89 protein-coding genes, 1 tRNA gene and 1 rRNA gene (1 of these 91 only partly in view) are annotated in these 95,450 nt (G+C 70.5%); 38 read left to right on the top strand and 53 right to left on the bottom strand.

The genetic code is table 11. From position 1 onward, the window contains the following. The 3 genes from JMJ55_RS13030 to JMJ55_RS13040 form a co-directional block, all read right to left on the bottom strand. A protein-coding gene (locus tag JMJ55_RS13030; protein ID WP_202825974.1) for a phosphoenolpyruvate carboxylase crosses the window boundary here: on the bottom strand, positions 1 to 1,263 show its 5' end (the start). 1,515 nt of this gene lie to the left of the window's left edge; only the first 1,263 of its 2,778 coding nucleotides appear in the window; it begins with the start codon at positions 1,261 to 1,263; its stop codon lies off the left edge, out of view. 257 nt (positions 1,264 to 1,520) lie between these two features. Beyond that, positions 1,521 to 1,967: a DMT family transporter gene (locus tag JMJ55_RS13035; protein ID WP_202825975.1), complete on the bottom strand. Its 447-nt coding sequence runs from the start codon at positions 1,965 to 1,967 to the stop codon at positions 1,521 to 1,523. A 17-nt stretch (positions 1,968 to 1,984) separates the two neighbouring features. Further along, positions 1,985 to 2,608: an FMN-binding negative transcriptional regulator gene (locus JMJ55_RS13040; protein ID WP_202825976.1), complete on the bottom strand. Its 624-nt coding sequence runs from the start codon at positions 2,606 to 2,608 to the stop codon at positions 1,985 to 1,987. Positions 2,609 to 2,702: 94 nt separating this feature from the next. Between JMJ55_RS13040 and pdxR the strand changes: the two genes are divergently transcribed. After that, positions 2,703 to 4,211, top strand: a complete 1,509-nt coding sequence (gene pdxR, locus JMJ55_RS13045; protein WP_202825977.1) for a MocR-like pyridoxine biosynthesis transcription factor PdxR — start codon at positions 2,703 to 2,705, stop codon at positions 4,209 to 4,211. A gap of 12 nt (positions 4,212 to 4,223) precedes the next feature. Here pdxR and JMJ55_RS13050 read toward each other — a convergent pair whose 3' ends face one another. The 4 genes from JMJ55_RS13050 to JMJ55_RS13065 are packed head-to-tail and all read right to left on the bottom strand — an operon-like array spanning position 4,224 to position 7,824. Further along, positions 4,224 to 5,360, bottom strand: a complete 1,137-nt coding sequence (locus JMJ55_RS13050; RefSeq protein WP_202825978.1) for a DegT/DnrJ/EryC1/StrS family aminotransferase — start codon at positions 5,358 to 5,360, stop codon at positions 4,224 to 4,226. A gap of 16 nt (positions 5,361 to 5,376) precedes the next feature. After that, positions 5,377 to 6,378 (bottom strand): NAD-dependent epimerase/dehydratase family protein, encoded by a 1,002-nt coding sequence (locus JMJ55_RS13055; RefSeq protein WP_202825979.1) that lies wholly within the window; start codon positions 6,376 to 6,378, stop codon positions 5,377 to 5,379. Between the two features lie 16 nt (positions 6,379 to 6,394). Beyond that, entirely contained in the window at positions 6,395 to 7,468 is a 1,074-nt protein-coding gene (locus tag JMJ55_RS13060) for a potassium channel family protein (RefSeq protein WP_202825980.1), read from the bottom strand. Next, positions 7,468 to 7,824: a RidA family protein gene (locus tag JMJ55_RS13065; protein ID WP_202825981.1), complete on the bottom strand. Its 357-nt coding sequence runs from the start codon at positions 7,822 to 7,824 to the stop codon at positions 7,468 to 7,470. The genes JMJ55_RS13060 and JMJ55_RS13065 overlap by 1 nt, the downstream gene beginning before the upstream one ends. Positions 7,825 to 7,988: 164 nt before the next feature. Here JMJ55_RS13065 and JMJ55_RS13070 point away from each other — a divergent pair, with 164 nt between their 5' ends. Together JMJ55_RS13070 and JMJ55_RS13075 are read left to right on the top strand one after the other, a co-directional pair. Then, on the top strand, positions 7,989 to 8,957 hold the full coding sequence (locus tag JMJ55_RS13070; RefSeq protein WP_202825982.1) for a transglycosylase SLT domain-containing protein: 969 nt from the start codon (positions 7,989 to 7,991) through the stop codon (positions 8,955 to 8,957). Between the two features lie 108 nt (positions 8,958 to 9,065). Further along, positions 9,066 to 9,923: a hypothetical protein gene (locus tag JMJ55_RS13075; RefSeq protein WP_202825983.1), complete on the top strand. Its 858-nt coding sequence runs from the start codon at positions 9,066 to 9,068 to the stop codon at positions 9,921 to 9,923. Positions 9,924 to 9,927: 4 nt separating this feature from the next. Here the strand turns inward: JMJ55_RS13075 and JMJ55_RS13080 are convergent, their stop codons facing one another. The 5 genes from JMJ55_RS13080 to JMJ55_RS13100 all read right to left on the bottom strand — a co-directional run bounded on the left by JMJ55_RS13080 (position 9,928) and on the right by JMJ55_RS13100 (position 14,240). After that, positions 9,928 to 10,782 (bottom strand): metal ABC transporter permease, encoded by an 855-nt coding sequence (locus JMJ55_RS13080; protein WP_202826082.1) that lies wholly within the window; start codon positions 10,780 to 10,782, stop codon positions 9,928 to 9,930. Beyond that, the gene (locus JMJ55_RS13085) at positions 10,782 to 11,510 is read right to left on the bottom strand and encodes a metal ABC transporter ATP-binding protein (RefSeq protein ID WP_202825984.1); all 729 of its coding nucleotides are present in this window, start codon (positions 11,508 to 11,510) and stop codon (positions 10,782 to 10,784) included. The genes JMJ55_RS13080 and JMJ55_RS13085 overlap by 1 nt, the downstream gene beginning before the upstream one ends. A gap of 258 nt (positions 11,511 to 11,768) precedes the next feature. Then, complete coding sequence (locus JMJ55_RS13090; protein WP_202825985.1) at positions 11,769 to 12,308, bottom strand: ferritin-like domain-containing protein; 540 nt, start codon at positions 12,306 to 12,308, stop codon at positions 11,769 to 11,771. A 76-nt stretch (positions 12,309 to 12,384) separates the two neighbouring features. Continuing rightward, positions 12,385 to 13,278: a DMT family transporter gene (locus JMJ55_RS31915; RefSeq protein WP_328702622.1), complete on the bottom strand. Its 894-nt coding sequence runs from the start codon at positions 13,276 to 13,278 to the stop codon at positions 12,385 to 12,387. Beyond that, positions 13,275 to 14,240 (bottom strand): aldo/keto reductase, encoded by a 966-nt coding sequence (locus tag JMJ55_RS13100; protein WP_202825986.1) that lies wholly within the window; start codon positions 14,238 to 14,240, stop codon positions 13,275 to 13,277. Before JMJ55_RS13100 ends, JMJ55_RS31915 begins: the two co-directional genes overlap by 4 nt. A 59-nt stretch (positions 14,241 to 14,299) precedes the next feature. Here JMJ55_RS13100 and JMJ55_RS13105 point away from each other — a divergent pair, with 59 nt between their 5' ends. Further along, entirely contained in the window at positions 14,300 to 15,955 is a 1,656-nt protein-coding gene (locus JMJ55_RS13105; RefSeq protein WP_202825987.1) for an NAD(P)/FAD-dependent oxidoreductase, read from the top strand. A gap of 6 nt (positions 15,956 to 15,961) precedes the next feature. Here JMJ55_RS13105 and JMJ55_RS13110 read toward each other — a convergent pair whose 3' ends face one another. From JMJ55_RS13110 to JMJ55_RS13120, 3 genes are all read right to left on the bottom strand, one after another. Further along, positions 15,962 to 16,300 carry a hypothetical protein gene (locus JMJ55_RS13110; RefSeq protein ID WP_202825988.1) on the bottom strand — a complete coding sequence of 113 codons (339 nt, stop codon included), beginning with the start codon at positions 16,298 to 16,300 and terminating at the stop codon, positions 15,962 to 15,964. A gap of 63 nt (positions 16,301 to 16,363) precedes the next feature. Then, the gene (locus tag JMJ55_RS13115; protein ID WP_202825989.1) at positions 16,364 to 16,630 is read right to left on the bottom strand and encodes a hypothetical protein; all 267 of its coding nucleotides are present in this window, start codon (positions 16,628 to 16,630) and stop codon (positions 16,364 to 16,366) included. Positions 16,631 to 16,688: 58 nt separating this feature from the next. Next, positions 16,689 to 18,548 (bottom strand): ABCB family ABC transporter ATP-binding protein/permease, encoded by a 1,860-nt coding sequence (locus tag JMJ55_RS13120; RefSeq protein ID WP_202825990.1) that lies wholly within the window; start codon positions 18,546 to 18,548, stop codon positions 16,689 to 16,691. Positions 18,549 to 18,654: 106 nt separating this feature from the next. On the opposite strand from JMJ55_RS13120, the gene JMJ55_RS13125 reads away from it, so the two are divergent. Then, the gene (locus tag JMJ55_RS13125; protein ID WP_202825991.1) at positions 18,655 to 19,515 is read left to right on the top strand and encodes an NUDIX hydrolase; all 861 of its coding nucleotides are present in this window, start codon (positions 18,655 to 18,657) and stop codon (positions 19,513 to 19,515) included. Next, positions 19,512 to 20,060, top strand: a complete 549-nt coding sequence (locus JMJ55_RS13130) for a sugar O-acetyltransferase (protein ID WP_202825992.1) — start codon at positions 19,512 to 19,514, stop codon at positions 20,058 to 20,060. Before JMJ55_RS13125 ends, JMJ55_RS13130 begins: the two co-directional genes overlap by 4 nt. On the opposite strand, the gene JMJ55_RS13135 is transcribed toward JMJ55_RS13130, so the two are convergent. The 3 genes from JMJ55_RS13135 to JMJ55_RS13145 form a co-directional block, all read right to left on the bottom strand. Beyond that, on the bottom strand, positions 20,048 to 20,404 hold the full coding sequence (locus JMJ55_RS13135; RefSeq protein ID WP_202825993.1) for a hypothetical protein: 357 nt from the start codon (positions 20,402 to 20,404) through the stop codon (positions 20,048 to 20,050). The two genes, JMJ55_RS13130 and JMJ55_RS13135, sit on opposite strands and share 13 nt — an antisense overlap. Before the next feature lie 116 nt (positions 20,405 to 20,520). Continuing rightward, positions 20,521 to 21,309 carry an aldolase gene (locus tag JMJ55_RS13140; protein ID WP_202825994.1) on the bottom strand — a complete coding sequence of 263 codons (789 nt, stop codon included), beginning with the start codon at positions 21,307 to 21,309 and terminating at the stop codon, positions 20,521 to 20,523. A 178-nt stretch (positions 21,310 to 21,487) separates the two neighbouring features. Continuing rightward, complete coding sequence (locus JMJ55_RS13145) at positions 21,488 to 22,372, bottom strand: hypothetical protein (protein WP_202825995.1); 885 nt, start codon at positions 22,370 to 22,372, stop codon at positions 21,488 to 21,490. A gap of 111 nt (positions 22,373 to 22,483) precedes the next feature. On the opposite strand from JMJ55_RS13145, the gene JMJ55_RS13150 reads away from it, so the two are divergent. After that, positions 22,484 to 23,356 (top strand): MBL fold metallo-hydrolase, encoded by an 873-nt coding sequence (locus tag JMJ55_RS13150; protein ID WP_202825996.1) that lies wholly within the window; start codon positions 22,484 to 22,486, stop codon positions 23,354 to 23,356. Positions 23,357 to 23,362: 6 nt separating this feature from the next. Continuing rightward, on the top strand, positions 23,363 to 24,550 hold the full coding sequence (locus tag JMJ55_RS13155) for an FAD-dependent oxidoreductase (protein WP_202825997.1): 1,188 nt from the start codon (positions 23,363 to 23,365) through the stop codon (positions 24,548 to 24,550). On the opposite strand, the gene JMJ55_RS13160 is transcribed toward JMJ55_RS13155, so the two are convergent. From JMJ55_RS13160 to JMJ55_RS13170, 3 genes are read right to left on the bottom strand one after another with little or no spacing between them, the layout of a single operon-like run. Next, positions 24,502 to 25,881 (bottom strand): LLM class flavin-dependent oxidoreductase, encoded by a 1,380-nt coding sequence (locus JMJ55_RS13160; protein ID WP_202825998.1) that lies wholly within the window; start codon positions 25,879 to 25,881, stop codon positions 24,502 to 24,504. The genes JMJ55_RS13155 and JMJ55_RS13160 overlap by 49 nt on opposite strands. Beyond that, on the bottom strand, positions 25,878 to 27,446 hold the full coding sequence (locus JMJ55_RS13165; RefSeq protein WP_202825999.1) for an ABC transporter substrate-binding protein: 1,569 nt from the start codon (positions 27,444 to 27,446) through the stop codon (positions 25,878 to 25,880). Before JMJ55_RS13165 ends, JMJ55_RS13160 begins: the two co-directional genes overlap by 4 nt. Before the next feature lie 11 nt (positions 27,447 to 27,457). Continuing rightward, positions 27,458 to 28,795, bottom strand: coding sequence for an LLM class flavin-dependent oxidoreductase (locus JMJ55_RS13170; RefSeq protein ID WP_202826000.1), 1,338 nt, complete (start codon positions 28,793 to 28,795; stop codon positions 27,458 to 27,460). Between the two features lie 98 nt (positions 28,796 to 28,893). On the opposite strand from JMJ55_RS13170, the gene JMJ55_RS13175 reads away from it, so the two are divergent. Both JMJ55_RS13175 and JMJ55_RS13180 read left to right on the top strand, forming a co-directional pair. Beyond that, positions 28,894 to 30,201: an LLM class flavin-dependent oxidoreductase gene (locus tag JMJ55_RS13175; RefSeq protein WP_202826001.1), complete on the top strand. Its 1,308-nt coding sequence runs from the start codon at positions 28,894 to 28,896 to the stop codon at positions 30,199 to 30,201. Positions 30,202 to 30,221: 20 nt separating this feature from the next. Then, a complete protein-coding gene (locus JMJ55_RS13180; protein WP_202826002.1) occupies positions 30,222 to 31,073 on the top strand; it encodes an LLM class F420-dependent oxidoreductase in 852 nt (283 codons plus the stop codon). On the opposite strand, the gene JMJ55_RS13185 is transcribed toward JMJ55_RS13180, so the two are convergent. Further along, entirely contained in the window at positions 31,074 to 32,111 is a 1,038-nt protein-coding gene (locus tag JMJ55_RS13185) for an LLM class F420-dependent oxidoreductase (RefSeq protein WP_202826003.1), read from the bottom strand. A gap of 5 nt (positions 32,112 to 32,116) precedes the next feature. Further along, entirely contained in the window at positions 32,117 to 33,067 is a 951-nt protein-coding gene (locus JMJ55_RS13190) for an LLM class F420-dependent oxidoreductase (RefSeq protein WP_202826004.1), read from the bottom strand. Between the two features lie 91 nt (positions 33,068 to 33,158). Here JMJ55_RS13190 and cofH point away from each other — a divergent pair, with 91 nt between their 5' ends. Next, entirely contained in the window at positions 33,159 to 35,504 is a 2,346-nt protein-coding gene (gene cofH / locus JMJ55_RS13195) for a 5-amino-6-(D-ribitylamino)uracil--L-tyrosine 4-hydroxyphenyl transferase CofH (protein WP_202826005.1), read from the top strand. A 66-nt stretch (positions 35,505 to 35,570) separates the two neighbouring features. Then, positions 35,571 to 36,563, top strand: a complete 993-nt coding sequence (locus JMJ55_RS13200; RefSeq protein WP_202826006.1) for a Bug family tripartite tricarboxylate transporter substrate binding protein — start codon at positions 35,571 to 35,573, stop codon at positions 36,561 to 36,563. Here JMJ55_RS13200 and cofC read toward each other — a convergent pair. The 5 genes from cofC to JMJ55_RS13225 are packed head-to-tail and all read right to left on the bottom strand — an operon-like array spanning position 36,550 to position 40,715. Beyond that, positions 36,550 to 37,200, bottom strand: a complete 651-nt coding sequence (gene cofC / locus JMJ55_RS13205) for a 2-phospho-L-lactate guanylyltransferase (RefSeq protein WP_202826007.1) — start codon at positions 37,198 to 37,200, stop codon at positions 36,550 to 36,552. The genes JMJ55_RS13200 and cofC overlap by 14 nt on opposite strands. Next, positions 37,197 to 38,105 carry a 2-phospho-L-lactate transferase gene (gene cofD / locus JMJ55_RS13210; RefSeq protein ID WP_202826008.1) on the bottom strand — a complete coding sequence of 303 codons (909 nt, stop codon included), beginning with the start codon at positions 38,103 to 38,105 and terminating at the stop codon, positions 37,197 to 37,199. The genes cofC and cofD overlap by 4 nt, the downstream gene beginning before the upstream one ends. Further along, positions 38,102 to 38,839 carry a coenzyme F420-0:L-glutamate ligase gene (gene cofE / locus JMJ55_RS13215; RefSeq protein WP_328702624.1) on the bottom strand — a complete coding sequence of 246 codons (738 nt, stop codon included), beginning with the start codon at positions 38,837 to 38,839 and terminating at the stop codon, positions 38,102 to 38,104. Before cofE ends, cofD begins: the two co-directional genes overlap by 4 nt. Positions 38,840 to 38,842: 3 nt before the next feature. Further along, positions 38,843 to 39,847, bottom strand: a complete 1,005-nt coding sequence (fgd, locus tag JMJ55_RS13220) for a glucose-6-phosphate dehydrogenase (coenzyme-F420) (RefSeq protein ID WP_202826009.1) — start codon at positions 39,845 to 39,847, stop codon at positions 38,843 to 38,845. A 13-nt stretch (positions 39,848 to 39,860) separates the two neighbouring features. Next, complete coding sequence (locus JMJ55_RS13225) at positions 39,861 to 40,715, bottom strand: TIGR03620 family F420-dependent LLM class oxidoreductase (RefSeq protein WP_202826010.1); 855 nt, start codon at positions 40,713 to 40,715, stop codon at positions 39,861 to 39,863. A 122-nt stretch (positions 40,716 to 40,837) separates the two neighbouring features. Here JMJ55_RS13225 and JMJ55_RS13230 point away from each other — a divergent pair, with 122 nt between their 5' ends. Together JMJ55_RS13230 and JMJ55_RS13235 are read left to right on the top strand one after the other, a co-directional pair. Continuing rightward, positions 40,838 to 42,472 (top strand): peptide chain release factor 3, encoded by a 1,635-nt coding sequence (locus JMJ55_RS13230; protein ID WP_202826011.1) that lies wholly within the window; start codon positions 40,838 to 40,840, stop codon positions 42,470 to 42,472. Between the two features lie 242 nt (positions 42,473 to 42,714). Further along, complete coding sequence (locus tag JMJ55_RS13235; protein ID WP_202826012.1) at positions 42,715 to 43,752, top strand: lipase family protein; 1,038 nt, start codon at positions 42,715 to 42,717, stop codon at positions 43,750 to 43,752. Here the strand turns inward: JMJ55_RS13235 and JMJ55_RS13240 are convergent. From JMJ55_RS13240 to JMJ55_RS13260, 5 genes are all read right to left on the bottom strand, one after another. Continuing rightward, entirely contained in the window at positions 43,749 to 44,048 is a 300-nt protein-coding gene (locus JMJ55_RS13240) for a contact-dependent growth inhibition system immunity protein (protein ID WP_202826085.1), read from the bottom strand. The genes JMJ55_RS13235 and JMJ55_RS13240 overlap by 4 nt on opposite strands. After that, on the bottom strand, positions 44,045 to 45,334 hold the full coding sequence (locus tag JMJ55_RS13245; RefSeq protein WP_202826013.1) for an adenylosuccinate synthase: 1,290 nt from the start codon (positions 45,332 to 45,334) through the stop codon (positions 44,045 to 44,047). Before JMJ55_RS13245 ends, JMJ55_RS13240 begins: the two co-directional genes overlap by 4 nt. After that, positions 45,334 to 46,485 carry an ATP phosphoribosyltransferase regulatory subunit gene (locus tag JMJ55_RS13250; RefSeq protein ID WP_202826014.1) on the bottom strand — a complete coding sequence of 384 codons (1,152 nt, stop codon included), beginning with the start codon at positions 46,483 to 46,485 and terminating at the stop codon, positions 45,334 to 45,336. Before JMJ55_RS13250 ends, JMJ55_RS13245 begins: the two co-directional genes overlap by 1 nt. A 51-nt stretch (positions 46,486 to 46,536) precedes the next feature. After that, positions 46,537 to 46,929: a hypothetical protein gene (locus JMJ55_RS13255; RefSeq protein ID WP_202826015.1), complete on the bottom strand. Its 393-nt coding sequence runs from the start codon at positions 46,927 to 46,929 to the stop codon at positions 46,537 to 46,539. 104 nt (positions 46,930 to 47,033) lie between these two features. Further along, a complete protein-coding gene (locus tag JMJ55_RS13260; RefSeq protein WP_202826016.1) occupies positions 47,034 to 47,456 on the bottom strand; it encodes a VOC family protein in 423 nt (140 codons plus the stop codon). Between the two features lie 58 nt (positions 47,457 to 47,514). Here JMJ55_RS13260 and JMJ55_RS13265 point away from each other — a divergent pair, with 58 nt between their 5' ends. Continuing rightward, on the top strand, positions 47,515 to 48,213 hold the full coding sequence (locus tag JMJ55_RS13265; protein WP_202826017.1) for a winged helix-turn-helix transcriptional regulator: 699 nt from the start codon (positions 47,515 to 47,517) through the stop codon (positions 48,211 to 48,213). Here JMJ55_RS13265 and JMJ55_RS13270 read toward each other — a convergent pair. Genes JMJ55_RS13270 through JMJ55_RS13280 form a run of 3 tightly spaced genes read right to left on the bottom strand, consistent with a single transcriptional unit; the run spans position 48,199 to position 51,995 of the window. Further along, the gene (locus JMJ55_RS13270) at positions 48,199 to 49,287 is read right to left on the bottom strand and encodes a PA0069 family radical SAM protein (protein ID WP_202826018.1); all 1,089 of its coding nucleotides are present in this window, start codon (positions 49,285 to 49,287) and stop codon (positions 48,199 to 48,201) included. The two genes, JMJ55_RS13265 and JMJ55_RS13270, sit on opposite strands and share 15 nt — an antisense overlap. Positions 49,288 to 49,329: 42 nt before the next feature. Then, a complete protein-coding gene (locus JMJ55_RS13275) occupies positions 49,330 to 50,952 on the bottom strand; it encodes a cisplatin damage response ATP-dependent DNA ligase (RefSeq protein WP_202826019.1) in 1,623 nt (540 codons plus the stop codon). Next, positions 50,949 to 51,995 (bottom strand): ligase-associated DNA damage response exonuclease, encoded by a 1,047-nt coding sequence (locus JMJ55_RS13280; RefSeq protein WP_202826020.1) that lies wholly within the window; start codon positions 51,993 to 51,995, stop codon positions 50,949 to 50,951. The genes JMJ55_RS13275 and JMJ55_RS13280 overlap by 4 nt, the downstream gene beginning before the upstream one ends. A gap of 632 nt (positions 51,996 to 52,627) precedes the next feature. Between JMJ55_RS13280 and JMJ55_RS13285 the strand changes: the two genes are divergently transcribed. The 7 genes from JMJ55_RS13285 to JMJ55_RS13315 all read left to right on the top strand — a co-directional run bounded on the left by JMJ55_RS13285 (position 52,628) and on the right by JMJ55_RS13315 (position 61,069). Then, entirely contained in the window at positions 52,628 to 53,029 is a 402-nt protein-coding gene (locus JMJ55_RS13285) for a hypothetical protein (protein ID WP_202826021.1), read from the top strand. Positions 53,030 to 53,380: 351 nt separating this feature from the next. Continuing rightward, positions 53,381 to 54,223 carry a DUF1206 domain-containing protein gene (locus tag JMJ55_RS13290; RefSeq protein WP_202826022.1) on the top strand — a complete coding sequence of 281 codons (843 nt, stop codon included), beginning with the start codon at positions 53,381 to 53,383 and terminating at the stop codon, positions 54,221 to 54,223. A gap of 186 nt (positions 54,224 to 54,409) precedes the next feature. Beyond that, complete coding sequence (locus JMJ55_RS13295) at positions 54,410 to 55,420, top strand: sensor histidine kinase (protein ID WP_202826023.1); 1,011 nt, start codon at positions 54,410 to 54,412, stop codon at positions 55,418 to 55,420. A 206-nt stretch (positions 55,421 to 55,626) separates the two neighbouring features. After that, positions 55,627 to 58,176, top strand: a complete 2,550-nt coding sequence (locus JMJ55_RS13300; RefSeq protein WP_202826024.1) for a ligase-associated DNA damage response DEXH box helicase — start codon at positions 55,627 to 55,629, stop codon at positions 58,174 to 58,176. Continuing rightward, on the top strand, positions 58,173 to 58,853 hold the full coding sequence (gene pdeM / locus JMJ55_RS13305; RefSeq protein WP_202826025.1) for a ligase-associated DNA damage response endonuclease PdeM: 681 nt from the start codon (positions 58,173 to 58,175) through the stop codon (positions 58,851 to 58,853). Before JMJ55_RS13300 ends, pdeM begins: the two co-directional genes overlap by 4 nt. Positions 58,854 to 58,895: 42 nt before the next feature. Further along, positions 58,896 to 60,341, top strand: coding sequence for a deoxyribodipyrimidine photo-lyase (locus JMJ55_RS13310; RefSeq protein WP_328702626.1), 1,446 nt, complete (start codon positions 58,896 to 58,898; stop codon positions 60,339 to 60,341). After that, positions 60,341 to 61,069 carry a metallophosphoesterase gene (locus tag JMJ55_RS13315; protein WP_202826027.1) on the top strand — a complete coding sequence of 243 codons (729 nt, stop codon included), beginning with the start codon at positions 60,341 to 60,343 and terminating at the stop codon, positions 61,067 to 61,069. The genes JMJ55_RS13310 and JMJ55_RS13315 overlap by 1 nt, the downstream gene beginning before the upstream one ends. Here the strand turns inward: JMJ55_RS13315 and JMJ55_RS13320 are convergent, their stop codons facing one another. The 3 genes from JMJ55_RS13320 to JMJ55_RS13330 form a co-directional block, all read right to left on the bottom strand. Then, positions 61,070 to 61,579, bottom strand: a complete 510-nt coding sequence (locus tag JMJ55_RS13320) for a VOC family protein (protein WP_202826028.1) — start codon at positions 61,577 to 61,579, stop codon at positions 61,070 to 61,072. A 111-nt stretch (positions 61,580 to 61,690) separates the two neighbouring features. Beyond that, a complete protein-coding gene (gene rpoH, locus JMJ55_RS13325; protein ID WP_202826029.1) occupies positions 61,691 to 62,572 on the bottom strand; it encodes an RNA polymerase sigma factor RpoH in 882 nt (293 codons plus the stop codon). A gap of 234 nt (positions 62,573 to 62,806) precedes the next feature. Continuing rightward, positions 62,807 to 63,799: an RluA family pseudouridine synthase gene (locus tag JMJ55_RS13330; protein WP_202826030.1), complete on the bottom strand. Its 993-nt coding sequence runs from the start codon at positions 63,797 to 63,799 to the stop codon at positions 62,807 to 62,809. On the opposite strand from JMJ55_RS13330, the gene JMJ55_RS13335 reads away from it, so the two are divergent. From JMJ55_RS13335 to JMJ55_RS13360, 6 genes are all read left to right on the top strand, one after another. After that, the gene (locus JMJ55_RS13335) at positions 63,786 to 64,058 is read left to right on the top strand and encodes a DUF6476 family protein (protein WP_328702627.1); all 273 of its coding nucleotides are present in this window, start codon (positions 63,786 to 63,788) and stop codon (positions 64,056 to 64,058) included. The two genes, JMJ55_RS13330 and JMJ55_RS13335, sit on opposite strands and share 14 nt — an antisense overlap. Further along, the gene (locus JMJ55_RS13340; RefSeq protein ID WP_202826031.1) at positions 64,055 to 64,234 is read left to right on the top strand and encodes a DUF2256 domain-containing protein; all 180 of its coding nucleotides are present in this window, start codon (positions 64,055 to 64,057) and stop codon (positions 64,232 to 64,234) included. The genes JMJ55_RS13335 and JMJ55_RS13340 overlap by 4 nt, the downstream gene beginning before the upstream one ends. A 42-nt stretch (positions 64,235 to 64,276) precedes the next feature. Beyond that, positions 64,277 to 64,352: transfer RNA gene (locus JMJ55_RS13345), tRNA-Glu, on the top strand. Between the two features lie 316 nt (positions 64,353 to 64,668). Next, positions 64,669 to 65,091, top strand: a complete 423-nt coding sequence (locus JMJ55_RS13350; protein WP_202826032.1) for a hypothetical protein — start codon at positions 64,669 to 64,671, stop codon at positions 65,089 to 65,091. After that, on the top strand, positions 65,088 to 66,392 hold the full coding sequence (locus JMJ55_RS13355; RefSeq protein WP_202826033.1) for a pilus assembly protein TadG-related protein: 1,305 nt from the start codon (positions 65,088 to 65,090) through the stop codon (positions 66,390 to 66,392). Before JMJ55_RS13350 ends, JMJ55_RS13355 begins: the two co-directional genes overlap by 4 nt. Continuing rightward, entirely contained in the window at positions 66,389 to 66,802 is a 414-nt protein-coding gene (locus JMJ55_RS13360) for a TadE/TadG family type IV pilus assembly protein (RefSeq protein ID WP_202826034.1), read from the top strand. Before JMJ55_RS13355 ends, JMJ55_RS13360 begins: the two co-directional genes overlap by 4 nt. On the opposite strand, the gene JMJ55_RS13365 is transcribed toward JMJ55_RS13360, so the two are convergent. Beyond that, positions 66,799 to 67,704 carry an NAD(P)/FAD-dependent oxidoreductase gene (locus tag JMJ55_RS13365; RefSeq protein ID WP_202826035.1) on the bottom strand — a complete coding sequence of 302 codons (906 nt, stop codon included), beginning with the start codon at positions 67,702 to 67,704 and terminating at the stop codon, positions 66,799 to 66,801. The genes JMJ55_RS13360 and JMJ55_RS13365 overlap by 4 nt on opposite strands. Before the next feature lie 26 nt (positions 67,705 to 67,730). On the opposite strand from JMJ55_RS13365, the gene JMJ55_RS13370 reads away from it, so the two are divergent. Next, positions 67,731 to 67,883: a hypothetical protein gene (locus JMJ55_RS13370; RefSeq protein ID WP_202826036.1), complete on the top strand. Its 153-nt coding sequence runs from the start codon at positions 67,731 to 67,733 to the stop codon at positions 67,881 to 67,883. Between the two features lie 234 nt (positions 67,884 to 68,117). Further along, positions 68,118 to 71,423, top strand: coding sequence for a non-ribosomal peptide synthetase (locus tag JMJ55_RS13375; protein ID WP_202826037.1), 3,306 nt, complete (start codon positions 68,118 to 68,120; stop codon positions 71,421 to 71,423). An 11-nt stretch (positions 71,424 to 71,434) separates the two neighbouring features. On the opposite strand, the gene JMJ55_RS13380 is transcribed toward JMJ55_RS13375, so the two are convergent. After that, positions 71,435 to 71,902 carry a GNAT family N-acetyltransferase gene (locus tag JMJ55_RS13380; protein ID WP_202826038.1) on the bottom strand — a complete coding sequence of 156 codons (468 nt, stop codon included), beginning with the start codon at positions 71,900 to 71,902 and terminating at the stop codon, positions 71,435 to 71,437. Between the two features lie 249 nt (positions 71,903 to 72,151). Here JMJ55_RS13380 and JMJ55_RS13385 point away from each other — a divergent pair, with 249 nt between their 5' ends. From JMJ55_RS13385 to JMJ55_RS13405, 5 genes are read left to right on the top strand one after another with little or no spacing between them, the layout of a single operon-like run. Beyond that, the gene (locus JMJ55_RS13385) at positions 72,152 to 74,536 is read left to right on the top strand and encodes a condensation domain-containing protein (protein WP_202826039.1); all 2,385 of its coding nucleotides are present in this window, start codon (positions 72,152 to 72,154) and stop codon (positions 74,534 to 74,536) included. A 7-nt stretch (positions 74,537 to 74,543) separates the two neighbouring features. After that, positions 74,544 to 75,416, top strand: a complete 873-nt coding sequence (locus JMJ55_RS13390; protein WP_202826040.1) for an ABC transporter permease — start codon at positions 74,544 to 74,546, stop codon at positions 75,414 to 75,416. Between the two features lie 27 nt (positions 75,417 to 75,443). Beyond that, entirely contained in the window at positions 75,444 to 76,601 is a 1,158-nt protein-coding gene (locus JMJ55_RS13395; RefSeq protein ID WP_202826041.1) for an ABC transporter ATP-binding protein, read from the top strand. A gap of 5 nt (positions 76,602 to 76,606) precedes the next feature. Further along, on the top strand, positions 76,607 to 77,302 hold the full coding sequence (locus tag JMJ55_RS13400; protein ID WP_202826042.1) for a 4'-phosphopantetheinyl transferase family protein: 696 nt from the start codon (positions 76,607 to 76,609) through the stop codon (positions 77,300 to 77,302). A gap of 55 nt (positions 77,303 to 77,357) precedes the next feature. Next, a complete protein-coding gene (locus JMJ55_RS13405) occupies positions 77,358 to 77,846 on the top strand; it encodes a cupin domain-containing protein (protein ID WP_202826043.1) in 489 nt (162 codons plus the stop codon). A gap of 10 nt (positions 77,847 to 77,856) precedes the next feature. Here JMJ55_RS13405 and JMJ55_RS13410 read toward each other — a convergent pair whose 3' ends face one another. After that, entirely contained in the window at positions 77,857 to 78,027 is a 171-nt protein-coding gene (locus tag JMJ55_RS13410; protein WP_202826044.1) for a hypothetical protein, read from the bottom strand. Between the two features lie 95 nt (positions 78,028 to 78,122). Between JMJ55_RS13410 and JMJ55_RS13415 the strand changes: the two genes are divergently transcribed. Further along, the gene (locus tag JMJ55_RS13415; protein WP_202826045.1) at positions 78,123 to 79,106 is read left to right on the top strand and encodes a Bug family tripartite tricarboxylate transporter substrate binding protein; all 984 of its coding nucleotides are present in this window, start codon (positions 78,123 to 78,125) and stop codon (positions 79,104 to 79,106) included. A 17-nt stretch (positions 79,107 to 79,123) separates the two neighbouring features. Here the strand turns inward: JMJ55_RS13415 and JMJ55_RS13420 are convergent, their stop codons facing one another. The 5 genes from JMJ55_RS13420 to JMJ55_RS13440 are packed head-to-tail and all read right to left on the bottom strand — an operon-like array spanning position 79,124 to position 83,766. Further along, positions 79,124 to 80,116 (bottom strand): NADPH:quinone oxidoreductase family protein, encoded by a 993-nt coding sequence (locus JMJ55_RS13420; RefSeq protein WP_202826046.1) that lies wholly within the window; start codon positions 80,114 to 80,116, stop codon positions 79,124 to 79,126. 8 nt (positions 80,117 to 80,124) lie between these two features. After that, on the bottom strand, positions 80,125 to 81,096 hold the full coding sequence (locus JMJ55_RS13425; RefSeq protein ID WP_202826047.1) for a Bug family tripartite tricarboxylate transporter substrate binding protein: 972 nt from the start codon (positions 81,094 to 81,096) through the stop codon (positions 80,125 to 80,127). Next, positions 81,093 to 81,902: a crotonase/enoyl-CoA hydratase family protein gene (locus JMJ55_RS13430; protein ID WP_202826048.1), complete on the bottom strand. Its 810-nt coding sequence runs from the start codon at positions 81,900 to 81,902 to the stop codon at positions 81,093 to 81,095. Before JMJ55_RS13430 ends, JMJ55_RS13425 begins: the two co-directional genes overlap by 4 nt. Then, complete coding sequence (locus JMJ55_RS13435) at positions 81,899 to 83,104, bottom strand: CaiB/BaiF CoA transferase family protein (protein WP_202826049.1); 1,206 nt, start codon at positions 83,102 to 83,104, stop codon at positions 81,899 to 81,901. The genes JMJ55_RS13430 and JMJ55_RS13435 overlap by 4 nt, the downstream gene beginning before the upstream one ends. A gap of 44 nt (positions 83,105 to 83,148) precedes the next feature. Continuing rightward, on the bottom strand, positions 83,149 to 83,766 hold the full coding sequence (locus JMJ55_RS13440) for a TetR/AcrR family transcriptional regulator (RefSeq protein ID WP_202826050.1): 618 nt from the start codon (positions 83,764 to 83,766) through the stop codon (positions 83,149 to 83,151). A gap of 124 nt (positions 83,767 to 83,890) precedes the next feature. Between JMJ55_RS13440 and JMJ55_RS13445 the strand changes: the two genes are divergently transcribed. Then, a complete protein-coding gene (locus JMJ55_RS13445) occupies positions 83,891 to 85,021 on the top strand; it encodes a CaiB/BaiF CoA transferase family protein (RefSeq protein ID WP_202826051.1) in 1,131 nt (376 codons plus the stop codon). Here JMJ55_RS13445 and JMJ55_RS13450 read toward each other — a convergent pair. Genes JMJ55_RS13450 through JMJ55_RS13475 form a run of 6 tightly spaced genes read right to left on the bottom strand, consistent with a single transcriptional unit; the run spans position 85,018 to position 94,627 of the window. Beyond that, positions 85,018 to 86,232 (bottom strand): acetate/propionate family kinase, encoded by a 1,215-nt coding sequence (locus JMJ55_RS13450; protein WP_202826052.1) that lies wholly within the window; start codon positions 86,230 to 86,232, stop codon positions 85,018 to 85,020. The genes JMJ55_RS13445 and JMJ55_RS13450 overlap by 4 nt on opposite strands. A 4-nt stretch (positions 86,233 to 86,236) precedes the next feature. Continuing rightward, complete coding sequence (locus tag JMJ55_RS13455) at positions 86,237 to 87,664, bottom strand: bifunctional enoyl-CoA hydratase/phosphate acetyltransferase (RefSeq protein WP_202826053.1); 1,428 nt, start codon at positions 87,662 to 87,664, stop codon at positions 86,237 to 86,239. Positions 87,665 to 87,699: 35 nt separating this feature from the next. Continuing rightward, complete coding sequence (locus JMJ55_RS13460) at positions 87,700 to 89,571, bottom strand: PHA/PHB synthase family protein (protein ID WP_202826054.1); 1,872 nt, start codon at positions 89,569 to 89,571, stop codon at positions 87,700 to 87,702. 38 nt (positions 89,572 to 89,609) lie between these two features. Further along, complete coding sequence (locus JMJ55_RS13465) at positions 89,610 to 90,728, bottom strand: ABC transporter permease (RefSeq protein WP_202826055.1); 1,119 nt, start codon at positions 90,726 to 90,728, stop codon at positions 89,610 to 89,612. Between the two features lie 3 nt (positions 90,729 to 90,731). Then, entirely contained in the window at positions 90,732 to 93,485 is a 2,754-nt protein-coding gene (gene rbbA / locus JMJ55_RS13470; protein WP_328702630.1) for a ribosome-associated ATPase/putative transporter RbbA, read from the bottom strand. Beyond that, positions 93,482 to 94,627, bottom strand: a complete 1,146-nt coding sequence (locus JMJ55_RS13475) for an HlyD family secretion protein (protein WP_236033660.1) — start codon at positions 94,625 to 94,627, stop codon at positions 93,482 to 93,484. Before JMJ55_RS13475 ends, rbbA begins: the two co-directional genes overlap by 4 nt. Before the next feature lie 748 nt (positions 94,628 to 95,375). On the opposite strand from JMJ55_RS13475, the gene JMJ55_RS13480 reads away from it, so the two are divergent. After that, positions 95,376 to 95,450: ribosomal RNA gene (locus JMJ55_RS13480) — 16S ribosomal RNA — on the top strand; the annotation flags it as partial.

Below are 95,450 nucleotides of genomic sequence, written 5' to 3' on the forward strand. Positions count from 1 at the left end.
CAGGAAGCGGATGGGCGCGCTGCCATCCACATGCTTGGCGATCTGGGCGCAGACCAGCATCAGCCGCGCCGCGCTCGCCTGTTCCGCCAGCAGCGCGCCGAAATCCACCGGCAGGGGCTGGACCTCGGCCAGCGCCTCGTTGATCTCGGCCAGCAGGCCGCGGCGCTGCGCCATGTCCTCGGCGCTGGCCTGGAGGCCGAGGCGCTGGCGGACGGCATTGTGCAGCTGGGCGGCGTTCAGCCGCACATGGGTATGGGCCAGCGCCAGCCCATGCGCCGCGAGCCCGGCCCGCGCCACTGCGAGGTCGAGCCGCGCCGCATCGTCCGGCGCGGCGGCGATGGCGGCGGGGAAGAGCGCCATCAGCGGCTCGGTCGAGGTCATCGCCGCCTCGCGCCGCTCGATCAGCACCCGGGCCATGGCCTGCACCGCCTCCGGCTCCGGCCGCTCCGGCACGGCGGCGAGCTGCGCCTCGACCGCGGCCAGCGCCTCACCGGTGCGGGCGGCAAGCGGGGCGGCGACCTCGCCGAGTTCGGCGAACTGCCCGGCCAGGCGTTCGAGCTGGAGGCGCTTCATCGTGAGCCGCAGCCGCAGCGTGTCCCACCAGCCGATATCGGTGCGGCCATCGGTGTCGTAGCCGACCCAGCTCGCCAGCAGGATCGGGCGGGGGACGAGCCCCGTCCAGCGATCGGGCCAGACGGCACGGGCGGCGCGCAGCAGCTCGGCGGTCAGCGTATCGATCGCGTCGCGGCCGCGGGCGATGGCGGCCACCGCCTGGCGGAACTCCTCGGCGAGGGTTGGCGCCGGCGGGCGGTGCGGCAGGCCGGCGGGGAAGGCGGCACCGCTCGCCGCCTCGGCCAGGGCGGTGCCGGTGGCGGGGGGCAGGGAGAAGGTCGGGTGGGCGGTGAAGACGGCGGCGAAGCGCGGCGTCTCCATCAGGGCGCGGTAATGCGCGAAGGGGACGGGGCTGTCCTCCGGGTCCGGGCGGACGAGGCGCGCCGCCAGCGCCGCCAGGTCCGGCACCCGGTCGGGCAGGCCGAGATAGGCGGTGAGGCGCCCGGCCCGCTCGCCGGCGGCGGCATCGGCGAGGGCCTGGATCATCCGCCCGAGGCTTTCGGGATCGAGCGCCCCGTCATCGATGCGGCGGCTGATCGCCAGCGCGATGAGCAGGACCGGGTCGCCGAAGGGGTCATGCGCAGCGGCCGCCCGGGCTTCGCGCAGGCGGGCGAGGATGTCCTGGAGCGGATCGGGGGCGATATCGGGCATGGCGTGATGTTGCACCTGCGAAGAAGCAGGGCGCCAGCCTCGAATGGCAGGAAGAGCGTGTTTCGGACAAAAGCGAGCGGAGGGCGGGTTCGGCCGGTTTCGGACAAAAGCGGTTGGGAGGCGGACGGGATAGAGGCCGGGTGGCGGACGGGCAGGATTGGGCATCGACCGGGCCTCCTGACGGGGACCGGAACAGTATCAGGATTTTGATCCTATTTCCAGGGCAAAGGGCCCTGCCATCCGGATAGCCTCCGGCGTCAGCGCCGGATCAGGACGACCCCGCCGATCAGCAACGCCACGCCAATCAGCCGCGTCACGTCGATCGGGCGCTGGGCGAGGCCGAGCCACCCGAAATGGTCGAAGGCCACCGAGGCCAGCATCTGGCCGGTGACGAGGAGGGCGATGAAGGTCGCGGCCCCGAGCTGCGGCACGAGCAGGATGGAGAGGCCGATGAAGATCGCGCCGAACAGGCCGCCGCTCCAGGCCCACCACGGGATGCGGGCCGCGACGCCCACCGAAGGGATGGGGTCGCGCAAGGCGAGCGCGAGCAAGGCCATGCAGACAACCCCGACCAGATAGCTCACGAAGCCCGACCAGGCCGCCGAGCTCAGCGCCGTCCGCAGGTTGCTGTTCAGGACCTGCTGAACGACGATGCTCACCCCTGCCCCGATGGCGAGGAGAACGGGCAAGGCCAAGCCTGTCATCTGTCGTCTGGTCGTCCTCAGCCCGGGATCAGTGCCGCCACCGCGCGGTCGGCAGGCTGGTCGCTCGCGGCGAGCCCGGCCGCGACGCCCGCCCGGTCCGCAGCATTCCGGTTCTGGCTCATCTTGCGCTTGCCCTCAATGCGGGTGATCGGCAGGCGCAGGCCGACGATCCCCTTCAGCTGCGCGCGGATGAACTCCGCGGGCGCGTCCGTGACGGCCCAGGGCTCGGCGCGGCGCTGTTCGTGCAGGTTGGTCAGCCGCGTGACAACCTCCAGCAGGCGGTCGGCATCCTCGAAGAACTCGGCCGGGCCATAGGCATGGACGGCGAGGTAGTTCCAGGTCGGCACGACTTTCCCATGCTCCCGCTTGGCCGGATAGAAAGCGGGGCTGACATAGGCCTCCGGTCCTATGAACAGCGCCATGGCGTCGCCCGCCGGCGGCAGCTTCCACTGCGGGTTCGCACGCGCGAGGTGGCCATAGAGCGTGCCGTAGGGGCCTTCTTCCGGCGCGAGGAAGAGCGGCAGCGGCGTGGCGATCAGGCCCTCCGCCGTGGCGGTGACGAGATTGGCCAGGCGCGCTTCCCGCATCGTGCCATGCAGGGCGGCGAGGTCATCCTCTCGGAAGGCGGGCGGGACATACATGGGTGGGCCTCCTGGGCTGGCCTGGACCTTGCCCTCAAGCTGGACCACAAGGAACATCCAGTTTCCGGCAAAATCATTGGGCCAGTTCAGCGCCATGGCACCAGACACCGCTGCCCAGGCACGGGTCACCTGGAGGATCGGCGAGGCGATCAAGGGCCGGATCGCCAGCGGCCTGCTCGGGCCCGGCGCCCGCCTGCCCTCGACCCGGGCACTGGCGGCGGAGTGGGGCGTGTCACGGACGACGGTGACCGCCGCCTATGAGCAGCTGATCGCGGAGGGATATCTGGAGGCGCGGCAGGGTGCGCGGACCCGCGTGGCACAGGGCGTTGGCCCCGCGCCTCCCTCAGCAGCACCAGGCGGAGCGCCCGCGCCTCCCGAGCGCCTGTCCGCCTATGGCCGGCGGGTGGCAGCGTTCGACCTGCCACCCCTCGCCGACAGCGCCCGCATGGTGGCCGATTTCCGCTACGGGGACGTCGCCGGCGCCGACTTTCCCATGCTCGCCTGGAAGCGGGCCGTCGGCGCCGCCCTCCTGCGCCGCCGCCCGCGTCTCCGCTACGGCGATCCGCAGGGCGCGCCGGAGCTCCGGACCGCCCTGCAGGGCTATCTGTGGCGGGCGCGCGGGCTGCGCTGCGAGGCGGAACAGATCGTCGTGGTGAACGGCTCGCAGCAGGGGCTCGATCTCTGCGCGCGGCTGCTGCTCGACCCCGGCGACCGGGTTCTCATGGAGAATCCCGGCTACATCCTGGCGCGCCAGGTTTTCCAGGCGGCCGGGGCGGAGGTCGTCCCCATCGGCGTGGACCGGGAGGGGATGCTGACCGGGGAACTGCCCGAGGCACGGCTCGCCTATGCGACGCCATCCCATCAATTCCCGCTCGGCGGCATCCTGTCGGCCACGCGCCGGCGGGAGCTTCTGGCCTGGGCGCAGCGCAGCGGCGCCCATGTCATCGAGGACGACTACGACAGCGAATACCGCTTCGACATCGCCCCGGTCCCGCCGCTGCGGGCCCTGGATGACACCGGGCGGGTCATCTATCTCGGCACCGTCTCCAAGACGCTCTCGCCGAGGCTGCGCCTCGGCTATCTCGTCCTTCCCCCGGCGCTGCATCCGGCCTTCGCCAAGGCGAAGCGGTTGATGGACCGGCACACGCCCGACCTGGAACAGGAGGCCCTGGCGGATCTGATCGGGAGCGGTGCCTATGAGCGGCATGTCCGGCGCGTCCGCCGCCGGAATGGCGAACGCCGCGCCGCCCTGCTGGCCGCCCTCTCCGCCACCCTGGGCGATGCGGTGACCGTGGTCGGCGCCGATGCCGGGCTGCATGTCGTCATCTGGCTGAACCGGGTGCCGAGGGAGCAGGAGGAGGGTCTCCTGGCCCGGGCGCGGGATGCGGGCCTCGGCCTCTATCCCGTCACTCCGCTCTACGCCCCTGCCCCGCTGGCGGCCCGGCCTGGCGCGGCGGGGCTGGTGATGGGCTATGCCAGCCTCGATGAGCAGGCCATCCAGCGGGGGGTGCAGCGGCTTGGGGCCGTGCTGGAAGGCTTCGCCGCGGCAGGGGGTGATGCCCCGGCGCGCGGCGGGAAATGGCCGGATCAAGTCCGGCCATGACGCGTGAAGCCCCTACCCCGCCAGGTTCCGCAGCGCCCCGCAGATCCGCTCCACCTGCTCATCCGTCAGCTCCGGATACATCGGCAGGCTGAACACCTCCTGCGAGGCCCGGGCCGTCTCGGCGCAGCCGGCGGGGCCGAGGGCGATGCGGCCCTCATAGGCGGATTGCTGATGGACCGGCACCGGGTAGTGGATGCCGGTGCCGACGCCATCGGCGCGCAGGCGGGACTGCATCGCGGCGCGGTCCGGGCTGCGCAGCACATATTGGTGGAAGACATGCCCGGCATCGGCCCGCCGCGCCGGGGGCGAGAGCGGGCCGCCGGCCAGCGCCGCGTCATAGGCGGCGGCGATGGCCTGCCGGCGGGCATTGCCGTCATCCAGCCGCGGCAGCTTCACCCGCAGGATCGCCGCCTGGATCTCATCGAGCCGGCTGTTCACCCCGACCAGGGAGGAGACGTAGCGCTCCCGCCAGCCATATTGGCGGATGGCGCCGATGCGCTCGGCCAGTTCAAAGTCATCGGTCGCCAGCACGCCGCCATCGCCGAGCGCGCCGAGATTCTTGGTGGGATAGAGCGAGAAGGCGGCGGCGCGGCCGAGCGTGCCGAGCTTCCGCCCGCCGAGCGTCGCGCCATGCGCCTGGGCGCAATCCTCGATCAGCACCACCCCGGCCCGCTCGCAGGCGGCCAGCATGGGGCCGAGGTCGCAGGCCTGGCCATAGAGGTGCACGGCGATGGCGGCGCGGATCGGCGGCAGGCCCGGCGGCGGGTCCTCCAGCACCGCGGCCAGCTCGTCCGGGTCCATGGTGTAGGTGTCGGGATCGATATCGAGCAGCAGCGGCGTGGCGCCCGCCATCTCGATCGCGGCGACGGTCGCAACCGCGGTGTGGGAGACGGTGGCGACGGTGCAGCCCGGGCCGATGCCGAGGCCCCGGAGGATCAGCGCCAGCGCATCCGTGCCATTGGCGCAGCCGACGGCGCGGCTGGTGCCGAGCCAGGCGGCGAATTCCTGCTCGAAGGCCTCGCCCTCCTTACCGAGGATGTACCAGCCCGAGGCGAGGGCGCGGGCGACGGCGGCATCGATCTCGGCCTGCTGGGCGCGGTAGCCGGCGCCGGGATCGGCCTGGGCGATGATGCTGTTGGTGGCGTTCATGACGGTGTCCTGCGGCTCAGGTGTAATCGGCCAGGCGGGTGCGGTACCAGTCGAGCGAGAGGGCCAGCCCCTCATCCAACCCAACCAGCGGCTGCCAGCCGGTCACGTCGCGGAAGGCATGGTCATCGGCGTGATAGCTGCCGATGTCGATGGGCGCGCGATCGGCGGGGAAGGATTTCACCAGGTAGTGACCACGGCCGCCATTGGCCCGGATCAGCCGGTCGGCAAGCTCGGTCAGGCTGGCGGGCGGGGAGCCGCCCAGGTTGAAGACGCGGCCCGCGACCTCCGGCCGCGCGGCCTGCTCGGCCGAGACCAGGAAGGCGCGCACCACGTCATCGACATAGGTGAGGTCGCGGAGCTGCTCGCCGCCCCAGACCTCGAAGGGCTCGTCCCTGAGGCACTGGCGAATCCAGATGCCGAGGAAGGTCTGGCGGGCATCGCGGATTCGCAGGCGCGGGCCGTAGCAATTGGTCAGCCGCAGCGAGACGACCGGGCGGCCGAGCACGCGCTGCTCCAGGAGCCAATACTGCTCGCCGGCCCATTTCGAGACGCCATTGGCGTCCGGCGGGTTGACCGGATGCAGCTCATTCACCGGGAGGTAGAGCGGGCGGCCGTAGAATTGCCGGGTGGAGGCATGGACGACGGTGGCCTGGGGCGCCGCCTCCCGCATCACCTGGATCAGCCGCACCTGGGAGACGGCGTTGATGGCGATATCGGCCACCGGGTCCTTCTGGCCGCCCATATGGCTGGTCTGGGCCGCCATGTTGAACAGCACGTCGATATCCTGGCAGAGCGTGTTCAGCTCCACATCGCGGATATCGCCCCGCACCAGCAGCACGCCGGCGCCTTCCAGATTGGCGATATTGGCGCCGCCATCCGTGAACATCGCATCCAGCGCCGTCACCCGCGCGCCGGCCGCGGAGAGCGCATGGCAGAGCGCGCTGCCCAGGAAGCCGGCGCCACCCGTCACCAGCACCCGCTTGCCTTGCCAGAAGGCCGCCCGTTCCGCCTCAGTCATCGGTTCTATCCTCTAGTCATAAGCCTGGGCCGGGATTGCGGCGGAACCGCGCCTCATCCCCGGCAAAGTCGCGGCGGTGCTCGCCCGCCAGCGCATCATGCGCAAGACCTTCGGCAACCGTGGAATGATGTGTACGAGAGGCAACGGATGCGTGACCGGGCGGCTCGGCCCCGGCATCCGGCAGGCCGGCGCGGCTGCCGCGCATGATCTCGATGAAGCCGAACAGCAGGAGGAGCTGGGCGAGCAGCATCTGGATGCCGGCCAGCAGGCGGATTCCGTCATCCAGCGGGATGATGTCGCCATAGCCGACGGTCGAGAGGGTGACGACGCTGAAATGCAGCGCGTCGGAGAAGTCGATCCGGACCGGCCCCTGGGTGCTGGTATAGAGCGGGGCCGAGGACAGGCCGTCGGCGATGCGGTAGAGGCAGCCGAACACCACCGTCAGCAGCGCCCAGAGGCTGGAATAGGCGGCGATCGGCACCGCGAGGCGGGAGAGCCGGCGGGTCACGACGCGGAAGATCACGGCGATATCGACCAGCAGCCGCACCACATCGCCGACCGCGATGGCGCTGACCAGGCCGATCGCGCCCATGGCGCAGATCAGCGCCACGCCCTGCCCCGCCGCATCCAGCCGGTTGATCGGCAGGCTGAGCGAGACCACGCCGACCAGCCCGGTCACCGCCAGCCAGCGGGCGAAGCGCGGCAGATGGGCGAGGTCGGCCGCCTCCTCCTCCTCGGCCCAGGCGCTGAGGACGCGGCGGCGGATGACGCAGGCCCCGACGAAGCCGAGGATCGGCAACAGGAAGGCGATGGCCCGCGCCCAGTCCGTCGCGTCCGGGAAGCCGGCGCGGCCGAGCACGACGAAGAGGCAGGCATACATCGCCAGCCCGTTGGTGGTGCCGAGGGCGAATTGCGGCCCATGCGGGAAGAGCAGCGTGAGCGCCCCGATCGCCAGGGCCGAGGCGCCGAGCAGGACCAGCGGGAAGGTCCCGCCACGATCGGCGACGCCGCCGGCGACCAGCAGCATCAGGCCGAGCGACATCCCGAAGGCGGTGAGGAAGCCGCGCGGCGTGCGGCGGGCCCACCGCATCACCCGGCCGGCAGGGCGGCGATGCCGGTGATCTCGACCCGCCAGGCAGGATCGACCAGCGGCGCCTGGATGGTCATGCGCGCCGGCTTGGCCGCCGGATCCAGCCAGCGGTCCCAGGCGCGGTTCATGGCCGGGGCATCGGCGATATCGGCCAGGACCACGGTGATGGTGAGGAGATGCGCCTTGGAGGTGCCGGCCTCGGCCAGCAGGGCATCGATCTGGGCCAGGATGTCGGCGGTCTGGCCCTCGGCATCGAGGCTGCTGTCATCGGCCACCTGCCCGGCCAGATAGACCAGCCCGCCATGGGCCACGGCGCCCGAGAGCCGCCCTTCCTCCGCCAATCGCCGAATTGTCATCACCCTTCTCCCCCTGCGTCATCGCGAGGGCGGAGCATAGGCCGCTGGCCGCAGGCGGGCCACAGGCTGAGGGAAGCGCCGCCGGCGGCGCAACGCAAGGCCTCCGGCTGCGTAAAGCCTGTTGACACGCCCCCGTGCTCCCAACCCCCAGGGAGATCATCCTCTTGTTCGAAAGCACTCCCCGTGCCGCCCCCGGCGACACGCAGACCCCCTTTGCGCGCCGGCTGCGGCCGGCCTTCCTCGCCATCGCCTGGGCGCTCTCCTGCGTCATGCCGGATGCGGAGGCCGAAGCCCGCTCGGCGCGGCCCGCCGCAGCGCGCAGCCAGGCGAAGCCAGCCGCTGCAGTGGCTCGTCCCGTGGCCCGCCCCGTGGCCGCCCGCACCTCGGCCCGACCGATGCCGCGCCGCCAAGTGGCGGCCCGGCCGCGGCCGGCGCAGCAGGCACGGCCGGCGCCGGTCGTGCTGCCCACCACCACCGTCACGACCGCCCCCGGCCAGCCGAGCCCGACCGTCGCCGCCGCGCTGCATGGCGCGAGCCGGGTGACCGGCACCGATTCCACCCTGCTGCGCGCGATCGCCTGGCAGGAAAGCCGGTTCGGCCACCGCGCCCGCAACAGCGCCTCCTCGGCCCGCGGGCTGATGCAATTCACCGTCGCCACCTGGCTGGAGGTGGTGCGGGATTTCGGCCCGCGGCATGGGCTGGCGCGGGAGGCGGCGAGCCTCTCGACCGACCCGCAGACCGGCGCCATCACCACCAAGCGGCCGCGCGACCTGCGCTACATCCTGGCACTGCGGGACAATCCCCGCCTCTCGGCGGTCATGGCGGCGGAGCGGCTGGCGCAGGAACAGGCGGCGCTGCAGGCGATGCTCGGCCGGCCGGCGGGGCCGACCGAACTCTATGCCACGCATATGCTGGGCCCCTTCGGCGCGCGGCGTTTCCTGACAGAACTGGACCGGGCGCCGGGCCGGCCGGCAGCGGACGTCCTCGGGGCGGACAGCATCGCCGCCAATCCGGGCGTCTTCCTCGAACGCGGCAGCGGGCGGCGGCTGAGCCTCGCCGAGGTGCATGCCGGCTTCGGGCGGATGCTGGCGGAGCAGCGCGAGCCGGCGCCGCTGACCCTGGCGGCGCGGTAATCCGCGCCTGCAGCTTGCTCATTTGTCGCTAAAGTCTTGCAAGGCGGGACAAGCTTGCGTAATCGGTGATATCACGAATACTTCACCAGGCTTGTTCCGGAGGACGGCATGGACGGCGGGAAGCAGCTGCTGACCCTGGCACCGGAAGGGTTGGGCTCCTTCGGCGAGGCCCAGAAGCCGGCCGAGGCTGCGCCCGTGCGGGAATCACCCTGGATCAAGATCCTCCAGGGCGCCTCCGCCGCCACCACGCCCGAACAGCGCGAGGCTGCCTGGGCCAAGCTGATGCCGGGCGCCACCCCGCCTCAGGCCGAGCCGGTGCAGGACTCCGCCTGGACCAAGATGCTGCAGGGCGGCGCCGCGCCGGCCGAACCGGCGCCCGCCCCGGCCCCCGGCGGGGGTTGGGCGGCGCAGCTCAAGGCAAATGTCCAGCCGACCGGCGTGCTGAAGGCAGCCGAGGCGCTGCGCGAGTCCGGCTGGAGCCGGCTGCTCGGCGAAACCGCGCCCACCACGCCGGAGCCGGCGGCCCCCCAACCCGCCCCGATCGAGGCCCGGACGGCCCCCACCGTCGAGCCGCCCGCCATCCAACCACCTGCCGCCCCCCCGACCCCTTCGCCTGAACCCGCCGCGACCCGGCTCTTCGCCGAGGCGCTGACCCTACTGCGCGACCAGCTGCTGCGTGAGCGGCAGCGGGGCGATGCGGCGGAGGCCGAGGGCCGCACCCGGATCGCCGCCGCCGAGGCGCGGGCCCAGGCGGCCGAGACCCGGCTCGCCACCGCCGAGGCAGGGCTGCGCGAGGCCAAGGCGGCGCTGGAGAAGCGCGAGCATGCGCTGGCCGAATTCCAGGTGAAGCTCGGCGAGGCCGGACGCCGCGCCGAGAAGGCGGAGCGCGAGGCGCAGACGGCCCAGCAGTTCAACCGCAAGCTCCGCAGCCGCGGCCTGATCGCCCGCATCCTGAACCAAGAGTAGCCGCCTAGCCGGAGAGATGGCGGCGGCGGAGCAGCCGCGCCGCCAGCCCATCCACCGGGCCGAGCAGCACCGAGACCGCCCAACCCAGTCCTGCGCAAAGCACCACCGCCGGCCCGGCCGGCAGGTCGGCATGGAAGGACAGCAACAGCCCGCCGAAGCTGGCGAGGGCCGCGATTCCGACCGCCGCATAGGTCATGCCGCCCAAGGTCCGCGACCAGTGCCGCGCCGCGATGGCCGGCAGCATCATCAGCCCCACCGCCATCAGCGTGCCCAGCGCCTGGAAGGCGGCCAGCAGGTTCAGCACCACCAACGCCAGGAAGCCGAGATGCCAGAGGGCACCGCGGGCACCGACCGCCTGGGCGAAGCCCGGATCGAAGCATTCCAGCACTAAGGGCCGCCAGGCCAGCGCCAGCCCGGCGAGCGTCAGCGTCGCCGCCCCCGCCATCAGCAGCAGCGCCCCGTCATCCACGCCGAGCACGCTGCCGAAGAGCAGGTTGGTCAGCTCCACCGCCCCGCCGCGCAGCGAGACCATGGCGACGCCCGCCGCCAGCGCCACCAGATAGAGCGCGGCGAGCGAGGCATCCTCCCGCCCGCCCGTCGCGCGGGAGAGAGCGCCGGCGCCGAGCGCGACCAGCAGCCCCGCGACCAGGCCGCCCGCCGCCATGGCCGGCAGGGAGAGCCCGGCCAGCAGGAAGCCGGCCGCGACGCCGGGCAGGATGCCATGCGCCAGCACATCGGCGGTGAGGCTCATCCGCCGCAGCATCAGGAACAGGCCGAGCGGCGGCGCCGCGACCGAGAGGGCGAGGCAGCCCACCAGCGCCCGGCGCAGGAAGCCGTATTCGAGGAAGGGCTGCAGGATCAGGCGGCGCAGGCCTCCGCCTGCTCGGCCCAGGCCTCGGCCATCATCCGGGCGCGGAGGCGGTTGGGGGCCGTCAGCACCTCGCCGGTCGGGCCCCAGGCGATGGGGTCGCGGGCGATCAGCAAGGTTTCGGGGAAGTCGCGCCGGACCAGGTCGAGGTCGTGCAGCACGGCGACCACGGTGCGGCCCTCGCCATGCCAGCGCTTCACCAGGGCCAGAAGCTCGGCGGCGGTGCGGGCATCGAGGGCGTTGAAGGGCTCATCCAGCAGGATCACCGGCGCGTCCTGCAGCAGCAGCCGGGCGAAGAGCAGGCGCTGGAACTGGCCGGCCGAAAGGCTGCCGACCGGACGCCGGGCGAAGCCGCCGAGGCCCACCGCCTCCAGCGCCGCCTCGGCCCGGTCGAGCCCGGCGCGGGGGATGACGCGGAAGGCACCCGTCTCGGCCCAGAGGCCGAACAGCACGACGTCGCGGCAGGCGAGCGGGAAGGCGCGGTCCAGCGCCGTGCCCTGGGGCAGCAGCGCGACCTGTCCGGCGGCACCCTCGATCCGGCCGGCATCGGGGCGGTGCAGCCCGGCCAGTGCGCGCAACAGGGTGGATTTGCCGGCGCCATTGGGGCCGACCACGGCGGTGAGGCTGCCGGGGGCGAAGCGGCCGGAGAGGTGATGCACCGCGGGGCGGCGCTGATGGCTGACGGTGAGGTCGGCCAGCCGGATCTCGGCGGGGCTCATGCCGCCATGGCCCAGGCAACGGCGAGCCAGAGCCCGGCCGCAACCGCCATTGCCAGCCCCAGGCGGGCGCCGGCGCCGGCAGCAAGGTCGAGGGGGTCGCGGAGGGGCCAGGACATGATGTTATGAGATAACATCACACCCCAGCCGCCGCTACCCCCTGGAACCCTGCCGCGGCTTGGCCGCGGAAGGGATGCCGAAGCGCGGGGCACGAGCGCGAACCGCGCTCCCCGCGGAGCCGCGCAGTGGCTTCGTGGGGCCTTAGGAGGCCTTGCGCTTCGCGCCGCCCTTGGCGTCGTTCGCCGCCTCGCCAGCCTGCATCACCATCGGCATCAGGGCCGACTGGGTCAGCTCGGTCAGCTTGAGGTCGGTCTGCTTCTCCTCCTCGAGAATCTCGCCGAGGATCTGGCCGACCTTCTCCTCGCCGAGCGCCTTCGCCAGCGATGCGACGGTGCCGTAGGAGGCGATCTCGTAATGCTCGATCTTCTGGGTCGCGGCGACGATGACGATGTCGAGGATCGGTCCCTTCTCGTACTCCTCCAGCTCGTGCTGCGCTTCCTCGACCAGGCCACGCATCGCCTCGCAGACCTTGCGGCCCGGGCGCGCGCCCATCTCGTCGAGGGCCTGCTCGACGCGCTCGACCTGGGACTGGGTCTGCTCGACATGCATGGTCAGCGCCTCGCGCAGCTCCGGCGCGGAGACCTTGCGGACGATGCGCTGCATGTTGCGGGCGCCCTGCTTCTCGGCGCTGTAGATGTCCTTCAGCTGGGCGACCAGCATCTCGCGGATCTCATTGTTCATCCGGCATTCTCCATGGTGCGGTGATGCGGATGGAAAGGCCGGCGAGGCCCGGAGTTGCCTGCGTCACGGCAACGTCTCAACCACGCGAAGCCAGTGCGACACCGGAGAGCGTCAGGGCGAGCGCCAGCAGCTGCCGCGGCCCGAGCGCCTCGCCGAGCAGGGCCGCGCTGCCGAGCACGCCGATCACCGGGACGAGCAGCGAGCCGAGCGCCGCGGTTCCCGCCGGCAGCCGCTTCAGCGCCCGGAACCAGGCGAGATAGGCGAGGCACTGACCGATGACCGAAGCATAGAGCAGGCAGGCCCAGCCCAGCGGCCGGATCGCGGCGAAGCTCACCCGTTCGAAGGCCAGGGCCACCGCGGCGACCGGCAGCATGCCGATGGCGATCTGCCAGGCGACCAGCGGCACCGGCGCCATGGCGACCGGGAAGCGCTTGGTCCAGATGGTGCCGCAGGCGAAGAGCAGCGCGGTGCCGAGGATGGCCAGCACCCCCGGCAGCTTCCCCGCCATCACCCCGGCATCGAGGTTGAGCCTTCCCGCCATCAGCAGCGTCACGCCCGAAAGCCCGAGGGCGAGGCCAGCGAAGCGCGGCCAGCCCGGCCGTTCGCCGAGGAAGGGCCAAGCGAGGATCGTCGCCCAGACCGGCATGGTATAGGCGATGATCGCCGCCTCCGAGGCATCGAGCCAGAGGATGGCGAGCGGCGCCAGGCCGAGCCAGGAGGTGACGTTCAGCAGCGCCGCCACTGCGAGCCGCCCCCATTGCTCCGGCCGGGGCAGCAGCGCCTCCCGCTGCGCCAGCGCGATCAGGGTGAGCAGCAGCACCGAGCCGGAGGCGGCGAGCGCCCGGAAGGCAAAGGGCGGCCAGTCCAGCATCAGCAGCTTCATGACCGGCCAGTTGAGGCCCCAGGCCACGGCGGTGATGCCGAGATAGCCGAAGACGGCGAGGCGGGCGGACGGTGCGGCCCCGCTCACGCCAGCAGGGCCGCCATCCGTTCCAGCACCGGGGGCGGCAGGGGGCCGCGCTCGGCGGCGGCGATGGCGGCCTCCAGCTGGTCGAGCGAGGCGGTGCCGATCAGCGCCGTGCCCATCGCCGCCGGGGTGATGGCGAAGCGGATGGCGAGCTCGGCGAGGGAGGCGGCCTCCCCCGCCTCGACCAGCGGCAGCAGCCGCCGGGCATGGGCCAGGTCGGTGGCGTAGTCGGGGGCGGAGGCGATGGGCGCCACTTCCGGCATGGCGACCGGGTGGCGGGCGGCCTCGCCGGACAGGGCGCCGGCGGCGAGGATGCGGATGCCGATCAGCCCCACCCCCTGCCCCGAGGCCCGCTCACCGAGCCGGGCGAAATCCTGGCCCGGCAGCCCGGGCGGCAGGGTGCCGAGCCAGGAAGGGTTGAGGGCATTGTAAGGAATCTGCGCGGTGTCGAAGACCCCGGCTTCCAGCACCTGCCGCAGGGCCGGCGTGGCGCCGAGGGCGGTGATGCCGAGGAAGCTGCATTTCCCCCCATCCCGCAGGCGTTGCAGGGCCGGCACCGCCTCCGCCAGCACCTCCTCGACCGCATAGCCCTCCGCCACGCCGATCGGGTCGTGCAACTGGTACAGATCGACATGGTCGCGGCCGAGCCGTTGCAGGCTCGCCTCCAGCGAGGCGGTGATGGCGCCCGCGATGTCGCGCGGCGCGGCCTCTGGCAGGCGGATCTTGGTGCCCAGCACCGGCCGGGCGCCTAGGCTTTTCAGCACCCGGCCGAGATTCCGCTCCGAGGCGCCATTGCCATAGGCGGGGGCGGTATCGACATAGGTGATCCCGGCCTCCAGCGCCCGGGCGAGAGAGCGTTCCTGATCCGCCGCGCTGCCGCGGACCATCAGCCCGCCGACCGCGCCGGCGCCATAGCCCAGCACCGAGACCCTCAGCCCCGTCCGACCCAAGACCCGCTGTTCCATCAAGGCGCCCTCCCGGTTTAAGGGGGGGAGGATAGACGCCGCACGGCCCCTGGAAACCCATGCTTCGACTGACCGAATTGCGCCTCCCGCTCGGGCACGAGCCGGAATTGCTGCGCGCCGCCATCCGCGCCCGGCTCGGGATCGAGGATGCGGAGCTGCTCGAGCTCCATGTCTTCCGGCGCGGCCATGATGCGCGGAAGCCGCGTGCCATCATGTGGGTCTATACGCTCGACCTCGTGCTGCGCGACGAAGCGGCGGTGCTGGCGCGCCATGTCGGCGACCCCAACCTGCGGCCGGCGCCCGATACCCGCTACACATTCGTGGCCCGGGCGCCGGAAGGCGGGCCGCGGCCGGTCGTCATCGGCACCGGGCCCTGCGGGCTGCTGGCGGCGCTGGTGCTGGCGCAGATGGGCTTCCGCCCGATCATCCTGGAACGCGGCAAGCTGGTGCGGGAACGGACCAAGGATACCTGGGGCCTCTGGCGCCGCAGCGTGCTGGTGCCCGAGAGCAACGTGCAATTCGGCGAGGGCGGGGCCGGCACCTTCTCCGACGGGAAGCTCTACAGCCAGATCAAGGACCCGCGGCATTACGGACGGAAGGTGCTGTCCGAATTCGTCAAGGCGGGGGCGCCGGAGGAGATCCTCTATGTCTCCCGCCCGCATATCGGCACCTTCCGCCTGGTCTCGATGGTCGAGAGCATCCGCGAGCAGATCGAGCGACTGGGCGGCGAATACCGCTTCGGCAGCAAGGTGGCCGATCTCCGCCTCGGCCCCGGGCGGCAGGTCGAGGGCGTGGTGCTGGAGAGCGGCGAGGAGATCGCGGCGAAGGCCGTGGTGCTCGCGATCGGCCACAGCGCCCGCGACACCTTCGTGATGCTGCGCGACCGCGGCGTGCATCTCGAACAGAAGCCCTTCAGCATCGGCGTCCGCATCGAGCATCCGCAGGGCATGATCGACCGGCTGCGCTGGGGGCCGAATGCCGGCAACCCGCTGCTGGGCGCGGCCGATTACAAGCTGGTCCACCATGCGGGGAACGGGCGCAGCGTCTACAGCTTCTGCATGTGCCCGGGCGGGACGGTGGTGGCCGCCACCAGCGAGCCGGGGCGCGTGGTGACCAATGGGATGAGCCAGTATTCGCGCGCCGAGCGCAATGCCAATGCCGGCATCGTCGTCGGCATCTCACCCACGGACTATCCGGGCGATGTGCTGGCGGGGGTGGAATTCCAGCGCCGCTGGGAAAGTGCCGCCTTCGTGGCGGGCGGCGGCGACTACCGGGCGCCGGCGCAGCTTGTCGGCGACTTCCTGGCCGGGCGCCCCTCCACCGGCCTCGGCGAGGTGGTGCCGAGCTACAAGCCGGGGGTGACGCCGACCGACCTCGCGCTCTGCCTGCCGGATTTCGCGGTGACGGCGATGCGGGAAGCGCTGCTGGCCTTCGACCGGCAGATGCCCGGCTTCGCCCGGCCGGATGCGGTGATGACGGGGGTCGAGACCCGGACCAGCAGCCCGATCCGCATCCGCCGCGGCTGGGATTTCCAGAGCCTCAACACGCCCGGCCTCTTCCCCGCCGGCGAGGGCGCCGGCTATGCCGGCGGCATCCTCAGCGCCGGGGTGGATGGCATCCGCGTGGCGGAGGCGCTGGCGCTGCTGGCCACCGGCCAGGGCGTGCCGCGGGAGATGAGCCGGGGCGTCGAGGCCTCGGAGACGACCTATGGCTGACCGACGCTATTCCGCGACCAGCCTTCCGCTCATGGCGATGATGCGGCTGATGGCGCAGATATCGACGCCGCGGATCTCCGCCTCGCCGCCGCCGCTCCAGACCACGCGGAAATCGTAATTGCCGCCGCGGCCGGGGCGGAAGCTGGCGGTGCGGCCGGGGGTCAGGACATTCTCGCCGAGCCTGTCACGGCCCCAATTGCTGTTGCTGCTCGGGTTGAAATAGAGCTCATCGATCTGGACGCCGGAGCGGTTCACGACCTCGATCGAGGTGTCGCAGCCCTGGGCCGAGGCCTGGCTGGCGAGGGCGCCGAACAGCGCGAGGGACAGGGCAAGGCGACGAAGCATCAGGATCCTCCTCCGGGGCTCTGGCCCCGGGGAGGTTCTGCGCCCCGCCCGGTTAAATAAGGCTCAAAGCTGCGCTTGGCCGCCCGGAAGCTGCTCGCGCATCTCGCGCAATTCCCCACTCTCCACGCTGGCCAGCGCATTGCGCAGCACGCCGGCGATGGAGCGGTCATCCATGGTACGGGCGAGCAGGCCGAGCGCGCCGCCGAGCAGCGCGGAGGCCACCGAGACCGGCGCGATATTCTGCTCCATCATGTATTCGATCGCCTTGTCCACCACCGAACCGGCATGGCTCAGGTCGTCGGGGGCCACGCCCTGGGGGTCTAGTTGCATTCCATAGGCTCCTATCCGGATTCGCAGATAGGGTCTCGGTCGCGGTGATGGAACCCCCTCATTCCGCCACGGGCTGGCGGGCGCGGGGCTGGTCGAGATCGGCGGCGCGCTGGGCCGCCGCCGCCGCCTCGGCCATCGCCACCGCTTCCGACTGGCGGCGCCACATCTCGGCATAGAGGCCGCCCTCGGCGGTGAGCTGGCCATGCGTGCCGCGCTCGACGATCCGCCCCTCCTGCAGGACGATGATCTCGTCCGCCTCGACCACGGTCGAGAGGCGATGGGCAATCACCAGCGTGGTGCGGTTGGCGGAGACCTGGCGCAGCGCCGTCTGGATTTCCTGCTCGGTGCGGGTGTCGAGCGCGCTGGTCGCCTCATCCAATATGAGGATGCGCGGATCCTTCAGGATGGTGCGCGCGATGGCGACGCGCTGCTTCTCGCCACCCGAGAGCTTGAGGCCGCGCTCGCCGACCATGGTGCGGTAGCCCTCCGGCAGGCGGGTGACGAAGTCATGCACCTGGGCCAGCTTCGCGGCGCGGATGATCTCCTCCTCGGTCGCGTCCGGCCGGCCATAGGCGATGTTGTAGCGGATGGTGTCGTTGAACAGCACCGTGTCCTGCGGCACCACGCCGATGGCGGCGCGGAGCGAGGCCTGGGTCACGCCCTCGATCGGCTGGCCATCGACCAGGATGCGGCCGCCGGTCGCGTCGTAGAAGCGAAACAGCAGGCGGGAGATGGTGGATTTCCCCGCCCCCGTCGGCCCGACGATCGCCAGAGTCCGCCCCGGCGGGACGCGGAAGGAGACGCCCTTCAGGATCACGCGGTCGGGGCGGTAGCCGAAGCGCACATCCTCGAAGATCAGCTCGCCAGGGCCGGCGGCCAGCGGCGGCGCGCCCGGCGCATCCTCCACCTCGCGCTCCTCGCGCATCAGGCGGAACATCGCCTCCATATCCGTCAGCGACTGCTTCATCTCGCGATAGACGAAGCCGAGGAAGTTGAGCGGCAGGTAGAGCTGGATCAGGTAGGTGTTCACCAGCACGAAATCGCCGACCGACATGCGCCCTTCGGCGACGCCATAGCCCGCCATCAGCATCACCAGCGTCAGCCCGGCCGCGATGATCACGGCCTGGCCGCCATTCAGCATCGCCAGCGTGACCTCGGAACGGGAATAGGCGCGTTCGTAGCGCGCGAGGGAGGCGTCGTAGCGCCGCTCCTCATGGCCCTCGTTGTTGAAATACTTGACCGTCTCGTAGTTCAGCAGGCTGTCGATCGCCTTGGTGTTGGCGTCCTGGTCGGTCTGGTTCATCTCCCGCCGGAAGCGCAGGCGCCAGTCGGTGAACATCAGGGTGAAGGCGATATAGACGCCGATCGTCCCGAGGGTGACGGCCGCATAGCGGATGTCGAACATCCCCCAGAGGATGGCGGCCACCAGCCCGATCTCGAGCAGGGTCGGGATGATGTTGAACAGCATGAAGTCGAGCACGAAGGTGATGCCGCGCGTGCCGCGCTCGATCACGCGGGACAGGCCGCCGGTCTGCCGGTCCATATGGAAGCGCATCGAGAGCGCATGCATGTGGTGGAAGACCTGCAGCGCGATCCGCCGCGCGGCGCGGGCCTGGACCTTCACGAAGACGGCATCGCGCAGCTCGCCGAAGCCGGCGCTGGCGGCGCGTAGCAGCCCGTAGCCGATCACCAGCGCGATGGGGATGGTGGCGATGCTGCCGGCCTTCGGCCCCAGCGCATCAACGGCGCGGGCATAGACGATGGGGACCAGCACATTGGCCGCCTTCCCCGCCACCAGCAGCAGCAAGGCCGCGACGACCCGGGCCCGCAGCTCCGGCTCCCCCTTCGGCCAGAGCCAGGGGGCGAGGGTGGCGAGCGTCTGGAAATGGCTGCGCTCGTGCGTGTCGGACTGGCTCATGCGGTTGGGAGATAGGCCGGAACGGCGCCGCGGCAAACCGGCCATGTGGCCCCCATCCATCCCCCCGTCCCTGGCCTGGATGCGCCCGGCAGGGCAGAGTCCGGGGATGACCAGCCCCTTCATGCGCCATATCGAGGCCTGCAACGACCTGCCCTCCCCGGCCGGCTTCATCCCCTTCCGGATCGGCACCCAGCAGGTCGGCTGGCTCGGCCCGTCGCTGGCCCGGGCACTGACCTTCTTCCCGCGCGACTTCCATTTCGACCGGGACGGGGTGGCGCTGGCCGGCCGGCTGCGCGGCCCGGCCTCGCGGACCGAGGCGCTGGCCGTGGTGTGCCGCTCACTGGCCGGGCGGGGCTTCTTCACCCTGCGGGATGAGCTCTTCGATATCCGCGCCGAGCCGGACGGACCCGTGCTGGGGCAGATCGACCGCGGCGCCATCCCCGCCTTTGGCGTGCGGGCGGAGGGCATCCATCTCAACGGGCTGGTGCGGCGAGCGGATGGGTTGCAGGTCTGGGTCGGGGTGCGGTCCCGCCGCAAGCCGGTGGCGCCGGGCCAGCTCGACCATATCGTGGCGGGCGGGATGCCGGCCGGGCTCGGACCGATGGAATGCCTGGTGAAGGAGGCGGCCGAGGAGGCCTCCATCCCGCCGGAGCTGGCCGGCCGGGCGCGAAAGGTGGCGCAGCTTTCCTATGTGATGCGCTTCGGCGAGGAGGGCATGCGGCGCGACACCGTCCATGCCTTCGACCTGGATCTGCCGGAGGATTTCACCCCCATCCCGGCCGATGGCGAGGTGGAGCGCTTCGAGCTATGGCCCGCCCAGCGGCTGCTGGAGGCGGTGCGCGATACGGAGGAGGTGAAGTTCAACGTGAACCTGGTGCTGATCGACCTGTTCCTGCGCGAAGGGCTGATCGACCCCGCGAGCCCAGAGGGCCGGGCGCTCCGGCACGGGCTGGAGGCCGGGGCATGACCGAACGGGAGAAGATGCTGGCCGGGCTGCGCTATGACCCGGCCGATGCCGAGCTGGCGGCGGGCCGGGCGCGGGCGGCAGCGCTGCTGCGGCGCTTCAATGCGGAAGGCGATGCCTCGGCGCTCGGGGCGCTGCTGGGCGGGATCGGCGAAGGCACCGAGATCCGGCCGGGCTTCGCCTGCGACTATGGCGGCAATATCCGCATCGGCGCCCGCGGCTTCGTCAATTTCAACGTGGTGATGCTGGACTGCGCGCCCATCACCATCGGCAACCGGGTGCAGATCGCGCCGGCGGTGCAGATCTACACCGCGACGCATCCGCTGGCGGCGGCGGAGCGGGCCGGCGGGCTGGAATGGGCGCGGCCGATCCGCATCGGCGACGATGTCTGGATCGGCGGCGGGGCGATCATCCTGCCCGGGGTTACGCTCGGCGCCGGCTGCGTGGTGGCGGCCGGCGCGGTGGTGACGCGGGATGTCCCGCCCGGGGTGCTGGTGGCCGGCAACCCGGCGCGGATCACCCGCGCCAGCCTGCCCTACCAGGCATAGGCCGGGCGGAAGGCCACCGGCGGCGGAGGCGCGTAATAGGCCGGGGGCGGGGCGTAGTAGCCCGGAGGCGGCGCATAGACCACCGGCGGCGGGGGCGGCGCGTAATAGACGGGGGGCGGCGGGGGCGCGGCATAGGCCCCGGCCGCACCCAGCGCCAGCGCGCCGAGGGCCAGGCCGCCGATCACGCCGGCCGCCACGCCGGCGCCGCCACCACCATGGTGATGGCGCGGCCCGCCCCAGCCGCCGCCATGGCCGCCCCGGTGCCAGCCCTGGGCCTGGGCGGGGGCGATGCTGGTGGCAAGGGTGGCGGCGACCAGGGCCGCGGCAGCGAGACGAAGCTTCATGACGGGACCCTCCTTGGGTCTTGCCCGTATGAAACACCCGGATCGTGCCCCGTTTGTGGCAGCAAGCCGGCGGATTCTGGCCGCTGCCTCAAGAGGGCGCGAACGCCCCTCCCCCCTCAGGTGGCGAAGTCCGGCGCCTCCTGCGCCAGGATGCGCTTGATGCTCTCGAGGTGCAGCCGGGCGCTCTCCCGGTCGCCTTCGCGCATCTGGCGATAGGTCTTCTCCGCCATCTCGGGCGGCACCGGCTTCAGGGCGCGGCCGGTGGCCATGGCCAGGCGCTGCACCTCGCAGGCGCGCTCGAGGTAATAGAGGTCGTCCCAGGCCTCGGCGATGCTGCCGCCGACCACCATGACGCCGTGGTTCTTCATGAAGACGATATCGGCATCGCCGATGCTGGCGGCGATGCGGTCGCCCTCCGCCTCATCCAGGGCGAGGCCGGCATAATCCTCGTCGATCATGGTGCGGCCGTAGAATTTCAGCGCGGTCTGGCCGGCCCAGACCAAAGGCGGACCTTCCAGCATCGCCAGCGCGGTGGCGTTCGGCATATGGGTGTGGAAGGCGGCGCGGGCGCGCGGCAGGTTCTTGTGGACGCGGGCATGGATGTAGAAGGCCGTCGCCTCCGGCACGCCTTCGCCGGCGATGACATTGCCATGGAAGTCGCAGACCAGCAGGCGGGAGGCGGTGATCTCCGAGAAGGCCCAGCCATAGGGATTCACCAGGAACAGGTCGTCTCGCCCCGGCACCACGAAGCTCAGATGATTGCAGATGCCCTCATGCAGGCCGAGCCTCCCCGCCATGCGGAAGCAGGCGGCGAGATCGATGCGCGCCTGCCGCACCGCCTCCGCGTCGAGGTTGGAATTGCGCAGGATGGCGGGGGCGGTGGGCGGGGCGAGGCTATGGGCCATGGAGTCCTCTGGGCAAGGATGGCCAGGTCAAGCCCGGCCATGATGTCGGGCCGGTAGGCGGAACCGGCCCTTGAGTGGTGTCCTTCCGCGGCTTTGCCGCGGAAGGCTGTGCAAGACCTTGGGAGTAAGGCGCCAATCCGGGGGCTCCGCAACGTCACGCAGCGGTGTTGTGCGGAGTTCAGGCAGGGGGCATCGAAGGCACCAGCACCTCATGCCCCGGGGCATAGACGGTGTTGGTGACAGCCGGGTTGCGGTTGACCAGGGGTCGGCGGAACAGCGGGTGCGTCATGCTGCGGATCTCGTGCTCCACCTGGAACAGCACCCGGCCATCCTCCGGATCGACGATGTCGATGAAGCGATACTGGTGATCGCTGTCCTCCCGGCTGATCAGGCCGCGTTCCTGCAGCTTGGCATGGACGCCGCCGAAATCGGCGAAGGCGAGCTGGATATGGTGCCCGTCATAGGGCGGCAGCGGCGCATCGGTCTCGCGGAAGACCAGGTGCTGCGAGGCGGCGACGAGGACGCGCAGCGCGCCGTCCTTCATCTCGGTCGGGGCGCCGACGATCTGTTCGTAGAAGCGGGCGATGCCGGGCAGCGTGCCGGGCGTCGCATCGAACTGCACATAGGGTATGCCGAGATTGATGCGGCCGAAGCGTTCGGCATCCGGGGCATGGACGCGGATGCGGTTGCCCCAGGGGCAGGTCACGTCGACATGGCCCTCGGCCTCGGCGAAGGCATAGCGGGTGCCGCCCAGCCAGCGCCGGGCGTTATGGAGCTGGTGCAGCAGCAGCTCCCGGCTCGGCGTCACCAGGCCGGTGATGCCGCGCAGCACCTGGGCCGGGCCGGTCGGCAGGTGGAACTGGCTGACACCGACATTGGCCCACATATTGTCGATGCCGGTGACCAGATAGGGGTCCCGGGTCAGGCCGAGGGCCGAGATGTAGAAGGCGGTGGCCAGCAGCGGGTCCGGCACCCGCAGGTTCACATGCTGCAGCTCGACCGAATTGCCCAGAGTCTCGGCCGCCCGGTTGAAGGGGCATTCGACCTTGGTCATGCCGTCCATGGCGCTTTCCTCCGCTCCCGGCGGAGCTTCGCGCCGGCCCTCGGGCCGTGCAAGAGCTATGAGGCGGCCGGAAGCGCGCTACCATGGCGGGCGGCATCGAGGATCAGCACCATGGGAACCAGCTTCCGGCTCGGCGACCTGACCATCCATCGCGTCATCGAGGAGGAGCGGCCGCTCTTCGATCCCCTCACCTTCTTTCCCGGCCTGACGCCCGAGATCCTGGCCGAGAACCGGGGCTGGCTGGAGCCGGGCATGATCGACCCGGCGACCGGCCATCTGGTGCTCTGCATCCAGAGCTATGTCATCCAGACGCCGCATCACACCATCCTGGTCGATAGCTGCGTCGGCAATCACAAGGAACGGGCGCACGCCTTCTGGAACCAGAAGTCGGACGATACCTGGGAGCGGAGTCTGGCGGCGACCGGGCTCTCGGTCGGAGATATCGACTATGTCCTCTGCACCCATCTGCATGTGGACCATGTCGGCTGGAACACCCGGCTGCAGGATGGGCGCTGGGTGCCGACCTTCCCCAAGGCCCGCTACCTGTTTGCCGAGCGGGAGCTGGCGCATTGGCAGGCCGAGCATGCCAAGACGCCGAACCCGGTCCTCGCCGACAGCGTGCTGCCGGTGCTGGAGGCGGGGCAGGCCGATCTGGTAGCGGAGGATCACGGGCTCGGCGACCATCTGCGGCTGACGCCGACGCCGGGGCATACGCCGGGCCATGTCTCGGTGGAGCTGGGCAAGGGTGAGACCACCGCGGTCCTGACCGGGGACCTGATCCACTCCCCGCTCCAGGCGCGCTACCCGGAACTATCCATGCGGGCCGATAGCGACCCGGCCCAGGCGGCGGCGACGCGGCGGCGCTTCCTGGAATGCCATTGCGATACCGGACGGCTGGTCTGCACGGCGCATTTCCCCTCCCCCTCCACCGGCCATGTGACCCGCTGGGGCAGCGGCTTCCGCTTCATGCCGGCGGAAGGCTGAGGCCGCATGCGGATCGGCATCATCGGCGCGGGCGTCGCGGGCAGCGTGCTTGCCGAGATGCTGATCGGCCAGCCCGGCATCACGGTGGACATCTACGACCGGCGCCAGCCCGGCGAGGCGGAGGAAACCGGGACCGGGCTGAATGTCGGGCCGAATGCGCTGAAGGCGCTCAGGCTGCACCTGCCGGCACGGCATGCGGCGCTGCGCACGGCCTCCCTGCCCTGGACGCGCTGGACGATCGCGCTGGCGGACGGCGCGCCGCTGTTTGACTTGCCGCTTCTGGAAGTGGCGGAGGAGCCGGGCATCCGGCTGCGCTGGGCGGAGCTCTACCGGCTGCTGCGCGAGCCCAGCGCCGGGCTGACCCATTATGGCGTGGAGCTGGTAGGCGTCGAGGAGGACTGGGCCGGCCGGCTGGTCCCGGTGCTGGAGGTGGCGGATGGCACGCGGCTGCTGCCGCGCGGCTACGACCTGCTGGTGGGCGGCGATGGCCGCTATTCGGCGCTGCGGGTGCTGACGGCCGGGGCGCCGGCGCCGGTCTTCCACGGCATCGCCATGTCGCGGCTGCTGGTGCCGCAGGCGGATGACTGCCCCTATGACGATTACGGGCAATGGTTCAACGGCAATGCCCGGCTGCTCTCCTACCGGCTGCCGGGCGGCGCGGCCTATATCGCCGGCGGCTTCCCGCTCCCCTCGCCCGAGGCGGAGATTCCGGCCGAGGCAAAGACGGCTGCCTTCCAGCGCGCGCTCTATCTGCCCGGCCTGGCCGAGCCTTGCCCGGCCGTTGCCTGGATGGCGGCACAGCTCGCCGAGGGGGCGGAGGCGATCCATTGGGCGCGGCTGCAGGACGCGCCGCTGTGCCGCAGCGCGGCGGCGGGGCGGGTGCTGTTCCTCGGCGATGCGGCGCATGCCATGGTCCCGACCCTCGGCCAGGGCGCGACCCAGGCGATCGAGGATGGCGTCATTGCCGGCGCGCTGCTGCGCCGCGGCGGCGGGGCGGAGGATGTGGCGGCCTGGCGCGACACCCGCATAGCCTTCGTCCGCCGCTTCAGCCTGGAGGCGACGGATACGATGTTCCCCGGCGCTGATCCCGTGGCGGGATCGATCGCCAAGCGGGAGCCGGAATTCCTGGCCAAGCTCCGGCGGCTCTATACCGATGTGCCGGGGCCGGAGGAGTTCGCGCCGGCCAGGGCATAGCGGTTGGCGGGCACCGGAATGCCCAAATTCTCCCGCAGCGTCCGCCCCTCATAGGTGGTGCGATAGATGCCCCGCCGCTGGAGTTCCGGCACCACCAGCTCGACGAAATCCTCGAGCGGCTTCGGGAAGTGGGGGAACATCAGGTTGAAGCCGTCGCAGGCGCCCTCCTCCAGCCATTCCTGCATCCGGTCGGCGATCTGCGCCGGCGTCCCGACCTGCAGCTGGTGGCCGAGCGAGGTGCCGAGGTAGCGGGCGACCTGACGGATCGAGAGCCCCTCCTTCCGCGCCAGGTCGACGATGAGCTGCTGCCGCGCCTTGGCGGCATTGGAGGGCGGCAGGGGCGGCAGCGGCCCGTCGGGGTCGAAGGCGTAGATATCGAGATCGCCGCAGAGCCGCGCCAGCAGCCGCATCGCCGCCTCGTCCGAGATCAGCGATTGCAGGGTGGTGAGCTTGGCCTGGGCTTCTTCCTCGGTCCGGCCGACGATGGTCATCAGGCCGGGCAGGACCTTCACATGGTCCGGGTCGCGGCCGAAGCCGGCGGCGAGCGCGCGGACCTCCTGGCGGAAGGCGCGGCCTTCCTCCAGCACGGTCTGGGCGGTGAAGACGAGATCGGCGGTGCGGGCGGCGAGGCGCTTGCCAGCCTCGGAGGAGCCGGCCTCGGAGACGATGGGCCGGCCCTGCGGCGTGCGCGGCAGGTTCAGCGGGCCGCGGACCTTGAAGTGGCGGCCCTCATGGTGCTGGAAGTGCAGCCTCCCGCCGTCGATATAGACGCCACTCGCCTTGTCGCGCAGCAGCGCGCCATCCTCCCAGCTATCCCAGAGCGCCGTCACGACATCCCAGAATTCCTCCGCCCGCTCGTAGCGCAGCGCATGGTCCATATGCCGCTCGGCGCCGAAATTGCCGGCCTCGTCCTCGATCTGCGAGGTGACGAGGTTCCAGCCGGCGCGGCCGCCGCTGATATGGTCGATGGTGGCGAAGCGGCGGGCGAGGTCATAAGGCTGGGAATAGGTGGTGGTGGCGGTCGAGATCAGGCCGATATGCGTCGTCACCGCGGCGAGCGCGGCGATGAGGCTCACCGGCTCCAGATAGACCTGGCGCGAGACGCGCGGGCGGATGGCGCCGGCACCGTCGAGATTGGCGCTGCCATTCACCGCCGCCGTGTCCTGGAAGAAGACGGTGTCGATCAGCCCGCGCTCGGCGGTCTGCGCCATCCGCACATACCAGGCGAAATCCATGTCGGTTTCGGGCACCGCGTCCGGGTGACGCCAGCCGGCGGAATGGCTGCCCGGCGTGTAGAGGAAGGCGCCGAGCTTGAGCTGCCGGCGGCTCATGGCGCGGGCCGGATGGCGGTGGCCATGGTGAAGCCGTCGCCGCGCGGCGGCATGGTCAGGCCGCGGCGGAGGCCCCAGGCCATCTTCACGAAGAAGACCGGCAGCAGCGCCTGATTGTCCACCGCATAGCGGATGGCCGCCTGCATGGCGCGCTCGCGCTCAGCGGGATCGAAGGCTTCATCCGCCAGGGTCAACAGCCGGTCGAGCTCCGGGTTCGAGTAGCGGGTGCGGTTCCAGCCGCCATGGGCGAGCGCCGGGTTGATGGTGCGGATGAGGGAGGTGAGGCTTTCCGTCCCGATCCCGGTGGTCGAGCCATACATCGAGAGATGCGCGCTCAGCTCCGGCTCCCCGGTCGGGGTCAGCGTGGTGCCGCGGCGGAAATAGACCGAGGTCGGCAGGGCATCGACCGTGGTCCTGATGCCGACCATGGTCAGCATCTGGCCGATGGCCTGGCAGACGCGGGCATCGCCGGCGAAGCGGTCATTGGTGCATTGGATCGTGAGGTTGAAGCCCCCCGGATAACCGGCCTCGGCGAGCAGCTTGCGGGACAGCGCGGGATCATAGACGGGGACAGGGATGCCCGGGTCATGGCCGAGGAAGCCGGGGGCCGAAACCTGCCCAGCAGGCGTCGCGCCCCCTTCCATGGCGCGTTCGGCGAGCGCCACGCGGTTGATGGCATGGGTCATCGCCCGGCGCACCCGCCCGTCGCGTAGCGGGTTCTGCGGCAGGGGCTGGCCATCCGTGCCCGTCGCATTCGGGATGCGGGCGCTCATGCTGTCCATATAGAAGTAATGGGTGAAGATGCTGTCGATCGAGACGAGCTGGGTGCGATCGCTCTCGCGCACCCGTGGCTGGAGGCCGGCCGGGACGGTGTCGATCACATCCACATCCCCGGCGAGCAGGGCGGCGACGCGGGCGCTGTCATTGCTGATGACGCGGAAGGTGACGCGCGACCAGGGCTCCGGCGTGCCGCGCCAGGTGGGCGCGCGATCCAGCACCACATCCTGGCCCGGCGTCCAGCGCACCCAGCGATAGGGACCGGTGCCGATGGCGGCACGGCCGCCGTTGAAATCCGCCTCCGCCGCATCGGCCGCGGCGCGGGCCGAGACCATGCCGATCTGGGCGATGAAGTTCGGCTGCAGCGGCGTCGGCGCCTTCATGTGCAGGATCAGGGTGCGGGCATCGCGCGCCTCGGCCGCGCGGATGTTGCGCACCGCATTGGCATAGGTGCGGGCGCCGGTGACGCTCTGGGCCCGGCGGATGGAGAAGGCGGCATCTTCGGCGATGAAGGGCGTGCCGTCATGGAAGCGAACGCCTTCGCGCAGGGTGAATTCCCAGGTCAGCTCATCGACCGGCCGCCAGGATTCCGCGAGGCCGGGGACGGGGCGGAGCTGCGGGTCGAATTCCACCAGCGTCTCGAAGACATGGATGCCGACATTCCGGTTGGGCGTGTAGGTGAGATGCGGGTCGGCGCTGTCCACCGCGGCCTTCATGGCGATGCGGAGTTCCTGCGCGCCCGCAGGCGCGGCGAGCAGCAGGGCGGCGAAGGCAAGCGGTCGGAGCATGGGGCTCTCCCTTATTCGGCGGCGGCGCGGGCGGTGACGTGGCGGTTCGGGGCGGGGTCGGCGCCGAGCAGGTCGCGGAGCGTCCTGCCCTCATAGGCGGTGCGGAACAGGCCGCGGCGCTGGAGCTCCGGCACCACCTGGTCCACCACTTCCTCAAGCCCACCGGGCAGCCAGGGCGGCAGGATGTTGAAGCCATCGGCGCCGCCGCCGGTGAACCACTCCTCCATCGCATCGGCGATATCGGCGGGCGTGCCGATGACGGTGCGATGGCCATTGCCGCCGGCGATCGCCAGATAGAGCTGGCGGATCGTGAGGTCGTCGCGCCGCGCCATGTCGAGCAGGATCTTCGCCCGGCTCAGCATCCGCGGATTGACCGGCTCCGGCACCGGCCCGTCGAGCGGATGGGCCGAGAGGTCGCCGAGCGAGCCGGCGATGGCGGACAGCCCGACGATGGGGTGGATCAGCTCCTGCAGGATCTCGTAGCGATCATGGGCTTCCTGCCGGGTGCGGCCGGGGATGGCCATGAGGCCGGGCATGATCTTCAGCGAGTCCGGCCGACGGCCATATTTCGCCATGCGTCCCTTGACGTCGGCGTAATAGGCGCGCGCTTCCTCCAGCGTCTGGGCGGCGGCATAGACGACATCGGCGCTGGCCGCCGCCATCTCCCGTCCCTGATCGGAGGCGCCGGCCTGGACGATGACCGGGGCGCCCTGTGGGGTGCGGGCGACGTTCAGCGGGCCGGCGACGGTGAAGTGCCGGCCCTTGTGGTTCAGCACATGCAGCTTGGCGGGGTCGAAATTGATCCCCGAGGCCTTGTCGCGGAGGAAGGCATCATCCTCCCAACTGCCCCAAAGGCCGCGGACCACATCGAGGAATTCGGCGGCGCGGTCGTAACGGTCGGCATAGTCGGGCGCGGCCTCATGGCCGAAATTGCGGGCTTCCTGCGCGGTGACGCTGGTGACGACGTTCCAGCCCGCCCTGCCGCCGCTGATATGGTCGAGCGAGGCGAATTTGCGGGCAATGTGATAGGGCTCGTTCCAGGTGGTCGATGCGGTGGCGATCAGGCCGATCCGCGTCGTCACCATCGCCAGCGCCGAGAGCAGGGTCAGCGGCTCGAACTGGACGTTCTTCGAGGAGCGGGAGAGCGCGCCGGGTGGTTCGTCATACATGCGGATGCCGACGCCATCGGCGAGGAAATACATGTCGAACAGGCCGCGCTCCGCCGCCTGGATGCTGCGGACGGCATGCGACAGTTCCATATTGCCGCCCGGCGAGGCATCCGGGTGACGCCAGGCGGCAATATGGTAGCCCATGCCGATGGCCGAGACGCCGAGCCCCATCTGGCGCATGCTGCAACCTCCTGCTCCGGCGGCGCTGCGATGCAAGCCGCGTGCCGAGGGGCACGGAATTTGCTGACCCGGCCTGAGCAGCCAGGAGCCGAAGCCGCATGAACCAGCGCCGCCAGATGCATCTCGGGGTCTTCGTCCTCGGCACCGGCAACCACATCGCCGGCTGGCGCTACCCAGGCGCGGCGCAGAGCTTCGAGGATCTCTCCGTGGTGCAGGAGATCGCGCGGATCGCGGAACGGGGGCGGTTCGACCTCATCTTCCTCGGCGACAACCTGGCGAGCGAGCCGGGGATGCATCCCTCCTTCGCCGCCCGGTTCGAGCCGCTGACCATGCTGGCGGCGCTGGCCGCGACCACCACCCATGTCGGGCTCGGGGCCACCGCCTCCACCACCTATAACGAGCCCTACAACGTGGCGCGGGCCTTCGCCTCGCTGGATCACCTCAGCGGCGGACGGGCGGCCTGGAATGCGGTGACCAGTTCCGGCGGCAAGGCCGCCGATAATTTCGGCCGCATCCATCCCGAGCACGACGCCCGCTACGAGGTCGCCGAGGAATTCGTCGATGTGGTGCGGGGGCTCTGGGATTGCTGGGACGATGGCGCCGTCATCCGCGACCATGCGACGGGGCGCTATATCGACCCGGCCAAGGTGAGGCCGCTGAACCATGAAGGCCGCTTCTTCCGCGTGAAGGGCCCGCTGCCGACCAGCCGCACGCCGCAGGGCCAGCCGATCATCCTCCAGGCCGGCTCCTCCGCACCCGGCCTGGCACTGGCGGCCCGCACCGCCGATGTCGTCTTCGCCGTGGTGCAGGATATGGAGGAGGCGCGGGCCGGCTATGTCGCGCTGAAGTCGCGCATGCCCGGTTTCGGCCGCGATCCGGCGACGCTGGCCGTGCTGCCGGGCGTGATGCCGGTGGTGGGACGCACCGAGGCGGAGGCCCGGGCGCGGCTCAACCTGCTGCAGAGCTTCGTCAATACCGACAATGCGCTGGCGATGCTCTCCTCCCGCCTCGGGATGGATGTCTCGGGCTTCCCGCTGGATGCGCTGGTGCCGGACCTGCCGCTGCCCGACAGCTCCCATGGCTTCGCCCGCGTGATGCTGGCCAAGGCGCGGCGGGAGAGGATGACCTGGCGGGACCTCTTCAACCTCACCGGCGCGGCGCGCGGGCATTGGGTGATCTGCGGCGCACCGGAGAGCATCGCCGACACCCTGCAGGAATGGTTCGAGGCCGAGGCCTGCGACGGCTTCAACATCCTGCCGCCCTATTTCCCGGGCGGCTTCGCCGATTTCGTCGATCTGGTGGTGCCGATCCTGCAGGAGCGAGGACTGTTCCGCCGGGAATATTCGGGGACGACACTGCGCGAACATCTGGGGCTTGCGCGGCCGCGGAGCCGGCTGTTCGATTGAGCCCTCCGGGAGGGAATGCCATGAAACTCGGCGCGGCGATGTTCTTCACCGACTATTCCATGGCGCCCGACGAGCTGGCGCGAGCGCTGGAGGAGCGCGGCTTCGAGAGCCTCTGGGCACCGGAGCATTCGCATATCCCGCTGGTCCGCCGGGTGTCGCATCCGAGCGGCGGCGAGCTGCCGAAGCAGTACTATGACGTCATGGACCCCTTCGTGACGCTGACCGCGGCGGCCATGGCATCGCGCACCCTGCTGCTCGGCACCGGCATCTGCCTGGTGGTGCAGCGGGACCCGATCCAGACGGCGAAATCCGTCGCCTCGCTCGACCAGATCTCGGGCGGGCGCTTCCTCTTCGGCGTCGGCAATGGCTGGAACCAGGAGGAGATCGAGAATCACGGCACCGCCTTCGCCACGCGGCACAAGCTGGCACGGGAACGGATCGAGGCGATGCAGGCGATCTGGACCCAGTCGAAGCCGGAGTACCACGGCGAGTTCGTCGATTTCGCGCCGATGATGACCTGGCCGAAGCCGGTGCAGAAACCCCACCCGCCGATCATCGTCGGCGGCGCCTTCCCCTGGGGCGCGAAGCGGGCGATCCGCTACGGCAATGGCTGGATGCCGCACCGGGTGCGCCAGCACTATGCCGATGTCGCGGCGCTGGTGCCGCAGTTCCGGCAGATGGTGGAGGAGTCCGGGCGGCCGCTCTCCGACCTGCCGATCACCATCTGGGGCGCGAAGGAGGACCGCGATGCGCTGCTGGCGGATCGCGACCTCGGCGTGGACCGCGTCGTCGTCAGCCTCGCCGCCGCCAAGCGCGACGCGATCCTGCCGGAGCTGGATCGCTGGGCGGATCTGGCGCGGCTCGTCGCCTGACTACAATACAGCCTCAGCGGCGACGCGCAGCGCCTCCGGCGTGGCGCCGGTGAGGACGACGGTGCCGACCGTCCCCTCCTTCGCCACCGCCTTCCAGTCCTGCAACCGGCCGCGGATGCGGTCGGCGGGGCCGACCAGCGCGATCTCGTCCACCAGCTTGTCGGGTACGGCGGCCGCCGCCTCCGCCTTGCGGCCGTCGAGAAAGGCGTCCTGGACCTTCACCGCCGCATCCGGATAGCCGAGGCGCTTGCAGTAGTCGTTGTAGAAATTCTTCCCCCTCGCCCCCATGCCGCCGATATAGAGCGCGAGTTCCGGCTTCACCGCATCGCGGCAGGCCTGGAGATCGTCGCCGAGGCGGATCTTCGTATAGGGCGCAATGTCATAGCCCTGGAGGCTGCGGCCGGATTTCGCCATGCCTTCCAGCGTCGGGCCCACCACCGCATCGGCGGCTTCGGGCGACATGAAGATCGGCAGGTTGCCCTCGGCGATCTCGCCCGAGAGGCGCATGCCGCCCGGGGTGATGGAGGCGGTGTAGATGGGCAGCGAAGGGTCGCCATGGATGATGCTGCGCAGCGGCTTGCCGAGGCCGGTGGCGCCGGGCCCCTTGTAAGGGATCTGGTAGTGCTCGCCCTCATGCTCGAGAGGCTTCTCGCGGGCGAGGATGGCGCGGATGATCTCGACATATTCCCGCGTGCGGCCGAGCGGCTTGCCATTGGGCTGGCCGTGCCATCCCTCGACCACCTGCGGGCCGGAGGGACCGATGCCGCAAAGGAAGCGGTTGCCGGACAGCGCCTGGAGCGTCATCGCCGTCATCGCCGCGCAGGTCGGCGTGCGGGCGGGCATCTGCATGATGCCGGTGCCGGCCTTGATGCGGCTGGTGCGGGCAAGCACCCAGGCGATGGGTGTCACCGCATCCGTGCCATAGGATTCGCCGCACCAGACCGCATCGAAGCCGAGCCGTTCGGCCTCCAGCACGAGGTCGATCTCCAGCTGCGGCCTGGCGCCGCGGATCATGCCGATGGTGATGCCGAGCTTCATCGCGGTCAGACCTTCGAGAGGATGTCGTCGCGGAAGGCGCGCATGGCGCCGAGCGCCTGCTCCGCCGTCTCGCCGGGGAAGGTGAGGTCGACGCCGGCGACGCCGAGGGCTTTCAGCGCCCGCAGATCCTCCGCGATCTCGGCCGGCGCGCCGGAGAAGAGGCGGCGTTCGCCATCCCCGGCCTTGGCCGGAACATCGGGGCCGTATTTCTGCACCCGGTAGGCCAGCGCGACGCCCTTCGGGTTCCGTCCCGCGGCCCGCACCAGGCCGTGCAGCTTCTCGATCGCAGCCCGGTAGCGGGGCAGGCTGTCGAGCGGGAAGGAGGGGTTGGTGCCGATCGGGTACCAGCCATCGCCGAGCCGGGCGGCGCGGCGCAGCGCCGGGCCGCTCTCGCCGCCGACCCAGATCGGTACCGGGTTCTGCACCGGCTTCGGGGCGAAGCCGATCTCGGCGAAGCGGACGAACTCGCCCTCGAAGCGCGGCTCCTCCTTGGTCCAGAGCTCGCGGGCGGCGAGGATATATTCGTCCGTCACCTTGCCGCGGGCGGCGAAATCGGGCGCCTGCAGGGCCTCGAATTCCTCGCGCAGCCAGCCCGCGCCGATCCCGACCGTGAGGCGGCCGCCGGAGAGATAGTCGATGGTCGAGAGGATCTTCGCCGTTAGCAGCGCTGGCCGGTGCGGCACCACCATGACGGAGGTGACGAGGCGCAGGCGCTCGGTCTTCGCCGCGGCGAACATCACCTGGGTCAGCTGCTCATGCCGCTCGCCGCGGCTGCTGGCGGGAAATTCGCCGGTATCGGTATAGGGATACTTGGCCTGGATATCCTTCGGGATCACCACATGGTCGCTGAAGGTGGCGTAGCCGAAACCAAGTGCCTCGCCGCCCTGGGCCAGGCGGGTCATCGCCTCCGGGGTGGCCAGGGGGCCGCCGCTCGGCATGTTGAAGCCGATCTGCATGCTTCCGTCTCCTCCTCCCGTCAGCGCATTGCGTCCCGCCGGGCTCTGCCACAGGATGCGGCCACCCCGGAGGACGGGCAAGGGTGACGGGATGGATGCGCTTCTGAACCGGCCGCTTGCGGCGCTGATGGCGGAGGCGGCAGCGCTGCGCGATGCAGGGCATGGGCGGCTGATGTCCTATTCGCGGAAGGTCTTCATTCCGCTGACCAGGCTCTGCCGCGATGTCTGCCACTACTGCACCTTCGCCGAGGTGCCCCGCGCCGGGCGCAACCCCTATCTCTCGCCGGAGGAGGTGCTGGCCATCGCCCGCGCCGGGGCCGCGGCCGGCTGCACCGAGGCGCTCTTCACCCTGGGCGACAAGCCGGAGCTGCGCTGGCGCGCGGCGCGGGAGGCGCTGGCCGAGCTCGGCTATGCCAGCACCATCGACTACCTCGTCGCCATGTGCGGCCTGGTGCTGAAGGAAACCGGCCTGCTGCCGCATGCCAATCCCGGCGTGATGACGCGCGACGAGATCGCCGCGCTGCGCGAGGTGACGGCCAGCCAGGGCATCATGCTGGAAAGCACCAGCGCGCGGCTCTGCGCGCCCGGCGGCGTGCATCACGGCAGCCCGGACAAGGATCCGGCGGCGCGGCTGGAGGTGCTGCGCCTCGCCGGCGAGCTGCGCGTGCCCTTCACCACCGGCATCCTGATCGGCATCGGCGAGACGCGGGCGGAGCGGCTGGAGGCCCTGCAGGCCATCGCCGATCTGCATGCCGAGCATGGGCATATCCAGGAAGTCATCATCCAGAATTTCCGGGCCAAGACCGGAACCAAGCTGGCCGGGGCGGAGGAGCCCGATCTCGAGGACCTGCTCTGGACCATCGCCGTGGCGCGCATCCTGCTCGGGCCCGAGGCGAATATCCAGGCGCCGCCCAACCTCTCGCCCGGCGTCTATCAGCGGCTGGTGGCGGCGGGGCTGAACGACTGGGGCGGCGTCTCGCCGGTGACGATCGACCATGTGAACCCGGAGGCGCCCTGGCCGGAGATCGAGACGCTGGCGGCGCGCACGGCGGCGGCCGGCAAGGTCCTGGTGCAGCGGCTGCCGGCCTATCCCGCCTATGTGCGCGCGGCCGAGACCTGGATCGCGCCCGCCATCGCGCCCCGGCTGCGCCAGGCGAGCGATGCGGAGGGCTGGGCGCGCGAGGATCGCTGGTCGCCGGGCGAGGTGACGCCGCCGCGCCTGCCGGCACCGCGCCTCGCAGGGCCCGATGCGGCCCTCTCGCGCGACGTGGCCCGCGCCACGGCCGGCGAGCGGCTGGACCCGCCCGCGCTCATGCGGCTGTTTGCCGCGCGCGATGCGGATTTCGCCCATGTGACGGCGGCGGCGGATGCGCTGCGGGCCGAGGTCTCGGGCGGGACGGTGCGCTATGTCGTCAACCGCAACATCAACTACACCAATATCTGCACCTATCGCTGCCGCTTCTGCGCCTTCAGCAAGGGCCGCACGCATGAGGCGCTGCGCGGGCCGGCCTATGACCTCGACCATGGCGAGATCGTTCGCCGCGCGGTGGAGGCCTGGGACCGCGGCGCGACCGAAGTCTGCCTCCAAGGCGGCATCCATCCGGACTATACCGGCGAGACCTATGCGGCCATCTGCACGGCGATCCGCGAAGTGCTGCCGGAGATGCATATCCACGCCTTCTCGCCGCTCGAGGTGACGCAGGGGGCGGCGACGCTCGGGCTCTCGCTGTCCGACTACCTGGCGCGGCTGAAGGCGGCGGGGCTCGGCACGCTGCCGGGGACGGCGGCGGAGATCCTGGATGACGAGATCCGCGCCATCATCTGCCCGGACAAGGTGAACACCGCGGAATGGCTGGCGGTGGCGCGGGCGGCGCATGGGCTCGGGCTGCGGACCACCGCGACGATCATGTTCGGCCATGTCGAGGCCTCGGTGAACTGGGCGCGGCACCTGCTGGCGCTGCGCGACCTGCAGGCGGAGACGGGGGGCTTCACGGAATTCGTCCCCCTTCCCTTCGTCGCCATGGAGGCGCCGATGTTCCTCAAGGGCCAGGCGCGGCGGGGCCCCACCTTCCGCGAGGCGATGCTGATGCACAGCGTCGCCCGGCTGGCCCTGCACCCGCTGATTCCCAATATCCAGACCAGCTGGGTGAAGATGGGCCCGGCCGGGGCGGCGATGGCCCTCCAGGCCGGGGCCAACGACCTGGGCGGCACGCTGATGAACGAAAGCATCAGCCGCGCCGCCGGCACGCAGCATGGGCAGGAATTCCCGCCCGAGGCGATGGAGGCGCTGATCCGCTCCATCGGCCGGCAGCCGGCGCAGCGGACCACCCTCTATGGCGCGGTGCCGGAGGAGCGGCGGCGGGCAGCCTTCGAAGCCGGGGAGCTGACGCCGGTGGTGCAGACGGCGCCGCGACGGCGGGAACCCGCCAGGGGCTGAATCCCGGCGGATCGCCTTTTCGGCGGTTGCGCGTTATGGGGGCGGAAAACCTGCCGGAGAATCCCCATGCCGAATCGCCGCCTGCTGCTGCAAGCCGCCGCCCTCAGCCTGCCCGCCCTCGCCGCCCGGGCCCAGTCCGGCGGCTTCCCGGACCGGTCGCTCCGGATCGTCGTGCCCTTCGCCCCGGGCGGGGCGGTGGACCTGACCGGGCGGCTGCTGGCCGAGCAGTTGCAGCCGGTGCTGAAGCAGAATGTCGTCGTGGACAATCGCGGCGGGGCCGGCGGCAACCTGGGCGCCGATGCGGTCGCCAAGGCGGAGAAGGATGGCTATTCGCTGCTGCTCGGCTCGGCCAACATCCTCTGCGCCAATAAATTCCTGTTCCGGAAGTCGATGCCGCTCGACCCCATGCGGGACCTGGCGCCGGTGACGCGGGTGACGACCGGCACGGTGGTGCTGATCGTCAATGGCAAGAGCCCCTACAAGACCTTCCAAGAGCTGATGGCGGCGGCGAAGAAGGATCCCGGCAAGCTCACCATGGGCTCCTCCGGCACCGGGACCGTCAGCCACCTGACCATCGAATCGGTGAAGCGCGCCGCCGGCGTCGACATCACCCATGTGCCCTATCGCGGCGGCGGGCCGGCCTTCCAGGACCTGCTGGCCGGCAATATCGACATGATGTTCGACGTGATCCCGGCCGCGATCGCCAATATCCGTGAAGGCGCCTTCCGCCCGCTGGCCGTCGGCAGCGCCGAGCGCATCACCTATGTGCCGGAACTGCGCGAGGTGCCCTCGATGAAGGAACTGCTGCCGAACGCGAATATCGACATGCAGAGCTGGTACGCGATCAACGCCCCGGCCGGCACGCCGGAGGACCGCATCGCCACCCTGCACCGGGCGCTGGTGCAGGTGGTGCGGGGCGAGGCCTTCCGCCAGAAGATGGAGCCGATCGGCTTCGCGCCCATCGCCGATGAGTCGCCGGCGGCCTATGGCGCCTATATGCGCGAGCAGGAGAAGGTGTGGCAGGGGCTGGTGGAAGCTTCCGGCGCTACGATGGAATAAGGCCACCCTCGCGCAGGAAGGCGAGCGTCCGCGTGCCCGCGGCCTCGGGCAGGCGGGCGAAGGCGGCGAGGTCGGCGGGATGGTCGATATCCATCCCGATCCCCGGCAGCGGCACGATCCGCGGCGCGATGCCGGCGGCGCGGGCGGCCGCGAGATGCGGGAAGTAGCTGTCCTCCCCGAAGCGGAGCGGCACGGCGAGCGGCGGCGAGAGCAGGACGGCGTTGGAGCCCTGCTCGTCATGCGCCGGCGCGATGGTGAAGGCGGGCGCCGCGCTATGGGCGGCGAGCACCGCCTCGATCTCGGCCGCGGTCACGGCCGGGATGTCGCCCGGCAGCGTGATGATGCCGCTGGCGCCCTCGGCGGCCAGCCGGCGCGCGGCGGCGGTGACGCTGCCGGTATGGCCATCCCGCGCGCCATCGTTCAGCACCCGGGCGCCGCTGCGCCGGGCGAGATCGGTGGCCCAGGGATCAAGCGTCACCAGCGCGACGCCGGCCAGGCCGCGCGCGGCCGTCAGCGCCGCCAGCACCTCGCCGATCATCACCTGCATCAGCGCCACGCGCTGCGCCGGCGTCAGAGCGGGGGAAAGGCGCTGCTTCGCCCCCTCCAGCTCCTTCACCGGCAGGACCGCCCAGATCATGCGGCGTCCAGCACCACGCGCGCGAGGGCGATCTTGTCCTCGAGGCTGCGCATCAGGGTCGGGGCGCGGATGATGCGGGCCTCGATGCCGGTGGCGTCGTCGTCCGGCTCCATCACGTAATGGGTCAGCAGGTCGGCATAGCGGGCGGCGACGGCGGCGGCGCTCGGGACGATGCCGGCCTGTTCGAACATGCGCGCGGTCGGGCCCTTCACCGCCTGTCCGGCGATGATCGGCGAGACGGCGATGACCGGGGCGCCGCAACCCGCGATGGCCTCGCGCAGGCCGGGCACGGCCAGGATCGGCCCGATGCTGATGAAGGGGTTGGAGGGGCAGATCACCACCGCCCGCGGCCGGGCGCCCAGTGCCGCCAGCAGCGCCGGGTTCGGGCGTGCCGTCTCGGCACCGGCGAATTCGACGGCGCGCACCGCCGGGCGGGTCTGCTCGCGGACGAACCAGTGCTGGAGGTCGAGCCAGCCGTCATCGCTCAGGAGGCGGGTGCGGACCGGGTCGTCGCTCATCGGCAGGATGCGCGGGCCGATGCCGAGGCGGCGGGCGATATCGGCGGTGACGGCGCTGAGCGTCTCGCCCGCCCGCAGCCGCCGCGTGCGCTCAACATGGAGTGCGAGGTCGCGGTCGCCGAGGCGGAACCAGGTCTCGCCGCCGATGCTGGCCAGCGTCTCCATGAAGGACCAGGTCTCGTCACGCCGGCCCCAGCCGAGTTCCTGATTGTCGAGCCCGGCCAGCGCATAGGTCAGCGTGTCGATATCGGGCGAGATACTGAGCCCGAGATGCTCGAAGTCGTCGCCGGTATTGGCGAGGATCAGCAGCTCCTCCGGGGGGAGGACGTGGCTGAGGCCGAGCGCCAGCTTGGCGCCACCGATGCCGCCCGAGAGCGCGATGATCATCGGAACAGGTCCTCGGATTCGGGCCGCACCAGTTCGGCGGCGGGGTTGGGCGGCGCGTCCCAGGTGAGGCCGCGCACCAGCACGACGGGCTGCGCCTCGGCGCCCTGGCCTTGCAGGAGGGAGGCGGCGGCGGCGATCTCATCGGCGAAGCCGCTGATGCTGACCTGCAGGCTGCGGCCGAACAGGTCGGGCCGCCCGCGCAGGTCCCAGAGTGCGGGCAGGCCGGCGGCGCCGATCGCCACACCGACCGTGCCGCGCCGCCAGGCGCGGCCGAAGCTGTCGGTGATGATGACAGGGCAGCCGAAGCGCGCGGCGAGCGCGGCGGCGGTGCCGTCCGGGTCGCGCGGCAGCAGCAGGGCATGGCCTTCCTGGCCGAGATTCGACTGGTCGATGCCGGCATTCGCCATGACGAAGCCGAGCCGGTGCTGCACGATCAGCAGCCCCGGCCGCGCCCGCACCACACGCTGGCTCTCGGACAGCACCAGCTCGACGAAACGCGGATCCTTCTGCACCCGCGCCGCCAGTTCTTCCGCTTCCGGCGAAGGCGTGACGGAGGCGAGGGCGACGCTGCGGCCCTCCGCCTTGCTGACGATCTTCTGCGCCAGCACCAGCACATCATCCCCGCGCAGCACGAGGCCGGCGCGGGCGAGACTGGCTTCGATCAGCGCGGCGAGATCGTCGCCGGCCCGGACCATCGGCAGACCGGGCAGCGCATGCAGTTCCAACCGTTGCACGGTTCAGCCGAAGCGGCGGCGGAGCAGGGGCAGCACCTGCTCCCCATAGAGTTTCAGAAAGCGTGCTTGGTCCGGCCCCGGCGCGTGGAAGACGAGGTGGTTGAAGCCGAGCGCCACATACTCGCCGATGCGCTCGACATGCTCCTCGGCGTCATTGGAGACGATCCAGCGGCTGGCGGCGCGCTCCAGCGGCAGGGCATCGGCCAGGCGCTCCATCTCCGCCGGGTCCTCGACCGACATCTTCTCCTCGGGCGAGAGGGCGAGCGCGGCCCAGTGGCGGGTATCCTCCAGCGCGCGCTGCTTGTCGGTGTCGAAGGAGACCTTCACCTCGATCATCCGGTCGTAGTCCGGCTTCGGCGTGCCGGCGGCTTCCAGCCCGGCGGCGAGGTTCGGCAGCAGCGTCTCGGTATAGAGTTCCCGCTTCTTGCCGCTGGTGCAGATGAAGCCGTCGCCGGCGCGGCCGGCATACTTCGCCACCAGCGCCCCGGCGGCGGCGACGTAGATCGGGATCATCGTCCCGGGCCGGTCGTAGATCGTCGCCTTGTCGGTTTTGTAGTACTGGCCCTCGAAGGTGACGCGCTCCTCCGACCAGAGCTTCCGCATCAGCTGCACCGCCTCACGCATGCGGGCGAAGCGTTCCTTGAATTCCGGCCAGGGCGCGCCGGTGGAGGGCACCTCGTTCAGCCCCTCGCCCGTGCCGATGCCGAGGATGACGCGGCCGGGATACATCGAGCCCAGCGTGCCGAAGGCCTGGGCAACGATGGAGGGGTGGTAGCGGAAGGTCGGCGTCAGCACGGAGGTGCCCATCACCAGCCGCTGCGTCCGCGCCCCCAGCGCGCCGAGCCAGACCAGCGAGTTCGGCGCATGGCCGTCGGTATGCTTCCAGGGCTGGAAATGGTCCGAGATGAAGCAGGAATCGAAGCCCACTTCCTCGGCGAGGATGCCGAATTCCAGCAGCTTCGCCGGCGCGAATTGTTCCGCCGAGGCCTTGTAGCCGAGCGTCAGCATGGGCGTGGTTCCCCTAAAGATCGGCCAGCGCCGCCAGCATGGCGTCGCGCGCGGCAACATCGCCCTGGGCATGGACGGGCTGGATGGCGAGATGCGTGGCGCCGGCCGCGAAGTGCCGCTGCAGCCCGGCCTTCACGGTCGCGGCGTCGCCCGAGAGCACCATCGCATCGATGAAGCGGTCGTTGCCGCCATCCTTCAGCTCCTCCTCGGTGAAGCCGAGGCGCAGCCAGTTGTTCACATAATTCGGCAGCGTCATATACCGCGCCAGCTCGGCCCGGCCGAGGGCGCGGGCCTTGGACTTGTCGGTCTCCACGCAGACCTTCTGCTCGACGGCCAGCACCTTGCCGGGGCCGAGGATGGCGGCGGCCTGGGCGGTGTGCTCCGGCGTGACGTTGTAGGGCACGGCGCCATGGCTGCGCTTCGCCGCCAGCTCCAGCATCTTCGGCCCGAGCGCGGCCAGCAGGACCGGCCAGTCCTCCTGCGTATCGGCCTGGATCCCATCCAGATAGGTGCGCATGGCTGGCACCGGCTTGTCGTAGCGATGGCCGCGCACCCCCTCCACCATCGGGATATGGCTGACGCCGAGGCCGAGGATGAAGCGGCCGCAGTGCAGCGCGTTCAGCGTCGCCAGGCCACGCCGGGCGGTGAAGGCGTCGCGGGCATAGATATTGGCGATGGAGCTGCCGACCCGGAGCCGCGTGGTGGAGGCGAGCAGATGCGCCGCCAGCGAGAAGGACTCGTAGCCACGCGATTCCGGATACCAGAGCGTGCCATAGCCGAGCCCCTCCACCCGGCGGGCGAGGGCCATGAGGCCGGGACCATCCAGCTTGTCGGTCGAATACCAGACCCCGAGGCGTCCGAGCTCCATGGCCTACTCCTTCTGGCCGGCAGGATTGCGCCGGGCGGGCAGCCTGTCCACTGGCTCTGGCCTTATGGGCCAAGGCCCCCTAGATCAGGGGCGACGAACCCCAGAACACAAGAGACCCGCCCGTGGACGCCCTGACCCCGGCCGAGCTCTCCGCCACGGCGCCGAACCAGGTTTCGGCCGAGGCGGGGCGCCGGCGCACTTTCGCCATCATCGCCCACCCCGATGCCGGCAAGACGACGCTGACGGAAAAGCTGCTGCTGCGCGGCGGCGCCATCCAGCTCGCCGGCGCCGTGCGGGCCAAGGGCAATGCCCGCCGCACCCGGTCGGACTGGATGAAGATCGAACAGGATCGCGGCATCTCGGTCGCGACCTCCGTGATGACCTTCGAGCGCGGCGGGTTGATCTTCAACCTGCTGGATACGCCGGGCCACGAGGACTTCTCCGAGGACACCTACCGGACCCTGACCGCCGTCGATGCCGCGGTGATGGTGCTGGACGCCGCCAAGGGCATCGAGGCGCAGACCCGCAAGCTGTTCGAGGTCTGCCGCCTGCGCGACATCCCGATCATCACCTTCGTTAACAAGATGGACCGCGAGGCGCGGGACCCCTTCGAGCTGATCGACGAGATCGAGAAGACGCTGGCGCTGGACGCCGCCCCGGTCGCCTGGCCGGTCGGCCGGGCGAGCGAGTTCGCCGGCACCTGGGACATGCTGGCGCGCCATTTCCTCCCCGTCGATGCGGATGACCGGTCGGCCGTTGCGCTCTCCGGCCCGGACGACCCGAAACTGGCCGAGCTGGTCGGCGCGGAGCGGGCCGCGGCCCTGGCCGAGGAGGTCGGGCTCGCCGAGGCGGCCTGTCCGGAATTCGACCTGGAGGCCTTCCGCCAGGGGACCCTCACCCCGGTCTTCTTCGGCAGCGCGCTGCGCGATTTCGGCATCGGCCACCTGCTGGACGGCCTCGCCCGCTACGCCCCGCCGCCGCAGAGCCGCGCCGCCGATGCCCGGCCGGTCGAGCCCGGGGAGCCGGCGCTGACCGGCTTCGTCTTCAAGGTCCAGGCCAATATGGACCCGAACCACCGCGACCGCGTCGCCTTCGTCCGGCTCTGCTCCGGGCGGCTGGTGAAGGGGATGCGGCTGAAGCAGGTCCGCACCGGCAAGCAGGTGCCGGTCAACGCGCCGCTCTTCTTCTTCGCCAAGGACCGGCAGGTGGCCGAGGAGGCCTGGCCGGGCGATGTCGTCGGCGTCGCCAATCACGGCACCTTGCGCATCGGCGACACGCTGACCGAGGGCGAGGCGATCAACTTCCGGGGCGTCCCGAGCTTCGCGCCGGAGATCCTGCGCCATGTGCGCCTGGAAGATCCGATGCTGGCGAAGAAGCTGAAGACGGCGCTCGCGCAGCTTGCCGAGGAAGGCGTGGTGCAGCTCTTCCGCCCGCTGGACGGCTCGAACCCCGTCGTCGGCGTGGTCGGCCAGCTTCAGCTCGATGTGCTGCAGAGCCGGTTGAAGGTCGAATATGGCGTGCCGGCCGGCTTCGACGACACGATGTGGCAGATGATGCGTTGGGTCACCGGTGAGGATCGCGCCGCGCTCGACCGTTTCGCCACCACCAACCGGCGCGACGCCGGCGAGGATCATGACGGCCAGCTCGTTGCCTTCTTCGGCTCCGACTGGCGGCGCAAGCGGGCCGAGGAGGAATGGCCGATGCTGCGCTTCCATGCGGTGCGCGAGCAGCACGGGCTCGAAGCAGCGAAGCGATAGAGCATTTTCAAGTCCGGCGTGTCCGCCGGACGACTCGGAAAATGCGACCGGACAAAAAGCTAGACTGCTTTCACTTGCGCAGCACAGGTGAAAGCAGTCTAGCGAACGGAACCCGCGCCGCGGGCTGCGTGTTCTCCCTGCGAAGGCCGCACCGGGCAGGACCCGGATGAGGCGGCCAAGCCCGGCCATGCCGGGCCATTCGCCCCCGCTATGCCGGGTGGCCGAACCGCAGGAGAGACCTTGTGACGACAGCGACAGATGCTGCGCTCGCGCAGCTTTCGCTCGACGCCTATGCCAATGCCCCGGTCGCGCTGCCGGCCGGCTTCACGCCCGTGACCAGCCTGCCCGTCACCCTCGGCGCCGGCGAAAGCTTTGCAGGCGGCCTCTACCAGAATGCCAATTCGGCGGCGCTGGTGACGGAGGGCGTGGTGGATGGCCACCAGACCCTGGTCATCGCCTTCCGCGGCAGCGACGATCAGGTGGACAGCCTGAACGACCTGCAGAACATCAATGCCGACTATCCGCATTTCGCCTCGCTGATCCAGGCGGTGGACCAGGCGGCGGCGAGCGGGCGCTACGACCAGGTCGTGGTCACCGGCCACAGCCTCGGCGGGTCGCTCGCGCAGCAATTCATGGCGACGCATCCCGACCAGGCGGGCGTGAGCTATGATGCCGTGACCTTCGGCTCACCGGGCGCGATCCTGCCGGCGGGGGCGGATGCGCGGATCACCAATTTCGTCATCGCCGATGATCCGGCCGTGGCGCTCGGCGCGCATCGGGCGGAGATCGGCGCGGTGTTGCGGTCCGATCCGACGCTGGCGAATCTCGCGGCCGACAAGGCGGCGCAGGAATTCCCCGGCCTGACCCATGACCAGGCGCTGGCGACGCTCGGCAGCCTGACCGTGAACTACGAGAACCGCGGCGATATCGTGCTGCTGCCGGGGCAGAGCGGTGATCTCTCGCCGGCGGCGGATATCGCGGGCCTCACCCAGCTGGATGCCGGGCAGCATGCGCCGGAGCTCTATGCGAGCAGCGTCGCCGCCGCGGCCGCCTCGCCGGAGCCGGAGCTGGTGGTGCCGGAGACGGGGGTGAGCGACCCGCAGCTGCTCGCGCTGCGCAGCATCTATGACAGCGATGGCGGCGACCCGCAGGTGATCCGCTCGCTGCTGGATGGCTGGCGGCAGGATGTGCAGAGCGACATCCATGCCGGGCTGAACGATGCCTTCACCGGCGTGCGGGACGGGCTGGCCGCGCTGGGCCACGACCTGCACCTGATCTAGGGGACCTCCAGCAGCCGCAATATCTCCCTCAGCCATGCGGCCGTGGACTGGCCGTTGGCCGATGGGTCGATATCCGGCTCCAGATGCCGCAGGAAGGCGGCATCGGCGAGGCTGCCCGGATGATCGGCGAGGAAGCGGCGGAGATCGGCGGCGAGGGCCGCACGCTCCGCCGCCGACATGGCCCGCCGGGCCTCGGCCATGATTGCCGCGTCATCGCCGTCCAGGTCGCAATCCTGGTGGAACCAGGCCTGGACGAAGCCGGCCAGATGCGGATAGAGCGCCGACAGCGCTGCTATCCCGCGAAGGGATCGCGCAGCGTGATCGTGTCGTCGCGGTCCGGGCTGGTGCTGAGCAGCACCACCGGCGCCTCGACCAGCTCCTCGATGCGGCGGACATACTTCACCGCCGCCGCCGGCAGGTCGGCATAGGACCGGGCGCCGCGGGTGGAACTGGTCCAGCCCTCCAGCACCTCATAGATTGGCCGCGCCGCGGCCTGCGCACCGGCGGCGGAGGGCAGGCGACGGTAGCTCTCGCCACCAATCGTGTAGCCCGTGCAGATCTTCAGCTCCTCCAGCCCGTCGAGCACGTCGAGCTTGGTGAGCGCGAGGCCCTGGATGCCGCCGGTCTTCACCGCCTGGCGCACCATGCAGGCATCGAACCAGCCGCAGCGGCGCGGGCGGCCCGTCACCGTGCCGAATTCGCGGCCGCGCTCGCCGAGGCCCCGGCCGATCTCGTCCTGCAGCTCCGTCGGGAAGGGACCGCTGCCGACGCGCGTCGTGTAGGCCTTGGCGATGCCGAGCACCATGCCGATGGCATCCGGCCCGATGCCCGCCCCCGCCGCGGCATTGCCGGCGACGGTGTTGCTGCTGGTGACATAGGGGTAGGTGCCGTGGTCGACATCGAGCATGACCGCCTGCGCGCCCTCGAAGAGCACGCGCTGGCCGTTGTGCCGCGTCGCATCCAGCCGCTCCCACACCGCTTCGGAGAAAGGTAGCAGCCGCGGCGCCAGGGCCAGCAGCCCGTCCAGCAACGCCTGCTTCTCGAAGGTCTGGGCGCCGAGCCCGCGCAGCAGGCTGTTGTGGTGCAGCAGCAGCTCGTCGAGCTTGGCCGAGAGCGTCGCCGGTTCCGCCAGATCACACAGGCGGATGGAGCGGCGGCCGACCTTGTCCTCATAGGCCGGGCCGATGCCGCGCCCGGTGGTGCCGATCTTGTCCTCGCCCCGCGCCGCCTCGCGCGCCTTGTCGAGCGCCGGGTGCAGCGGGAGGATCAGCGGCGTGTTCTCGGCGATGCGGAGATTCTCCGGCGTCACCGACAGGCCCTGGGCGGTAACCTTGGCGATCTCGTCCAGCAGCGCCTGCGGGTCGAGCACCACGCCATTGCCGATGATGCCGAGCTTGCCACGCACCACGCCCGAGGGCAGCAGCGAAAGCTTGTAGGTCTGGTCGCCGACGACGAGGGTGTGGCCGGCATTATGGCCGCCCTGGAAGCGCACGACGATATCGGCCCGGCTCGCCAGCCAGTCCACCACCTTGCCCTTGCCCTCGTCGCCCCATTGGGCGCCGATCACCGCGACATTGGCCATTACACGTCGTCCTTGCTGAAAGGCGTGGCGGCGCCGTCGCGCAGGACATGCGTGCAGCGCAGCGCGGCAGGGCTGTCGCCGGGGCCGAGCGCGGCCACCGTGGCGAAGCCCCCATCCCGCAAGGCCGCGGCGGCGGCAGGCGGGGTGCCGAGAGGCAGGAAGAGGCGTGGCCGGGCCGGCGCCGGGCGGGCGGCGCGCAGCACCGCATCCGGGTAGAGGCTCATCCCCGTCGCCGGCTCGTCATTGGCCGAGACATAGCGGCCGCCACGCGCCAGCTCGCCGGTCGCGCCGGGGCCATAGAGGGTGAAGGCGACGCCGACATGGTAGCGGAAGCCGCGGAACTCGACCGGGTCGAGGGTCAGGCGCAGCCCCGGCTCCCGCGCCCTTATGGCGGCGAGGACGGCCGCCGCATTATCGGCGATGGCCCGCGCCGCCGGCGGCAGGTCGGCCGCGGCCAGCGCCGCCAGCGCCCCATCGGCCGGGCCGGCAGCGGCGAGCAGCGGCGGCAGGGCGGCGGCAAGCGGCCCGGCCTGGGCGGCCAGCTCCCCGACTGCGGCCGCATCCTTGCGGTCCAGCGCCCGGGCCAGGCGCTGGCGGAGCACGGGCGGCACGCCGGCCGCCTCCAGCAGGGTCGGCGCCATGGTGGGCAGGGTGATGTCGAGCGAGACGGCGGGGACGCCGGCCCGCGCCAGGGCCTCGGCCGCGACCAGTGCCACTTCCGCATCCGCTTCCGCGGCATCGCTGCCGATCAGCTCGATCCCGGCTTGCGGCAGCTGGCGCTCGGGGGCGAGCTGGGTCCCCCGCACACGGAGCACCTGGCCGGCATAGCAGAGGCGCAGCGGCCGGGCCTGCTGGCCGAGCCGGGTCGCGGCGATGCGGGCGACCTGCGGCGTGGTGTCGGCGCGCAGCCCCATCATCCGCTGGCTGACCGGGTCCATCAGCCGGAAGGTCTGCTCGGCGACCGCGGCGCCGGAGCCGGCGAGGAGGCTGTCCTCGAATTCCAGCAGGGGCGGCTTCACCCGCTCATAGCCATGACCGGCGAAGGCGGCCATCAGCGTCTCGACCAGCGCCGCCTCCCGCTCCGCCTCGGGGGGGAGAAGGTCCATCAGCCCGGCGGGCAAGAGGGCGGGATTGGGCGCGTCGTCGGTCATGCGGGCGCGGGTGTGGCAGGGGGACAGGGGGGATGCAAGGGGCTCGCGCCCCTATTCGTCCAGCGGATAGTCGGCCAGTTCCGGCCGCATCGCCTCGATCACGAAATCGACGAAGGCATCGGGGGCATCGAGGTAGAATTCGCGCCCCGAATAGGCCCCGATCGTGGCTGCGAGGCCCCTCCCCGCCGCCCAGGCAGCCAGCGCCTTCAGATCCTCCCGCGGCGTCTCGCTGAGGAAGGAGACCTGGGAGCGCTGCTTGTCCACATCCCGCCCCGCGGTCTCGCTGCGGCTGAATTGCAGGTCGATATTGGCCCCGGGCTGGCGGAGCCAGATGGCCCGCTCCGTCCGCCGTAGCACGGTGAAGCCGAGCTGGGTGGTGAAGAGCGCCACCACCGTCTCGAAATGCGTTGGGTTCAGCCGGTTGGCGACATGGTTGAAGCGCATGGGGCGGGCTCCGCGGTACTCTCCCCGGCATAGGAGCGCCGGAGCGCCGCGAGGTCGAGACGGCCCATGCCCATCAGCGCCCCCATCACCCGCGAGGCTGGCCGTCAGGCCCGCTCCATCGCCTTCTGGGCCGCGGCCATGTCCATCCACATGATCTCCCAGTGATGGCCGTCCGGATCCTCGAAGCTGCGGCCATACATAAAGCCGTAATCCTGAACCTTGCCCGGATCGGCGCGGCCGCCGGCCCCGGCGGCCTGGCCCACCATCGCATCCACCTCGGCCCGGCTTTCGGCCGAGAGGCAGATCAGCACGCCGCTCGCCGCATGGGCATCGGCGATCGGCTTCTGGGTGAATTGCCGGTATTTGTCATGGGTCAGCAGCATGGCGTGGATGGTCTCGGAGAAGACCATGCAGGCGGCGGTCTCGTCGGTGAATTGCGGGTTCAGCCGCGCGCCCACGGCCTCGTAGAAGGCGATCGACCGCTTCAGGTCGGTGACGGGCAGGTTCACGAAAATCATCTTCGGCATGGACAGGTTCCCCCTTGAACCTTGGCCAGCCTGCCGGAATGAGTTAGAAATAGCAATCATGAAGTCAGAAAAAATAACCTCCAGCGATCCGTCCCGCCGCTGGTACGAGGATGCCTGCGCCGCCGCCCATGCCCTCGACCTGCTGGGGGAGCGCTGGGCGCTGCTGGTGATGCGGGAGCTGATGTTCGGCCCCCGGCGCTTCGGCGAGTTACGCGCCAGCCTGCCCGGGATCAGCGCCAATGTGCTGACCCAGCGGCTGGCCGGGCTGGAGGCGGCCGGGGTGGTGGTGCGGCAGCGCCTGCCGCCGCCGGCCTCGGTCCAGGTCTATGCGCTGACGGACTGGGGGCATGAGAGCGAGCCGATCTTCCAGGCGCTCGGCCGCTGGGCGGCGCGCTCGCCGCGGCATGACCCGACCTTGCCCTTCAGTGCTGCCTCGCTGCTGCTGTCGCTGCGGACCATGCTGGATCCGGGACGGGCCGGCGATCTCGCGGCGCGGGTCGGCTTCCGGCTGGGGGCGGAGACCTATCTGGCGCGGCTGGAAGGCGGGCGGATCGGAATCGCCGCCGGGCCGGTGGAAGGGGCCGACCTCGTCATCGACGGGGCGCCGGCCGTCATCGCCGGTGCGGTCTATGGCGGCCAGCCGCTTGCAGCGCTGGAGGCGGCCGGGGCGCTGCGGATCGAGGGCAACCGGGCGCTGGCGGAGCGCTTCCTCACCCTCTTCCCGCTGCCGCCCAAGGCCGGGTCAGAACAGGGATAGCTGCGGCCCGGCGGGACGGAATTGCGAGGTGTCGAGCGGCAGGCGCGGGCGGTCGAGGCCGAGCCTGGCGGCGGCAAGGCTGAAGCGCTGCCGCAGCAGCGCCGCATAGGGGCCGGTGCCGCGCATCCGCTCGCCGAACTCGGCCTGGTTCAGCCGCCCGCCGCGGCATTGGCGGATCAGGCTCAGCACCCGCGCGGCGCGGTCGGGGGCGTGGGCGCGCAGCCATTCCTCGAACAGGGCTTTGATCTCATGCGGCAGGCGCACCAGCGTCATGCCCGCGCCGGTGGCGCCGGCCGCGGCGGCGGCCTCCAGGATCGGCTCGATCTCGTGGCAGGTGAGGCCGGGGATGACCGGCGCCGCCATCACCGTCACCGGGATGCCGGCCGAGGAGAGGGCGCGGATCGCCGCCAGCCTTCGCCCCGGCGTCGCCGCGCGCGGCTCCATCCGCCGGGCGAGGCTGCGGTCGAGCGTCGTGATGGAAATGCCGGCCCGCGCCAGCCCCGCCGCCGCCATCGGCGCCAGGATGTCGATATCGCGCTCGATCAGCGCCGATTTGGTGAGCAGCCCGACCGGATGGCGGAATTCCGCCAGCACCTCGAGGATGTGCCGCGTCAGGCCCAGGTGGCGCTCGAAGGGCTGATAGGCATCGGTATTGATGCCGAGCATGATCGGCCGCGGCAGGTAGCCGCGCGCCGCGAGTTCCTGCCGCAGCAGCGCCGGCGCATCCGGTTTGTGGAGGATGCGCGTCTCGAAATCGAGGCCGGGCGAGAGGTTCAGATAGGCATGGGTGGGGCGGGCGAAGCAGTAGATGCAGCCATGCTCGCAGCCCCGATAGGGGTTGATGGAGCGGTCGAAGCCGATATCCGGGCTGTCATTGGTGGTGATGATCCGCCGCGCCGCATCGATGCCAAGGCTGGCAGCCTCGCGCGGCGTCCATTCCTCCTCCTCCATCGCGCCCCAACCGTCATCGACGGCATGGCGGTCGGGCAGGCCGAAGCGAGTGCTCGGCCGATTGGAGACGGCGCCGCGGCCTTTCCGCGGCTGCTCGGGCAGGGCGTCGTCGGAGGGCGGCATGGCGCGAGGATAGGCCACCTCACCGGAACATATCAAGAACAATTACTCGTCCGTGGCCGGCCCCGCCTCGACATAGGCCATCAGGTTCTCCAGCCGGTCCGCCTCGCTTGCCGGCTTGTCGGTGCGGATGCGGGCGATGCGGGGGAAGCGCAGGGCGACGCCTGATTTGTGCCGGCCGGAAAGCTGGGCGGCATCGAAGATCACCTCCAGTACCAGGCTCTTCTCCACCTCCCGCACCGGGCCGAAGCGGCTGACCGTATGGTTGCGGATCCAGCGGTCGAGCCAGCCCAGCTCCTCATCCGTGTAGCCGGAATAGGCCTTGCCGACCGGGACCAGCTCCTCGCCGCCCCCTTCCGCCGGGCGCCAGAGGCCGAAGGTGTAGTCGGAATAGAAGCTGCTGCGCTTGCCATGGCCGCGCTGGGCATACATCAGCACGGCATCGATCGAGAGCGGGTCGCGCTTCCACTTCCACCACATCCCCTTCACCCGGCCGGCGAGGTAGGGGCTGTCGGCGCGCTTCAGCATCAGCCCCTCGATCGAGGCGGCGCGCGCGCCGTCCCGCACCTCGGAGAGCTGCGCGACGGAGCCGAAGGCGATCATCGCCGAGAGGTCCATCCGCGCCGGCGCGTGGCGGGCCACCCAATCCTCCAGCCGCCGCCGCCGCTCGTCGAAGGGCAGCGGGCGAAGATCCTCCCCTTCCACGAACAGAAGATCATAGAGCCGGACGCCGACCGGATAGTCGCGCAGCATCTTCGGCCCGACCAGTTTGCGGTTCAGCCGCTGCTGCAGATCGGCGAAGGGCGCCACGACCCCTCCCCCTGGGCCGTCGCGGATCACCAGCAACTCGCCATCGAGCACGGCGTGGAAGTCCATCGCCTCCAGGATCTCGGGGAAGCCGCCGGAGATATCCTCCCCGCCCCGGCTCCAGATGCGCCGGCCTCCCGGGCCGGCGGTGAGCTGGACGCGGATGCCGTCCCATTTCCACTCGGCGCGATAGGCCGCCGGGTCGAGGGCGGCGAGGTCGCGATCCTCCAGCGGATGAGCCAGCATCAGCGGGCGGAAGACCGGGGCGTCGCGCGGGTCGGGTTTTTCCTCCTGGCCTTCCAGCCAACGGAAGATCGGCAGATAGGGCGGGGCGACGCCGTGCCAGATCTCCTCGATCTCCTCGACCGGCTTGCTGGACCATTCGGCCAGCGCCACCCGCGCCAGCCGGCCGGAGACGCCGACCCGCAGGCCCCCGGTGATCAGCTTGATGAGGGCCAGCCGCCCGCCGGAATCGAGCGTATCGAGCCAGCCGGCGATCAGCCCTGGCAGCTCAGCCTTGGGCGTGACCTCCAGCGCCTCCACCACCTCGGAGAGCGTCGGCGGCGAGGCGTTGACGCCGGTGCGCTCCGGCCAGATCAGCGCCACCGTCTCCGCCAGGTCGCCGACATAGTCATGGCTGAGGGCGAGCAGCACCGGGTCGGTGCGGGCGGCAACGAGGTCGCGGATCATCGCTGGCTTGGCAGCGGTGAAGACCAGCTCCTCGGTCAGGGCGGCGAGGCCGACGCCGCGATCCGGGTCCGGCTGGGTGGCGAACCAGTCGCGCAGCAGGGCGAGCTTGGCATTGCGGCCGGGGGTGAAGATCAGCCGCTCCAGCAACTCGGCGAAGGCGGGCAGGCTCATGCCGCGGGGGCCCCTTCGGGCGCCTCGGCCGGGGTCTCGTCCTCATCCTCGCCGAGGCCGACCAGATGGAGCGCCCGGCCGCGGATGCCGCGCAGCGCCAGGGCATGCACCAGCGCATCGTCGCGGCCATGCGTGACCCAGACCTCGGGCGCGCCAACCTCGTCGATGGTGCGGTTCAGCGCGTCCCAATCGGCATGGTCGCTGATGACCATGGGCAGTTCCACCCCGCGGGTCTTGGCGCGCTGGCGCACCCGCATCCAGCCGCTGGCGAGCGCCGTCACCGGCTCCGCCAGGCGCCGGGCCCAGCGATCGGCGATGGCGGAGGGGGGCGCGAGGACGATGGCGCCCTTCAGCTCCGCCTTGTTGGCGACGGTCGCGGGCCGCAGCTCGCCGAGCGGTACGCCGAGCTCCTCATAGAGCCGGCAGAGCGGCTGCTGCGCCCCGTGCAGATGGATCGGCCGGTCCCAGCCGGCGGCGCGCAGCAGGGCGATCAGCCGCTGGCATTTGCCGAGCGCGTAGCAGCCGACGACATGGGTGCGTTCGGGGAAGAGGGAGAGGCTCCGCAGCAGCTTCGCCACCTCATGCGCCGGGTCGGGATGGCGGAAGACCGGCAGGGCGAAGGTGGCCTCGGTGACGAAGACATCGCAGGGCACTGGCTCGAAGGGCAGGCAGGTGGGGTCGGGCTGGCGCTTGTAGTCGCCGGAGACGACGGCGCGGCTGCCCTGCCATTCCATCACCACCTGGGCGGAGCCGAGCACATGCCCGGCGGGGACCAGGCGGATCGTCACCTCGCCCTGGCGCAACACCTCGCCATGGCGCATCGCCTGCTGGCTGGCCCCTGCCCCCTCCCCCATCCGGGCGCGCATGATGGCGAGCGTCTCCGGCGTCGCCAGCACCGCTTGGTGCCCGGGGCGGGCATGGTCGGCATGGCCATGGGTGATGACGGCACGCGCCACCGGCCGGGGCGGGTCGATATAGAAGCCGCCCGGTTCGCAGAGGAGGCCTTCGGGGGTGACGCGGAGCCAGGTCTCGGGGTGGCGCATCTTATCCTTCGGTGGCGGCAAATGCCGCAAGCCGAACTACTTAGCCAACGCCCAGGTTGCCGACAGCCCGTGATCGTGCCGTATAAATCTGGCGCAAACTAGGAATAGACTGTCTGAATTGGCATGCCGATGACGCACGGCTTTCGCCCGACTTCTAGCCTTGTTTTATATGGCATCAGCGCGTCATGACGGCCATCGCCGCCGCGGATCACCTGCGGCCGTTGCGGCCACGACTGCACTGATCCGGCAACTTCGCCCGTTGGCTGAAGACCCTACGGGGGCTCAAGCTCTACAAGGGCATTTGCCAAGCCTGGACGGATGGAGTCCTGCAGGTTCATCTATGACCCGCACTACCAAGTCCCACGACCAAACAGCCAACGGTCGCCTTACCCGCAAAAAGCTACCGTTCGCGCCACCGCTTAGAGCACACTGCATTGTCTGCTAGCGGGATGACGGGATCCCCAACTTAGCCTGGAAGGAATCCAGATGGGTAGGCGTCCGCTTCGCGTTTTAGTCGCTTCTCCAGGGGATGTGGCCTTAGAGCGTGATATTGTATTGTGAAAGATGTCAACACAATCGTCGCTCATCTCCAGCGTGTTTGCTGACAATGCTCTTAAACGGAGGGCGCCACAGTGGAGAAATTCATTATATCAATATCAAGAGCCAAGCGCTTCCTTGGCAGCTTAGCAACCTATAAAATCATTGTTTACCAACAATTTCGGGATTCCGCTGGAAAAATCCAAGCCATTGATGTCGGCTTTGGCAATATTGGAAGCGGGGGAACGGAGATTGTGACGGTTTATCCGAACCGCACGGTAGTTACAGAGGCTTTTTACCTAGAGGTTGTGCATTCTGTAAATTCCGATGACCACCTCGACCGTATGTCGAAATTGCGCGGCCTCGCACCTTTAAAGCTAGGTGAGCAGACGACGAAGGCCACTATTGCGGTCCCAATCGACAGCACTGGGCTGTTACAATACCATATCGATAACGGTGGATTTTTAGGATTTGGAATAACAATCACCCGCGTATGATTGCTGGCGCCAGCGATGCAACTTACAGGTCAATGCGCACTGCCGCGCCCAGAGGTGGCCTAGCCGCGACAGAAGGCGCGAGATGTACATACCTGCCATTACAGAATGTGGCCAGCGCTGGACGTCACAAGTCTATTTCTTGCGTTGGACCGCGCATGGCTGCTTCGGTCTATCGGCTCGTTGTTCGTAACCCCCGTACGGGGGCGGGTCCATGGCCGGCTAGGATATCCTGATGCCGCAGGCGCAACCACTTGGGTGGTGTGTTGGTTGCGGCAAGCAGGGCGGAGCCGCCGCCCGCCCGGAACCCACCCTCCCCCTCCCCGTTCCGGCTTCAACAACGAACCGGGACCCATGCTGCCAACCCCGCGCCGCCGCCTGGAACTCCTCGCCCGTCTCGGCTACGCCGCCCGCGGCGTGGTGAACCTGCTGATCGGCGGCCTCGCCCTGCTCGCGGCCTTCCAGCGGGGCGGCTCGGCCACTGGGTCGAAGGGCGCCCTGCAGACGCTGTTCTTCCAGCCGCTCGGCACCGTCCTCCTCGCCATCGTCGCGCTCGGCCTGTTCGGTTTCGCCGTCTGGCGCCTGTGCCAGGCGGTACTGGATGCCGATGGGCATGGCCGGGCGCCGCGCGCCCTGGTCATCCGCCTCGGGCAGGTGATCTCCGCCATCATCTATGCCGGGCTCGGCGTCTTCGCCCTCGGCCTCGTCATGGGTTGGGGCAGCGGCGGCCAGGGGGAAGAACAATCGGCGCGGGACTGGACCCGGTGGCTGCTGTCGCAACCCTTCGGCCGCTGGCTGGTCGGCGCGGTTGGCCTGGCGATCGGCGGCGCGGGCCTCGGGATGATGGTGAAGGCCTGGTCCGCCTCCTTCGCCCGGCGCCTGGCCTGCGAGGCGGCGACGGCGCGCTGGGTGATACCGCTCGGCCGGCTCGGCTATGCCGCGCGCGGCATCGTCTTCCTGCTGGTTGCAGGCTTCCTCCTGCTCGCCGCCTACCGGACCGACCCGAGCGAGGCCCATGGCCTGGGCGGCGCGCTGCTGTCCCTGCAGGCGCAGCCCTTCGGCCGGGTGCTCTTCGGGCTGGTGGCCTTCGGCCTCGCCGCCTTCGGCCTGTTCGAATTCGCCGAGGCGCGATATCGGCGCATCGAGGCGCCGGGGGACCAGGGCCAGCCCGGCCCGGCCCGCGCCCGCACGGCTTGAGGCCCGGCTTGGGAAATCCGGCATCGGACGCGCCGCAACCCGGCCCGGGGCCGGCCGTTCCCAACCGCGCGCGTCGGGGGGAGTGCGGGAACCCCGCCTCGCCCGGGGCGTCTAACGCGTTCGGGCCCGCAACATAGTCTCTGGGTCAGGGTGCAAGGGGACCGGATGTCGTCAGCGGAGCAGGAGATGGCGGAAGGCGCCCCGGTGGTGGATGCGCAATTCCGCCTGCTCGCCGATCATGCCCCAGTCATGATCTGGCATGCCGGTCCCGACCGTGCCCGCGGCTTCGTCAACCAGCCCTTGCTGGATTTCACCGGCCGGCCGATGGAGGCGGAGCTCGGCCATGGCTGGCTCGAGGCGCTGCATGACGAGGACCGCCCGCGCTGCGAGACCGTCTTCGCCGAGGCCTTCGCCGCCCGCCGCCCCTTCTCCATCGACTACCGGCTGCGCCGGCATGACGGCGCCTGGCGCTGGCTGCTGGACAGCGCCCGCCCCTATTCCCGCGGCGGGCAATTCGCCGGCTATTTCGGCTCCTGCGTCGATGTGACGGAGATGCGCCAGGCGCTGGACGAACGCCGCCAGGCGCTCGCCGAGCGGGAGACGCTGCTGGCGGAGCTGCACCACCGGGTGAAGAACAACGCCCAGGCGACGACCTCCTTCCTCGGCCTCCAGGCCAGCCGGGCGACCAATCCGGAGGTATCGGCGGCGCTGCGTGGCGCGGCGACGCGGGTGATGCTGGCGACGCTGGTGCAGGACCGGATGTTCCGCATCGCCGAGAATGCGGTGATCGACCTCGCCACCGAACTGGCCGCGACGGCGCGCATGGCGCTGGAGGTGGTCGGCCGACCCGGCGTGACCCTGCAGCTGGATGCGGAGGACGGGCTGCTGCTGCCCGTCTCCCAGGCGACGCCCCTCGCCCTCATCGTGAACGAGCTGGTGGTGAATGCGGCGCGCCATGCCTTCGCCGACCGGCCCGGCGGCACCATCCGGCTGGAGCTGCGCCGGGCCGCGCCGGGGCTCGGCGAGCTGATCATCGCCGATGACGGGATCGGCCTGCAGGAAAGCCAGCGGCGCCGGACGCCGCAGGGCTGCCTCGGCCTGCATCTGGTCCCCCGCCTCGCGCGGCAGGCCCATGCCAGCCTGCGGATCGAGGCCGATCACGGAACGACGGCGACCCTGCGCTTCGCCTGCGGCTAAGGCCCATCAGGCAAGGCCGGCGGTTGAGGGCCAGCGAGGGATTTTTCGGCCCCGGAAGGAGGACGGCGCCGCCGATGCCGGTTGCATCGGCAAGCCGGCCGACGCGCCCAGGGCGGCAAAGACCCGACGGTCCGACCCGGTCGGCCTTGCCTAATGGGCCTTGGAGCCTTCCCGAGCGGCACCGGTGCCGCCATATTCCCCGGCGCATGGGAACATTGCCGGAACCATTTGTCGCCTGGTTCGCCGCACGCGGCTGGACCCCGCGGCCGCATCAGCTCGCCCTGCTGCGCGCGGCCGAGGCGGGGCAATCCGCCCTGCTGGTCGCGCCGACCGGCGGCGGCAAGACGCTGGCCGGCTTCCTGCCCAGCCTGGTCGATCTGGCCCGCTCGCCGCGGGCCGGCCTGCACACCCTCTATATCTCGCCGCTGAAGGCCCTGGCCGTCGATATCGCCCGCAACCTCATGGCGCCGGTCGAGGAGATGGGGCTGCCGATCCGGATCGAGACCCGGACGGGCGACACGCCGCAGAACCGCCGGGCGCGGCAGCGGGCCGATCCGCCCAACCTGCTGCTGACCACGCCGGAAAGCCTCGCCCTGCTGCTCGCCCAGCCCGAGGCGGATGAGTTCTTCGCCGGGCTGGGCGCGGTGGTGGTCGATGAGATCCACGCCCTGGCGGGGACCAAGCGCGGCGACCAGCTCGCCCTCTGCCTCGCCCGGCTCGGGCGGCTGGCGCCCGGGGCGCGGCGGGTCGGGCTCTCGGCGACGGTCGCGCATCCCGAGCCGCTGCGGGCCTTCCTCTCGCCGAGCGGCGCGCCGGAGGCGGTGCGGCTGGTGCAGGTGCGCGGCGGCGCAGCGCCGGAGCTCTCCATCACCCTGCCGGAGGGGCGTCTGCCCTGGGGCGGGCATATGGGCCTCGCCTCCATGCCCGAGGTCTATCGGCGCATCCGCGAGGCACGCGTCACGATCGTCTTCGTCAATACGCGGGCCCAGGCGGAGCTCTGCTTCCAGGCGCTGTGGCGGCTGAACGAGGACGGCCTTTCGATCGCGCTGCATCACGGCAGCCTGACGGTCGAGCAGCGCCGCAAGGTGGAGGCGGCGATGGCCGCCGGGAAGCTGCGGGCGGTGGTGGCGACGGCCTCGCTCGATCTCGGCATCGACTGGGGCGATGTGGACCAGGTGATCCAGGTCGGCGCGCCGAAGGGCGTCGCGCGGCTACTGCAACGCGTCGGCCGCGCCAACCACCGGATGGACGAGCCCTCCCGTGCCGTCCTCGTCCCCGCCAACCGCTTCGAGGTGATCGAATGCACCGCGGCGTTGGAGGCGGTGCGGCATGAGGAGCTGGATGGCGACCTGCCGCGGCCGGGCGGGCTCGATGTGCTGGCGCAGCACATCCTGGCCATGGCCTGCCACGCGCCCTTCCACCCGGACGAGCTGTATGACGAGGTGCGGCGGGCAGCGCCTTACGCTGAACTCTCGCGCCGCGACTTCGACGACGTGCTCGGCTTCGTCGAGAATGGCGGCTATGCGCTGCGGGTCTATGAGCGCTTCCGCAAGCTGTTCCGCGATGCCGAGGGCATGGTCCATGTGCGCGACCAGCGCGTCGCCCGCCAGCTCAAGATGAATCTCGGCACCATCGTCGAGACGCCGCTGGTGAAGGTGCGGCTGCGCGGCGGCCCGGTGCTGGGCGAGGTGGAGGAGTGGTTCATCTCCACCCTCGTCGCCGGCGACTGCTTCATCTTCGCCGGCCAGACCCTGCGCTTCGAAGCGCTGGACGGCGTCAGCGCCGTGGTCTCGCGCGGCGGCGAGGGCGAGCCGCGGGTGCCCGCCTATGCCGGCGCCCGCATGCCGCTTTCCACCTGGCTGGCGGCGCGGGTGCGGGAGATCATCCACGACCCGCGCAAATGGCGCCTGCTGCCGGCCCCGGTGCGCGACTGGCTGCGGCTGCAGCAGCACCGATCCATGCTGCCGCCCAAGGACGGGCTGCTGATCGAGACCTTTCCGCGCGGCGGCCGCTGGTTCCTCGTTGCCTATTGCTTCGAGGGAAGGCTGGCGCACCAGACCCTCGGCATGCTGGTGACGAAGCGGATGGAACGGCTGGGCTATGGCCCGCTCGGCTATCTCGCCACCGACTATATCCTCGCCGCCTGGTCGGCCTTCGAGCCCACCGAGGTCGCGCCGCTCTTCGAGGAGGACATCCTCGGCGAGGATCTCGAGGAATGGATGGCCGAGAGCTCCATGCTCCGCCGCACCTTCCGCAACATCGCCACCATCGCCGGGCTGATCGAGAAGAACCACCCGGGCCAGGAAAAACGCCCCCGCCAGATGACCATGAATGCCGACCTGATCTACGACGTGCTGCGCAAGCACGAACCCGACCACATCCTGCTGCGCGCGACGCGGCAGGAGGCGGCGGGGGGCCTCACCGATGTCGCCCGCATTGGCCTGCTGCTGGCGCGCGCCCGCGGCCGCATCATCCACCGCTCCCTCGACCGAGTCTCGCCACTGGCCGTGCCGGCGCTGATCGAGGAGGGGCGCGAATGGGTCGCCGGCGGCGCCGAGGAGGCGCTGCTGGCCGAGGCCGCCGCCCTGGTCGAGGAAGCGACGGATGGCGCCGACATCTTCTCCGAGCTGCTGGCCGATGTGACGGAGGGCGTGCGCATCCGCCCGCGCGACGTGGACAAGCCCCGCCACCGCGAGGGCCGCCCGCGGCACAGCCGCTTCATCCGCAACGCGCCGAAGAGCCTCGGCCGGGCATGAACGCGGCGCCGATCCATCTGGCGGGCGAGCGGCTGATGCTCGATCCGGCCGGGGTGCTGCACTGGCCGGCGCGGCGGACGCTGGTGGTGGCCGACCTGCATCTGGAAAAGGGCAGCGCCTTCGCCGCCGCCGGCCGCTTTCTCCCCCCCTACGACACGCGGGAGACGCTCTCGCGCCTCGCCCTACTGCTGCGACGCTGGCAGCCGGCGCGGATCATCGCCCTCGGCGACAGCTTCCATGACCGCCACGGCGCCTCCCGCCTGCCGCCGGCGGAGCTGGAGACGCTGACCCGGATGCTGGCGGGGGTCGAGATGCTTTGGGTGCTGGGCAACCACGATCCGGAGCCGCCGGAGGGCCTGCCCGGCCAGGCGGCGGAGGAGGTGCGGGACGGGCCGCTGGTCTTCCGCCACCAGGCCCAGCCGCCGGCCTCCCGCTTCGCGGCGCCGGCGGGGGCGGAAATCTCCGGCCATTTCCACCCCAAGGCGACCATGCCGACCCGGGCGGGGGGCGTGACCCGGCCCTGCTTCGTGGTGGATGGCAGGCGGGCGGTGCTGCCGGCCTTCGGCGCCTATACCGGTGGGCTCGACGCGCGGGACCCGGCCATCGCCGGCCTCTTCCCGCGCGGCGCCCGGCTCTTCCTGCTGGGGCGGGAGCGGCTCTACAGCATGCCGGCGTGAGGCAGAGGTCGCGCCTCGCCGAGACCACCCTACATGCGATCCATGCCGTCTCCCCGCCTGATCTGGTTCCGCCAGGACCTCCGCCTCGCCGACAACCCCGCCCTCGCCGCCGCGGGGGATGGCCCCATCCTGCCCGTCTATGTGCTGGACGAAGCGGCGGCTGGCCGCTGGGCGCCGGGCGGCGCGGCCCGCTGGTGGCTGCACCACTCCCTCGCGGCGCTGGGGGAGGCGCTGGCAGCCCGCGGGGCACCGCTGCTGCTGGCGCGGGGCCGGGCCGAAACGGTGATCCCGGCCCTGGCCGATGCGGTGGGCGCCGATGAGGTGATGGCCGGCCGCCTCTATGACCCCTGGGCGCGGGAACGCGATGCCCGTGTCGCGGAGGCGCTGGGCGCCGCTGGCCGCCGCCTCACCCTCCTCCCCTCGGCCCTGCTGCACGACCCGGCCGAGCTGCGGAGCGGCAGCGGCAAGCCCTATGCGGTCTATGGCCCCTTCGCCAAGGCGCTGCGGGCGCGGGGCGAGCCGCCGGCGCCGCTGCCGGCGCCGGACCGGCTGCGCGGGGTCCCGCATCCGGCGGGCGGCGAGGCGCTGGCGGCCCTGCGCCTGCTGCCGCAGCCGCCGGAGCCCGACTGGGCGGCGGAATTCGGCACGCTCTGGACGCCCGGCGAGGCCGGCGCCGCGGCGCGGCTCGCGCGCTTCCTCGCCGGTCCGGTGCGGAGCTATGCCGAGGGGCGGAACCTGCCGGCGATCGAGGGCTCCTCCGGCCTTTCGCCGCATCTGCATTGGGGCGAGGTCTCGCCGCGCCAGGTCTGGCAGGCGGTGCGGGCGGCGCTGCCGGAGGGACTCGATGCCGCTTGGCCCTTCCTTTCGGAGCTGGTCTGGCGCGACTTCTCCTATCATCTCCTCTGGCACCGGCCGGAACTGCCCGAGGCGCCGCTCAAGCCCCGCTTCGCCGACTTCCCCTGGGACCCGGATGCCGCCCTGCTGCGGGCCTGGCAGCGGGGGCGGACCGGCTATCCGATCGTCGATGCGGGGATGCGCCAGCTCTGGCGGCTGGGCTGGATGCACAACCGGGTGCGGATGATCGCCGCTTCGCTGCTGGTGAAGCAGCTGCAGCAGCCCTGGCAGGATGGCGCGGCCTGGTTCTGGGACACGCTGGTGGATGCCGACCTCGCGGCCAACAGTGCCTCCTGGCAATGGGTGGCGGGCAGCGGCACCGATGCGGCGCCCTATTTCCGCATCTTCAACCCGGTGCTCCAGGGCGAGAAATTCGACCCTGAGGGCCGCTATGTCCGCCGCTTCCTGCCGGAGCTGGCGCGGCTGCCCGATCGCTGGCTGCACCATCCCTGGGACGCGCCGGAGGCGGTGCTGCAGGAGGCCGGGGTGGCGCTCGACCGCGACTATCCACGCCCGGTGGTGACGCCGGAGGCCGGACGGCAGCGGGCGCTGGCCGCGCTCGCCACGCTTCGCGGCCGGGCGGAGGCGTCGTGATGGACGCGGCCGAGGCGGATCTCCGCGCCCGCGGCTTCCATGGCCTGCGCGTCGTCGGTGATGTGCATGGCGATGCCGCCGGCTTCGAACATGCCGCGGCCGGGGCGGAGGCGGAAGGGCTGTTCCTCCTTCAGCTCGGCGACCTCACCGACCACGGGCCGGACAGCCCGGCGGTGCTGCGGCGGATGTTCGCGTTGCGGGATGCCGGGCGGGGGCGCTTCCTGCTCGGCAATCACGACCACAAGCTGCGCCGGGTGCTGCTCGGCCAGCGGGTGCGGATGGCGGCCGAGGGGCTGGGGCGGACCCTGGCGCAGCTGGAAGCAGCGCCGGATGGTGCGGCGCTGGCGGCCCGCGCCATCGAGGAGATCGGCGCCGCGCCGGCCTGGCTGCGGCTCGGGACGCGACTTTTCGTGCATGCCGGCTGGCATCCACGGATGCTGCGGGATCCGCCGCCGCCCGATGCCGGGACGCGCAAGCCGGACCCGATGCTCTCCCGCGCCCTGTTCGGCCAAGTGACCGGCCGGATGCGGCCGGATGGCTATCCGGAGCGGCTGCATGACTGGGTGGAGACGATCCCGCCCGGCTTCACCCTGTACTGCGGGCATGAGCGGCGCTCGACCGACGGAAGGCCCTATGAGCAGCGGAATGCGGCGGGGGGACGGGCGATCTTCCTCGATACCGGCGCCGGCAAGGGCGGGCACCTCTCCTGGATCGACCTGCCCTGGTAGCTATTCCCGCAGCAGGGCAGCGAGGTCGAGCCGGCGGGTGAACATGGCGAGGTTCCCGGCGGCATCGCGTGGCCAATCCTCCTGCGAGCGGTCGCGGTAGAGCTCGACGCCATTGCCGTCCGGGTCGCGCAGATAGATCGCTTCCGAGACTCCATGGTCCGAGGCGCCCTCCAGCGGGATGCCGGCGGCGAGCACCCGGCGCAGCGCGGCGGCGAGCGCCGGGCGGTCCGGATAGACCAGCGCGACATGATAGAGCCCGGTGCTGCCCGGCGGCGGCGGAGCGCCGCCCTCGCTCTCCCAGGTATTGAGGGCGATGTGGTGGTGATAGCCGCCGGCCGAGAGGAAGGCGGCCCGCCCGCCCATGCGCTGCTGCAGCTCGAACCCCAGCACGTCGCGCCAGAAGCCCAGCGCGCGGTCGATATCGGCGACCTTGAGATGGACATGGCCGATCCGCGCCGCGGGGTGGATCGGCGCGGCGGCCTCGGGGCCGGTGAGCGGGGCTTCGGGCATGGCTGCAATCTCCTTCGCCCAAAACAATGGCGCCGCCCCGGGGGGCGGCGCCAATCATCAAGCCGGATGACCGTTATCAGCGAAGGCCCGGACCACGAGCCGCCGCGGAGGTCAGACCGCGAGCCTGCGCTCGACGATCTGGGTCTTCATGCTCTTCTGCAGCTTCTCGAAGGCGCGAACCTCGATCTGGCGGACGCGCTCGCGGCTGATGTTGTACTGCTGCGAGAGCTCCTCCAGCGTAGTCGGCTCATCCTTCAGGCGCCGCTCGATCAGGATATGGCGCTCCCGCTCGTTCAGCGTCTTCAGCGCCTCGCCGAGCAGTTCGCGCCGGTTGCTGAGATCCTCGCGGTCGGCGAGGGTGCTCTCCTGCGTCTCCTGCTCATCGACCAGCCAATCCTGCCACTCACCCTCGCTGTCTGCGCGGACGGGGGCGTTCAGGCTGTGGTCGGGCGAAGCGAGGCGGCGATTCATCGAGACCACGTCCTGCTCCGGCACCTGGAGGACGCGGGCGATCTTCTCCACCTGCTCGGACTTCAAATCGCCGTCCTCGAGAGCGGACATCTGCGCCTTCAGCCGGCGGAGGTTGAAGAACAGCTTCTTCTGCGCCGCCGTCGTGCCCATCTTCACGAGCGACCAGCTGTGCAGGATGTATTCCTGGATGGCAGCGCGAATCCACCACATGGCATAGGTGGCCAGGCGGAAGCCGCGATCCGGGTCGAACCGCTTCACCGCCTGCATCATGCCGACATTGCCCTCGGAGATCAGCTCGCCGACCGGCAGGCCGTAGCCGCGATAGCCCATGGCGATCTTGGCAACGAGCCGGAGATGCGAGGTGACCAGCTTGTGGGCGGCACGCTCATCGCCCTGCTCTTTCCACCGCTTGGCGAGCGACAGCTCCTCCTCCGGGGAGAGCATCGGGAATTTCCGAATCTCCTGGAGGTAGCGGGAGAGGTTGCCCTCAGGGGCGATGGGTATAACCGAGCTGGAAGCCATAATGGATATCTGCCTCCTGCGCTGGTGGGCGACCCCGTGACGGCGGCACCCAACCCAGCGGCGAATCTGGCAGTCTGAACGCTATCCGGGCCCACCCGACCGCGCCTGCCCCGGTCACGACGAGGCGAGCAAAGGCTGCGGCATGGGGATTAGCGGCACCCGGAACAACGCTGCCGTGGCGCTTTTTAGCAGAGGTGGTGCCGCGACGCAACAAAAACCGACCATGGGGCTCGGTTACTCGGCGTTACCATCCAACACCGAGAGCAATGCGGCGAAGTCGGCGGGCGGCGGCACGGCGAAGCTCAGCGGCTGGCCGGTGACCGGGTGGCGGAAGCCGAGGCTGGCCGCATGCAGCGCCTGGCGGGGGAAGGCGAGCAGGGCGGAGCGGGCGGGCTCGGCCAGCAGCTTCGCCGCACCCGGGGTGCGGCGCAGATAGACGGGGTCGCCGACCAGGGGATGGCCCTGCTCGGCCAGGTGGACCCGGATCTGATGGGTCCGGCCGGTCGCCAGGCGGCAGCGCAGCAGCGCGCAGGCGGCGCCCCAGGCACGCTCCGTGGCGTAGCGGGTCAGCGCCGGCTTGCCGTTGCGGGTGACCACCGCCATGCGCTTCCGGTCGGTCGGGTGGCGGCCGATATCGCCCGCGATCTCGCCCGCCATGGGCTGCGGCAGGCCCCAGACCAGGGCGAGATACTCGCGGTCGAGGTCGCGATTGGCGAAGGTCTCCCCCAGCACCCGCATCGCCTGTTCGGTCTTGGCGACGACCATGACGCCGGAGGTGTCCTTGTCCAGCCGGTGGACGATTCCCGGCCGCTTCTCCCCGCCGATTCCCGGCAGGTCATCCCCGGCATGGGCGAGGAGGGCATTCACCAGGGTGCCGTCCTGGTTGCCCGGTGCCGGATGGACGACGAGGCCCGCCGGCTTGTCGAGCACGATCAGGTCGCGATCCTCGAACAGGATCGTCAGCGGGATATCCTGCGGCAGCGGCAGGGCATCGACCGCCGGGGGGACCGCGAGGGCATAGGTGCAGCCGGCGCGGACCGTCTCCGCCGCGTCGCGCAGCGGCTGGCCATCCCGCGTCGCGGCGCCGGCGATGATCAGCGCCTTGACGCGGGAGCGCGAGAGCGAACCTATCGCCTCCGCCAGGAAGCGGTCGGCGCGAAGGCCGGCCGAATCCGGGCCCGCAAGGGCGGTGAAGGTCTCGGGAGGATTGTCCGTGGGTGCGCTCAAGGTGCTGGTCGTCGCTATGGGGGTGCTGATCGTCGGCGGCACCGTGACCTTGGTTGCGCTGCTCGTCCAGCGGGCCGGTGGCGGCGGGGGCGCCGCCTGGGAGGTGGCGCTGAACCAGCCGGAGGGAACGCGGATCGGCGGCGTGGCCGCGGCCGAGGGCGGAATCGGGGTCTGGGTGCAGCGGCCTGATGGCGACCGGGTGCTGGTGGTGGACCCGAAGCGCGGCCGCGTTGCGGGCGAGATCCGGCTGGGCCGATGACTCGCCGGGCCGCGCCGTTGCCGGAGAAGACCTGCGCCGCCTGCGGCCGGCCCTTCGCCTGGCGGCGGAAATGGGCGCGGGACTGGGAGCAGGTGCGCTTCTGCTCCGAGGCCTGCCGGAGCGGCCGGCGGGAGGCGGCGCGGGCCACGATCGAAAAAGCGCGCAAGGGCGCTTGATCCCGGCGCCGTCCACGGGTAGAAGGCCGGCCTCGCGCCAAGGTCCCCTTCGTCTAGAGGCCTAGGACACCGCCCTCTCACGGCGGTAACAGGGGTTCGAATCCCCTAGGGGACGCCATCGCGCGCTTTCGGCACCATCGAGCACGTCGGCCGCTGCCATAGGGCGGCCTGCCGAGATTGGTCCAGCGCCATCCCAGCCAACCAGATGCACCACCACCATCGGTGATGGGGATGAAAAGCTGGATTCATCCCATTGAATCCGCCGCAACGTCTTCCATTTAGGCGCAATTTGCGCGCGAATATCGCGCATGGGTTGCAAACCCCTTATCGCCCGAGGTAGTGAATCCACCTCGGAAACTCTACCCATACGGGTGCTGCGTCATGGGACTGCCCGGCGCTCCACTCGTGACCTGGAAGGCGGAGGGGTTCGATCGATGCGCCTCTTTGGCATGAGCCACGCCTGGATATCCGCCCGGGACCGCCGCGGGGTTGCCACGGCGGAGCTGGCGCTGATCCTGCCGGTCCTGGTGGCACTGGCCTTCCCGGTCGCGGATGTGGCCGCGGCCGTGGTCAGGATGATCGGCGCCTACCAGACCCTCCGTGGCCTCGGCGCCTATGCGCAGTTCCACCCGCCGGCGGATGTGACGAATATCTCGGCCTGGACCCTGCCTGCGGTCCCGGGCTTCACCGTCAGCGCTCAGGTTCTTTGCGGCGATACGGCCTCGGCCTGCACTTCCAACACGGTGTCGCCGAAATGGGTGTCGCTGGCGACCACCGTCACCCTCTCGCCGCATGTGCTCGCGCTCTGCCCGCCGCCGAATGGCTGCCGGATCGTGCATACGGAACGCTTCCAATGAAGGCTGCCCTCATCCGCAGCCTCCGCTGCCGCCGCGGCACCGTCGCCGCGGTCTTCGCCGCGCTGGCCGTGCCGCTGGTCGGCATGGCCGCCATCGGCGCCGAGGTGGGAAGCTGGTACGTGGCAAAGCGGCGCGCACAGAATGCGGCGGATGCCGCGGCCTATTCGGGCGCCTTGCGCCTGGCCGCGGCCTGCACCGGCTGCGCCCAGAGCGACAGCCAGTCGGTCGCCTATCGGGCCCGGCAATTCGCGGCGCAGAATGGCTTCTGCGCGGCCGGCGATAGCGCAGCCTATCCGGGTTCGATCTGCCAGCCACTGCCATCCGGCATGGGGCGGATAGCCGAGGTCACGACCGGCACCTTCGCCGCCGGCGTCTTCACCCCCTCCGGCAGCGGCAATGCCGTCCAGGTGAGCCTGGCGCAGAGCCAGCCGGCCCATCTCGCTTCGCTGTTCATGGGCAGAAGCGTCACCATCAATGCCCAGGCGATCGCGCAGGTCCAGATGCCCTCGCCGATCTGCGTCCTGGGACTTTCGGGATCGAATGGCGTCACGATCGGCGGCAGTGCCGTGCTCACGGGCGGCAACTGCACGCTGATGTCGGACACCAGCTTCAAGTTCAACAGCAGCCCGCAATTCACCGGGCCCGGCTGGGCGGTCCGCGCCGTGGGCGGCTGCACGGCGTCGAGCACCACCTGCACCACGCTTGGGGTGCCCTTCAACTGGTATGCGCCGCCCGTGACCGATCCGCTGGCCGGGCTGAACAACCAGTTCGCCAGCATCAAGCAGGGTTCCAGCAAGACAACCTGCTCGAGCAACCAGGTCTGCCAGCTCAGCCCCTCCAGCACCGCCTATGGCGACCTCACCGTCAATGGCGGCAGCCTGACGCTCTCGCCAGGGACCTATTTCTTCCACAACGCCGCCTTCAAGATGACGGGCGGCAGCCTCACCGGCAGCAACGTCAACATCGTCCTGCTCGGCAAATCGAGCCTGACCATCAATGGCGGCACGGTCACCCTGACCGCCGCCATGGTGAACAACAGCTACCCGAGGCTGGATGGCGTACTCTTCTCCAGCGATGTCAGCGGCAATGTGAACTTCACCGGGAATGGCGGCTCCGTCCTGGGCGGGGTCCTCTATTTCCCCAATGGCGACATCACCTGGGGCGGGAATGCGGCGGGCAGCAACAACTGCACCCAGATCATCGCCGCCAGCGTGACCGTCCAGGGCAATTCCACCTTCCAGAGCTCGGGGTGTCCGGCCAATACGATCCCCCGGTCGCAAACCGTGATGCTCGTCCGATGATACGACGCCATCTCCGCAGCCGCTCGGGCATGACGACGGCCGAGTTCGCCATCGCCGCGGCGCCGTTATTCGCCGCGGTCCTCGGCCTCGTCGATCTCGGCCGCTATGGCCTGACGACGAGTTCGCTGAGCACCCTGGCCAGCGCGACCTCGAGGGCCCTGGTCATCGGCTGCTATTCGAATGCCGCCATCCGCAGCCAGTCACCCGCCACCTGTGGCGATCCGCTGAGCGAGACGGAGAAGCGGCGGATCGCGCCGGCGCTGTTCCTCGACGGCACCATGCCGACCGTCACGGTCGCCCCGAACGGCAACATGCTCGTCGTCCGTGCCTCGCAAAGCTTCCAGCCGCTCATGCCCTTCTGGGGGACGAGGCTCAGCAACCCCAGCCAGTCGGTGGCCCTGCCCTTCTAAAGCCGGTCCTCGGTCAGCAGCTCGTCATGGACCGCGAAAGCGGCCATGGCTCCCTCGGCCGCGGCGACCACCGCGAACTGCACGCGCCGCGATGCATCCCCGGCGACATAGAGTCCCGGCACATTCGTGGCCTCGCAGGTACCCGTCCGGACCGTGCCGCGCGACGTCAGCTCCAGGCCGAGCCGCGTCACCAGCGCGTGCAGCTTCCTGATGCCGCCAGCCAGGAACAGCGCGCTCCGCTCCAGCGCCGAGCCATCATGGAAGCGGATGCGGTCGAGCCGGCCGTCGCCTCCCTCCAGCCGCGCCACCTGCTCCTCCCGGATAGAAACGCCGTTGCGCACCAGGCAGTCGCGATCCTCGGCCGAGAGCTCGGCGGGGCCATCGGTCAGCAAGACGAGATCCCTGCTCCAGCTCAGCATCTCCAGGGCGAAGCGCATGCCGCGCTCGCCGCGCCCATAGACGGCCATGGGCCGGTCGCGCTCCTCCCAGCCATCGCAATAGGGGCAGTCGAAGACGCTCTGACCCCAGAGCGTCTCCATCCCCTCGATCTGGGGCAATTCCTCGACCAGGCCCGTGGCGAGAATCAGCTTGCGGGCACCGACGCGCTCGCCGCCGGCCAGGGTCAGGCGGAAAGGCGTCTCCGGCTGCCCGAGGCATTCCGCATCGGCGACATCCGCGTCGCGGAGCTCGACCGTCTCATAGTGACCGAGCTCCTGACGGCCGATGCGACGCAATTCGCCAGGTGGGATTCCGTCGCGCGAGAGGAAGCCGTTCACGCCGCGTGAGGCGGCGTTGCGTGGATTGCCGGCATCGCAGAGCAGCACGCGCCGCCGGCAGCGGCCCAGAACCAGCGCGGCATTGAGACCGGCCGGGCCGCCGCCGACAATTGCCACGTCATACATTGCGACCTGCTCCTGCCTTGATTGGCATGCTCGAAGATGCGTGCTCTGAAATCGAAGATCGTGACGTACAACAGCGTACATCCACGCATGTCGCTTCCGGAGGGCCCGTCAACGGCCTGCTGACCAGCGAGGTTCCGGCCTATCTCTGCATCGCCGCACAAACCATCGGCGCCAGCTAGTCCGTATGTCTTCAACGCTCTTCGGGCTTGCACTGACTACGTCGCTGCCGCACCGCGAGTTCACCGGGCGCCTCTCACGGATATGTGGCGCCAGGGCCTCTGTATGATTCTCGCCACTTGTGTGTATTTTGAATACGGTTTTAGCAGATTGCCTCTCAGCGGCGATATTCTGCCCTGGAAATCAGCATCGTTGAGGCTTGGCCATTGCGCCCGCAGGGCAATGGGAAGAGGTCGATGAACCTGAATACGAACGCGGAAGCAGGAAACCTGTCGCCGACCTCCTTCGCGCAGCGCATGTTCTGGATGCTGGAGCAGATCGAGCCGGACACGCCTGCCTACAACCTGCCACGGGCCTTGCTGATCAAGGGCCGGCTCGACACCGCCGCCCTGCATGACAGCTTTATGGCACTGATCCAGCGCCATGAGGTGCTGCGCACGAGCTTCATCGAGCAGGATGGCGAAATCCTGCAGGAGGTTCGGGACAAGGTTTCGATCGACCTGCCCACGCTCGACCTCTCGCATCTGACCGCCGCCGAGGCCGAGGCCGAAGCGCTGCGGCTCGCCGCGCAGGAAGGACGCAAGGTCTTCGACCTCGGCCGCGCGCCGCTGCTGCGCCTCCTGCTGCTCCGGCTCGGGCCGGAGGAGCATATGCTGGTGCTGGTCATTCATCACATCGTCACCGATGGCTGGTCGATGAGCATCATCTTCGAGGAGATCGCCGAGCTCTACGAAAGCCGCATCACCAACCGCCTACCCAACCTGCCCGCCCTGCCGCTGCACTATTCCGATTTCGCGCGCTGGCAGCAGGATCATCTGACCGATGAGGCGCTGGCCGCCGATATCGCCTATTGGGAAAGCCATCTCCGCGGCTCCGCCGATCTGCTGGAATTGCCGACGGATCACCGCCGGCCCGCAGCGCAGAGCCATTACGGCGCGCTGCACAGCTTCACCATCGACGCCGCGCTCAGCGCCCGCCTGAAGGAAGCCTGCGCGCGCGAGGGTGCGACGCTTTTCATGGGCCTAATGGCGGCCTTCCAGATCCTGCTGTCACGCTATAGCGGCAGCCAGGACATCGCGGTCGGCACCCCTGTTGCCGGGCGCAACGATCCCGATCTCGCCCATCTCGTCGGCTGCTTCGTCAATACCGTGGTCATGCGCACGGACCTCTCCGGCGATGGCAGCTTTCCGCAGGTGCTGCAGCGGGTGCGGGAAGTCGCCCTCGGCGCCTATGCGCATCAGGACCTGCCCTTCGAACGGCTGCTCGCCCAGCTTAAGCCGGAACGCAACCGCAGCCACGCGCCGCTCTTCCAGGTGATGTTCATCCTGCAGAATGCGCCGAAGCAGGTGGCGCGCATGCCCGGGCTGGAGATCGAGGAACTCGAATTCGACAGCGGCCTGGCGAAATTCGACCTCACGCTGGAGGTGGTCGAGCAGGATGATCACCTTTTCTGCCAGATCGAATACAGCAAGGACCTGTTCGAGGCCCCGACCATCGAGCGGATGGCACGGCATTTCACCAACCTGCTCTCGGCCGCGATCGAATCTCCGACGATCCCGGTCTCGCGCCTGCCGCTGCTGGATGCCGCGGAGCGGGAGCGGATGCTTGTGGAGTGGAACCGCACCGCGGCCGACTACCCCCGGGATCTCCGCCTGGAGGCCGCCTTCGAGGCGCAGGCGCGCCGCACGCCTAATTCCGCCGCCCTGGTCGAAGCGGGCCAGCCCATCACCTATGCCGAGCTCGACCGCCGCGCCAACAGCATTGCCCATGCGCTGCTCGGCCGCGACATCCCGCCGGATGCGCCGATCGGGGTCCATCTCGGCCGCTCGGCAGAGGCCTTCGCCGCCATCCTCGGCATCCTGAAGACCGGGCATCCCTATGTGCCGCTCGATGTGTCGCAGCCTTCGGCCAGGCTCCATCGCCTGATCGCCGATTGCGGCTGCCGGCAGATCCTGACCCGGCGCGACCTCGCCGCGACGCTGCCCGGAACCATCGAGGCGATCCTGCTGGACCCGGAATCGCCCGTCTGGATCGGGCGCCAGGATGCGCCGCCGAGCCCCGCCTCGGCCAGCGAGCTCGCCTATGTCATCTACACCTCGGGCTCCACCGGCGACCCCAAGGGGGTGATGGGCCGGCATCGTGCCACCATCAACCGCTTCGAATGGATGTACCGCGCCTATCCCTTCGCGCCCGGGGAGGTCTGCTGCCAGAAGACGGCGCTCGGCTTCGTGGACTCCATCTGGGAGATGTTCGGCCCGCTGCTGCGCGGTGTGCCGAACCTCATCGTCCCGGACGACCATGTCGTCGATCCCGAGAGCCTGATCGCCCTGCTGGCCAGGGAAGGCGTGACGCGGATCGTGCTCGTGCCGACCCTGCTGCGGGTGCTGCTGGACCATGCGCCCGATCTCGGTTCGCGGCTGCCGCAGCTCAGGCTCTGGACCACGAGCGGCGAATACCTGCCGGACGATCTGGCGCGGCGGTTCCGCGCCGCATGCCCCGGCGCTACCCTGCTCAACCTCTACGGCTCCTCCGAGGTGGCCGCCGATGTCACCTGGCATGAGGTGCGGGAGCTGCGCGGCGATGAGCCCGTGCCGATCGGCAAGCCGATCGCCAACAGCCAAGCCTATATCCTCGACCAGCATATGGAACCGGTCCCGGTCGGCGTGACGGGCCAGATCCATGTCGGCGGCGATTGCCTGTCGGCCGGCTACTGGCGCCGGCCAGACCTGACCGCGGAACGGTTCCTGCCGAATCCCTTCGACCAGGCCTCGCCCATCCTCTTCGCCACCGGGGACCAGGGCCGCTTCCTGGCGGATGGCAGCATCGAATATCTCGGCCGCCGGGACGGCCAGGTGAAGATCCGCGGCTACCGCATCGAGCTTGGCGAGGTGGAGGCCAGCCTCGCCGCGCATCCCGGCATCCGGCAGGCCGCGCTGGCCGCCACGGCCGGGCCGGATCCGGCATCGAAGCAGCTCGTCGCCTATGTCGTCGGCCAGGACGGGGTCATGCCGCCCGCCGAGGAGCTGCGCGCCTTCCTCCGGGGCCGGCTGCCGCAATACATGGTGCCGGCGGTCTTCATCGAGATGCGCGACCTGCCCCTGCTCCCGAGCGGGAAGATCGACCGCCGTACCCTGCCGCCGCCACCCAGCGCCGGCACAGCCTCCTCGCCCCGGCAGGTTGCGCCGCGGAACGAGGTGGAGGCCGGGCTCGCCGCGATCTGGTGCGAACTCCTGCACCTGCCGGATGTCGGGGTGACCCGGGATTTCTTCGATCTCGGCGGGCATTCGCTGCTGGGCATGCAGGTCCTGGCCCGCATCCGCCGGCAATTCGAAGTCGATGTCTCGATCCGCAGCCTGTTCAACGCGCCGACGATCGAGAGCCTGGCGCGGGAGATCGAGAAGGCGAAGGCCAGCGGCGCCGCGCCGCGCCTGCGCGCGATCCGGCCGCGGCATGAGCCGAAGATGGATCACCTCGCCGCCGAGCTGAGCAAGCTGTCGCCGGAGCAGATCGAGCAGCTGCTGCAGCAGGTGCGGAAGGGCTGAGGATGCGCCGTTCAGCCGAGGCGCTTGCGCATGAAGGAACGTTGGCTGCCCCGCGGATGGTCATCCAGCACCCCAAAGACCTCGTAGCCATGCTTCTCGTAGAAGTCCCGGGCCTGGAAGCCATAGGTGTCCAGCCAGATCCCGACGCAGCGGCGCCGGGTGGCCTCGGCTTCCGCCTCGCGCAGCAGCCGGCTGCCCCAGCCGTGATGCCGCAGGGATTCCGGCACGAAGACCAGTTCCACATAGAACCAGTCGTAGAAGGACATCCCGGCGAGGCCGCCGAGCGGCCGGCCATCCGCCTGGCCCTGCAGGAGGACGACATAGGGCGCATAGCCCGAAGGGCCGGCACGGCTGTCGTTGAAGGCCACCAGTTGGTCCAGGATCCATTGGCGATCCGTCGTCAGGTTGGCCGAAGGGACGATCCGGGGCTCCGATGGCCCGGGCGGCTGGGTGGTGCGGCGGCTCAGCCAATTCGGCATGGGACAGCTCCCCTATCCTGTCCGGTGGCACCCGTGTCGGGCGACCTTATCGGCCGGAAACGCGACCTGGGTCGGCACGTTGTCCCGGGTCGGAAAACGAAGCCGTGTCCCGGCATCGGCCGGCCGCGGCGTCCTGCCCCTTTCCCACAGCTTGCCGCTGCCTCGCGCTGAAGGGGAATGGCCATTCTCGGCTCCGGACCAGACGATGCCGCCCTTGCCGCTGGACCCGACGGTCCCGAGGCCGTCCCGATGTCGTCCGGGCAGGCGCGGATCTGGCTCGCGGAGCAATTCACCGGCCCGTCCGCGGCCAACAACCTCAGCTTCGGCCTGCGCCTGGGCGGCGCGCTGAACCTGGCCGCGCTGGAACTCGGCCTGCGGGTCATCATCGGCCGGCATGAGGCCTTGCGGACCACCTTCGATGTCGTCGAGGGCGAACCCGTCCAGATCATTCATCAGGACAGCCCAAGGGTCCTGACCATCACGGATCTGGCGGATGCGCCGGAGCAGGAGCGGGCGGCCTATGCCGCTGCCTGTCAGACGGCCCATACCCCCTTCGACCTGAAGGCGGGGCCGCTGCTGCGCGTGCTGCTGATCCGGCTGGGACCGGAGCAGCACATCCTGCTCTGCACCCAGCACCACATCATCACGGATGGCTGGTCGCTCGGCCTCTTCGCGCGGGAGCTGGCCGCCTGCTACGCGGCCTTCTGCCAGGGCATGCGCCCGGAATTGCCGCCACCATCGCTGCAATATGCGGATTACGCCCTGTGGGAGCGGGAGTGGCTGGAGACGGAGGAGTTCCAGCAGCAACTGACCCGCTACGCCAGCCGGCTGGCCAACAGCGCGGCGCCATCCTCCCTGGCCGGCGCTGCCGAGAACGGACCTCCCTCCGCCGCAGGCGCCAGCCGGGCCGTCTGGATGCCCCCGGAGCTGGTCTCCGCGCTGAAGGCATCCGCCTCACGCCAGGGCGCCACGATCTTCACGCTGTCGCTGACGGCCTTCCTGGTCATGCTCTGGCAGATCTCCGGCCGGGAGGATCAGGTCGTCGGGGTTCCCGCCGCCAGGCGCAACCAGGTCGAGTTCGAGGATGTCATCGGGCTCTTCACCAATATCGTGGTGGTCCGCACCGACCTGTCCGGCAATCCTGCCTTCGCTGAGTTGCTGGCCCAGGTGAAGGGGGCGATGGTCGAGGCGCTGGCGCATGAGGATGTGCCCTTCGACCGGCTGGTGCAGGCGCTGCATCCCACGCGGGTCGCCGGCGGCAACCCGATCTTCGAGATCCTCTTTGCCTCGGTTCCCGCCGCGGCGCCGATGGAACGCTTCGGCCCCCTGACCGCGGCCCCCTATGTGCTCGAGGCCGCGGCGGCGCCCTTCGGCCTCGGCGTCAGCGTCATCGAGGAACCCTCGGGCGCCGGCTGGGTGCGCGCCGAATACCGGACCGGGCTCTTCACCGCCGAGCAGGTCACCGGCCTGCTGGAGCATTACATCCGCCTGCTGGCGGAGGTGGCGGCGCAGCCGGGGCGGCGGATCGCGGAATTCGCGCCCCCCTCCGGGCCCTGGGCGACCGCGCGACCGGCGGCAGCGCCGCTGCCGAGGCCAGCGCCGCGGCCACGGCCTGCCGCCAAGAGCGCCGCGGACCTCGCCCTGGAAGACACTGTCGCGGATATCTGGGAGAAGGTGCTGCGACGCCGCCCGCCCCATTCCGGCATCGACTTCTTCGACCTGGGCGGCCATTCGCTGCAGGCGATCGCGGTGGCCCATGAGATCAGCCGCGCCCTGGGGCGGCAGGTGCCCATCGCGCTGCTGTTCCAGGAACCGACCGTCGAGGGGATGGCTCGGCGGCTGCGCCTGGAAGACCGACCGCGCTCCAGGGTGATCCCGATCTTCGAGGGAGGGAGGCATCCGCCGCTCTTCGTCGGTGGCTCCACCCAGGAATTCCGCGATCTCAGCCGGGCGCTGGAACCCGACCAGCCCTTCTTCCAGCTCGACCTCTTCGCCCTGCAGGAGCAGCGCCTGCTCGAGGGCCAGGCGCTGCTGACCACCCTCCCCGAGATCGCGGCCGAGTTCCTGCCGGAAATCCTGGCCATCCAGCCGGAGGGTCCCTACCTCCTCGCAGGCCAATGCGATGGCGGCATCCTGGCGCTCGAGGTCGCCTTGCAGCTTCAGGCCCAGGGACGGCAGGTGGCGCTGCTGGCGCAGTTCGACACGCCGGTGAACGGCTATTACGAGAAGATCCACTGGACGCGGCGGCTCAGCCGGCGCATGCGGCGCGCGGTGGAGATCACCCTCGCCGGCCGCCTGCGGGAGCGGCTCGGCCGCCTCCGCCGCGAGCTCCGGCCGGAGAGGCCGCCGGTCACGCCCGAGGAACAGCAATACATCGATATCTGGGCGGCGATCTGGCAGGCGGTGCGGGAGTACCGGCAAAGCCGGCGCTTCGCCGGGGAGATCCAGTTCTTCCGGGCCCGGGACCGGCTCTGGTTCTACCGGGATTTCTCCCTGGGCTGGGACAGCCGGGCGGAGCGCGTCCGCGTGCATGACGTGCCCGGCGGGCATCTCACCTTCTTCGCCGAGGCGGAAAGCCAGCGAAAAATCGCCGAGGCGATCGGCCAGGCGCTCGGTCAGCCGGCCGCCAAGTGAGGGACGCGTGAACAGCGAAGCGAAAATCCTGAGCGCCGCAGGCGAGGCTCGCCGGCCGAGGACGGTGATCCGGCCGACGCGGCCCTTCCTCGGCTCCGTCCCCGACGACCTGGCCTCCCTCGCCCGCTACACGGGCCTGTTCCGCGCCATGACCGCGACCCGGATGAAGATCCGCTACCGGCAATCGGTGCTGGGCTGGCTCTGGGCCGTGCTGCAGCCCCTGGTGCTGATGCTGCTCTATGCCGCGATCTTCTCGCATGTCGTCGGCTATGACACGGCGCCGGTGCCCTACCCGCTCTATGTCATGGCCGGGCTGCTGCCCTGGAGCTTCTGCTCGACCGCGATGAGCACCGCGGCCGGCGGGATGCTGTCCCACCAGTCGCTGATGGCGAAGGTCTATTTCCCGCGGGAGATCGTGCCGCTGTCCTATGTCGCGGCGGCGCTGTTCGATTTCCTGGTGGCGCTGCTGGTGCTGCTGGGCATGCTGCTGCCCTATGGGATGCCGATCTCGCCCTGGGCGCTGTCTGCCATTCCGGTCATCGCCATCCTGACCCTGCACGCCTCGGCGCTCTGCCTGCTGCTCTCTGCGGTGCAGGTGCGCGTCCGCGACATCAATGTCACCCTGCCGCTGATGCTGCAGGTGCTGATGTTCACGGCGCCGGTCGTCTATCCCGCCGCGGCGGTGCCGGCCTGGTTCCGCCCGTATTACTGGGCCAATCCGCTCGCCATCCTGGTGGACGACTTCCGGCATGCGGTGCTGGAAGGCCAGGTGCCGTCGGCTGGCGGCCTGGCCTATTGCGCGGTCACGGGCGCCGCCTTCTTCCTCTTCGCCTATTGGACCTTCAAGCGGCTGGAGGCGAAGATCGTTGACGAGATGTAGCCAATCGCTGATCGCGGGATCCGAAGCATGATCGATGTGCGCGTCAGCAAGGTCTCGAAGCGCTTCCGGGTGCCGGATCACGGCCAGGGCCGGCGGCGCCTGTTCGGCCTGCTGCCCGGGCAGGAGCCCTTCTGGGCCCTCAGGGATGTGAGCTTCGAGATCCGCCGTGGCGAGGCGCTCGGCGTCATCGGCCCGAACGGGTCGGGCAAGACCACGCTGATCAAGCTGCTCTCGGGCATCACCGCGCCGACCGAGGGCGAGATCGAGATCAATGGCCGGCTGGCCTCGCTGGTCGAGGTCGGCGCCGGCTTTCAGCCGGATCTGACGGGCCGGGAGAACATCTTCCTCAACGGCGCGATCCTCGGCATGAACTACCGCGAGATCGCGCGCAAGCTGCCGAGCATCGTCGACTTCGCCGAGATGGGCAGCTTCCTCGACGTGCCGGTGAAGCGCTATTCCTCGGGCATGTTCGTGCGGCTCGGCTTCTCCATCGCCGCGCATCTCGATGCGGATATCCTGCTGCTGGACGAGGTTCTGGCGGTCGGGGACGTCGCCTTCCAGGCCCGCTGCTTCCAGCGCATCGAGGAGCTGCGGCAGGCGGGCAAGACCGTGCTGCTGATCTCGCACGACCTGGCGGCCATCGAGCGGATATGCAGCCGGGCGATCCTCCTCAGCCGCGGGCGCATCCTGCAGGATGGCGATCCGCGCGACGTGGTCGAGGCCTACCAGGCTTCGGTCCAGGGCCTGCTCGCGCAGGATCACAGCGAGGCGCCGGGGCCGATCACCGTGACCGGGCTGACCTTCGGCACCGATGGCACCGGCCCGGTCGCAACCGGCAAGCCCTTCCGCTGCTGCCTGTCCTACGAGGCGCGGGAGCCGCTGGAGGATGTCGTGGTGCGGCTGTCCTTCAACTGGCCGAGCGGGTACCTCTGCACGGAACTATCCGCCGGGCCGGGGCTGCGGCTGGAACAGGGGCCGGGGCAGCTGGAATTCGATTGCCCGATGCTGACCATGCAGCGCGGCCTCTACAGCACCGACCTCACCATCGAGAGGCGGGGCGAGGTCTTGCTGTCGCGCCCCCGCTGCCTCATGCTGCGCGTGGGCGCCGGGACGGTTGTGCGCGGCGATTTCTACCTCGAGCACAGCGCCCGCATCCGCACCCCGCCGCTGACCACCTCGGCCTGATCCCCATGCCAGGGGGCCTCGATACGGTGCCCTTGCCGGTCGCCCTGGGCGCGGAGGTTCGGCTCTGGCATGCCAAGCTGGACATCCCGGATTGGCAAGCATGGCTTCCCCTGCTCTCGGCCGAGGAGCAGGGCCGCGCGCAGCGCTTCGCCTTCGAACGCGATGCCCGGCGCTATGTCGCCAGCCATGCGGCGCTGCGATCGGTGCTCGGGTCGCTCCTCAGCCTGCGGCCGGCCGACCTGGCCTTCCAGACCGAAGCCGGTGGCAAGCCCGTGCTGGCGGAGGGCGGCCGGGGGCTGCAGTTCAGCCTCTCGCATGCGGAGGAGCTGGCGCTGATCGGCGTCGCGGCGCGGCCCCTCGGGGTGGATCTCGAATGGCTGGCAGCGCCGCTGGATGTCGAGGCCCTGGCCGGGTCGGTCTTCTCTCTGCGGGAGCGCACGGTCTTCGCACAGGTCGCGCCCGGGATGCGGCGGGAGGTCTTCCTGCGCGTCTGGACCCGCAAGGAGGCGATCCTGAAGGCGACCGGGCAAGGTCTTGCCATCCCGCCGCCGGAGGTCGAGGTGCTGCTGGCACCGGACGACGCCATGGGATGCCAGGTCGCCCTTCCCTGCTGCAGGTCCCGCTGGCAGGTCGAGACCGTGCTGCCGGCGCCCGGCTATGTCGGTGCCGTGGCCCAGGCTGCGGAACAGCCGCGGCTCTAAACTCCCCCGACCAGGCGGCGTTGGCACCGGACCAGTGCAGCGGAAGGGCGATAGAATGGATCCGGCAAGATTGGTGCTGGGCGCCGAGGGCATCGAAGCCACGCCCTTCGAGATTCCAGGCGCGACCGGCGGGCCGTTCCTGGTGCAGATCCTCAACGAGGACACGGCGAAGGGCGTCGTCACCACCATCGTCCACCTGCCGCCAGGCGGCCGCATCCCGGCGCATTTCCATCGCGCCGGTCCCGAGATGCATTACGTGCTGGAAGGCGACCTGATCGAAGCCGGCCAGTCGCTGGGCGTCGGCGCCTTCCTGACCCATGCCCCGGGCGTCGTGCATGGCCCGCATGAGAGCCGGGGCGGGGCGAAGGTGCTGACGGTGCAGCAATGGCAGTCGCGCGACGGCCGCTTCGACTTCCACCCGGCGGAGGAGCAGGCGGAGACACGGGCGGAGCCACCGCCCGGCGGCACCGCCGCCGCTGCCCTGCCGCCGGACCCGACGGCGCCCAATCCGGACACGAAAGACGCCGAGCAGGCGACCGGCTGAGGCGCAGCCATCAGGTGCGGGAGTTCATGCGGCTGGGGGCGGCGCCCTCCTGCGCCAGGAAGCGCAGCAGCTCCGGCGTGCCGAGGACCGTCTCCAGCGCCCCTTCCAGCCGTTGGACGACCGTGCTGGTGCCGTCGCCTTCTTCGACGGGGTGAGGAGCGAAGCGGCCGCGGCAAGCCACCGGTAACAAAGTCCCGCCCGGGGGGTGGCCAGGGGCGCGACGGGCCCGCATCATGGCGGCCAAGCAATACCCGCCCGGGAGAAAACGTGTCGCCCATGCTCCGCCGTCATGCCCTCGCCCTCGGCGCCGCCGTCGCGGCCAGTCCCTTTGCTGCCCGTGCGCAGCAGTCCGGGGCTGATGCCTGGCCCAGCCGCCCCGTCACCATCCTCGTGCCCTTCGTCGCCGGCGGCCCCTCCGACACCGTTGCCCGCGTGATCGCGCAATATGCCGGGCAATCCCTCAGCCAGCCGGTGGTGGTCGAGAACCGCGCCGGGGCGAATGGCGAGGTCGCGTCCCGCCTGCTGGCCCGGGCGCAGCCCGATGGGCATACGCTGCTGGTCGGCTCGATCGGCGTCTTCGCCATCAATGCCGCGCTGCGGCCCAATCTCGGCTACGACCCGCTGGCCTTCTCCCCCATCACCCTGGCGGTCACCACGCCGAATGTCCTGGTGGTGAATCCGGACAAGGTGCCCGCCACCGATCTGCGCAGCCTGATCGACTGGCTGCGGCGGAATCGCGGCCGCACCAGCTATTCGACCAGCGGCGTCGGCTCCTCCGACCAGATGACGATGGAGCTCTTCAAGCAGCTCACGGATACCGACCCGACCCATGTGCCCTATGCCGGCGGCGCGGCGGCCGCGACCGACCTGATCGCCGGCACGGTGGAGCTGAGCTTCCAAAATCTCGGCACGGTGGCGGCGCATATCCAGGGCGGGCGGCTGCGCCCGATCATGGTCACCAGCGCCGAGCGCCATCCGGTGCTGCCGGGGGTGCCGACCGCCGCCGAAGCGGGGATGCGGGATTTCGTCGTGACCTCCTGGCAGGCGCTGATGGCCCCGCCCGGCATGCCGGCGCCACTGGTCCGGCGGGTGCATGCGGCGGCGACCGAGGCGCTGCGCCACCCCGAGGGACGCCAGCGGCTGGAGCAGATCGGCTTCACGATCGAGGCGAACTCACCGGAGGCCTATGCCGCCTTCCAGCGCGAGGAGGTGGAGCGCTGGCGGAAGGTGATCCAGACCGCAGGCATCAAGCCGGAATAGCGCCCAGCTGGGAGCCGTCAGGGCGTGAGCACCACCTTGCCTATGGCGGCCCGCCCCTCGACGATCCCCAGCGCCTCGGCGAAGCGGTCGAAGGGGAATTCCGCCTGGACCAGCGGGGCGATCCGCTCCTCCTCGAACAGCCGGAACAGCGCCGCGAAGCCCTCGGCGACGCGGCGCCGGGCGCGGGCGCTCGGCGGCTGCCGCGCCCAGCCGGTGTAGTAGCCCCAATAGACCCCGATCACCGCGATGTTCTTCACCAGCAGCAGGTTCGCGGGCACCTGCGGGATCTCGCCCGAGGCGAAGCCGATCGCCAGCAACCGGGCCTCCGGCGCCATGCAGCGCAGGGATTGCGTGAAGGCGGCGCCGCCGACCGGATCGAAGACCACATCCACGCCGCGCCCCCCGGTCAGGGCCAGCACCTCCTCGCGGAACTCGCCTGGCGCCACGGCATGCGCCGCCCCGGCATCCAGGGCGGCCCGGCATTTCTCCGGCGTGCTGGCGCAGGCGATGACGCGTGCACCGAGCGCCCGGCCGAGCTGCACCGCGGCTAGGCCGCTGGCGCCGGCCGCACCATGCACCAGCAGGGTCTCCCCGGCCTCCAGCCGCGCCTCGGCGACGAGCGCGGTATAGGCGGTGCCGTAGATGGTCGGGAACAGCGTCGCCGCCGCGAAGCCAAGGCTGTCCGGAATTGCGCAGGTGACCTCGGCGCGCGCCACCGCCTGTTCCGCGAAGCCGCCCCGCGGCAGGGCGGCCATCACCCGCTGGCCCGGCGCCAGGCCGGTCACGCCCGTCCCGCAGGCAAGCACGGTGCCGGCCACCTCGGTGCCGGGGATGAAGGGCGGCTCGGCCCGGTTCTGATGCTGCCCGGCAATCGCCAGGATATTGGCGAAGCTGACGCCCGCGGCCTGCACCGCGATGCTGACCTCGCCGGGGCCCGGGACCGGCGCGGCCACCTCCTCGACCTGCATGTCGCGGTAGTCGCCATGGCGGCGGCACAGGATGGCGCGCATGGCTGGCCTCATTCCATGCTGGTGCCGGACAGCCGCACCACGGCGGCCCATTTCGCCGCCTCGGCCCGCACCAACTCGCCGACCTGGGCGGGGGAGAGGTCCGGGGTGGGATCCACGCCCAGCTCCCGCAGCCGCACCAGCAAGGCTTCGTCCTGCAGCAGGGTGTTCACCGCCCGGTTCAGCCGGTTTACCACCGCGGCCGGCGTGCCGGCCGGGGCGAAGAAGGCATACCAAGAGCCGACGTCGAAATCCGCGAGGCCCTGTTCCTGCAGCGTCGGAATCTCGGGCAGCGCGTTGGCGCGCTGCGCCGTCGCCATGCCGACCGGCCGCAGGGCGCCGCTGCGGATATGCCCGGCGCTGGTCGGCAGTGGATCGAAGCCGAAGGTCAGCCGCCCGGCCATCAGATCCACCAGCATCGGCCCGGAGCCGCGATAGGAGACATGCGGCAGGTCGGCGATGCCGAGGCGGGCGCGCAGCAGCTCCCCGGCCAGATGCGTGACCGAGCCGCTCCCGGCGGAGCCATAGGTGAAGGCCTGGCCGGGCTGGCGCAGATAGGCCGTGAGCGAGGCCAGATCCGTCACCGGCAGCGAGGGATGGACGACGAGGACGATCGGCGTGGTCCCGACCTGCGCCACGGCGACGAAATCCCGCACCGGGTCATAGGGCGCGGCGCGTTGCAGCGCCGGGTTCACCCCCATCGCGGAGACGGTGGCGAAGATCAGCGTATGGCCATCGGCCGGCGCCAGCTTCACGGCCTCGGCCGCGATGTTGCCGCCGCCGCCGGGCCGGTTCTCCACCAGGAAGCGCTGGCCGAGCGCGCCGGACAGCCGGTCCGACATCAGCCGCCCGACGACATCGGTCGGCCCGCCCGGCGCGAAGGGCAGGACCACGCGGACCGGGCGGGCGGGATAGGCTTCCTCGGCCCGTGCCGGGCCGGCCAGGCCCAGCAGCGCCAGCGCGAGCGCCAATGCCTTCCTCATGGATGCTCTCCTGCGGGGGATGCGGGCGGAAGCTGGCCGTGGCGGCCGGCGCCATCGGCGAAGCGGCGGGCGCCATCACCAGCCTCGGTGGCGCGGGCGGCGGCGGAGATCTGCGTCTCCCGCGCCAGGGCCTCGGCCAGCGGCAGGTCCAGCCCGGCATAGAGCGAGGCGCGGTCGGCCCGCATGGCGCCCTGCGGGAAGCCGGCGATCAGCCGGGCCAGCTCCGTCGCGGCTGCCAGGGCGCCGCCGCGCGGCGCCAGCCGGTCGGCGAGGCCGATGTCGCAGGCCTCCTCCGCCGGCACCTCGCGGGCCGTCAGCAGCATGTCGAGCGCCCGGCCCTGGCCGATCAGCCGCGGCAGGCGGATGGTGGTGCCATCGCTCATCGGCACGCCCCAGCGGCGGGACAGCACGGCGAAGCGCGCGCCCTCGGCCGCGACGCGCAGATCGCAGCGCAGGGCGAGGCCGAGCCCGCCGGCGCAGGCATAGCCCTCCACCGCGGCGATCAGCGGCTTGGAGAGCAGATCGTGGCAGGGCCCATCGGGATCGCCGGCCCAGGGCGGATACATCGCGCCATCGGCCAGGGCCTTGAGATCGGCGCCGGCGCAGAAGCTGCCGCCAGCACCGGTCAACACCGCCACCCGGCTGGCCGGATCGGCATCGAAGGCCCGGAAGGCCTGGGTGAGCGCCGCCGCGGTGTCGTTGTCCACCGCGTTGCGCCGTTCCGGCCGGTTGATGGTGATGATGGTGACGACGCCATCCCGCGCCACCAGCACCTTGCCGCCGGCGAGTTCCAAGGGGCCGCTCATGCCGCGGCCTGCCGCACGACGCCGCAGTCGAGCAGCGCGGCGATCTCGGCGGCGGTCAGGCCCGCTTCCTTCAGGATGGCGGTGCTGTGCTCGCCGCAGCCGGGCACGCAGCGGGGCGCCGCTGGCGGAGCTTCGCCGGGCAGCCGCGGGACCGGCACCGTCAGGCCGAGCGCGGGGAGATCCAGCGAGGCGAAGAGGCCGATCGCCGCTGCCTGCGGATCCGCCAGCAGCGCGGCATGGTCCTGGACCGGGCCGCAGAGCACGTCCTCCCGCGCGAAGGCGGCGATCCACTCCGCCGTGCTCCGCGCCGGCAGGCACCGGGCAGTTTCGGCATTGATCTCCGCCGCCCGTTCCAGCCGCTGCTGCGCCGTGGCGAAGCCGGGATCCTCCAGCCAGGTTTGGACGCCAAGGGCGCGGGCGATGCCGGCGAACATGCGCTCCCCGACGCAGGAGAGGTTGATATGGCCATCCGCCGTGGCGAAGACGCCGATCGGGGCGCCGAGCGGCGCGGCCGGGCCGGTGGCGTCGCCCATCGCCTGTTGCAGGGCGCGGTCCAGGATCGGCGCCGCCTGCAGCGCCGCGGCGACTTCCAGCAGCGACAGGCTGATGCGGGCCCCGCCGCGCCCGGTGGCCCGCCGGTACAGCGCTGCGGCGACACGCTGCGCCGCCTGGACGCCGGCCACCACATCGATCAGCGAGAAATCCACCCGCCGCGGCGGGTTGCCCGCGCCGCCGACCAGGGTCATCAGCCCGGTATAGCCTTGCAGGATGGTGTCGGTCGCCGGGCGCCGGGCCCAGTCGCCAGTTGTGCCGAAGCCGGTGATGGTGACATGGATCAGCTCGGGCTTCTCGGCCCGCAGCGCCTCGGCGCCGATGCCCAGCCGCTCCGCCACCCCGGCACGGAAATTCTGCACGAGGACATCGGCGCCGAGCGCCAAGCGCCGTAGCAGGGCACGTCCCTCGGGCTTCGCGGCGTCGATGCAGATGCTGCGCTTGCCCTGGTTCGGCACCAGGCCGAAGGCGGTGTTGTCGCCGTAGCGGGCGCCGATATGGCGCGCCCAGTCGCCCTCCGGCGGCTCCACCTTCACCACCGTGGCGCCCTGCAAGGCGAGCATGCCCGCGCAGGACGGGCCGGCAAAGCCCTGAGATACGTCCAGCACCGTCACGCCCCGGAAGGGCGGTTCTTCGTTATCGGCGTCCATCGGCGCCTCCTCCACGAGCAGGAGGCTACATACTACTCGGTATGTTAGCAAGTGCTCCGGTGTAGCAGCCCACCGAGGACGAAATCCGCGAGCTCCGTCGCAATGGCCGCGCGATCTGCCCGGCGCTGGCGCGGCCGCGGCTGGTACCAGCGGGAGGTCCAGTTCAGCGCCCCCAGCAGTGGTTTGCTTGCCAGGCGCGGGTCGACCTTGCGGAAGACGCCGCGGGCCACGCCTTCCTCGATCACGGCGACATAGAGCCGTTCATTGGCGTCTCGCAGCGCCACCAGCTCCTCCAGATCGGCCCGCTCCGCCGCGGTGGTGCGGACCATCAGATGCATCTCGAGGCCGAGCGCCGCCACGCGCAGATCCGGCAGGTGTTCCATGATGAGCATGGCATGGGCGAAGGCCATGGCATGCAGCCGCTCGGCCGGCGGCGCATCCGGCGCGGCCCCGGTCAGCGCCACCCGGGTGCGTTCCATCGCGCGCCGGTGCACGGCGAAGAACAGGTCCGACTTGCTGCGGAAGTGGTAGTAGACGCTGCCCTTGGTCAGGCCGAGCGCGGCGCAGATGGAATCGATCGAGGTGGCGGCGAAGCCGAGCGTCATGAAGGCTTCGGCCGCTGCATCCAGGATCTCCTCCCGCCGCGAGGGCAAGCTTTCCACGGCATCCGTCGCCCGTCCCGGTTTCGCGCCCATGCCCTGCCCACAAGCCCTTTCGACATACCGGGTAGTATAGTAGCCTGCGCCGCGGCCCTGGCAAAGACCGGCAGGCGGGAGGAAGAAGAGGATGGCAGGACGTCCCTTGCAGGGCTTGCTGGTCGTCAGCCTGGAACAGGCCCTGGCGGCGCCGATGGCGAGCTGCCGCCTGGCCGATGCCGGGGCGCGCGTCATCAAGGTCGAACGGCCGGGCGCCGGCGACTTCGCCCGCGGCTATGACAGCGTGGTGGATGGCGAGAGCGCCTATTTCGTCTGGGCGAACCGCGGCAAGGAATCCATCGCGCTCGACCTCACCCGACCGGAGGATGCGGCGCTGCTGCACCGCATCCTCGCCGGCGCCGATGTCTTCATCCAGAATCTCGGCCCGGGCGCCGCGGCGCGGGCCGGCTTCGGCGACGCGGCACTGCGAGCCGCGCATCCCCGCCTGATCACCTGCGCCATCAGCGGCTACGGGCCGCAGGGGCCCTATGCCGGGATGCGGGCCTATGATCTGCTGGTGCAGGCCGAGAGCGGCATCGCCTCAGTCACGGGCACGCCGGAGGCGCCGGGCCGCATCGGCGTCTCGGCCTGCGATGTGGCGGCGGGCCTTGCCGCCCATGCCGCCATCCTCGAGGCGCTGTTGCAGCGCGCCATCACAAGCGAGGGTTCGGCCATTCATGTCTCGATGTTCGCCGCCATGGCGGAGTGGATGGCGGTGCCGCTGCTGCACCATGCCTATCGGGGCACGATCTGGCCCCGTGTCGGCCTCTCGCACCCGCTGATCGCGCCCTATGGCGCCTTCCCCGCGGGCGATGGCCAACTGGTGCTGGTGGGCGTGCAGAACGACGCCGAATGGCAGCGCTTGGCGGAGGGCGTGCTGCGGCGCCCGGACCTGGCGGCACGGGAGGAGTTGCGAGCCAATACCGGCCGGGTGAAACACCGGGCGGAGGTCGACGCGGCCGTCGCGGCCTGGCTGGGCGGGCGGATGGCCGATGCCGCGATCGCGGAACTGACCGCGGCCGGGATCGCCTGCGCGCGGGTCAACGACGTGGCCGGCCTCGCCCGCCATCCACAGCTCGAGATGATGCCCGTGGCCACGCCGGCGGGAGAGGTGATGGTGCCGGTGCCGCCCGCCCGGCATGCGGATGCGCCGCTGTCGACCGGCCGAGTGCCGGCGCTGGATGCGGATGGGGCGACCATCCGCGCCGAATTCACCGCCTAGGCCGAGGCAGGCTCCCCCTGCCGGGATGCGGCAAGGGTCCGCAAGGTGTGGCGCGCGATCATCGCCTCCTCATTCGTCGGAATGACGAGCGCCCTCACCCGGCTGCTCGGCGCGCTGATCACCATCTCCCCCCGCGCATTGGCCGCCGGGTCCAGCACCAGGCCGAGCCAGGCCAGCCTTTCGCAGGCCGCGGCGCGGATCGCCGGCGCATGCTCGCCGATGCCGGCGGTGAAGACGATCCCGTCCAGCCCACCGAGCGAAGCCGCCAGCGCCGAGGCTTCGCGCGCCAAGCGGAAGACGAAGAGCTCCACCGCCTCCCGCGCCGCCGCCGTATCGCTCGCCAGCAGGTCGCGCATGTCGCCGGATAGGCCGGAGACGCCGCGCAGGCCGCTCTCGTGATAGAGCAGGTGCTCGACCTGCGCCGCCGACAGCCCGTGCCGCTGCTGCAGATGCAGCACCGCGCCAGGATCGAGGCTGCCGCTGCGCGTGCCCATCATCAGCCCATCGAGCGCGGTGAAGCCCATGGTGGTGTCGAGGCTCCGCCCGTCCCGCAGGGCGCAGAGGCTGGCGCCATTGCCGAGATGCGCGGCGACCACCCGGCCGGCAGCGAGATCCGGCGCGGCCTCCCGCAAACGCTCGGCGATGTATTCGTAGGACAGGCCGTGGAAGCCATAGCGGCGCACCCCCTCCTCGGCGAAGCGCCGGGGCAGCGGCAGGCGGGCGGCGACCGCGGGCATGGTGCGGTGGAAGGCGGTGTCGAAGCAGGCCACCTGCGGCAGGCCGGGCCGCAGGGCGGCAATGGCGCGCATCGGCGCCAGGTTGTGCGGCTGGTGCAGCGGCGCGAGCGGGGAGAGCGTCTCCAGCCCCGCCAGCACCACCGGCGTGACCAGGGCCGGCCCGGCATGCAGGTCCCCGCCATGCACCACGCGATGGCCGACCGCAACCAGCCGCTCGGTGCAGAGATGCGCCTCCACCCAGGCAAGCAGCGTGTCCAGCAGCGCCTCATGCGGCAGCGCCGCGCCGTCCGGCCAGCGCCGCTCCTCCAGCATCGCGCCGGCGGCGTCGTGCGCCAGGAAATGCGGCGCCGTGCCGATGCCCTCGATCGCGCCTCGCACCACCGCGCGCGAGGCCTCGGCCGCACCGGCGATCTCATGCAGGGCGAATTTGAGGCTGGAGGAGCCGGCATTCAGGGTCAGGACGGCATCGGGCATGGCGTCAGCTCCCCAGATTGGGCGCGGCCAGCCGCGCCCGCGCCATCAGCACCGCCACCGCGCAGGAAGCGATCCGCGTCCGCTGCGCATCGGCCCGGCTGGTGAGCACGATCGGCACCCGCGCACCGAGCACCACGCCGGCCGCATCGGCGCCGGCGAGGAAAGTAAGCTGCTTAGCCAGCATGTTGCCGGCCTCGAGATCCGGCACCACCAGGATATCCGCGAGGCCGGCGACCGGAGAGGTGATGCCCTTCTGCCGCGCCGCCTCCGGGCTCACCGCATTGTCGAAGGCGAGCGGTCCGTCCACGATGCCGCCGGTGATCTGGCCGCGCTCGGCCATCTTGCACAGCGCCGCCGCCTCCAGCGTCGAGGGAATGGCCGGGTTCACCGTCTCCACCGCCGAGAGGATGGCGACCCGCGGCTCGGCGATGCCCATCACCTTGGCGAGGTCGATGGCGTTCTGCACGATGTCGCGCTTCTCCTCGAGCCTGGGTGCGATGTTCACCGCGGCATCGGTCACCAGCAGCGGGCGCGGATAGGCCGGCACATCCATGACATAGACATGGGAAAGGCGCCGGCCGGTGCGCAGCCCGGTTTCGGCCTGCACCACCTCATGCAGCAACTCATCGGTGTGCAGTGAGCCCTTCATCAGCATCTCGGCCTCGCCGGCCCGCACCAGCGCCACCGCCTGCGCCGCCGCGGCATGGCTGTGCGGCGTCGGCACCAGGCGGAAGCCGGAGATGTCCGCCCCCGCCGCCTCGGCCGCGGCGCGGATCTTCGCCTCGGGCCCGACCAGGATCGGGGTGATCAGCCCCGCCGCCGCGGCCTCCACCACGGCAGCGACCGCGACCGCGTCGCAGGGGTGTGCCACCGCCATCGGCACCGGCCGGTCCGCGGTGGCATGCGCGAGAAGGTCGCGGAAGCGCTGGTGGCGGGTCAGCCGTACCTCCGGCAGTTCCACCCGTGGGCGGCGCACCGTCTCGGTCGGCGCCTGGACCTCGGCGATGCCAGAGACGACTTCCTTCCCGTCCTGGTTCACGCAGCGGCAGTCGAAGACGATGCGGGGCCCGTGCTGCGGCCGCTTCTCGCGCGCCGTCACCGTTGCGGTGATGGTGTCGCCGATGCCGACAGGCGCGCGGAAATGCAGGTCCTGCGACAGGTAGATCGTGCCCGGCCCCGGCAGCCGCGTGCCCAGCACCGCGGAGATCAGCGCGCCGCTCCACATGCCATGGGCGATGACCTTGTGGAACAGGTCGGTCTCGGCATAGGCGGGGTCGAGATGCGCCGGATTGACGTCGCCGGAGGCGACGGCGAACAGCTCGATATCCTCCCGCGCGAGCTGGCGTGTGAGGCTGGCGCTGTCCCCGACCATGATCTCGTCGAAGGTGCGGTTCTCGATCAGCGCGGCAGCCGCGTTGCGCAGGCCATTCATGGCTTTGCCCTATCCAGTGATGCGGCGCGGGTCAGTCAGGCCGCGCGGACGTATTGGCCCGGCGCCGGCTCGAGCGGCGGCAGGCCGCGCTCCGGCGCGCCCATGGGTGGCGGTGCGGTCAGGCTGCCGGACTGCGCCGCCAGCCAGCCGGCCCATTCCGGCCACCAGGACCCCTCGCGCGGCGGGGTGTGCGCCAGCCAGGTCTCGGGGTCGCGGTAATTCGCGCCATGGGGCCGCTCTGCGACGCGGAAGCGGCGATGCGGATGGCCGGGCGGCGAGACGATGCCGGCATTATGCCCGCCGGTGGTCAGGAGGAAGGTCACCTCGGCATCGGCCAGGAGGTGGATCTTATAGACCGACCGCCAAGGTGCGACATGGTCCCATTCCGTGCCCAACGCGAAGATCGGGACGCGGATGTCGTTCAGCGCCACCGGCCGGCCGCCGACGCGGTGCCGACCCTCCGCCAGGTCATTGTGCAGGAACAGCCCGCGCAGATATTCGCTGTGCATCCGATAGGGCATGCGCGTGCCGTCGGCATTCCAGGCCATCAGATCGTTCATCGGCTGCCGCTCGCCGAGCATGTATTCGCGCACCAGCCGCGACCAGATCAGGTCATTGGAGCGCAGGATCTGAAAGGTGCCCGACATCTGCTCGGAACCGAGCGTGCCGCTCGCCCACATCATGTCCTCGAGGAAGGCGACCTGCGCCTCGTTGATGAAGAGCATCAGTTCGCCCGCCTCCTCGAAATCGGTCTGGGCGGCAAGCAAGGTCAGGGTGGCGAGACGGTCATCGCCATCGCGCGCCATCGCTGCGGCCGCGATCGAGAGCAGCGTGCCGCCGAGGCAATAGCCGAGCGCATGGACCTTCCGTTTCTCACCGCAGATCGTGCCGATGGCATCCAGCGCTGCCATGACACCGAGGGTGCGATAATCGTCGAGGCCGAGATTACGATCCGCCGGCCCCGGATTGCGCCAGGAGATGGCGAAGACGGTATGGCCCTGCCGCACCAGATATTCGATGAGCGACCGGCCGGGCGAGAGGTCGAGGATGTAGTATTTCATGATCCAGGCCGGCACGATCAGCACCGGCTCTGGCCGCACCTGATCGGTCTGCGGAGTGTATTGGATCAGTTCGATCAGCGCGTTGCGGAAGACGACCTGGCCGGGCGTGACGGCCAGGTTGCGTCCGACCGCGAAATCCTCGGTGCCGGCGGGGCCGCGGCCATCCATCAGGCGAGCCGCGTCGTCGGCCCAGTTGAGGAAGCCTCGGACGAGGTTGGCGCCGCCATCGGTCATCGTGCACTCGATCACCTCCGGATTCGCCCAGGGGAGGTTGGAGGGCGAGAGGGTGTCGAGAATTTGCCGCGCTGCGAAGGCGACCGCGTCCTCATGCTGGCGGGTGACGCCGCGCAGGCCGGTCGTCGCCTCCCGCCACCAGGTCTCGGCGGCGAGGAAGGATTGCTGGAACAGGTCGAAGGGCGGCCGGCGCCAGCCCTCATGTCCGAAGCGGCCATCGCGCGGGTCGGGCGGGAAAGGCGGCGGCAGCTCGGCGCCCACTGCGCGGCCGGCGGCATAGGCGGCGAGGTCGTATCCTCGGCGCAGCGCATGGTCGGCCAGGCGCAGCCGCAGGCCCGGCGCCCAGGCGAGATGCGCCGCCCAATCCATCCAGGCCCCGACCAGTGCCGCGGGCGAAAGCCCCCCGGTCCCGCGGGCGAGGCGGGCGCGCAGCGCGCGATCCAGCACCTCCGTCCAGACCGGGGGTGCCTCCCCCTGCCCTGCTGGCTCGGCGGCCGGGACGAGGGGTGGCGTGGGCAGCGGCGTCCGTGGGGCGGGGGATTGCGCGGGTTTCGTCCCTGCCCGGCCGCGCGAGGCGGCCGGCTTCGGCGGGCTGGTCAGGGCTCCTGGCATCTCTTGTCTCCGTGCTGAGGCGCGGGCCGGGGCGATGGCTAGGTCGTGGCCTGGGCGATGGCGGCGCGGAAGCGCAGCAGCGCCACGGCCAGCACCAGCGCGCCGATCAGGCCGGTGGCGAGGAATTGCGGCCAGACGATGCCGAAGCCGGCGCCGCGATAGAGGATGGCCTGGGCGAAGGCCACGAAATGGGACGAAGGAAAGGCGCTCATGATGACCTGGAGGGCGAAGGGCATGCTCTCGAAGGGCGAGTTGCCGCCGGAGAGCAGGTTCATCGGCAGCACCACCAGGATGAACAGCAGGCCGAGCTGCGGCATGGAGCGCGCGACGGTGCCAAGCAGCAGGCCGATGGCGGTGGCGAAGAACAGGTAGAGCGCCACGCCGAGCAGAAACAACGAAAGGGACCCGGCGATCGGCATGCCGATCACCTCATGCACCACGAACCAGAGCGAGAAGCCGGTGGCGAGGGTGATGACCAGACCATTCGACCACAGCTTGGCCAGCGCGATCTCCAGCGGCGAGACCGGCATGACCAGCAGATGGTCCAGCGTGCCGTGCTCGCGCTCCCGGATCACCGCCGCACCGGCCAGCAGCACCGCCAGCATGGTGATGTTGTTGATAACCGCCACGACGCCGGTGAACCAGGAGGACTCGTTGTCCGGGTTGAAGGCGATCCGCATCTGCAAGGCGACAGGGGCAGCCGGATCGGCCTTGAGGAAGGCCGCAATCTCCTGCGCCAGGATCTGCTGCAGGTAGCCCGCGCCGATCCCGGCCTGGGACATGGCGGTGGCATCGACATTGAGCTGGATCTGCGGCTGGTGGCCGGCGATCAGGTCGCGCTGGAAGTCCGGCGGGATGTCGAGCACGAAGGTGTAGCGGCCGGTATCCATCAGCCGGTCCAGCTCATCCGCGGCGATGGCCTCCGGCGGCTTGAAATGCGGCGGCAGCAGCGCCTCGCGCAGGCGCAGGGAGAGCGGCGAGCGGTCCTCGTCGAGGATTCCGACCGAGGCGTTGCGCAGCTCGAAGGAGATCCCTGTCGCCTGGGAATAGACAGCGAGGCTGAAAGCATAGATCACGAAGAACAGCAGCACCGGATCGGCGGCGAGGCTCCGCAACTCCTTGATGCCGAGCCAGAGTATATTGGCAAGGCGCCGCATCTCTCAGCGCTCCTGCTTGCGCAGCGCGGCGATGCTGAGCGCGGTCAGCACCGGGATGAAGGCGGCCAGGGAGAGCAGGGTCGGCAGCAGGTCCCGCAGGCTGAGCGCCTTGGTGAAGACGCCGACGCTGGCCCGGAGGAAATAGGTGGTGGGGAAGAGGCTGCCGATCACCGCCGCGCCGCCGGTCAGCGCCGAGACCGGCACGATCAGGCCCGAGAATTGCTGCGCTGGGACGGTGGTGAGGATGGCGGTGCCGAACAGCGCGGCGATCTGGGTGCGGGTGAAGGCCGATATCAGCAGCCCGATGCCGGTATTGGCCGTGACATAGAGCAGCGCGGCGATCGTCAGCGCGGCCAGGCTGCCCTTCAGCGGCACACCGAAGACCAGCACCGCCGTTGCCACCAAAAGACTGTAATTCAACATCGCCAGCAGGATGTAGGGCAGCTGCTTGCCCAGCAGGAATTCATGGCGCCGCGTCGGCGTGACATAGAGATTGGTGATCGAGCCCAGCTCCTTCTCCCGCACCACGCCGAGCGCCGTCAGGATGGCGGGAATGAAGACCAGCAGGATGGCGATGGTGCCAGGCACCATGGCATAGAGGCTCTTGAAGTCCTGGTTGTAGCGGAAGCGCGTCTCCAGCGATGCAACCGGCGGACTTTCTATCCGGTTCAGTCGCTGCGCCAGGCTGCCGAGATAGCCCTGATGCACCCCCTGGACATAGCCCCGCACCGTCTCGGCGCGGAAGGGCATCGCGCCGTCGATCCAGGCCGCCACCTCGGTTGGCCGGCCGCGGATCACGTCGCGGCCGAAGCCGGGCGGAATCTCGATCGCGAGCCGCAGCTCCCCATTGCGCAGCCGCCGCTCCAGCGCCGCGGCATCGGCGATGGGTGGGTGTTCGATGAAGTAGCGGGAGCCCGTATATTCCTGGATATAGCTGCGGCTCTCCGGCGTGTTGTCGCGGTCCAGCGCGGCGAAGCTCAGCCCCTCCACGTCCATGGTGATGCCGTAGCCGAAGACGAGCATCAGCAGCATGGTGCCGAACAGGGCGAAGCCCAGCCGCACCCGGTCGCGCAACAGCTCCAGCATCTCCCGATGGGCGATGGCGAGCAGGCGGCGCAGCCCGGGCGCCATGGTCCTGGCCGTGGAGGCCGGCGGCGCAGGCGTCGCCACGGCGGCGGCCACGTCCCCGCCGGCCACCTCCTCCAGATACGCAACGAAGGCCTCGTCCAGGCTGGCGGCGCCGCGGGCCGCGACCAACGCCGCAGGAGCGTCGGTCGCCAGGATCCGCCCGGCATGCATCAGGGAGATGCGGTCGCAGCGGGCCGCCTCGTTCATGAAATGGGTGGAGACGAAGATCGTCACGCCCTGCCGGCGGGACAGATCGACCAGCAGCTCCCAGAAGGCGTCGCGCGCCACCGGATCGACGCCCGAGGTCGGCTCGTCGAGGATCAGCATCTCCGGCTCGTGCAGCACCGCGACCGCGAGCGAGAGGCGCTGGCGCAGGCCGAGCGGCAGCGCGCCGGAATTCGCCTCGAGATGGTCCGCCAGGCCGAAGCGCGCCACCAGCTCCTCGATGCGGGATCGCGCCTTCGCCCGCGGCAGGCGGAACAGCCGGGCATGCAGCTCCAGATTCTGCTGCACCGTCAACTCGCCGTAGAGCGAGAAGGATTGCGACATATAGCCGACGCGCCGCCGGGATTCCGGATCACGCGCATCCACTGGCCGGCCGAACAACCGTGCCTCGCCGGTCGTCGCCGGCAGCAGGCCGGTCAGCATCTTCATCGTGGTGGTCTTGCCGCAGCCATTGGAGCCGAGGAAGCCGAAGATCTCGCCGCGCCCGACCGCAAGATCCACATGATCCACCGCGGTGAAGCTGCCGAAGACCTGGGTGAGGCCACGCGCCTCGATCGCCGGCGCCGCCTCGCTCGGCTCCGCGCGCGGTGGGATGACGAGGCGCTGGTGGCCGCGGCGACGGGCCTCCGGCAGCAGGGCGATGAAGGCATCCTCCAGCGTCGCCGCGCCGGCCTGGGCCCTGATGCCGGCCGGGGTGCCGGTGGCCAGCACACGGCCGGCATCCATGGCCACCAGCCAGTCGAAGCCCTCCGCCTCCTCCATATAGGCCGTCGCCACCAGCACGCTCATGCCCGGCTGCTGCGCGCGCATCCTGCCGACCAGTTCCCAGAATTGCCGGCGGGAGAGCGGGTCGACCCCGGTGGTCGGCTCATCGAGGATTAGCAGCTCCGGGTCGTGCACCAGGGCGCAGCAAAGGCCGAGCTTCTGCTTCATCCCGCCCGAGAGCTGCCGCGCCGCGCGGTCGCGGAAAGGGGCGAGGCCCGTCGCGGCCAGCAGCGCGGCGATGCGCGCCTCCCGCTCAGCGCGCGCCTGGCCGAAGAGCCGGGCGAAGAAATCCACATTCTCCTGCACGCTGAGATCCGGGTAGAGATTCCGCCCCAGCCCCTGCGGCATATAGGCGATGCGTGGACAGGCGGTAGCGCGATGCGCTGCGTCGGCCATGTCGCCGCCCAGCACCTGCACCCGCCCGGCCTGCACCTGCCGCGCGCCGGAAACCAGCGCCAGCAGCGTCGATTTGCCGACCCCATCCGGCCCGACCAGCCCGATCATCTGGTCGGTGGGAATGGCGAGCGTCACCCCGTCCAGCGCGGCCACCTGGCCGTAGCGTTGGGTCACGCCATCCAGCGCCGCGACCGGCGCCGTTCCGGGCTGGAGGCCGCCGAGCCTGAGGTCGAGCAGCGTCACCGGCCAGCGGCCTGCGGCACCCTCGGCCCGGCCGCCAGCCAGGCCGGCCAGGCCGCCGCCGGGTCGAGCCGCACATAGCCCATGCCGGGCAGGCCGGTCCGCACTTGTGCCGCATGCTGGCGGAGCAGGTCGCGGTCCACGCTCAGCTTCACCCGGAACATCAGCCGCTCGCGCTCGCTGCGCGTCTCCACCTGCTTCGGGGTGAATTGCGCCTGGGGCGAGACGAAGGTGACACTCGCGGGGATGACGAAATTGGGGACCGCATCGAGCAGGATGCGCGCCTCGGTCCCGGGCGGCAGGCGGCCCGCCTCCGCGGTGGGCAGGAACACCGTCATGAACACATTGGTGACGTCGAGCAGCGTCAGCACCCGGCCGCCGGCGCCGAGCACCTCGCCGGGCTGGGCAAGCCGGTATTGTACCGGACCGGTGACGGGCGCGACGAGGATGCTGTCGGCGATCTGGGTGCGGATCCGCTCGGCCGCCTCATCCGCGGCCTGGATGGCGTGCTGGGCTTCGAGGATCTGCGCGGCGGCGGCATTCAGCCCTGCCTGCGCACTGTCCCGCGCGCCGAGGCGCTGGTCCAGAAGCTCCCGGGTCGACCAGCCGGATTGCACGAGGCTGCGGGTGCGATTCAGCTCCGCCTCGGCCAGGGTGAGCTGGCTGCGCTGCTGCGCGGCTACGGCCTGCCGTGCCTCCAGGCTGCGCCGCGCCTGCTGCGCCTGGGCCTCGGCCTGGCGCAGCGCCGCTTCGAGCTCGCGCGTGTCCATGCGGGCGAGCACCTGCCCGGCCTGCGCCATGTCGCCTTCCTGAACCAGCACCGCCGCGATGCGGCCGGCGAATTTGGTCGCGACCTCCACCGGCTGGGCCTCGATGCGGCCATTGCCGGAGGCGAAGCCGGGCGGCAGGGCGCCGCGCTGTTGCATCTGCCACCAGTACCAGCCGCCACCGGCAGCGCCGGCGACAAGCAGCAAGAAAGCCAGGCCAGTCGCGATGCGGCGCCCGGTCCTGCCTCGCCGGGCGGCGGGCGGGGCAGTCTCCGGGAAGGCCGGCGGCGTCGGTGGGGTGGCAGGGACCAGTGCCCGCGCTTCGGTGTCCTGCACCGCCGGCGCCGGCTGGCTCTCCTGGCGGGTCTCTTCGATCATCCAAGCTGTCCCGATCCGGTGCGCCCGGGGCAATGCCATGCGCGGCGGTGGCGAGCCTTGATCTAGCGCAAGCGGATGGGCCGGTGCGGCCATGCCGACAGCCGGCCACCCTTCGGCGGCTATTTCGCGCCTCAGCTGAGATAGGCCTTGAACTTGGTCGCCTGGGCTGCCAGATAGGCGCCCCGCTGCAGTTGAGGCTCTTTCGGGGGCTGCCGCGATGGGGCTTGACGGCAGATCTGGCAAAGACCACCTCAAGTATTTGCTGCGCAACAGAACCCATTAAAAGGTCCAGGCGACCGGATCTTGAAGTCAGGAGCCTGGGCTTCCAACTGGATGGTCTGCTGCAAGGTGGTTTTCTTGGGAGGCCTGAGCAATCGGGTCTTGACGGTGGATCTGAAAAGCTCCATTTGAGGCGCCCGCCGCAGGGTGGGTTGCTTCCGAGAAGATCCATCGATTGGGTCTTGAAGTTGGCGCCGAGAAGCGCTACTTGAGTGATCCACCGCTGAGGCGGGGTGGCACCCTCGGGTGTCGCTGGAGGTGGCCGAAGGTTGATGGCGGCTTGTCCGCCTTGCCCCGGACGTCTCCCGTTCTTTTAAAACTGCATCTGGTTTTCTGGAAGTTTTGATGGCTTTGTCGTTGTTTGGCGCGGTTGCGTTGGATGGCTGATGGGGTTTCATCGGGAGTGGTGAGTGGAGCCTGGAGGGCGTTGTCTGCTGTGGTTCTGGCTTTGGCTGGGGCTGCGGGGGATGAACCTGAGAGTTTGATCCTGGCTCAGAGCGAACGCTGGCGGAATGCTTAACACATGCAAGTCGCACGGGGGCTT

The sequence above is a fragment of the Belnapia mucosa genome, from assembly GCF_016775475.1.
Classification (GTDB): domain Bacteria; phylum Pseudomonadota; class Alphaproteobacteria; order Acetobacterales; family Acetobacteraceae; genus Belnapia; species Belnapia mucosa.

Excerpts from the sequence above, each read along its gene's own strand:
- JMJ55_RS13115 (WP_202825989.1), bottom strand. The coding sequence starts at position 16,630 with ATGCAACTAGACCCCCAGGGCGTGGCCCCCGACGACCTGAGCCATGCC.
- cofH (WP_202826005.1), top strand. The coding sequence starts at position 33,159 with ATGGATGCGCTTCTGAACCGGCCGCTTGCGGCGCTGATGGCGGAGGCG.
- fgd (WP_202826009.1), bottom strand. The coding sequence starts at position 39,847 with ATGCTGACGCTCGGCTACAAGGCCTCGGCGGAACAATTCGCGCCGGCG.
- pdxR (WP_202825977.1), top strand. The coding sequence starts at position 2,703 with ATGGCACCAGACACCGCTGCCCAGGCACGGGTCACCTGGAGGATCGGC.
- JMJ55_RS13280 (WP_202826020.1), bottom strand. The coding sequence starts at position 51,995 with ATGCGCCACCCCGAGACCTGGCTCCGCGTCACCCCCGAAGGCCTCCTC.
- JMJ55_RS13420 (WP_202826046.1), bottom strand. The coding sequence starts at position 80,116 with ATGCGCGCCATCCTGTGCCGCCGCCATGGCGACTACCGCGACATGCAG.
- JMJ55_RS13105 (WP_202825987.1), top strand. The coding sequence starts at position 14,300 with ATGCTTCGACTGACCGAATTGCGCCTCCCGCTCGGGCACGAGCCGGAA.
- JMJ55_RS13275 (WP_202826019.1), bottom strand. The coding sequence starts at position 50,952 with ATGAGCCTGCCCGCCTTCGCCGAGTTGCTGGAGCGGCTGATCTTCACC.
- JMJ55_RS13360 (WP_202826034.1), top strand. The coding sequence starts at position 66,389 with ATGATACGACGCCATCTCCGCAGCCGCTCGGGCATGACGACGGCCGAG.
- JMJ55_RS13385 (WP_202826039.1), top strand. The coding sequence starts at position 72,152 with ATGTCGTCCGGGCAGGCGCGGATCTGGCTCGCGGAGCAATTCACCGGC.
- JMJ55_RS13435 (WP_202826049.1), bottom strand. The coding sequence starts at position 83,104 with ATGGACGCCGATAACGAAGAACCGCCCTTCCGGGGCGTGACGGTGCTG.
- JMJ55_RS13415 (WP_202826045.1), top strand. The coding sequence starts at position 78,123 with ATGCTCCGCCGTCATGCCCTCGCCCTCGGCGCCGCCGTCGCGGCCAGT.
- JMJ55_RS13380 (WP_202826038.1), bottom strand. The coding sequence starts at position 71,902 with ATGCCGAATTGGCTGAGCCGCCGCACCACCCAGCCGCCCGGGCCATCG.
- JMJ55_RS13405 (WP_202826043.1), top strand. The coding sequence starts at position 77,358 with ATGGATCCGGCAAGATTGGTGCTGGGCGCCGAGGGCATCGAAGCCACG.
- JMJ55_RS13050 (WP_202825978.1), bottom strand. The coding sequence starts at position 5,360 with ATGAACGCCACCAACAGCATCATCGCCCAGGCCGATCCCGGCGCCGGC.
- JMJ55_RS13260 (WP_202826016.1), bottom strand. The coding sequence starts at position 47,456 with ATGCCGAAGATGATTTTCGTGAACCTGCCCGTCACCGACCTGAAGCGG.
- JMJ55_RS13135 (WP_202825993.1), bottom strand. The coding sequence starts at position 20,404 with ATGAAGCTTCGTCTCGCTGCCGCGGCCCTGGTCGCCGCCACCCTTGCC.
- JMJ55_RS13465 (WP_202826055.1), bottom strand. The coding sequence starts at position 90,728 with ATGCGGCGCCTTGCCAATATACTCTGGCTCGGCATCAAGGAGTTGCGG.
- JMJ55_RS13035 (WP_202825975.1), bottom strand. The coding sequence starts at position 1,967 with ATGACAGGCTTGGCCTTGCCCGTTCTCCTCGCCATCGGGGCAGGGGTG.
- JMJ55_RS13130 (WP_202825992.1), top strand. The coding sequence starts at position 19,512 with ATGACCGAACGGGAGAAGATGCTGGCCGGGCTGCGCTATGACCCGGCC.
- JMJ55_RS13160 (WP_202825998.1), bottom strand. The coding sequence starts at position 25,881 with ATGAGCCGCCGGCAGCTCAAGCTCGGCGCCTTCCTCTACACGCCGGGC.
- JMJ55_RS13225 (WP_202826010.1), bottom strand. The coding sequence starts at position 40,715 with ATGGAGCTCGGACGCCTCGGGGTCTGGTATTCGACCGACAAGCTGGAT.
- JMJ55_RS13165 (WP_202825999.1), bottom strand. The coding sequence starts at position 27,446 with ATGCTCCGACCGCTTGCCTTCGCCGCCCTGCTGCTCGCCGCGCCTGCG.
- JMJ55_RS13290 (WP_202826022.1), top strand. The coding sequence starts at position 53,381 with ATGCTGCCAACCCCGCGCCGCCGCCTGGAACTCCTCGCCCGTCTCGGC.
- JMJ55_RS13065 (WP_202825981.1), bottom strand. The coding sequence starts at position 7,824 with ATGACAATTCGGCGATTGGCGGAGGAAGGGCGGCTCTCGGGCGCCGTG.
- JMJ55_RS13175 (WP_202826001.1), top strand. The coding sequence starts at position 28,894 with ATGAACCAGCGCCGCCAGATGCATCTCGGGGTCTTCGTCCTCGGCACC.
- JMJ55_RS13040 (WP_202825976.1), bottom strand. The coding sequence starts at position 2,608 with ATGTATGTCCCGCCCGCCTTCCGAGAGGATGACCTCGCCGCCCTGCAT.
- JMJ55_RS13455 (WP_202826053.1), bottom strand. The coding sequence starts at position 87,664 with ATGAATGGCCTGCGCAACGCGGCTGCCGCGCTGATCGAGAACCGCACC.
- JMJ55_RS13185 (WP_202826003.1), bottom strand. The coding sequence starts at position 32,111 with ATGAAGCTCGGCATCACCATCGGCATGATCCGCGGCGCCAGGCCGCAG.
- JMJ55_RS13315 (WP_202826027.1), top strand. The coding sequence starts at position 60,341 with ATGGACGCGGCCGAGGCGGATCTCCGCGCCCGCGGCTTCCATGGCCTG.
- JMJ55_RS13460 (WP_202826054.1), bottom strand. The coding sequence starts at position 89,571 with ATGCCAGGAGCCCTGACCAGCCCGCCGAAGCCGGCCGCCTCGCGCGGC.
- JMJ55_RS13270 (WP_202826018.1), bottom strand. The coding sequence starts at position 49,287 with ATGCCGCCCTCCGACGACGCCCTGCCCGAGCAGCCGCGGAAAGGCCGC.
- JMJ55_RS13110 (WP_202825988.1), bottom strand. The coding sequence starts at position 16,300 with ATGCTTCGTCGCCTTGCCCTGTCCCTCGCGCTGTTCGGCGCCCTCGCC.
- JMJ55_RS13060 (WP_202825980.1), bottom strand. The coding sequence starts at position 7,468 with ATGCGGTGGGCCCGCCGCACGCCGCGCGGCTTCCTCACCGCCTTCGGG.
- JMJ55_RS13085 (WP_202825984.1), bottom strand. The coding sequence starts at position 11,510 with ATGAGCCCCGCCGAGATCCGGCTGGCCGACCTCACCGTCAGCCATCAG.
- JMJ55_RS13310 (WP_328702626.1), top strand. The coding sequence starts at position 58,896 with ATGCCGTCTCCCCGCCTGATCTGGTTCCGCCAGGACCTCCGCCTCGCC.
- JMJ55_RS13155 (WP_202825997.1), top strand. The coding sequence starts at position 23,363 with ATGCGGATCGGCATCATCGGCGCGGGCGTCGCGGGCAGCGTGCTTGCC.
- JMJ55_RS13370 (WP_202826036.1), top strand. The coding sequence starts at position 67,731 with ATGCTCGAAGATGCGTGCTCTGAAATCGAAGATCGTGACGTACAACAG.
- JMJ55_RS13120 (WP_202825990.1), bottom strand. The coding sequence starts at position 18,548 with ATGAGCCAGTCCGACACGCACGAGCGCAGCCATTTCCAGACGCTCGCC.
- JMJ55_RS13430 (WP_202826048.1), bottom strand. The coding sequence starts at position 81,902 with ATGAGCGGCCCCTTGGAACTCGCCGGCGGCAAGGTGCTGGTGGCGCGG.
- JMJ55_RS13150 (WP_202825996.1), top strand. The coding sequence starts at position 22,484 with ATGGGAACCAGCTTCCGGCTCGGCGACCTGACCATCCATCGCGTCATC.
- JMJ55_RS13255 (WP_202826015.1), bottom strand. The coding sequence starts at position 46,929 with ATGCGCTTCAACCATGTCGCCAACCGGCTGAACCCAACGCATTTCGAG.
- JMJ55_RS13365 (WP_202826035.1), bottom strand. The coding sequence starts at position 67,704 with ATGTATGACGTGGCAATTGTCGGCGGCGGCCCGGCCGGTCTCAATGCC.
- JMJ55_RS13475 (WP_236033660.1), bottom strand. The coding sequence starts at position 94,627 with ATGATCGAAGAGACCCGCCAGGAGAGCCAGCCGGCGCCGGCGGTGCAG.
- JMJ55_RS13200 (WP_202826006.1), top strand. The coding sequence starts at position 35,571 with ATGCCGAATCGCCGCCTGCTGCTGCAAGCCGCCGCCCTCAGCCTGCCC.
- JMJ55_RS13400 (WP_202826042.1), top strand. The coding sequence starts at position 76,607 with ATGCCAGGGGGCCTCGATACGGTGCCCTTGCCGGTCGCCCTGGGCGCG.
- JMJ55_RS13100 (WP_202825986.1), bottom strand. The coding sequence starts at position 14,240 with ATGGAACAGCGGGTCTTGGGTCGGACGGGGCTGAGGGTCTCGGTGCTG.
- JMJ55_RS13375 (WP_202826037.1), top strand. The coding sequence starts at position 68,118 with ATGAACCTGAATACGAACGCGGAAGCAGGAAACCTGTCGCCGACCTCC.
- JMJ55_RS13090 (WP_202825985.1), bottom strand. The coding sequence starts at position 12,308 with ATGAACAATGAGATCCGCGAGATGCTGGTCGCCCAGCTGAAGGACATC.
- cofD (WP_202826008.1), bottom strand. The coding sequence starts at position 38,105 with ATGATCATCGCGCTCTCGGGCGGCATCGGTGGCGCCAAGCTGGCGCTC.
- JMJ55_RS13250 (WP_202826014.1), bottom strand. The coding sequence starts at position 46,485 with ATGACCGACGACGCGCCCAATCCCGCCCTCTTGCCCGCCGGGCTGATG.
- JMJ55_RS13445 (WP_202826051.1), top strand. The coding sequence starts at position 83,891 with ATGGCAGGACGTCCCTTGCAGGGCTTGCTGGTCGTCAGCCTGGAACAG.
- JMJ55_RS13180 (WP_202826002.1), top strand. The coding sequence starts at position 30,222 with ATGAAACTCGGCGCGGCGATGTTCTTCACCGACTATTCCATGGCGCCC.
- pdeM (WP_202826025.1), top strand. The coding sequence starts at position 58,173 with ATGAACGCGGCGCCGATCCATCTGGCGGGCGAGCGGCTGATGCTCGAT.
- JMJ55_RS13350 (WP_202826032.1), top strand. The coding sequence starts at position 64,669 with ATGCGCCTCTTTGGCATGAGCCACGCCTGGATATCCGCCCGGGACCGC.
- JMJ55_RS13170 (WP_202826000.1), bottom strand. The coding sequence starts at position 28,795 with ATGCGCCAGATGGGGCTCGGCGTCTCGGCCATCGGCATGGGCTACCAT.
- JMJ55_RS13140 (WP_202825994.1), bottom strand. The coding sequence starts at position 21,309 with ATGGCCCATAGCCTCGCCCCGCCCACCGCCCCCGCCATCCTGCGCAAT.
- JMJ55_RS13340 (WP_202826031.1), top strand. The coding sequence starts at position 64,055 with ATGACTCGCCGGGCCGCGCCGTTGCCGGAGAAGACCTGCGCCGCCTGC.
- JMJ55_RS13425 (WP_202826047.1), bottom strand. The coding sequence starts at position 81,096 with ATGAGGAAGGCATTGGCGCTCGCGCTGGCGCTGCTGGGCCTGGCCGGC.
- JMJ55_RS13450 (WP_202826052.1), bottom strand. The coding sequence starts at position 86,232 with ATGCCCGATGCCGTCCTGACCCTGAATGCCGGCTCCTCCAGCCTCAAA.
- JMJ55_RS13320 (WP_202826028.1), bottom strand. The coding sequence starts at position 61,579 with ATGCCCGAAGCCCCGCTCACCGGCCCCGAGGCCGCCGCGCCGATCCAC.
- JMJ55_RS13395 (WP_202826041.1), top strand. The coding sequence starts at position 75,444 with ATGATCGATGTGCGCGTCAGCAAGGTCTCGAAGCGCTTCCGGGTGCCG.
- JMJ55_RS13125 (WP_202825991.1), top strand. The coding sequence starts at position 18,655 with ATGACCAGCCCCTTCATGCGCCATATCGAGGCCTGCAACGACCTGCCC.
- JMJ55_RS13145 (WP_202825995.1), bottom strand. The coding sequence starts at position 22,372 with ATGGACGGCATGACCAAGGTCGAATGCCCCTTCAACCGGGCGGCCGAG.
- JMJ55_RS13245 (WP_202826013.1), bottom strand. The coding sequence starts at position 45,334 with ATGGCCAATGTCGCGGTGATCGGCGCCCAATGGGGCGACGAGGGCAAG.
- JMJ55_RS13300 (WP_202826024.1), top strand. The coding sequence starts at position 55,627 with ATGGGAACATTGCCGGAACCATTTGTCGCCTGGTTCGCCGCACGCGGC.
- JMJ55_RS13055 (WP_202825979.1), bottom strand. The coding sequence starts at position 6,378 with ATGACTGAGGCGGAACGGGCGGCCTTCTGGCAAGGCAAGCGGGTGCTG.
- JMJ55_RS13355 (WP_202826033.1), top strand. The coding sequence starts at position 65,088 with ATGAAGGCTGCCCTCATCCGCAGCCTCCGCTGCCGCCGCGGCACCGTC.
- cofC (WP_202826007.1), bottom strand. The coding sequence starts at position 37,200 with ATGATCTGGGCGGTCCTGCCGGTGAAGGAGCTGGAGGGGGCGAAGCAG.
- JMJ55_RS13265 (WP_202826017.1), top strand. The coding sequence starts at position 47,515 with ATGAAGTCAGAAAAAATAACCTCCAGCGATCCGTCCCGCCGCTGGTAC.
- JMJ55_RS13190 (WP_202826004.1), bottom strand. The coding sequence starts at position 33,067 with ATGCAGATCGGCTTCAACATGCCGAGCGGCGGCCCCCTGGCCACCCCG.
- rpoH (WP_202826029.1), bottom strand. The coding sequence starts at position 62,572 with ATGGCTTCCAGCTCGGTTATACCCATCGCCCCTGAGGGCAACCTCTCC.
- JMJ55_RS13295 (WP_202826023.1), top strand. The coding sequence starts at position 54,410 with ATGGCGGAAGGCGCCCCGGTGGTGGATGCGCAATTCCGCCTGCTCGCC.
- JMJ55_RS13075 (WP_202825983.1), top strand. The coding sequence starts at position 9,066 with ATGGACGGCGGGAAGCAGCTGCTGACCCTGGCACCGGAAGGGTTGGGC.